A 113,138-nucleotide genomic window follows, 5' to 3' on the forward strand; every position below is an offset into this window, starting at 1 on the left:
GACACCACTGGGATCCGCGGATGCCCGAGTATCCGGGCACCTTCGACGGGGCGATCATCCACAGTCACGACTACCTCAACGTGTTCGACCCGATCGACATGCGCGGCAAGAACGTCGTGGTCGTCGGCATGGGCAACTCGGCGCTCGACATCGCGTCGGAGCTGTCGCACCGGTCGATCGCGAAGCACGTGTGGGTATCCGCCCGGCGCGGGGTCTGGGTGCTGACCAAGTATCGCGAGGGCAAGCCGGCCGACAAGATGATGATGCCCCCGTGGATGCCGAAGAAACTGGGGCTGGCCATCGCGCGGCGCAAGATCAAGAAGTCGCTCGGTCAGATGCAGGACTACGGTCTCCCCGAGCCCGACCACGAGCCGCTCGGTGCGCACCCGTCTGTCAGTATCGACTTCCTGGCGAAGGCGGGATCCGGGGACCTGACGTGCGTTCCCGCGATCGAATCGCTCGACGGCGACCACGTTCGGCTCGTCGACGGACGGCGGATCCCCGCCGATGTCGTCGTGTGCGCCACGGGGTACAACATGAGCTTTCCGTTCTTCGACGATCCCTCGCTGCAACCGGATGCGCAGCACCGCTTTCCGCTGTTCAAGCGGATCATGCAGCCCGGTGTCGACAACCTGTTCTTCATGGGCCTCGCGCAGGCGTCGCCGACGATCGTCAACCTCGCCGAGCAGCAGAGCAAGCTGGTCGCCGGCGTGCTCACCGGCGCGTACGTGCCGCCGTCGGACGACGAGATGCGGCGCATCATCGGGGCCGACGACGCGGCCAGCCTCGCGCAGTACTACCAGACGCCGAGGCACACGATCCAGGTCGACTTCGCGCGCTACGTCCGGGACTTGAAGAAGGAGATCGCGGCCGGCGAGAAGCGGGCACAGCAGGCGCCGGTGGGCGCGCGATGACGGCCGTCGAGGGCTTCGCCGACCCCGCGTTCTCGGGTCTGCGGGACCTGTTGCAGCGCAACCTCGACGACGGCACCGATGTCGGGGCGTCGGTGTGTGTGGTAGCCGAGGGGGAGATCGTGGTCGACCTGTGGGGCGGTGTCGCGGATGTCGACACGGGCACCCCGTGGGTCAAGGACACTGTCGTCAACACGTACTCGCTGACGAAGACCATGACGACACTCGCGGCGTTGCTGCTGGTCGATCGCGGGCAACTCGATCTGGACGCGCCCGTCGCCCACTACTGGCCGGAGTTCGCGGCGAACGGCAAGGGCGCGGTGCTGGTGCGTCACGTCCTCGGTCACACGTCGGGTGTGAGCGGTTGGCAGCAGCCGGTGTCCCTCGCCGACATCTGCGACGCCGTCCGGGCGGAGGACCTGCTCGCGGAGCAGGCACCCTGGTGGGAACCCGGCACGGCGTCCGGCTACCACGCGACGAACTTCGGGCACCTCGTCGGTGGAATGGTCCGCCGCGTCACCGGGGTCGGTCTGGGCGAGTTCTTCGCGACGGAGGTCGCGGCGGCCTGCGGCGCCGACTATCTGATCGGTGTTCCTGCCGACGTCGATCCGAGGATCGCGCCGCTGATCGCGCCCCCGCCCTCCGGATTCGACTATGCGGCACTGCCGCCCGACGGGGTGTTCGTCAAGACGATGGCGAACCCGGTGATCCCGGTACCGGAGACGTCGAGCAGGTTGTGGCGGAGCGCGGAGATCGGTGGCGCGAACGGTCATGGGAACGCGCGGTCGGTCGCACTGGTCCAATCGGTCGTTTCACACGGAGGCCGGACGGTGTCGGGGGAGCAGCTACTGCGCCCCGCGACGATCGACCGGATCTTCGACGTCCAGTCCGACGGCGTCGACCAGGTGCTCGGCGCGGCACTGCGTTTCGGCCTCGGATACGCGCTGCCGGCGCCCGCGATCCATCCGTCGATCCCCGACGGGCGGGTGTGCTGGTGGACCGGGTACGGCGGTTCGATCGTCGTCAACGACCTGGACCGCCGGATGACCTTCGCGTACGTGATGAACAAGATGTCCCCGCAACTCCTCGGTGCACCGCGCACCGAGAGTTACGTCGCGCAGGCGTACGCGGGGCTGTGACCCGGGTGTCCTGTGCGTCCGGAGGGGGACGCACAGGACACCGGGCCGTCAGAGCTTGCGCAGGCGCAGGCGGTTGATGGTGTGGTCGGCGTCCTTGCGCAGCACCAGCGTTGCGCGGGGGCGGGTCGGGAGGATGTTCTCGACCAGGTTCGGCCGGTTGATCGAGTTCCAGATGTCCTCGGCCGCGAGCGTCGCATGTTCGTCGGACAGGGCCGCGTAGTGATGGAAGTGGGCGTTCGGATCCGCGAACGACGTCTTCCGCAGCGCCAGAAAACGTTTGATGTACCACGCCTCGATGTCCTCGATGCGCGCGTCGACGTAGATCGAGAAGTCGAACAGGTCCGAGACCATCAGCCGCGGGCCGGTCTGCAGCACGTTGAGGCCCTCGATGATGAGGATGTCCGGCTGCCGGACGAGGTGATACTGGCCCGGAATGACGTCGTACGAGATGTGCGAGTACACCGGGGCTGCAACTTCTTCGGCACCCGACTTGACCTCGGTCACGAACCGCAGCAGCTTGCGGCGGTCGTAGCTCTCCGGAAATCCTTTGCGGTGCATCATGCCCCGGCGGGTCAGTTCGGCGGTGGGGTAGAGAAACCCGTCGGTGGTGACGAGGTCGACGCGGGGGTGGTGCTCCCAGCGGGCGAGGAGCGCCTGCAGGACACGGGCAGTGGTCGACTTGCCGACCGCGACGCTGCCGGCGACACCGATGACGAACGGCACCTGACGGTCGGGGTGCTTGTCCCCGAGGAACGTTGCGGTTGCGGCGAACAGCCGCTGGCGGGCGGCGACCTGCAGGTGGATCAGACGTGCGAGCGGGAGATAGACCTCGGCGACCTCGTCGAGGTCGATCTGCTCACCGAGGCCGCGGAGCCCGACGAGTTCTTCCTCGGTGAGGACGAGTGGCGTCGACTTGCGGAGCTTGCGCCACTGCTTGCGGTCGAACTCGACGTAGGGGCTGGATTCGCTCACCCGTGCCATCGCTGCACCTCTCGGGAGAGTGGCTTCGATTGAGATCGGCGCATGCGCGTGCTGGGGGAAGGCAGGTGCATGAGGCAAATTGTGCTCGCAACCACACGAGCCCGCTGCGCCGGGTCCACCTCACGGTGGAAACCGTGGGCGACGGCCTGCTGTAACCACAGGTGACGGACTACTGTCCCCATCATGGAACCGGACGCATTGGTGCGCGACTATCTCCTGCTCGGCCTGCGGTTCGACCGCCTGGAAGAGGGGTTCGTCGACGCCTACACCGGCGATCCGGCGCTGCGCCGCCAGGTCGAGAACGAGCCGCGGCCGGATCCGCGCCGACTCGCCGTCGATGCCCGGGCACTGCGGACGGAACTGTCCGGAGCGGGGTTCACGGTGGAACGGACGCGCTTCCTCGACGCGCACCTCACTGCGCTCGAGTGCTCGGCCCGCAAGTTCGCCGGGGACGACATCGGTTTCGTCGACGAGGTCGCGGCCTACTTCGACGTCCGGATCGAGCCCGCGGACCCCGACACCTACCGCGAAGCGCACCGCCGGATGGACGCCGTCCTGCCGGGCCCGGGCACCCTCGCCCAGCGGATGGAGGCGCACCGCGCCGCCGACCGCATTCCGCCGGAGCGGCTGGCCGAGTGCGTCGAGGCGTTCGACAGCGCGCTGCGGGACCGGGTGCGCGCCGAGTACACGCTGCCCGAGACCGAGCGGGTGGAGTACGAGGTCGTCGGCGACAAGCCGTGGTCCGGGTTCAACTACTACCTCGGCGGCTACCGGTCCACCGTCGCAATCAACTCGGATCTCGATCAGCACATGTCGAACCTGCCGCGGTTGATCGCGCACGAGTCCTACCCGGGTCACCACACCGAACACTGCCGCAAGGAGGCCGGCCTCGTGGGCGCCGGACAGCTCGAACAGACGCTGTTCGTCGTCAACACCCCGCAGTGCCTCATGGCCGAGGGGCTCGCCGACCTGGCGCTGGCGTCCATCGTGGGTCAGGGCTGGGGACGCTGGGCGCAGGAGATCTACGCCGACCTGGGGCTCCGGTTCGACGGAGAGCGGGCCGAGGAGCTGTCCGCGGCGTCGGCCGGGCTGCTGTCGGTGCGTCAGGACGCCGCGCTCCTGCTCCACGATCGCGGCGCCGACGCGGACGACGTCGCCGCGTTCCTGCAGCGCTGGACGCTGTCGAGCCCCGAGCGGGCCAAGCAGAGCCTGCGGTTCCTGTCGTCGCCGCTGTGGCGGGCCTACATCAGCACGTACGTCGAGGGCTACCGGCTGCTCGGCGCCTGGTTGGACCGCGCGCCCGTCGGCCCGGAGCGCTCCGAGCGGTTCCGACGGCTGCTCGACGAGCCGCTCACACCGGGCGCGCTCCGTGACGAGCTGGTGGCCGCCGGTGGAGCCGCTTTGGGGACCGAACAGCCTCGTCCTTAGACTGGAGGGGATACTTCCGCAATCCAGCCTGGAGATTCGCTGATGACTGCTGTGCCTGCCACCGACGTGAACACCGCGTCCCTCGCCGAACTGGACCCCGAGGTCGCCACCGCGATGGCGGGTGAGTTGTCGCGTCAGCGTGACACCCTCGAGATGATCGCGTCGGAGAACTTCGTTCCCCGCGCCGTCCTCGAGGCCCAGGGCAGCGTGCTCACCAACAAGTACGCCGAGGGCTACCCGGGTCGCCGGTACTACGGCGGCTGCGAGTTCGTCGACGTCGTCGAGGACCTGGCGCGGGGTCGTGCCAAGGAGGTCTTCGGCGCGGAGTTCGCGAACGTCCAGCCGCATGCCGGCGCGCAGGCCAACGCCGCGGTGCTGATGGCGCTGATGAACCCGGGCGAGAAGCTGATGGGCATGGACCTCGCGCACGGCGGTCACCTCACCCACGGCATGAAGCTGAACTTCTCCGGCAAGCTGTACGAGGTCGCGTCCTACGGCGTCCGTGAGGACACCCACGTCGTCGACATGGACCAGGTCCGCGAGACCGCGCTGCGGGAGAAGCCGCAGGTCCTGATCGCCGGCTGGTCCGCGTACCCGCGTCACCTCGACTTCGCTGCGTTCCGCTCGATCGCCGACGAGATCGGCGCCAAGCTGTGGGTCGACATGGCGCACTTCGCCGGTCTGGTCGCCGCGGGTCTGCATCCGTCGCCGGTCCCGCATGCGGACGTCGTCTCCACCACCGTCCACAAGACCCTCGGTGGCCCCCGCTCCGGCATGATCCTGGCGAAGAAGGAGTGGGCGAAGAAGCTCAACTCCTCGGTGTTCCCCGGCCAGCAGGGCGGCCCGCTCATGCACGCGATCGCCGCGAAGGCCGTCGCGATGAAGATCGCCGGCACCCCGGAGTTCAAGGCCCGTCAGGAGCGCACCCTGGCCGGTTCGAAGATCCTCGCCGAGCGCCTCGGTGGCGCCGACGTCGCCGGCAACGGCATCTCGGTGCTCACCGGTGGCACCGACGTCCACCTGGTGCTGGTCGACCTGCGTCACTCGCAGCTCGACGGCCAGCAGGGTGAGGATCTGCTCCACGAGATCGGCATCACCGTCAACCGCAACGCCGTGCCGTTCGACCCGCGCCCGCCGATGAACCCGTCGGGCCTGCGAATCGGCACCCCGGCCCTGGCCACCCGTGGCTTCGGCGATGCCGAGTTCACGGAGGTCGCCGACATCATCGCGACCGCGCTGGCCAAGGGCGCCGACGCGGACGTCCCGGCGCTGCGTGCCCGCGTCTCCAAGCTGGCGCAGGACTTCCCGCTGTACGACGGCCTCGAGAACTGGGGCCTGCTGCCCAAGGCCTGATACTCGGTCCACGACGGCCCGTGCCCGATGGGGTGCGGGCCGTCGTCGTGTTCACGGCCCGGCCGATATCGCCGGGCGGTCGGGGTGGTCGTAGCGCACCACGATGTCCGCCGGGGCGTCGATCGCGGCGTCGTGTGCGAGCAGTGGATCGATCGTCCACAGATTCTCGGGCCGGGTGCGGCGCTCGAGGGCGCCGCGGGAGAGTGTCAGTTGCACGACCACATCGGGATCGAGGCCGCGTCCGTGCAGCATCGGGCCGGCGATCAGGAGCACCTGGCCGGGGCCAGCCTCGACGACGGATGCCCGCGCCGAACGGTCGGCGGCCTCGTCCCACAGCCGGGGTAGCCACTGCCGCCGCTCACGGAGCGCCGTCACGACCTCCCGCAGCAGCGCGGGATAGTCGAACCATCCGTGGCGGTAGCTGTAGTCGTCGCGATGGCCGTGCTCGAACCGGAGCGACGCCGGCCGGACGTAGTCGTGCAAGGACACCACCGCGGCGGGACGCCCGGAAAGACGCAGGCGTGCGGCCACCCGCTCGGCGAACTCCACCGGATCCGCTGCGTCCGCGCCGGAGATCGCGACCACCCGGACAGCCGGTGCGGAGGCGGCGCGAGTAGCGACCAGTTCGATCAGTCCGTCCGGGGCGACGGGGCGGAAGGCGATCATCGATCCAGTGTGGCGGACCGGCACCGGGCCGGGGCGGGGCGGGGCGGGTGGATCTTCACGTGAGCTGCCGTTCACGTCGACTTCACTCGACACGCCGGACGCGTGCACTGGGCGATGGGTCCGGGGGCGTAGCGTCGCGCGTAACAGACAGCAGGCGAAGTTGTCTGTACGGGAGGTCCTGATCGTGACTGGAACATTCAGTGCGAGGGGGCCGGCACCCGGCCCTCGTGTCATCTGACACTCGGGCCCGGACCGGTCCAGCGAACAGGTTTGCGCGGGTGCCACGCAAACGAACGAGGAGCCTCACGTGACCGCAATCAGCTCCGTCCGCACCTACGTCCTCGACACCTCGGTCCTGCTCTCGGACCCGTGGGCCGTCAGTAGATTCGCCGAACACGAAGTGGTGCTGCCACTGATCGTGATCAGCGAACTCGAGGACAAGCGCCACCATCACGAGCTGGGATGGTTCGCCCGCGAAGCGCTGCGGATGCTCGACGACCTCCGTCTCGAGTTCGGTCGTCTCGACCGCCCGGTGCCGATCGGCACCGAGAACGGCACACTCCAGGTGGAACTCAACCACACGGACCCTTCCGTGCTCCCAGTCGGATTCCGCACGGACAGCAACGATTCCAGGATCCTGGCCTGTGCTCTGAACCTTGCTGCCGAAGGCAAGGACGTCGTGCTGGTCAGCAAGGACATCCCGCTCCGGGTCAAGGCCGGCGCGGTGGGTCTGCCGGCCGACGAGTTCCGTGCACACGACGTGGTCCCGTCCGGCTGGACCGGGATGACGGAGATCGACGTCAGCTCCGAGTTCATCGACCAGTTGTTCTCCGAGGGCGTCGTCGACCTGGACGAGGCGCGGGAACTGCCCTGCCACACGGGTATTCGGCTCCTCGGTGGCCGGTCCAGTGCGCTGGGGCGCGTCACGCCGGACAAGCGCGTGCAGTTGGTGCGTGGTGAGCGGGAGGCATTCGGGCTGCACGGCCGATCCGCGGAGCAGCGGGTGACGCTGGATCTGCTTCTCGACGAGAGTATCGGGATCGTCTCGCTCGGCGGCAAGGCGGGCACCGGTAAGTCCGCGCTGGCGCTCACGGCCGGACTCGAGGCTGTTCTGGAGCGGCGCAGCCACCGCAAGATCGTCGTCTTCCGTCCGCTGTACGCGGTGGGGGGTCAGGAACTGGGCTACCTGCCGGGCAGCGAGAGCGAGAAGATGGGCCCGTGGGCGCAGGCCGTCTTCGACACCCTCGACGGCCTCGCCAGCCCCGAGGTGATGGAGGAAGTGCTCAGCCGCGGAATGCTGGAAGTGCTGCCCCTCACGCACATTCGTGGCCGCTCACTACACGACTCCTTCGTGATCGTGGACGAGGCGCAGTCCCTCGAGCGCAACGTTCTGCTCACTGTGCTCTCCCGGCTCGGCACCGGATCGCGGGTCGTGCTCACCCACGATGTCGCGCAGCGGGACAACCTGCGGGTCGGGCGGCACGACGGCGTCGCCGCGGTCATCGAGAAGCTCAAGGGGCACCCGCTGTTCGCGCATGTGACTCTCACTCGCAGTGAGCGTTCGCCCATCGCCGCGCTGGTGACGGAGATGCTCGAGGAGTTCGGTCCCGCCTGAGTAGTCCACCGGGGGTGGGCATTCGCAGCCACCGGACGGCTGCCGAGGGGGGAGGTGGCCGGACGGTGGCTGCGGCCGGCGTGACCGCACCCACCGCCCGGCGGTGCAGCGCTCGCCCGCGTCGGGGGGTGGGCGAGTGCCGCTGCTGCTTCGACAGAGGAGAAGCAGCGACTCAGACGCTAGCCGCCACAGTGGTCACGGGAGAAACCGAAACCGGACGACAACGGGCATTTCATCCATGATTTCACCCCACGAACCGGATCGCCCAGCCGGGTCGCGCCAGCGTGCGGCCGGTTCCACCCTCAAATCGTTGTTCAATATTGAAACGTGTTCTAGATTTGCCGCAGTGGTTCGTCGTCGCGTACCGAGGGGTGGTCATGGAGCAGAACACGGGTCAGGACGAGCAGTTCGACGTCGTGGTGGTGGGTGCCGGAGGCGCCGGTATGGCCGCCGCGATCACGGCTGCGCACCAGGGGCTGAAGGTGGTCATCGTCGAGAAGTCCCGGTACTGGGGCGGTTCCACGTCTCGGTCCGGTGGTGGCGTCTGGATCCCCGGCAACTCGGTGTTGAAGCGTGAAGCCCCCGCCGACGACGTCGAGGCGGCCCGCCGCTACCTGCACAGCATCATCGGTCCCGGCGTCGACCCGGCCCGTATCGACACCTACATCGACCGCGGTCCCGAGGCGCTGCAGTTCCTCGTCGACCACTCGCCGCTGAAGCTCGAGTGGGTGAAGAACTACTCCGACTACTACCCGGAGGCGCCCGGTGGACTGTCGACGGGGCGCTCGTGCGAGCCCAAACCGTTCGACGCGCGGGCGCTGGGTGACGACCTCGCCACGCTGCACCCGCCGTACAGCAAGGCTCCGCTCAACGTCGTGGTCAAGCAGTCCGACTATCGCTGGCTCAGTACCGGACTGCGGCACTGGCGCGGACCGGTCCGGATGATCAGGGTCGGGATGCGGACGTTCGTCGCGAAGGCGCGGCGGCAGAAGCTCATCGGGATGGGTGGCGCCCTCATGGCCGAACTCATGCTCGGTGTGCGCGGGGCTGGCGTCCCGGTGCGGCTGAACACCGGCCTGGTCGACCTCCTCGTCGAGGACGGGCGCGTGACCGGGGTCGTCGTCGAAACCGGCAGCGGCAAAAGCACACTGAGGGCGGAGTACGGCGTCGTCCTCGCGTGCGGTGGTTTCGACGCCAACGACGAGATGCGAAAGAAATACCAGCGTGCGCCGATCGGTTCGGAATGGACGATCGGTGCCCCGAGCAACACCGGCGACGGCATAAACGCGGGACTGAAGGTCGGGGCCGCAATCGATTTCATGGACGACGCGTGGTGGGCGCCGTCCATCCCGCTGCCCAAGGGGCCGTGGTTCGCGCTCGCCGAACGGTCGCTGCCGCGCAGCATCATGGTCAACGACCGGGGCGAGCGGTTCATGAACGAGTCGCTCCCGTACGTGGAGGCGACGCACCGCATGTACGGCGGCGAGTTCGGTCAGGGCGAAGGTCCCGGCGAGAACCTCCCGGCATGGCTGATATTCGACCAGACCTACCGGGACCGCTACCTCTTCGCGGGCGTCACCGCGCGCAGCCCGCTGCCGCGCAAGTGGCTCGAGAGCGGCGCGATCGTGAAGGCGTCGAGCATCGAGGAACTCGCCGGCAAGATCGGCGTCCCCGCCGACGCGCTCGCGGCGACCGTGGAGCGGTTCAACGGCTTCGCGCGCAGCGGAACCGACGAGGACTTCCATCGCGGTGAGAGCCGCTACGACCACTACTACGGCGACATCACGAACAAGCCCAACCCGAGCCTCGGGGAACTCACCAAGGCGCCGTTCTACGCCGCGCAGATGGTGCCCGGCGATCTCGGGACGAAGGGCGGGATAGTCACCGACGTGGACGGGCGGGCGCTGCGCGAGGACGGTTCGGTGATCGAGGGGCTGTACGCGGCGGGCAACACCAGCGCCCCCGTGATGGGTCACACCTACGCCGGGCCCGGCGCCACCATCGGGCCGGCGCTGGTGTTCGGTTATCTTGCGGCACTGGACATCGCCGCCAAGGCGGGGCGTCCGCTCAGTCCTCGCTGAGCGGACCCAACTCGGCTTCGAGAACCTCCTGCACGACGCGCATCGCGGCGAGCCCGGCGGGAGCGCCGCAGTAGGCGCTCGCATGGATCACGGTCTCGACGATCTCGGTGCGGGTGAGCCCGTTTCGGAGGGCACCCCGGACGTGGCCGCGTAGTTCGTTCTCGGCGCGCAGCGCGATGAGCATGCCGAGGTTGATCAGGCTGCGGCTGCGGCGGTCCAATCCGGGGCGGGTCCACACCGATCCCCAGACGTGTTCGGTGATGAACTCCTGAATGTCCTCGGAATCGGTGCCGCGTGTGCGCTCGAAAGCCCTCTCGACGAAGTCGGCGCCCATCACCTCGGTGCGGACATCGAGGCCGGCCTCGAATGCGGGGGAGGAGTTCTGCTGTTCGGTCATCGCCGTCGGCTTCCTGTGTGAGGATCTCGCGGCACGTATCGCCGGTACCGCACGGTCAGGGAGCCTACCCGCGTCGGTCACCACCCCGGAGTGCGCGGGCCGTCGCGGTGACGGTGCCCACAGCCACGTTGCCCCAGCTGAAGCGGTCCCGCCAGACCGCGATCCGGCCGTCGCGCAACTCGAAGGTTCCGCACACCCAGAACGTCGAGCGCAGTGGGCCGACGAACAGCGTGTCGATACGTTCGGTGAGGACAGCGTCGCCGTCGCTCGCGATGTTCTGCATCACCGCCTCGAAACGCCGAGTCGGCTTGTTCGCGAAAGCGAGTGCCCGCCGGACCGCGGACAGTCCGCGCAATGTCGGGAGTGTCGTGTTCTGCCACACGATGTCCGGGGTGAGGTACTCGACCGCGCGGTCGACGTCCATGTCGGTGAGGGCCGCGAAGAAGTCCTCGACTACCTGTACTGCTGCGTCCGGTCGGTTTTCCACGGTGCACTCCTGGTGAATCGTCGTGGGGCTACTCGTCGTCCGCCCTGGTCATGGCGAGAACGTCCAGGCGACGGTCGAGTTCGGCCTCGGTGAGTCCGTCGCCGATCAGTCCGCGATCGATCACGGTCTGCCGAATCGTCTTCTTCTCCTTCAGTGCCTGTTTCGCGACCGCGGCGGCCTCCTCGTAGCCGATCGCGGAGTTGAGCGGGGTGACGATCGACGGCGACGACTCGGCGAGCGTGCGCAGGTGCTCCTCGTTCGCTTCGAGGCCGGCGATGCAGCGATCGGCGAACAGTCGGGAGACGTTGGCGAGCAGACGGAACGACTCGAGCAGGTTGCGCGCCATCACCGGGATGTACACGTTCAGCTCGAACGCGCCGGCCGCGCCGCCCCACGCGACAGCGGCGTCGTTGCCGACCACCTGCGCTGCGACCTGTGTGACCGCCTCGGGCAGAACAGGATTGACCTTGCCGGGCATGATCGAACTGCCGGGCTGAAGGTCCGGCAACCGGATCTCGCCGAGACCGGTCAGCGGGCCCGAGCCCATCCACCGGACGTCGTTGGCGATCTTCGTCAGTGAGACGGCGACGGTGCGCAGCGCACCGGACGCCTCCACCAGTCCGTCGCGCGCGGCCTGCGCCTCGAAACTGTTGCGAGCGGGGGAGAGTGCGTCCAATCCCGTGGTGCGGACCAGCTCCGTGACGACCCGGGGCCCGAAGCCGTCCGGCGCGTTGAGGCCCGTTCCGACCGCGGTGCCGCCGATGGGCAGCTCGCCGAGACGGGGGAGCGTCGCGAGGACCCGTTCGATACCGGCCTCGATCTGGTGCGCGTAGCCACCGAACTCCTGACCGAGCGTGACCGGGACGGCATCCATCAGGTGCGTGCGCCCGGACTTGACCACCGTCTTCCACTGTGCCGCCTTGTCGAACAGGGCGAGCCGCAGGTGGTCGAGAGCGGGAACCAGATCCTTGACGGCGGCCTCCGTCGCGGCGACGTGCGTGGCCGTCGGGAACGTGTCGTTCGACGACTGCGACATGTTCACGTCGTCGTTGGGGTGAACCGTGACACCGGCCTTCGCCGCCAGACTCGCGATCACCTCGTTGGCGTTCATGTTCGAACTCGTCCCGGACCCGGTCTGGAACACGTCGATCGGGAACTGGTCGTCGTGGCGGCCGTCGGCGATCTCGTTCGCGGCGGCGATGATTGCGTCGGCCTTGTCCGGATCGAGCAGTCCGAGGTCCTTGTTGACCTGTGCGCAAGCGGCTTTCAGCAGCCCCATGGCGCGAATCTGGGCGCGCTCGAGGCCGCGGCCGGAAATCGGGAAGTTCTCGACGGCGCGTTGCGTCTGGGCGCGCCACAGCGCGTCGACCGGGACGCGGACCTCGCCCATCGTGTCGTGTTCGATACGGAACTGCGGATCGCTGCTGTCGCTCATGCATCCAGCTTGCCACCCGGTCGGCTGCGCCGCCCGTGCGCACTTTCGGTGGTCGGAGCTACCAAAAGTGCGCACAGGCGCGGAGCGCCTAGATCACGGCATCGGGGGCTGTGCGCCGTCGACGCCGTCGAAGTTGATCGACGAGAACTCGTGCAGCTTCTCGAGGCGGTGGTACGCCTCGATCATGCGGACGGTGCCGGACTTGCTGCGCATGACGATCGACTGCGTCGTCGCGCCGCCGCCGTAGTAGCGCACACCCTTGAGCAGGTCGCCGTCGGTGACACCCGTGGCGCAGAAGAAGATGTTCTCGCCGGTGACGAGCTCCTCGGTGCGCAGGACGCGGTCCAGGTCGTGGCCGGCGTCGAGGGCCTTCTGCCGCTCGGCTTCGTCCTTCGGGGCGAGCTTGCCCTGCAGGGCTCCCCCCATGCACCGCAGTGCGGCCGCGGCGATGATGCCCTCGGGGGTGCCGCCGATACCCAGCAGCATGTCGACACCCGAATCGGGGCGGGCCGTCGCGATGGCGCCGGCGACGTCGCCGTCGGAGATCAGCCGGATGCGGGCGCCCGTCTCGCGGATCTCGCGGATGATGTCGGCGTGCCGCGGACGGTCCAGGATCGTGACCGTGGTGTCGGACACCGCGCGATTCTTGGCCTTCGCGACGCGACGGATGTTCTCCGCGACACCGGCAGCCAGGTCGATGACGTCGGCGGCCTCGGGACCGACGGCGATCTTGTCCATGTAGAACACGGCGGACGGGTCGAACATCGCGCCGCGCTCGGCGACCGCGAGCACCGCGATGGAGCCGGGGGCGCCCTTGCTCATCAGCGTCGTGCCATCGATCGGGTCGACCGCGACGTCGCACAGCGGGCCGTCGCCGTTGCCGACCTCTTCGCCGTTGTACAGCATGGGGGCTTCGTCCTTCTCGCCCTCACCGATGACGACGACGCCCTGCATCGAGACCGAGCTCACCATGTGCCGCATGGCGTCGACGGCGGCACCGTCGCCGCCCTCCTTGTCGCCCCGCCCGACCCAACGGCCGGCAGCCATGGCGGCGGCCTCTGTGACGCGTACCAGCTCGAGAGCGAGGTTGCGGTCCGGGGCCTCGCGGCGACTCGATGGGGTGCTGGCCGTCATGGGCAGTGCCTCCTGCAGTCAAGGTCGGCGCAATGTGGTGGCCGACACTTCGGGGCGGTCGACCGCGGTGCGGTCGGGCCGTCGATTCGGTGGACGAATCTCGAGGATGATTCTTTCATTACCCGACGATGCGTGGCCTGCTGGGCCACCCGGAGCCGGGAACAGGAATACTGGACACCGTGCCCGACAAGAAGCCCCGCATCCTGCAGAACGGCCACGACATGATGTGGTCCCTGATCCCGCTCGTGGTCGCGTGTCTGCTGATCGCGGGCGTGGCGAGTCAGTGCTCGTTCAGCCCGGGTGGTCCGAAGCCCGGACCGGTCCCCAGCTTCGACGCGGACGCGGCCTTCAAGTACGACTCGCGCGAGCTCGGCTTCCCGATCCGCAAGCCGGAGATCCCCGAGGGCTGGCAGCCGAACTCGGGCAGCCGCAGCATCGTCTCGGGTGACGGCGGCGGCGACTCGAGCAACATCGGGTTCATCACCGAGGTCGGTCGGTACATCCAGCTCACCCAGAGCGACGCGACGGTGGAGACGCTGGTCCCGTTCGTGGCGGGCGACACTCGGATCCAGAGCGGCACCGAACGGATCGGCAGCCGGCAGTGGGATGTGTTCGACGACGGCGACTCCGAGGCGATCTGGGTCTCGGACTTCGGTGACGCCCGTGTCCTCATCACCGGACCGGCACCGGCGGAGGACTTCAAGCAGCTCGCGGCCGCGATCGACGTGGCACCGTTGCAGCCCTAGGACCGTCGGCGCCGAGTCGTCACTCGGCGTCGTCCTCGTCTACGTCGTCGGCGTGCGCGAGGGCATCCTCGACGCGCTTGCGAGCGCCCGCGAGGTGCTCCTCGCACCGCTTGGCGAGCGCCTCGCCGCGTTCCCACAGCGCGAGCGACTCGTCCAGGTCGAGGCCGCCCAGCTCGAGGGTCTTCACGACGACGACCAACTCGTCCCGTGCCGCCTCGTATCCGAGTTCGGCCACATCGGTGTTGCTCATGATTCTCTTCCCATCACGGCGGCGCGCACGGCGCCGTCGGCCAATCTGACTCGAATCTGCGTGCCGGGTGGCGCGTCGTCGACCGAACGCAGCACCTCGGGTTCGGTGTCGCCGTACACGCGCTGCACCACCGCGTAACCGCGGGCGAGGGTCGCGGCGGGACCGAGCGTGGCCAGCCGCGCCCGCAGGTGCTCGACGGCGGTGGCCTCCGCGTCGATCGTGCGGGTGACGTCCCGGCGCGCGGTGTCGCGGAGCCGTTCCACCTCCTCGGCCCGACGGTCGATCCCGGACAGTGGATCGGCGAGCACCGGTCGGCTGCGCAACTGCGCGACGAGATGCGACTCCCGGGCCACCCAGTTCCGCAGGGCGGCGCCGGCCCGTCCCCGCAGTTCGGAGACCAGGGCCTGCTCGGCCACCGCGTCGGGCACGACACGCTTGGCGGCGTCGGTCGGGGTTGCGGCGCGGAGGTCGGCGACGTGATCGCTCAGCGGGCTGTCGGGCTCGTGACCGATCGCACTGACCACCGGCGTCGTGCACGCGACGATCGCGCGGCACAGCGTCTCGTCGGAGAACGGCAGCAGGTCCTCGACGCTGCCGCCGCCGCGAGCCAGGATGATGACGTCGACACGGGGATCGCGGTCGAGCTCCTCGAGCGCCTCGATGATCTGCGGGACCGCCGTCGGGCCCTGCACCGCGGTGTTGCGGACCTCGAAGCGCACAGCCGGCCACCTCCGCTGCGCGACACTCAGCACATCGTGCTCGGCGGCGCTGGCCCGCCCGGTGATCAACCCGATGGTGCCGGGCAGGAAGGGCAGCGGCCGCTTGAGCCGTGGATCGAACAGACCCTCCGCCGCGAGCAGCGCCCGCAGGCGTTCGATCCGGGCGAGCAGTTCGCCGATACCGACGGCCCGGATCTCGGTGACTCGCAGCGATACGGACCCGCGGCCGGTCCAGAACGACAGCTTGCCGAACATCACGACACGGCTGCCCTCGGTGAGGGGGACAGGCGCATCGCGCAGCAGTTGCGGCGAACACGTCACCGACAGCGACATGTCCACGGACGGATCGCGCAGCACGAGGAACGCCGTCCGGGTCCCCGGTCGGGCGTTGATCTGAGTGATCTGACCCTCCACCCAGACGCTGCCGAGCCGGTCGATCCACTGTGCGACCTTGGTGGAAACGGTGCGCACGGGCCACGGCTGCTCGGGCGAACTGGGGGACGGGCCGCCGGATGCGGGGCGCGCGGAGGTCACTTGGCGCGGGCGGAGGTGATGCGGTTGGCGAGCATCGTCTGGAACGGTGCCCGGGCCGCCGTCCGCTCCTCGTATTCGAGCAGTGCCGTCAGGTCGTCGACCGACAGCGACCGCAGGCGCGAGCGCAGCTGAGCCAGCGTGAGTGCGGCGTAGTCGAGTTCCTCGGCGATCTCCGGAACCGGCACGTGCCCGGTGGCGGGTGCCGACTCCTCCGCCGGTGCCGACGTGGCCGGCGTCTCGTCCTCGCCGGGCGACATCGAGTAGAGGGCGAACCGGCCGGGAGCCGAGCGGCGCTCGGCGTCCTCGGCGCCGTCGGAATCGTCGACGTCCGTTTCACCGTCGGTGTCGAAGTCGGCGCGGTCCTCGTCGAAGACGGCCCATTCGGGTTCTTCCTCGGTGCGGTCGAGAAGGCAGAAGGCGCGGTCACCCTTGATGGCGAGCGCGGTCATCGACTGCTGTACCCGCATCGTGGTCTGCAACACCTGACTGACCGCGGTCATCGGCAGCGTCATGGCCGTGGACGGCAGCTTGAGCGCCTCTTCGTACGCCGTGATGGCTACTCCGGCGGCGACGCGCGCCATGAACGGGGGACGAATCATGGTCACAGCCTGCCTCACGGGCGCGCCATTTGGTAGCCGACGGCGCCGAACGCCCTGCTGTCCGGCGCACGAGTCCGTGCTCGGCGGTCCGTTGGCTGGGTGCCCCGTAGGCTGGGGGCATGTCATCGGCAGTTCCTCTCAATCTGGGTATCGCACGATCGGCCGGCGCGGATGCGGCCGGCGGCGGAAAGCGGGTCCTCCTCGCGGAGCCGCGCGGCTACTGCGCGGGCGTCGATCGCGCCGTCGAGACCGTCGAGAAGGCACTCGAGAAGCACGGGGCGCCGATCTACGTCCGCAAGGAGATCGTGCACAACCGGCACGTCGTGGACACGCTCGCCGAGCGCGGCGTCGTCTTCGTCGACGAGACCGACGAGGTACCCGAGAACTCGGTCCTCGTGTTCTCCGCGCACGGGGTGTCGCCGGCCGTGCACACCGCGGCCGCCGAGCGGAGCCTGCACACCATCGACGCGACGTGCCCGTTGGTGACGAAGGTGCACCAGGAGGCGAAGCGGTTCGCCCGCGACGACTACGACATCCTGCTCATCGGCCACGAGGGCCACGAAGAGGTCGAGGGCACCGCGGGCGAGGCGCCCGAGCACGTGCAGATCGTCGACGGCCCCGACTCGGTGGATGCGATCACGGTCCGCGACGAGGACAAGGTGATCTGGCTCTCGCAGACGACGCTGTCGGTCGACGAGACGATGGAGACCGTGGAGCGCCTGCGAGAGAAGTTCCCGAAGCTGCAGGATCCGCCGAGCGACGACATCTGCTACGCCACCCAGAACCGTCAGGTCGCGGTGAAGGCGATGGCACCCGAGTGTGATCTCGTCATCGTGGTCGGCTCGCGGAACTCGTCGAACTCGGTGCGCCTCGTCGAGGTCGCGTTGGGGGCGGGCGCCCGGGCTGCGCACCTCGTCGACTTCGCCCGCGAGGTGGACCTCGCGTGGCTCGAGGGGGTCCGGACGGTGGGCATCACCTCCGGTGCGTCGGTGCCGGAGATCCTGGTCCGCGGGGTCATCGACCTACTGGCCGAACATGGTTTCGCGGACGTGCAGTCGGTCACCACCGCCAACGAGACCCTGGTTTTCGCGCTTCCCCGCGAACTGCGCGCGGCGCGCAGCTAGAAACCCGCCGGATCAGCCCTCGAACGGGGGCTGATCCGAGCGGTCGCGGTAGCGAACCTCCGGGATCGGATGCGCGGGGACCTCGGCGGTTCGCCGCGGACGGGCCGCGACCGGATCGCGCTGGACGGGGTCCCGGTAGGCGGCTTCGCGGTGCGGACTGCGAGGAATCGGCTCACGCCGGGCGCTCTCGCGGGGTCCGCTCTCACTGCGGAGCGGTTCGCGTCGGCCGTAGTCGCGGCGAGGGGGCGTGTCCTCGTAGGCGCGACCCTCCCGTCCCGGGTAGGGGTTGCCGGGCGAGCCGGCCGGAATGTGTGCGGTGGCGGGTTCCGCCGCGGGCCGGGACGGACGCGCCGCACGGGTGGGTGCGCGACGGTCGTCGGTGACCGGGTCGAAGACGGTGGTGCGGTCGTCGCGGGTGGCGGTGCGGTCGTTGCGTGCGCGACGGGCGCGGGCCGGACGAGCCTCGGCGCGGCGGTCCCGCGGGCGGGCCGGCGCGCTCGGACGAGACTGGACGAGGAAGACCCGCGCGGCCGCGATCAGGCCCACGACGACGGTTGCCGCGAGCATCAACGGAAACCGGTTGACCAGCGGGTAGGCGACATTGATCGCCATGTCCTTGAGGCCCGTGCCCGCGCCGTCGGTGAGGAACTGCGCACCCAGCGGGACGGCGACGAACAGCAGCAACGGCGGCTGCACGACAGCGGTGAACAGGCCGCGCTTGCGGACCGCGAGCACGGCCAGGACACACCCGAGGAAGTACATGGCGGAGAAGGCCGACGTCAGTTCGCTGCCCGAGACGGCGTCGAAGGCGAACCCGAGGAAGGTGGCTCCGGCGGCCACGGCCACGGCGCCCCATGCGGGTATGCCGGGAACGGTGGGCAGTGCGGAACGTTGGTCGAGGGGCACCCCGGATCGAGCGCGTTGGGTTGCGGACACACCTCGAGAGTAGTCGGTTATCGCCCGGCTGCCTCGATGGCGCCGCCGTCGGAGGCCGGGAAATCGCCCACGGTCGGGCCCCGCGCTGTCGGACGGGTGCTCTAGCGTGCTTGCGCATGAGGATCCTCCACACGTCCGACTGGCACATCGGGCGCACCTTCCACGGTGTCGACCTGTTGGCCGACCAGACGCGGGTACTCGATGCGATCGCGGCCGTCGTCGCGCAGCGCGGCGTCGACGTGGTGGTGGTACCGGGGGACGTGTACGACCGGTCGATCCCCAGTGCCGACGCGGTCGCGGTCTGCAACCGCGGGTTCGAGGCCATCCGGTCGGCCGGTGCGGTGATCGTCGCGACGTCGGGCAACCACGATTCGCCGGTGCGGCTGGGCGCCGGCGCGGCCTTCGCCGCAGCCGGCGGACTGCATCTGATGACCCGTGTGTCGGCGCTCGACGTCCCGGTCGTGCTCGACGACGACCACGGTCCGGTCGCGTTCTACGGCATCCCGTACCTCGAGCCCGAGATCACGCGGACCGAGTTGGGTGTGCCGCAGGCACGGTCGCACGCGGAGATCCTCGACGTCGCGATGGCGAGGATCCGAGCCGATCTCGACGAGCGTCGCGCGGGTGCGCCCGGGTTGCGCTCGGTGCTGCTGGCGCACGCCTTCGTGGTGGGTGGCGAGGCCACCGGTTCGGAGCGCTCGATCTCGGTCGGCGGTGTGGAGACGGTGTCGGCGTCGGCGTTCGACGGGGTCGACTACGTCGCGCTCGGGCACCTGCACTCGCCGCAGACACTCGCGGAGAACGTCCGCTACAGCGGATCGCCCCTACCGTATTCGTTCGGGGAGCGTTCCCATCGCAAGGCGGTGTGGCTGGTGGACGTCGACGCGGCCGGTCTCGCGACGGTCGAGCGGCTCGATCTGCCGGTGGTGCGCGGCCTCAGCCAGCTCACCGGGACCCTCGACGAGTTGCTGAGCGACGCCGCGTTCGATTCCGCCGAGGACCACTACGTGTCGGCGGTACTCACCGACGCGCTGCGCCCGGTGGACGCCATGCGCGCCCTGCAAACCCGATTCCCGTACGCGGTGCACATGGAATGGCAGCGCCCCGAAGGCAATCCGGAGCTGAGGTATCGCGACCGGGTGCGTGGGCGTTCCGATCTCGAGATCGCGGAGGGTTTCCTGACCGACGTGCGCAGCGACGCGACGCCCGGCGAGGTGCAGCTGTTCGAGCAGGCGCTCCGGAGCGCCACCGCGGCCGAGGTGCCCACGCGCACAGGCGGCCCGGCCGACCTTGCCGAGGCGTCCGCGTGAGACTCCACGATCTCCAGGTGACGGCGTTCGGTCCGTTCGCCGAGACCGTCACCGTCGACTTCGACGAGCTCGGCGCGGACGGACTGTTCCTGTTGCACGGGCAGACCGGCGCGGGCAAGACGACGATCCTGGACGCGGTTGCCTTCGCGCTCTACGGAACGGTCCCCGGTGCCCGCAAGGAGGGCAAGCGTCTGCTGTCGGACCACGCACCGGCGGGATCGGTGCCGGCGGTGACGCTGGAGGCGACGATCGGCGGCCGTCGGATCCGGATCACGCGCAGCCCCGAATACCAACGTGCCAAGAAGCGCGGCACCGGCACGATCACCGAGAACGCCAAGGCGACTCTGGCGTGGCTCGACGGCGACGGCGAGAACCTGTCCCGGATCCCGGACATCGCCCGCGAGGTCGAGCGTCTGCTGGGGATGACCGCCGACCAGTTCTTCCAGGTCGTGCTGCTGCCGCAGGGCGAGTTCGCGAAGTTCCTGCGCGCCGACAACGAGGAACGCGGCAAGCTGCTCGAGAAGCTTTTCGACACCACGCGTTTCAAGGCGGTCGAGGAGTGGTTCGTCGACCGCAAGCGGGCGAGTGACGCGCGCGTCGTGGAGCAGCGCAAGCAGGTCGAGCTGGCGCTGGCGAAGGTGTCGGCGGCAGCGGGGATCGAGGCAGGATCCGACGGCGAGCCGCTGGTCTGGGCGCGGCGCCTGCTCGACCAGGCGATCGAGACCGCGGAGCTGACCGCGACCGACCTGGTTCGCGCGCGGGCCGTGGGCGAGAAGGCTCGCGCGGCGGCGACGAGAGCTCGGCAGAGGCTCGAACTGCAACGTCGCCGGGACGCCGCGCGCGCGGCGATCGTCGAACTCGACGAGCGCGCCGACGAGCGTGAGGCACTGGCGGCCGAGGCGGCTCGCGCGGTGCGAGCGGAGGCCGTCGCATCCGCCTCGGCGGAAGCCGATTCCGCGACGAGTGCAGCCGAGGCGGCGCGCCGGCAGGCGCGCGCGGCAGCCGAGCAGCTGGCGGCGTCCGAGGACGGTGCCGGTCTGGTGGCGCGGCTCTCGTGGCCGCAGTCGGACGCGGATCGCGCGACGATCCGCGCCCAGGAGCGGGACTGGGCGGCCGAGGTGGTCCGCTTGGATGCGCTGCTCGGCGAGGCGCGCACGATGACGCGCGGCGAGCGCGACCTGGACGAGATGCGCCGCCGCAGTGCCGATCTGGATCGACAGGCCGAGCAGATCGCCTCCCAGCGGACGCGGCTACCGCAAGAGCTGGCCGCGGCGGAGGAGACGTTGCGCCGGACCGAGCAGGCGCACAGCCTCCTGCCGGGCTCGGAGGAGGCCGCCGTACGTGCTGCGGACGCCGCTTCCGCCGCCGAGGAACTCGTCACGGCGGCAGAGACATTGGACGCCCGACGCGGCGCGGTGGCGCGGGCGCGCACCGCGCACCAGGACGCGCGCGCTCGGTTGCTGGACCTGCGTGAGCAGCGCATCGCGGGCATGGCCGCGGAGTTGGCGGGGCAGCTCGTCGACGGCGAGCAGTGCGTGGTGTGCGGCTCGGTGGAGCACCCCGTGCCGGCGCTCCCGAGCGGCGCGACGGTCACCAAGGACGACGAGGAGGCTGCCCGGGACTCCGAACAGCGGGCCGCGGCGGTGCTCGAACGCGAGACGGAACGTCTGGCGGAGACCGAGCGGCACGTCGACCGGTTGGCCCAGCGCACGAAGGGGGGCGACCTAGACGAGCTGCGCCGGATCCACGCCGCCGCGCTGGCCGAGGTCGAGAAGACCCGCACGGTGGCCGCCGGACTCGCGCAGGCGACCGCCGCGGTGAACGACTTGCGTTCGCGCGGATCCCGATTGGAGGAACAGGCCCGGTCGCTCGACGCCGATCATGCCGCGCTCCGCGTGCGGATCGAGGCCACCGAGACCCAGGTGGCCGAGTTGCGTGCCCGGCTCGTCGCCGCGGCAGGAAACGACGCGAGCGTTCCGGCTCGGCGGGATCGGTTCGACGATCTCGCGACGCGTGCAGCACAACTGCTCGACGTCCGCGATCGGGCCGCCGCGCTCGAGGCCACTGCGCACGACGCCCGGAGCCGCGCCCTCGCCGCCGCCGCCGATGCAGGGTTCGCCTCGATTGCCGACGCGTTGGAAGCGGTGCGCCCGACGCAGCGAATCGCGGAGATCGAGGCCACCCTGGCTGCGGCGCGGGACCGGCTCGCGGCCGCTCGCGCGGTACTCGCCGAGCCGGACGTCGTCGCGATAGACGGTCTGGAGCCAGTCGACCTGACCGCCCCGGAGGCAGCCGAGCGGGAGGCGGCGCGGGCCGTCGAGGCGGCCGCCAGTGCGGCCGACGAGGCGGAGAACCGCCGACGTAACCTCGAGCACTACATCGACCAGTTGGAAGCGACCCTGACCGCGCTCGGGCCGGTCCTCGCCGAACACGAGGAACTGGCCGGGCTGGCCGACGTCGTCGCCGGACGCGGCCAGAACTCACGCAAGATGTCGCTGCGCTCGTACGTGTTGGCCTCGCGGCTCGAGGAGGTCGCGCTGTCGGCGTCGGTGCGGCTGCGCCGCATGTCCGCCGGCCGATACGAGTTCGTGCACTCGGACGAGGCGGGCTCCCACGGCCGCCGCGGGGGACTCGGGCTCGACATCCGCGACGACTACACCGGCGTGGTCCGCTCCGCGAAGACCCTGTCGGGCGGCGAGTCGTTCCTCGCATCCCTGTCGCTCGCGCTCGGGCTCGCGGACGTCGTGGCCGCCGAATCGGGTGGCGTCGTGCTCGACACGATGTTCATCGACGAGGGGTTCGGCACGCTGGACGCCGACACCCTGGACCTGGTGATGGGCGTGCTCGACGAGTTGCGGGCGGGCGGGCGCGTGGTCGGCATCGTCAGCCATGTGGACGAGATGCGCCAGCGGATCCCGAGCCGGCTGCACGTGTTGCGCGGCCGGACCGGGTCCACGTTGGAGATGATTGCCGGCTAGATCGTCGGCCCCGGCAGGTTGGGGTTCGGCGCAGGTTCGGCGATCGGGCTGGGCTCGTCGGTGGTGGGCTCGCCGATCAGGGGGGTGACGGCGCCGCCGGCCGTCGCGTCGGCGGCGTCCAGCAGGGCGTCCTCCTGGAGCCGTTCGTCGATCTGCTCGCCGAGGTAGCGGATCACCACCGCGCCCACCGCTGCGACCGGGACGGCGAGGAACGCGCCGACGATGCCGAACAGCGAGCTGCCGGCGGTGACGGCGAGCAGCACCACCACGGCGTGCAGCTTCATGCTCTTGCTCTGCAGCACCGGCTGAAGGACATTTCCTTCGATCTGCTGGACCGCGATGATGATGGCGAGCACGATCAGCGCGGTGGTGAGGCCGTTCGCCACCAAGGCGACCAGGACGGCGAGGGCGCCGGCGACGAACGCACCGACGATCGGAACGAAACCGCCGATGAACGTCAGGATCGCGAGGACGGGGGCGAGCGGCACCCCGAGGATCAGCAGCCCCGCGCCGATGAAGACCGCGTCGATGAGGCTGACGAGGGCCTGCGTGCGAATGAAACCGCCGAGGGTGTCCCACATCCGCCCGAGGACCTCTTCGAGGTGCCGTCCGGCGCGGCCGCCGCTGACTCCGTGGAGCCACGGGATGAAGCGCGGGCCGTCCTTGACGAAGAAGAAGGCCAGGATCAGCACGAGGAAGAGGGTGACGACCATCGACCCGGCCGTGGTGACGCCGGTGAAGACGCCCGACGCGATCGCGGTGCCGGATTCCTGCAGCTTCGACGTGATGGCGTGGACGGCCGTGTCGATCTGGTCGTCCTGCAGGTTGACCGGAGGCCCCTTCAACCAGTCCTGCACCTGCTGGATGCCCTGTGTGGCCTTGTTCGCCAGTTCGGGGGCTTGGTCGACGACCGACGGCACGATGAGAGCCACGACGCCGCCGAAGAGGGCGAAGAAGATGAGCAGGGTGATGGATGCCGCACCGGCCGGCGGCACTCCGCGCTTGGTGAGAGCCCGCGTGGGCGGCCACAGCACGGTACTCACGACGATCGCCAGCATCACCGGGAGCGCGATCACCCACAGCTTCTGCAGGATCCAGCCGACGACCAACGCGCCGATCGCGATCGCGGCGAGGCACAACGACCACTTCGCCAACCACAACCCGCCGGCGCTGATCACCTCGCCGCGCTCACGCAGCCGCGGTCGCTCGGTGGGCAGGGCGGTCTTCTTCAGGCTCACAGGGTGAGGGTCCTTCCACAGGCTGGTGACAGTGACCTGTCGAATCTACGCATTTCTCCGCGGAACGGCGCGAGTAATCGATCCGGTCACGGGCCGGTAAAAGCCGACATTCGGTGTTCGAGGCGTCCGTAGTATCCGGCGCATGACGAGAATCAACGGGAGACTCACCGCAGCGATCGTCACCGCAACGGCCGTCGTGCTCGCGCTCGGAGCGTGCTCGAACGACAACGGCACATCCGAGGAAACCAAGGAGAGGATCAGTTCGGCGGTCACGTCCACACCCGAGACCGGCCCTGGGGAGGCCCTCAAGTCGAGCATCCAGGCGACGGCGTCGGGCCTGGTGTCGAGCATCCAGGCAACGGCCTCGAGTGCGGTGTCGGGGATCGGCGGGGCGTGGGACAACGCCAAGCTGACGACCTTCGTGGCCGCGTTCCGGACCGCGTACCCGAATCTGTCGAGCGACCGCGACGACGAGTCGATCGAGTCGATCGTCAAGGAGACGTGCACCGCGATCGACTCGGGTGCGAGCGACGAGCAGTTGTCGGCGAAGGTCAAGGAGACCGCCGCGAACGACGGGACGGTCCCGACGGACGATCAGGTGGACCGGATCCTGCAGCTGGTGCGTCCGGCCTGCCCGTAGCGCCGACGGTCGGAACCGCGTGGCCGGTCAGAACCGCGCGGCGTCGGCGGCCTGCCAGTCGCGCCGCCAATCGGCCGGCGCGTGGTCGAGGAGCGCGCCCGGCTCGAGCCACTCGTAGAGCTCGGCGTATGTGCGGGTGGTCACGCCGTCGATGCGCCGGTTGAGCATCGACGGCGTCAGCTCGGCGAAGCTGTCGAGGCCCATCGAGGCGACCATCTGCTTGGCGCTCGCAACGGTGGCCTGCTGGAACCGCGCGACGCGCGCAGTCTTGTCGGGGACGTCGAGGGCCCGCGTGCGGGCCGGATCCTGGGTCGTGACGCCCACGGGGCACCGGTTCGTGTGGCACTTCTGCGCCTGGATGCAGCCGACCGCGAACATCATCGCGCGGGCGGCGAGGGTGAAGTCGGCGCCCTGGATGATGCGTTTGACGATGTCCGCGCCGCTCGCGACCTTGCCCGACGCTCCGATCTTCACGCGGTCGCGCAGCCCCGCGCCGACGAGCGCGTTGTGAACGATGATCAGCCCCTCGGTGAGCGGCATGCCCATGTGGTCCTCGAACTCGACCGGCCCGGCCCCGGTGCCGCCCTCCGCACCGTCGACGATGACGAAGTCGGGCGTGACGTCCCGTTCGAGCATGGCCTTGCAGATCGCGAGGAACTCGACGCGCGAGCCGACGCACAGTTTGAATCCGACGGGTTTGCCGCCCGACAGCTGCCGGAGCCGGGTGACGAAGTCGATCAGTTCGACGGGTGTGCCGAACGCCCGGTGTGCGGGTGGTGACGTGACGGTCTCGCCGATCGGCACACCGCGCGCCTCCGCGATCTCGGCGGTGACCTTGGCGCCGGGCAGGACTCCGCCGAAGCCGGGCTTGGCGCCCTGTGACAGTTTGACGGAGATCGCCTTCACCTGGTCGTCGGACGCCTTGGCGGCGAACTGGTCGGGGTCGAAGTTCCCGTCGGGGGTGCGGCACCCGAAGTAGCCGGACGCGATCTCCCAGATGAGGTCGCCACCGTGCTTGCGGTGGTAGCGGCTGATGCCGCCCTCACCGGTGTCGTGCGCGAAGCCGCCGCGTGCGGCACCCGCGTTGAGGGCCTCGATCGCGTTCGCGGACAGCGACCCGAAGCTCATGGCGGAGACGTTGAGCAGTGCGATGTCGTACGGGCGGGTGCAGTCGGGGCCACCGAGCCGGACGGTCGGGGTTTCGGCGGGCGCGATGCGGGCGCGCAACGTGCGTCATGAACTCGTAGCCGACCGCGTGCACGTCCCGCTCGGTGCCGAACGGTTCCTCGTCGAGCGTTCCTTTCGCGCGCTCGTACACCAGATCTCGCGTCTCCCGATCGAACGGTGTTCCGTCGGTTTGGGATTCGACGAAGTACTGCTGTATCTCGGGGCGGATGCGTTCGAGCAGGAACCGGGCATGGCCGAGGATCGGATAGTTGCGCAACACATTGTGGCGTCGCTGCGTGAGATCCCAGGTCCCCGTGACGGCGAGCGCGAACAGGGGAAGGGCGACGATCAGCCACCACCGAGACTCCGTCGCGACAGCGACACCGGCGGCCAGCGCGAGTGCCCAGACACCGACGACGATCGACCAACGAGCCATGCGGCGATGGTAGGCCGAAACGCCGGGCCGTACCCTGACGGGCATTGCGGCGTCGGTGTGTCCGCCGACGCCGGTCGAAGAGAAGGGTGCGTGCGCGCATGGAGTCGGATCCGATCACCGACCTGGAGGCCGAACTGGTCGACATGTGGCGGCGTGGCCGGATCCAGTCACGCGAACGCGCCCGGCAGATCGACCCCAAGCTCGATCCGGCCTGCTACCCGCTCCTGGCGATCCTCACCCGCACCGACGCGGTGCCCATGTCGGCATTGGTGTGCGAACTCGGCTTGGAGAAGTCGACGTTGACGCGGCAGATCGATGCGCTGGTTCGGCTGGGGCTGGTGGAGCGCCGCCCCGACCCGCAGGACGCGCGCGCCCGGCTGGTGGTTCTCACGGACTCCGGTCGCGAACGGCTGACCGCGCAGCGTCGGGCCGTCATCGCACAGTGGCACGAGCGGCTGTCCCGGTGGGATCCCGCCGACGTCAAGCAGCTCACCATGCTGCTCCACCGGCTCGGGGAGAGCACCGCCTGATCCAACCTCCGAATATTAGTTGCGCGATGCAACCATCTGACGTATGGTTGCATGACGCAACTAGTTGGGGAGGTGTGATGGCCGAGGCGACCACGGCGGAGACCCTGATCGGGCTCCTGCGGGACGTCATCCGTCGGGGGCGTGAACTCAACGCGCACCTCGCGCGCGAATCCGACGGCGATCTCCTCACCGAACCTCTGGGTGCACTGTTGTCGCTCGTCGGGGCGGCCGAGGGGAGCCGGTGCAATGCGCTGGCCGACCGGATGCGGATCACCCCGTCGACGTTGAGTCGGCACATCGCCCATGCGGAGGAACTCGGGTATCTGACGCGGATTCCCGATCCGGCCGATAGGCGAGCCACGCTGCCGGCGCTCACCGCCGCGGGCGAAGCGATCCTCGAGCGGTACCGGTCGCGTCAGCGTGAATGGTTGCTCCACTCGATCTCCGATTGGACGGACGACGAGGTGCAGCAGCTCGTGGACGGGCTGACGCACCTGAAGGCGTCGTTTCGGGACCGGGTTTCGGCGCTCTGACGCCGCATCGTCAATTCCTTTACCAAGTAATCGTTTTCGAGCTCACTCGAAGAATTCGTGAGGTTTCTGCATGAGTACATCCGTGACCCGGGACACCGGGAAGCCTGATCTGGCGGCGGACGCGCCGATGACCCATCCGCAGCGCATCCAGGCACTGGTGGGTCTGCTCCTCGGCATGTTCGTCGCGTTCCTGTCGTCGACGATCGTCTCCAACGCGTTGCCGACGATCATCACCGATCTGCACGGCACGCAGGACCAGTACACCTGGGTCGTCACCGCGACCCTGCTGGCCTCCACCGCGACCACGCCGATCTGGGGCAAGTTCTCGGACATGGTCAGCAAGAAGATGCTGGTCCAGTTGGCGCTGGTGATCTTCACGGTCGGCTCCGTGCTCGCCGGCCTGTCGCAGTCGGTGGCCATGCTCATCGGCGCTCGCGCCGTCCAGGGCTTGGGTCTCGGCGGTCTGCAAGCGCTGGTCGTCATCGTCATCGCAACGATGTTCAGTCCGCGTGAGCGCGGCCGCTACCAGGGCCCGATGGCCGGCGTCATGTCGATCGCGACCGTGGCCGGCCCGCTGATCGGTGGCCTCATCGTCGACACCAGCTGGCTGGGCTGGCGCTGGACGTTCTTCGTCGGCGTCCCGCTCGCGGTGATCGCGCTGTTCGTCATCCAGCGCACCCTCAACCTTCCGGTCGTGCGCAAGAACGTCAGCATCGACTACATGGGTGCCCTGTTCATCGCATCCGGTGTCAGCACGCTGCTGATCTGGGTGACGCTGGCGGGCAAGAACTTCGACTGGGCGTCGGGCGTCTCCTTCGGTCTCGTCGCGCTCGGCGTGGCGCTGCTGGCGCTCGCGATCTTCACCGAGACCAAGGCCAAGGATCCGATCATCCCGCTGCGCCTGTTCAAGGACCGCACCACCGCGCTGGCGACCCTCGCGAGCGTCGCGGTCGGCATCGCCCTCTTCGGCGGCGCGGTGTTCCTGGGCCAGTACTTCCAGATCGCCCGCGGCTACTCGCCGACGGCGGCCGGACTGCTGACGCTGCCCATGGTCATCGGATCGATGGTGTCCTCGGCGGTCTCCGGTGCGCTGATCACCAAGTTCGGCCGCTGGAAGGGCTTCATCCTCGGCGGCGCGATCATGATGACGGTCGGGTTCTTCCTGCTCTCGACGATCGACCACGCCACCAACATGGGTGTGCTCGGGGTGTTCCTGTTCGTCCTCGGCGTCGGCATGGGTCTGACCATGCAGAACCTGGTGTTGGCGGTGCAGAACACCGTGAGCCCGTCCGATCTGGGGTCGGCCAGTTCGGTGGTCTCGTTCTTCCGCTCGCTCGGCGGCGCGGCCGGCGTCTCCGTCCTCGGCGCGGTCCTCTCCAGCCACGTCTCCGACCTGACGATCAAGGGTCTGACGGCCGCAGGGGTGGACCTGACCCAGGCGGGCGGATCGGGGGCCGGTCTGTCCAACCTCAAGGAACTGCCGGGCCCGATCGCGGACATCGTCCGCGGCGCCTACGGCGACGCGACCGCACGGATCTTCCTGATCTCGGGCATCGTCTCGCTGCTCAGCCTGGCCGCGATCTTCTTCATCAAGGAGGTTGCGCTCCGCACCTTCAGCGCCGACGAGCAGCGTCGGGCCGAAGCGTCCGGCGAGGACATCGACGCCGAACTGGCCGAGATCGTCCAGGGCGACCCGGTGCTGGTCGACCCGGTTCCGGCGGAGCCGGCCGAGAAGAGCCGCAGGTAGCGCACCGCAACAGGACAACGGGCCGGGTGGGCGTCGACGACGCGCACCCGGCCCGCTTTCGTGTGGCACCTATCGTGGACGGCATGGCCGACACCCGATGGCAGCGTGAACGATCCGCATCCGACTCCCGCGAGTACATCGCGCGCTTCGATCGCCTCGAAGCCGACGGGACCGACCTGCACGGCGAAGCGCGCGCGGTCGACGCGATGCTGCCGCGCGGCGCCCGGGTGCTCGACGCCGGTTGCGGCACAGGACGACTCGGCGCCGAACTCGCCCGCCGGGGACACCACGTGACCGCCGTCGACCTGGACCCGGTGCTGGTCGCGGAGGCGCGCAAGAAGCCCGCCCTCACCGTGTACGAGGCCGACCTCGCAACGCTGGATCTGCCGGGGGAGCGGTTCGATGCGGTCGTCGCGGCCGGAAACGTGCTGATCTTCGTCGCCCGCGGCACCGAACGGCAGGTGCTGGGGCGCATCGCCCACCACCTCGTGCCGGGCGGGATCTTCGTGACCGGGTTCGCGACCGACTACGAGTACACGGTCGACGAGTTCGACGCCGATCTCACCGCCGTCGGCCTGGTGCGCGAGCACCGCTTCTCGACGTGGGACCTGCGGCCGTGGCACGACCGCGCCGGGTGGGCCGTCACGGTGGCCCGCAAACCTGACCTGTAACCGACATGTCGGTTTGGGCTACGGTCTCTGCCGACAGAAACGTTCGTCAGACCCAGGGGGGATCCCATGTCCGAGCCGACCTACAACACCGGGCCGTCCGAGCAGTACGGCGCACCGGCCTACCCGCAGCAGCCGTATCCGGCGGCGCCGCAGTACCCGGGCGGTCCGGTGCCCGGACAGTACGGGGGACAGCCGCAGCCGCCCGCGTCGAACGCCGGATGGGCCGTCGCGTCGATCATCTTCTTCTGGCCGCTCGCCTTCGCCGCGTTCAACCATCTGCACTCGATCTTCCCGAAGTGGTCGATGGGCGACTACCAGGGCGCGCAGTACGCATCGGAGCGGGTCAAGACGCTCGGCAAGATCGCGCTGGGCATCTTCGTCGGCCTCGTGGTGCTGTACGTGATCTTCATCATCATCGTGCTTGCGACCGCTGCGAGCGACCCCACGCCGTCCTCGTCGTACAACTGGTGACCCGTCCGGTGGTCGGCTCGGACGCGGCCGGCCACCGGCACGGCGCCGCGACGCCGTAGAATCCCTATACCGTGAGCCTTACCCTCGGAATCGTCGGCCTCCCCAACGTCGGCAAGTCGACCCTTTTCAACGCGCTGACCAAGAACGACGTGCTCGCCGCGAACTACCCGTTCGCCACGATCGAGCCCAACGTCGGCCTGGTGGAGCTGCCGGATCCGCGGCTGAACAAGCTCGCGGAGATCTTCGGTTCCGAGCGCATCCTCCCGGCGACCGTGTCGTTCGTCGACATCGCCGGCATCGTCAAGGGTGCCTCCGAGGGCGCGGGCCTGGGCAACAAGTTCCTCGCCAACATCCGTGAGGCGGACGCCATCTGCCAGGTGGTCCGCGTGTTCGCGGACGACGACGTCGTGCACGTCGACGGCCGTGTCGACCCGGCTTCGGACATCGAGGTCATCGAGACCGAGCTCGTGATCGCCGACATGCAGTCCCTCGAGAAGGCGCTGCCGCGCCTCGAGAAGGAGGCGAAGAAGAACAAGGAACTCAAGCCCCAGCACGAGGAGGCGCTCAAGGCGCAGGAGATCCTCAACGAGGGCAAGACCCTGTTCTCCGCCAAGGACAAGCTGGACTTCTCGCTGCTGCGCGAGCTGCACCTGCTCACCACCAAGCCGTTCCTGTACGTCTTCAACGCGGACGAGTCGGTGCTCACCGACGAGGCCAAGGTCGCCGAGCTGCGTGACTCCGTGGCCCCGGCGGACGCCGTCTTCCTCGACGCCAAGGTGGAGCACGAGCTGCTCGAGCTCGACGAGGACGACCGCCAGGAGATGCTCGATTCCATCGGCCAGTCCGAGCCCGGCCTGCACGCCCTCGCCCGCACCGGCTTCCACACTCTCGGCCTGCAGACCTACCTCACGGCCGGTCCGAAGGAAGCGCGCGCCTGGACGATCCACAAGGGCGACACCGCCCCGCAGGCAGCCGGCGTCATCCACACCGACTTCGAGCGCGGCTTCATCAAGGCCGAGATCGTCTCCTTCGACGACCTCGTCGAGGCCGGCTCCATGAATGCCGCCAAGTCTGCCGGCAAGGTGCGCATGGAGGGCAAGGACTACATCATGCAGGACGGCGACGTCGTGGAATTCCGCTTCAACGTCTAGTGGGGCTAAGTTCCCCTAGCTCAGGCGCTCACCGGTGCGAAGTATGTGCTGGTGAGCGCTTGTTTTTGCGTACCTGCTGCGTACCGGTGATCACCGCTTGATCAGTAGTCGATGGGGCTGGAATGGGGCTGCAAGGACCAGTCGCCGCGTGACCAACGCCGCCCTGGCGCAGTAGGGCGTCCGCTTCCACAACCTGCGGTACACCGCAGTGATGCAGCTAGTGGCGGGCGTCGACTGCATACAGGTGTCCCGGCGGCTCGGTCACAGCACGTACACCCTGGCCCTGGACACCTACGGCGATTGGATCCCGAGGAAGAAGGCGGCGCTGGCGACAACCCCCCGAACCAGAGGCCGTCGCAACGCAGACGCCCGCCCCAGCGCCCGAGCAGTCGAACGTTATCCAGCTATTCGGACGCTAAACCGAGGGAACCAGACTCAAGCGCGGTGTGGATTGCTCGACGAGGTCGAGGGCAACCGCGATGGCCTTCTCGGCCACATCTTTTGATGGTGCATGACCTTTATGCGCTGCGATGTTTCGAGGTTTCTTGAGGTCGTTCGTAAAGCCCTTGGGCTCGGTACCCGCTCCGAGATCCTTCATCAAGGACGACCGCTGCTCCAAGGCGCGAGCCCGCGCGAGTAATGCTTCGGCGACTGTGGGTTCAACGACAGACAGATGCTGATCGAGTAGCTCGGTGATCGCAAGCTCTGCAGCAGTGCCAGCGTCAATAACTGCTCGACGGTAGTCTCCAGCAATCACCGCGGAGCGGGCGTCCCGTATGAACGTCCATTCGGCAGGTGGTTCGTCGCCCCTAGCCGCTAGCTTCATGCATGCGGTCAATGTCGCCTCATCGAGCGGATCGAACTGGCGCCTTCGCCTGGCCGCGTCCTCACTGATGCCCTGCCCGCGGCGATATGGTTCGCCGTCCACCCAGGTCCACACCGGTTCATGACGCGTTGCGGCCACTGCCCGCAAGTAGTCCCGTGGGTCTTGGCCCGTGAGCACCGCTACCCAAGTAGAAAACCGCTCCCACCAAGCGTCCAGTTCGGCGGCCACCGACTCGCGCACGCCGCTGAGTACTTTGGAATCCGCTACCGCTTCGAGTGCCTTGAATCCGAGTCGGAGCACGCGAACCGATGTGGGTATTTGCTGCCCGTTTTTATGTGCAGCCCAATCGATCACTACGCCCCACTTCAAGGAACGCTCGCGCTCATCGGCCACGTCGGCGTCGGAAACAGGGGCGACTTCTTGCGGCGTGACGAGCATCGCGTCCTGCGACAGGATGGGCAACTGCGGGATATGGACCTCGATAACGTAGGACGCAGTTGCAGATTCGAAAGACTTGCCGCAGCAACTGGCCGACACATGCAGTCCAAATCCGCAAGCGAAGTGGCCGACAAGATTCAGGCGTGGATCCACAATGGTCACCGGCAGCCCGCAAATCCGATCGTCGCGTTCGGTGTCAGATGTGCCGTCAGGATCTTGCGAGGATTGGCCTGTGAAACCATCTTGACTTCGATCGCAGGCTCCCCACTTTCCGGATCCGCAATGTGGGCGAATGTTCGAATCGTGTATGTTTCGCCAGCTCCATGCGGGTCGTTCATGGACTCGCCAATCCATTTCCAGAGCTCCGCCCCCTTCACCATGATCATCTCGGTGCCGGAAACTGGATCGCCCGGCTGGATCAAACGGTCGACGACTTCATGCGGCGCAGCGTGGTGATAGAACAATCCCTCACCTGCGTCGACCTCACCATTGATCGTGATCAAGCGTTCCGCTTCATTTTCCTGCAGGTCGGTAATGACGCCTCGAATACCGGCGCCAGGGCCTTCGGTAGGAACGACGATGTGATCGCCCGGACGGAGGTGGCGGACCGGGGTCTGGCGAATCGGGGAAAAGGATGCCGTCATGAGAGCAGATTCTGTCACTCTCCACCGACAACCCCAGTCGGCGCGCCGGGGACTTGTTCACGCCGAGGGTGGCGTAGTGGTAGCGCCACCACCCACCGCATTCCGCCCGGAGCAGGCCGGTAACGGATCTACTTGCGAAGGCGGTGGTGCCCCAGTGGGACACAAACCCACACTTGGCGGATCTTAAGTAAGCACGGTGTGCCGTTCTCCGAGAGTGGTCACCAGCGACGATTCACATACCCTGATCACATCACCGCAGTTGAGAGCGCATAAACAGCCACCTACTGCCTACCTGCTGCCAACCCGAGAGCACCCCTGACGAGCGCCGGTGGGTACCACGGGGGTTGCACGCACCAAGGCTGGCGCACCATCGGATGTGGGCCGTATGGTGGCCGCAGTACGGCACCGCTGGGCAGCGCCCAGCCGCCGCAGCAAATTCCCCGATCAGTGATCGGGCAGCGTTTCCTGTTCGGTCGGAGACCGGATTTCGAGAACCCAGAGCAGGCGCTCGGGCCGTATCCCGTCTCATTTGAGTGTTCAGCGCACCACCGAATTGGAGCTATCCATGACGATCACCCGCCCGGCCGATAATCGCCCCTGGAACAGCCGCCCGTTCTTCTCCCGCCCCGGCCGTGACGTCGCTGCTGCGTTGTTCGCATGGGGTGGCGACGGCGGTTATGCGACCGAAGGCGACGTGCTGGTCAATCAGAGTGCCGACGGCGTGGACCTCAACGAAATCTGGAACGCCGCCGCCACTGCGATGGCGCTCTACAACAAGGAGCGGTCCTCGCTGGCTGCGCTCATCTCGTACCCGACGACTCGCGTCGGCGACGCCATCCCCCAGACGCTGACGAGCGAGAACTTTGAGAAGGCGTCAGAGTTCGGCGAGCCGCAGGGTATCCGCAGTAGTCCCGACGCGCTGATCCTGGGGTACGACTTCGACGACTACGACATGGCCTCCCGGATGACGTGGAAGTTCCTTCGTTCCGCCACGGCTGAGCAGGTGCGCGATGCGATCAATCGAGCGTTCGATGCCGACAATCGCCTGGTTACAGGGACACTGTTGCGGCGACTGTTCGACCCGACGCAAGGTCTAAACGAGCACGGGCACCGTGTGTTCGGCTTGTGGAACGGCACCGACGGCCAAACCCCGCCGCCGCACGCGGGCCTAAATTTCTCCTCCACCAACAGTCACTACCTGGCATCGGGTAACGCAGTCGTCGATCCGGGTGACCTGTTGGACGCGGTCGATCAGGTCCGGGTCAAGGGCTTTGGCACCAGCGCGAGCACCCAGCTGATCGTCCTGTGCAACCCCGCTGAGGCCGAAGCGATTTCCACATTCCGCGCGGGGCAGGATTCCAGCGGCATCACTTCGCGGTTTGACTTCATCCCGTCGGCCAGCGCCCCGGCTTACCTGAGCGCGGAGAATTTGGTAGGTCAAGTCGCGCCGGGTGAGTTCGGTGGGCTGGAGGTCTCGGGCAGCTACGGTCCGGCGTGGATCGTGCCCAGCTACTTCATCCCTCAGGGATACCTCGCCGTGGTGGCGACGGGCGGACCGAACAGCAGCAGCACTACGGCAAGCCGACCCCTTCGTGGATCGGATTCGGGCGGCGATGAACCCGTTCGTTCTCAGCGAGCCGGAACGCACTCTCTCTCCAGCTGCGAGGCAATATCCCACCGTCAGCGACGGGCTGGATCGAGTGCATGCGGTCGGGCTGGATACCCGTGAGCAGAAAGAGATCCACGATCGGGGATCGTTCCTAGAACGGCAGCTGGAGGTCCTCGGTCGAGGTGGTGAGCCGGTGGGACTCGTTGTGTTGCATTGTCGCGAATGGACCCACGACACCGACCGCGCGATACCTGCGTCCATCGCCTATGTGGTGCCAGTCGGATGGAGTCGCGAGAAGGTCGCTCGCGAAGTCGCGCACAGCACATGGGCGTGCTGGCTCTGCGAGCGAGGACAGAGTTACAACTGCGAGTCGTTCCTCATGGTCAGCTGCGGGGCCTTCGTTCACGTGCTGTCGGCGTGTCGCCAGTGCAGGCGTGAACTAGTCGGACCCGGCCTGGACTGGGTGGACCGATGATGGTGCGCCTGGCGCCGCTGTTGGGTGGCCTATCGCCGGTGTCTGAGCGTCCCGTGGGGTGCCTTGTGCGTCCGGGCGGTGTACCTGCAGGGCAGCCGGTAGATCAGCCGCTTTAGCGAGAGAAGTCCGTCCCGAAACTAGGTCGGGACGGACTTCTCATCACACGGAGAGCGGAGCCTTCTTCAGCTGGCCGGAGGTCAGCTGCAACGACCGTAGCAATGCTAGAAGCATTGCAGCACAGCAGAAATGCGAATCGCCCGGCTCGAGTGTTGGGCAGTCGAGCCGGGCGATTCTAAGTAGATAATCCCACGCGAAGGAACCATCAATGCAGCCAAACAGTACCACTGCACAAGCGGCGCGGCAATCACGTAAGCATCAGCAAGGCAATGCATTCCGGCGCTCAATCGTTCCGGCCCCAGACGGAACGGCAAGGATCCGGTTCAAGCTGGGACTGCGTGTCCCTGAGGGCGTCAACAACATGCTGCCGATGGACGCGGCCCTGGCCTACGCTGAGGCTGGGTGGTTCGTACTGCCAGTGATGCCTGGAACGAAGAACCCTGGGAGTGTAGTCGGCAATGGCTGGCCGTCTCAGTCCACCCACGACCCCAATCAGATCCGCGAGTGGTGGAGCGAGAACCCCGACTACGGGATCGCGCTGCACTCGGGTCGTAGCGGTGCGGTGGTGTTCGACCTGGACACCGATGAGCTCGCCGCTCTTCCCCGTAATCTGCGGGAAGCATTGCAACACGGCAAGTTCCAGAGCACCCGATGCGGAACCGGCGATCGCGAGCACTACGCTTTCGCGGTCCCGCCTGGTGAGTCGTACGGGAATAGCGCGGGGGCCTTCGCAGCGTTCGACGACGTGCGCGGCAAGAACGGCGTCATCGTCACAGCGCCGACCCCACACGTCGACGCCGAGACTCACGGTGGCGGATACCTCTGGGGTGACAGCGGCGTGGTTCCGGACCTGCCGGACGCACTGCGGGCGTGTCTGCGGTCTGCGCCCGAACGCGAAGCCGAACCCATGACCGAAGCAGACCTGGGAGACTTCTTCGCCAAGTACACCGAGAACGACCGCCCTTGCGCTCTCTCTGGTGTGCTGAAGGTGTTCGAGCAGAACGTGAACGGCGGAATGTCCCGGCACGAGGCGCTGGTCCTCGCGCTGCCGATGGCTTACCGAGAAGCGGTTGCCGGATGCTACCCAGCTGAGACCGCCACCGCCGAGATTCAGGAGGCGTTCAACACGTCGTTCCATCTGTCGATCACGGGTGGTGGTCGTAGTCGGCCGGCTCCTGACGAGTTCGCTCGGACGGCGCGGTGGGCGGCAGCTCAGGCGCTTCTCGCCGACCCGGGCGAGACGCTGGCCCGCCTCAACCGTGACGAAGTTGGCCTCAGCGAGCGTGAGGCCGCGTTCTGGGCGGCGCGTCCAGAACTGTCTACTGTTCGCCTGTTCGCGCAGGCGCGGATGGTTGCTCCGTGGGCGTTGTTCGGTTCGGTGCTTGCTCGAGCGCTCATGATCGTTCCGCCGCGTGTGGTGCTTCCGGCTCTGGTGGGTAGTCATGGCAGCGTCAACTCGTTCGTTGCTTTGGTGGGTCCGTCTGGCGCAGGTAAGAGCGTGACGAGGGGCGCTGCCCGCGACGTACTCACTCTGAAGTTCGACGGCGATACCCAGTTGCACGTCCGCAATGTGGGCAGCGGTGAAGGTCTGGTAGATCAGTTCGCCACCTACGACGCCAAGGCCAAGGCGTACGTGGGGCTGCGGACGCGGGTGATGTTCACCGTGGACGAGGTCGAGACGCTCACCGCTCAGGGGTCGCGTAGTGGGTCCACACTGATGCCCACGCTACGGACGGCCTGGACGGGGGATTCGTTGGGCTTCGCCAATCGAGACAAGACGAAGGCGATCCCGGTTGAAGCGCACCGATACCGCTTGACGATGGTCGTCGGCGTGCAGCCAACCAAGGCCCAGCCGCTCCTGGACGATGCTGACGGCGGCACCCCACAACGCTTCTTGTGGATGCCGACCGCAGACCCCGACGCTCCGGAGGTTGAGCCGGCCGAACCGGATCCGATCACTGTTGGCCCCTGGCCGCAACCTCAGCCACAGAACGGTTTCAAGGTAAACCGACCCGACACGTCCGAGGTCGCGCTGGTAACCGTCCCAGCGACGGGGCGGGAGTTCATCGAGCTGGCAATCCCGGACTACGTTAGGGCTGAGGTTCGTTCGCAGCGACGCCGGGTGTTGCGTGGTGACGCCGATGTGAATCCCCTGGACGGGCACGCCCTGATGGCTCGGCTCAAAGTCGCGGTTGCGCTGATGGTGCTGAACGGCCGCTACGACACCGTGATCGACGAAGACTGGAACCTGGCCGGGGTGGTGATGGAGGTCAGCAACCGCACCCGGCGAGAGGTCGAGAAGGCGATTGCAGCTGAGGCTCGCACGGTCAACCAGGGGCGCGGCAAGGCCGAAGCGCAGCGAGAGATCGCCAAGGCGGAGGTTCTTCAAAAGGACGGGCTGGCGCGAGTCTGCAAGCGCATCGTGAAGCGCCTGAACGAGATTGGCGCTATGGAGCGGTCCGCAGTTCGCTCCTTCTTGGATCGAGACAAGAACCTGATGGACGAGGCCGTGGAGCTTCTCGCCGCTCGCGGTGAGGTTGAGCTGGATCGGTACGCGGCCAAGAACGGCTCTGCCACATGGCGAATCACGGCGAAGGCGTAGCCGTGACCGAGTGTCCGCCGTGCGCCCCGCTCGGGCGGGTACATGGGTACATGTACCCGGCTAGGCGTGCGCCGCCGCCAACTTAGGGTGCCCTTGAAAGACCAGGTAGAGAGAATCGATTCATTCGTGGGAAGGGCACCTTACGCCCGAGATCGGAAGTGTAGGTGGGTACATGTACCCGTGTACCCACCTACCGCAGCAGGCGCCGGCTGAACCATCGCAGCCGTCCGCGAATCGTAGACAGGGAACAGATCATGACCGAGAACATCAATCCCTCGCGCACTGAGGAATCCGGCGTTGAGGCAGTCGCCGGCGAGGAGTTGGAGCGGGTGACGGAGGCATCGAACCCGCAAGGCATGGAACCGTTCTGGAAGGACGGACGAAGCCCTGATCCAGCGCGGCGATGCACTGCAAGGCGGAGCAATGGCGAACCATGCAGGCGTATCGCGATCATGGGTGGGACCGTGTGCCCTACCCACGGCGGATCCACCGCACACGTCAAGCGCAAGGCCCGCGTTCGGCTGGACATGGCCGCCGACAAACTTACGAAGGGGCTGCTCAGCCTTGCCGAGGATGAGTCGATTCCGCCTCAGGTCAGACTGGCTGCGATCCGTGATGCCCTCGGCCGCATCGGCGTCAGCGAGAAGACCACCCTTGAAGTCGAGGTGGCACAGGGCAAGCCGTTCGAAGCGATCTTGACCGAAGTTCTCACGGGTGGCAGTCGTGCCCAAAGCCGCGCAGAGCGTGGCGTCGAGGGCAAGGAGACGCCCGACTGGCTGACCGAGGAGCTAGAGGACGCGCAAGTTCTCGACGCTGAGGTCGTGGAGGAGCTGGCTCCGGTGCTGCCCGCACCTCAACCTCCCGCCCCGGCTCACGCGCCAGCGGTCCCCGGCAACGGTCTGATGTCGATGGAAGACGCATTGGATCAGCTTTCGCGCACTTCGCCACCGCCCGTACCGCTGGCCCGGCGCAGGGGGCGACGATAGACAGCCCCAGCGGCCAGCCCAGCGGCTTTGACGGGCGGGGTGGGGTAGTTGCCTGCATCGCCCGTCAAGGCCGGTCAAATCCGAAGTCGACAGGGACCTCGGGGCTAGAACGGGGCTTCGTCAGGCATTGCTGCCGACATCGGCGCAGGTGAAACATCAAGTCAGACAGTTGAACTGACGTGTGAGCTGAACGTTTGGAGCGGTACGGTTGTGGAAACAGGTTGTGAGACAACGGGTTAGGTTGTGAGACAACGGGTTAGAGAGGGTGATCATGGGAGCGAACCGGTACTCCATTCGTGAGCAGACGGCAGGGCGGCATCAGGCTCGGTGGTACGACGCCGACGGCAAGCGCCGCAGCAAGACGTTCGCCACCAAGACGGAGGCGAAGAAGTTCCTGGACAACATCAGCGCCGACCTGAACCGGGGCGACTACATCGACCCCAGCGACGCCCGGCGCACCTTCCGGGAAGTGGCGGAGCTGTGGTTCGAGTCTCGGAACCTGCGGCCCAAGACGGCGCAGTCGTACCGGACGATCCTCGAGCAGCGCATCTATCCCACGTTCGGCGACAGGGCTGTCGGCAGCATCACCACGATGGACCTGGTCACGTGGATCACGCAGCTCAGCACTGAGGGCAAGCGCATCGGCCACAACGGCAAGCCTACGAACCCGGAATTTGCTCGGGTGCAACGTGATACGCGCAATCGAGAGCGCGCAGGCAAGACGCCGACAGGGAAGCCGCTGGCACCGGGAACCGTCCACAACGCGGTGCGAGTGATGCGGCAGGTGCTTGACGCAGCCGTGCGCGCCCGGTACCTGCGCGGCAACCCCGCGCACGGCCTGACGAGGGCAGACCTACCCAAAGCGCACCGCGACGCCACGGCCACGCCCTACCTGAGCGCCGCACAGGTGGAACACCTGGCCGTCGCGATAGAAGAAGTCAGCCACGACTCCGCCTTGGCGTTACTGGTGTGCTTCGCCGCGCAGACGGGAATGCGAGCGGGGGAGTGCTGCGGCCTGCGATGGGAGAACGTGGACTTATTGCGTGGCCGCATCACCGTCGCTGAGTCCATCAGCGCCGTGAAGAACGGCGACTGGTGCGTGGTCCCGCCGAAGAACGGCAAGACCCGCGTCGTCCCCATGCCGCCAGCTCTCTGCGACGCCCTGAATGCCCTGGCACACGAGCGCACGACGGCCGGAGCATTCGGCCCAGAGACGTACGTGTGGCCCGGCCCCACGACGGGCAGCGCGCCGTACGGCACCGCGCCGATGAGCTGGGGCCGGGACTTCTACTTGAGGTGGTGGAAGTCAGCGGTAGTTAAGGCGGGTTTGCCGGCGAAGCTCCGCTTTCACGATCTGCGGCACACCTGCGCGGCGTTGCTGATCGCGGCGAACGTCCCGGCCAAGGCGATCCGGGCGCACCTGGGTCACTCGTCGTTCAAGATCACGATGGACACCTATGGGCACCTGTATGAGGACGCCAGCGATCACGTCGCTAACGCGATGAACGCGGCGTTCGCGCCCCCGGCGACGCCGGAGCCGGCGAACGTGCGGGCGCTCAGGGGTTAGCTGGTCGCCTGCAGGCTTGCATCGCCCGGTTGGATCCATTGTGGTGGGAAGGGAGTCGGGGTCGCGATTGTCCTCCGGGCCGGAAAGCGCGCGCCATTGATAGTGTCAGAAGCCGCCGGGCCAGTCTGACGCTGAACGCCGACGCATCCGCCAACCCCACCGGAGCTGACGAACGTGTTAGCGGCAAGGAGCTTTCAGGGACTAGCCCCTGAAAGACAATTTGGTCGTCTTGATCTCAATCTTGTGATCCTTGCCGAATTTCTGCCTGAGGAGGTACTCGAGCGTGGCCTGTCTGAGCTCGATATTTAGTCCTGGGCCGACAGTTATGGCCTTGATGGACTCCGGATCAAACGCCAACTCGGTGTAGGGAAGTGGGCCGATCCTGGACGGGCGGAACTTGATTTCTTCAGGGCTTGATACGCATATTCTCCTCTCTTGCTCGTCTGCGAAACCTGTTTCCTTCAGGAACGGAATTGATCTTTGAAATGCGGCAACGCCCGCGAATGCGGCAAGCGCGGCGCGGTTATTATCCCTGACAAACTCTCCGAAACCGGGCTCGCTTGCGGAGAATCCGTAATCCTCTGGCTTCATGTCGGACTTGTGGAGGATCTCATGCATGCGCGACAGCACTGCGTCTGCGTAATCGTCCTGCCCCCATTCGAACTCGCCATAGGTAACGTTACCGTGCGTGACGTACCGTTCGTCGGGCCGGGATTTCGATATGCTATTCGTCAATTTTTCGCTATCGAAAGTGATGGAGTACCCCTCTTGCGCGTAACCTCGCCACTGTCCGAGATCATCGCAGTATGCAGAGAAGCAGCACACGAAGTGCTCATCCTTGAACTCTGCTCCAACGCCCTTTAGTATACTGATGGTAGTTTGCACCGATTCGTGAAGTTCATTCGTGAAGCGAACTTCCTCTGAATCGTCAGTTTCGAGCCTCTTTATGGCCTCACCTAAGGTATCGGTCGCTCGTTGTAGGCCAAAATCATACTCGAGAGAGTCGTTCAGAAATTGGATATTCGTTGCCCAAAGTTTCTCGCCTTGGATGATGCCGATGAGTCCATTCGTGTCGGTGTAATGATGGATTTCTCCATTATCGGGCACCATGTAGGCCTTCGTCATGGCCCCATCGTCTCACGCGGGTCCGACGCACCCGCGCAAACGGGACCAACGGGGCTAAGGCGGGGCTAACGTGCCCGTCGGGCGCGTTGTTCCTGCAGCTAGATCGGCGATCGGGTCGCCTCCTAGCGTTCCGCTTCAACGTCTAGTGGTGTCCGGTCAGCGCCGGACGTGTCGGTATGCCCTGAGGGCAGCCAGGGCGGCAACCGCCGACAACAGGTCTGCCACGGTGAGCCCGTGACTGGGTGTGACCACCAATAGGACGGGGCCTTCGACCGGGCCGTTCACCGGAAGCCACACGGCGGCTGCGACGAGTGTCGTCGTGGCCGACCGCGCGGACGGGCGCGCCAGGCACCAGCAGATGGCCGCCGACAGCAGGATCAGCCACACCAGTGGGACAAGTAGTTCCGGCACGAGTCAATCATGCCGCGGTCGTCGGGAGCGTCCGGAAGCAGTGTGAGCCAGTCGTTCACGATGCGCCGGTCCGCGGGTGCCTGGACCCTTCGTCGGTAACGATCTGCCAATCCCTGTGGGCGAAGCGCGACGGGCGCGTCTGCTGTCATGGATGCTGCAGAGGTGACGCTCGCCAAGCGAAGCCTTCTCGCCGTACCGATGGTGATGCTCTGTGTCGCAGGCCTGTTGGTTGCGGCATCGGGGGCCGGCGGGGCTGCGCCGCCGTCGGAGTGGCGATACACCATGGTGGCGTTCAGCAACACCAGCGCCCAGGACATGGATGTGTTCGAGTCGGGGGACGGCACCCAGTTCAAGATGGTCCGGCCGGCGGCATACCGGCCCCCGGCCGGGCTCGTGCGGGACCCGAGCATCTTCCGGAACTCCGATGGGCTGTACTACATCACGTACACGAACGGCGGCGGCGCGAGCATCGGGTTCGCACGCAGCAGTGACCGCGTCAACTGGACGCACATGGGTGACCTACCGGTTCCGTTCTGTTGCGCATTGATGCCGGGGACGGGCGACGGCACGGGGTCGGCGAGCCCGCCGGGCTCGTCCGGGTCGGCCGGCTCGGCAGACGGACCGTCGCTGTCCCCGTTCACTACGAAGGCGTGGGCGCCCGAATGGTTCGTGGACGGTGACCGTGTGAACATCATCCTGTCGATGTCGACCGGCGGGGGATTCGTGCCGTATCTGCTGACGGCGTTGGAACCCTCGCTCCGGCAGTGGAGTCTGCCCGTGCCGCTCGCCGGGATCGGAGCCGACCACATCGACTCCACCGTGGTCAAGGTGGGATCGACCTACCATGCGTTCACCAAGAACGAGGCGACCAAGGTGGTCGAGCACGCCGTCGCCCCGTCGGCGACGGGCCCCTACTCCTTCGTCCCGCCGGGAAACTGGGGCACGCTGGTGGAGGGCCCCACCGTCGTCCAGCTGCCGAACGGGGTCTGGCGGATCTACCTCGACGCCTACACCGAGGGCAAGTACCTCTACTCCGACAGCGCGGACGGGCTGGTCAGTTGGTCCCCGTTGCGCGAAATCCCGGGTCTGTCCGGGAGTGTGCGCCACTTCGGTGTGATGCGCGAGCCCGCATGAGGCAGGCGGCGGCGCAGCGATGAATCCCTGATCCGCCGTGTCTGCACCGGCCGCGCGTGCGCCGGTCTCGGTGTGATCGGGGTTACGCTCGCTCGGCGACTGCCGTCGGCGAGGATCGGTCGGGTTCGAGGCGCCGCTCCGGCGCGACAGCGCGCCGAACGTGTGGTTCCATGCCGTACGAGTGGAAGTCCGGGCACCCCTGTGTCCACCGCGACACGGTGATCGGAGGAATGGGACGGAATGACAGCTTCCGAAAGCGATGCACTGTTCCGGACTCTTCTGGAATCCGCCCAGCGGCTGTCGTTCGACTCGAGAAGTCCGCTGGTCTACGCGCCCGAACCCGGAGACGACGACCGACACGGCATGACCCCGCAGTGGTCACCGCTCTACGGGACCCCGCTGTGGGACAGCATGTCCGAGACGGAGCGCGTGCGGCTCACCCGGTGCGAGGTCGCACATTTCCTGGGCATCGGCATCTGGCTCGAGGTGGGCCTGCAGGTGGCCCTGCTGCGGGCGAGTCACAGCGCCGATCCGGGGCGATCCGATGTCAAGTTCCTCCTCAACGAATGCGCCGACGAGAACCTGCACTCGTTGATGTTCGCCAACGCCATCGAGAGCATCGGGTCCCACTTCTATCCGCGCGACCGCATGCTCGACTTCTTCGGTTGGCTGTTCCGTCACCTCGCCTGGGACGAGGTCGCGTACGGGATCGTGCTCGCCGGCGAAGAGGTGTTCGACGTCATGCAACGCGACTGGATGAACAGCGACGACGTCGCTGCGCCCATCCGCCGGGCCGCCTACATCCACGTCGTCGAAGAGTCCAGGCACATGGCGTTCGCGCGTAGGAAGATCCGCGACCGACTGGTGGGGCGCACCCGATTCCGGCGGTTCGTCAGCACCCTGATCATCGCGGCCGGTATGCACCTGATCGCGCGGAGTCTGATCAACCGCCGGGTGTACGAGGATCTCGGCCTCGACTGGGATGTCGTGAAAGTGAACATCGATGGGAACGAACACCATCGGATGATGTTCCGGAGGGCCGCGGAGCCGTTCGTCGAGTTCCTGAGCCGAGAAGGGCTGTTGAACTCCGGCGCTCGATGGATCTACCGCAAGTCGCATCTTCTCTGACTAGGAGTCGTCGTGGCCCACGTCATCCTGGGGCATTGCTGCAAGGACGCGTCCTGCGTGCGGGTGTGTCCACAGAACTGCATCCACCCCGCGCCCGGCGAGGACGGCTTCGCGTCCACCGAGACGCTCTATATCGACCCCGACTCGTGTATCGACTGCACCGCCTGTGTCGACGCCTGCCCGGCGTCGGCCGTCAAATCGGAGCACGCGCTGACCCCGGCCGAGCTCCCGTACGCCGCGCGTAACAGGGAGTTCTTCGCGCAGGCGCCCGCGGCGACGCGCACCCGGTCCCGCCTCGTCCTCGAGCTGCCGCTGACCGGCCCGGACGACCGGCTCGACGTCGCCGTCGTCGGGGCGGGTGCGGCCGCGATGTACACCGTCCGGGAACTCCTGCAGCGGTCGTCGTCGATCCGCGTCACCGTCTACGAGCAATACGACACCGTCGGGGGCCTGTTGTACCGGGGTGTGTCCCCGGACCACGTCGGCGTGCGTGACATGATCCAGCTCTTCGACGTGCCCTTCGGTGACGACCGCGTCACGGTCGTGACCGAAACTGAAGTGGGCGTAGATATCTCGATCGACGAGCTGCGGAAGGGCTACGACGCCGTGGTCCTCGCCTGCGGTGCCTCCCAGCCGCGCCGAATCGGCGCCGGCGGCGCCGGCGACGGGATCCACCAGGCCATCGACATTCTGGTCGCCGAGAACTGCGGCCCACACCAGCCGCCCGCGCCCGCCGGACCCAGGTGCATCGTGATCGGAGCGGGCAACGTCGCCTTCGACGTCGCCCGGTGGGTCGCGAAGACCCGTCACCGGGTGCCCGCGAACGATCGGGTCCGAGAACTGGTGATCCTGTCCCGGTCGGCGCCCGACGGCGCAGCCTTCACGGCGTCCGCGTTCCACGAGCTGCTCCACCTCGAGGACACCGAGGTGCTGATCGACCGAGGCGGTAGCGCGCCGCCCGCCGACGCCGACAGACCGCTGCTCCGCGCGTTGTCGCACCTGCCCGCGATCGACGTGGGCGAATCGCCCGACCCTCCGGCCGGCGACCGCCCCCTGCGAATCGTCCTGTCGTTCGGACAGGACGCGGCCGACCTCGTGAAGACCGAGCCCGGTGCCGTCGCGGTCACCACGACCGCGGGACGGACCTTTTACGCACACTCCGCGATCTGCGCCACCGGCTTCACCACCAAAGCGATCGACGGCGTCCCGCTGGGCGCCGGCGGCGTCGTCCCCAACCGTCGAGGACAGGTGATCTCCCACGAGACCGGCGAGCCGCTCCACGGACTGTACGTGGTCGGCTGGGCTAAACGAGGCGCGTCCGGCGGTGTCGGTGACAACCGAGGGTGTGCGGCCGAGACCGTCAGCCAGCTCGCTGCGGATCTGCGCTCGCGGACACGGGCGCCTCGCTCAATGTCCGCCCGGTGACGAACCGCCGAGGCGCACCGGACAGCGGATCCGTGAATTCCAGCTCCCGCGCGAGCAATTGGAGCGGGAGGGAATGATCGTCCGGCTCCTCGGGCAGGAGGTCCGGGTACCAGCTGTCGCCGAGGATTCCGGCGCCGAGCGCCGCCAGGTGCACCCGCAGCTGATGCATGCGTCCGGTGTGCGGACGCAGGATCGTATGCAGCACAGTCCGGCCCGACGCGCTCACGCCGGTTCCGTGCACCTCGATCAGCGTCTCGGAGTTCGGGGGCCGCGACGGGTCGACGGCGACGCGGAGCTCGCCGCGCCGGGCCTCGATGTGGTTGCGGTACAGCACGGGCACGGGGTGTCCGCCCAGCGCCGGGGCATCCGGCTTCCAGGCGGGCGGTAGAGCCGAGACGGCTTCGTACACCTTCGTGACTCGACGCTTCTCGAACAGGGACTGGTAGGCGCCGCGTGTTGCGGGTCGAGCCGAGAACATCACCAGCCCGGCGGTCGCGCGGTCGAGTCGATGGATCGGTGTCAGATCCGGATTGTCCAGGCGCGTGCGCAACCGCACCAGCGCCGACTCGCGCAGGTATCGCCCACCCGGGGTGGTCGGCAGGAAGTGCGGCTTGTCGATCACGACGAGGTCGTCGTCGACGTGGACGATCTCCTCACGGAAGGGGATTGGTTCCTCCGTGGGCAAGTCGCGGTAGTACCAGATGAACACGTGCTCGCCGAGCCTCGTGCCGCGTCGGATCGGGACCCCGCCCGGGCCCACGATCTCGCCGGCGTCGAACCGGCGGTGCAGGTCGGCGGCGTCCATGTGGTCGAACCGCGCCACGACGTACTCGGCGATCGTCGCCCACGGCCCGGACGTCGGGACGCGCAGTCGCGTCGGTCCGACCCCGTTCCGGACGGGCAGCGGTGAGGGCATCGGCACGTGCCCCATCATCCCACCGGCGCGGGCCCGGTACCGCGGTGGGCCGGGGCATCAGCCCAGCGCGAGGTGGGCACACCACGTGGGCGGCGTCCGGTTCGACGCTACTCGCAGGCGATCCCGTCGTTGTCGCGGTCGAGCTTGCTGCTGTAACCGGGCTGCCCGGCGTAGATCGGGGCGGCGCCGGCCGCCCGGGCCGCAGCGCAGTTGGCGTAGTGCACGGTCTCGGCGCGGGGTGCCACGGGCGCCGCCGCGGGCGCCGGTTCCGGTGCCTGCTGTCGGACGGCGGCGGTGACCGGCGGCGCGGGCGGCGTCGGAGTGGTCGACGGCAGTGCACGCGCCGAGGTGGCTCCGAGGGGAGCCGCGCCGCAGTCGCTGAGAACCCGGGCGATCGCGTCCTTCTCGGCCTGAGTCACCCACAGTCCGTACGCGGCTTTCACCTCGACCTGCCGGGACACGTACGTGCAGCGGTAAGCCTTGTTCGGTGGCAACCATGTCGCAGCGTCTCCGTCGCCCTTCTGCCCATTGGTGGGACCGTCGACGGCCTGGAGATTGCGCGGGTCGTTCGCCAGGTTGCGGCGGGCCGTCTCGTCCAGCTGCTGGGCACCCTTCTGCCAGGCGTCGGACAACGCGACGACGTGATCGACCTGCACGGCGTTCGACGTGCCCTCTCCCCGAACGAACTCGATGGTCCTGCCCGTGTACACGTCGTCGAGGGTTCCCGTCAGGACCGTGCAGTTGTTCGATCCGGGTTTGACGGTGATGTCGACCAGATCGCGACGCAGGATGTCGTTGCGAGTGTCGCAGCCGTTGTGGCCACCGGCGACGGTCACGTCGTCGGACCACGCCTGACCGAAAAGCGCTCGGTCGTAACCGGTCTTGGGTGCCCGGCCTTTCACCGGCAACGTCTCGAGTGCGGCGAGGGCTGTTGTCGCGGCATCGGAGGTCATTGCAGCCACGGGGGTGGCGGCGCGTGTCGTCGACTTTGCTGCAGGAGTCGTCGTCGACGATGAAGGGCTCGGCACCGTCAGCGTGTTCCCGGCGGAGTCGCTACTCCCGCAGGCGGCCAGTGATGCGGCGACGGTGGCGGCGACGGCAGCGCCGAGAAGCGTCGAACGCACGCGGTGGAACGGCAGCGGCCGACACGATTTCAGGTGGAGGGGAGCGGGCACGATTGTTCCTTCGGCGGAGCGGGGGTCGGCGTCACGCATCGACGTGGGTGGGGGGGTGTCGCGTGATGTCCGATATGGGCACGAATGGCAATGTCTACCAAAACGGTCAGCCCGCGGGTGGTGCTGTGGCGGAGCGAGTCTCAGCTGGTCTCCGCCGCCGGGCGCGACTTCCACCACGACCAGGCAGCGGTGACGATGATCGCGCCCGCGAGCGAGCCGATGATGCCGCTGGGACGCAGTGCGAGGCCGTCACCGGCGATGAGGCTGATGACCAGACCGCCGACGAACGAGCCGCCGACTCCCGCGGCGCAGGCCAGACCCCAGTCGATGCCCGACTTGGACTTGCCGACGATCAGCTGGGCGACGGCGCCGACGAGCAGTCCGAACAGGATGATCCCGATGATCAGCATGGCCGGAGTATGGCAGTTCGGCGACCTGCCTGTCCCGAATATGCCGTATCCCGAGTGGATCGACGTCGGGTGATCGAAAACCTTGAACTCCCTGCACAGCGACGGAAAGCGTGGGGGCGTCCCGGTCGCATCCGTTGACGGTCGCACCGGCCTCTCCGAGGATTCTCGGCATGACCCACGGCAGCGTCGACCTCCTGGCCCGCCGGCACGCCTTCTCGGCCTGCTGCGCGTGTGTGCCCTGTCCGCGTTCCTGTTGATCTCACCGGTCGCGTATCCACGCCAGGCCGATTCTCCGCACCCGCCGGTCGTCCCGAGTCGGCCCGGGTTTCTCGCGCACTCCTCACGTACTCATCGGAGGTCTTCATGCGTCGTTCGACGCGAGCACGTTTCGTTCTGACCGCCGTGACGGCGGTCGTGGCCCTCACGATCGGGGCCTGCAGCAGTTCCGGCGCATCCGAGGCGTCGGACACCGCGGGTGACCCGCAGTCCGACGTCACCCTGCGTATCGGTGACCAGGTCAAGAGCACGCAGTCGCTGCTCGAGGCCGCCGGCGCGCTCGACGGGCTCGACTACAAGATCGAGTGGTCCACGTTCGAGGCCGGTCCGCCGCTGTTGGAGGCGCTGGGCGCCAACAAGATCGATGCGGGTGGCACGGGTGACGTGCCTCCGGTGTTCGCACAGGCGAACGGCAATTCCGGACGCATCGTGGCGGTGCAGGCACGGACCGGGGCCAACGACTTCCTGCTCGTACCCGCGAACTCGACGGCGTCGTCCATCGCGGACCTGAAGGGCAAGAAGATCGCGGTCACGCAGGGCTCGAGCTCGCACGGTCTCGTACTCGGACTTCTCGATCAGGCCAAGTTGCCGGTCTCGGACTTCCAGTTCCAGTTCCTCGGTCCCGCCGACGCCTTGAGCGCTTTCACGGCCGGCCAGGTCGACGCGTGGGCGGTGTGGAATCCCTACGCCACGATCGGCAAGAACACCGCGGGCGCCAAGATCATCGCGGACGGCCGTGAGGTGACCACCGGACAGTCGTACTTCTCGGCTGCCTCGGAGGCCCTGGCCGATCCGAAGAAGTCGGCGGCGCTGGCCGACTTCTTCGAACGACTGGCCCGCGCGCAGGTGTGGGCGGACGCGCATCCCGAGGCATGGGTGCCGATCTTCGCGAAGCTGACCAAGCTGCCGGAGGATGTCGCCGCGGCATCGTTCGACACGTCCAAGGGTTCGTACGTTCCCATCGACGACCAGCGGATCGCGAAGCAGCAGAAGCTGATCGACTTGTTCACCGCTGCGGGACTCGTGAAGCAGGCACCGGTCGCCGGTGACTGGTTCGACGCCCGGTTCAATGCGCAGATCCAGGCGGGCGCGAAATGACCGCCGTACTGGCGAAGGGTCTGCCGGAGGCCGCAGCGACGGACTCCACCGCCCCGGGTCGCCCGCAACAGCCGCGGCGTTCGTGGACGCCTGTGCTCCGCCTGATCTCCCCGCTGGTGCTGTTGGTGCTGTGGCAGGTGCTCAGCAGCGCCGGGATCGTCTCGGACAAGACACTCGCATCGCCCGCGCAGGTGGTCGCCGCCGCCGCGGAACTGTGGTCCGACGGCAGCCTGCAGGATGCACTGGCCGTCTCACTGCAGCGGGTCCTGCTCGGCGCCGTGCTCGGAATCCTGGTCGCCGTGCTCCTCGGTGTGCTGGCCGGGTTCTCCCGGATCGTGGAACTCGCGATCGACCCCCCGATCCAGATGCTGCGAACAGTGCCCTTCCTGGGGCTGATCCCCCTGTTCATCATCTGGTTCGGCATCGGTGAGCAGCCCAAGGTGTTCCTGGTGGCACTCGGCGTGCTGTTCCCGCTCTACCTCAATCTGTTCGCCGGCATCCGGAGCATCGACGGCAAACTGATCGAGGCGGCGGAGACCCTCGGGCTGAACAAGTTCCAGCTGGCACTCCACGTGGTCCTGCCCGGTGCGCTGCCGCAGGCACTGACCGGACTGCGGATGTCGCTCGGCGTCGCGTGGCTCGCGCTCATCGTCGCCGAACAGATCAACGCCGACGCGGGCCTCGGCTACCTGATCAACAACGCCCGCATCTATTTCCGCATCGACATCGTCATCTTCGGTCTGCTCGTCTACGCGTTCCTCGGTCTCGCGACCGACGCGATCGTGCGGGCCCTGGAGGGAAGGCTGCTGACATGGCGCAAGACGTACCAGGGCGCGTGAGCGACGACGTCGTCACCGCCCGCGGCGTGCGGCGGGTGTTCGGATCGGACGTGGTGCTCGACGGCATCGACCTGACGCTGCGCCGCGGCGAGATCGTCGCGCTCGTGGGACGGAGTGGGTCGGGCAAGTCGACACTGCTGCGCACGGTCGCGGGACTGGACCGCGGCCACGAGGGGCGCATCGCCGTGGACTGCTCGGTCGCCGTCGCGTTCCAGGAGCCGCGTCTGTTGCCGTGGAAGCGGGTGCACCGCAACGTCTCCCTCGGACTGCCCGACGGCGACGGCAAGCGGCGGGCGATCGAGGCACTCGGCGAGGTGAACCTCGGGCACCGCGTCGACGCCTGGCCGCTCACCCTCTCCGGGGGCGAGGCGCAGCGGGTCTCGCTGGCCCGCGCGCTGGTCCGTGAGCCGGACCTGCTGCTGCTCGACGAGCCGTTCGGCGCGCTCGACGCGCTCACCCGGATCACGGCCTACGAGTTGCTCATCCGCCTGTGGCGGCGACACGGATTCGCCGTCCTGCTCGTCACCCACGACGTGGAGGAGGCGGTGTTGCTCGCCGACCGGGTGCTCGTTCTCGACGGCGGACGGATCGCCCACGACGTGTCCGTGACGGCGCCGCGTCCACGACAACGCGCGCACCCGGAGGTCGTCGCCCTCCGCAGACAAGTACTCGCCCATCTCGGTGTTCTCGAAGGGATTTCGGCATGACCCTGCACTTCCACTGGTATCTGCCCACGAACGGGGACGGGCGGGAGGTGATCGGCGCACTCGAACCCCGGGAGGCGTCGGGACGGGCATCCGAGTTCCGTCCGGCGTCGCTCGACTATCTGACGCTCGTGGCGAAGACCGCCGAACAGCTCGGATTCGAGGCGGTGCTCACGCCCACCGGATCGTGGTGCCCCGACGCCTGGATCACCACGGCCGCACTCATCCGGGAGACACGGAACCTGAAGTTCCTGGTCGCATTTCGGCCCGGTCTGATCACCCCGACGCTGGCGGCACAGCAGGCGGCCGCGTTCCAGCAGCTGTCGGGAGGTCGTCTGCTGCTCAACATCGTCACCGGCGGTGATGCCGAGGAGCAGCGCCGCTTCGGTGACTTCCACTCCAAGGAGGAGCGGTACGAGCGGACGGGTGAGTTCCTCGACATCGTGCGCGGGGCGTGGGGCAGTGCGCCGTACGACTTCTCCGGCAAGTACTACACGGTCGAGGGCGCGGCGGCGTTCCCGACGCCGTCCCCGGCGCCGGGGGTCTTCTTCGGCGGCGCCAGTGAACCGGCGCTCGACGTCGCGGCGAAGCATGTCGACACGTACCTCACCTGGACGGAGCCGCCGGCGAAGGTGGGGGCACTCATCGACGACGTGCGCCGCCGCGCCGCCGCTCACGGGCGGACGCTGAGCTTCGGCATCCGCGCCCACGTGATCGCGCGGGACACGACCGAGGAGGCGTGGGCCGAGGCCGACAAGCTCGTCGGCCGGATCAGTCCCGCCCAGATCGAGCTGGCCAGGGCCCGGCTGGCACAGAGTGAGTCCGAGGGACAGCGGCGCCAGCTCGGACTCAGCGCGGACCTGCGGAACCTCGAGGTGTATCCGGGGCTGTGGGCGGGCTTCGGCCTGGTTCGTGGTGGTGCCGGCACCGCGCTGGTCGGCAGCCACGAAGAGGTGGCGTCGTTGATCCAGGAGTACGCGGCGGTGGGCGTCGAGCACTTCGTGCTCTCGGGCCAGCCGCACATCGAGGAGGCGTACTGGTTCGCGGAGGGGGTGCGGCCGATCCTGTCCAGGCGGGGGCTGCTGCACGTCGCGTGACGTCCGGAAAACCGTTTGTCCGTCCGCGGCACCGGTCGTATCGTGGCGGCAGTTAGCCGCCCGAACGATCGAAGGAGTCGGCCCGTGGATCCGATCACCGAACGCGACCTGAGGGCGTCGTTCGTCAACTGTTCCAAAGGGGACGCCAAGCGCCTGCCCGCTCCACGCGACCTGGACGATCGGCCCTGGGATGACCTGGACTTCCTCGGCTGGACGGACCCGGCCTTCCCTGGGCGCGGCTACCTGGTCGTGCCCCGGGCGGACGGCCCGGTCGGTGTCGCCATGCGGTTCGAACCCAACGGTTCCGGCAAATCCCAGATGTGCGCGATCTGCCTCACCACCCACACCCGCGGTGGTATCGCGCTCATGACAGCGAACAAGGTCGGCGAGTCGGGACGCGCGGGCAACTCGGTGGGCATCTACATGTGCATCGACCTGGCCTGCCCGCTGTACGCGCGCGGCCGGAAGAAGCCCGCGCTGGGCAGCCGGTACCGCGAGGACCTCAGCCCGGAGGAGAAGACCGAGCGTGTGCGGGCCAACATCGACGCGTTCGTCGATCGCCTCTACACCTGACGGCGCGGGATCAGCCGGGTAGCGCCAGACCGAAGTCGACGCTGCCGTCGGGATTGACGTCGTAGACCTCGATCCCCTCGGCGACGTTCGCGCCGTCCGTTCCCGTCGACACCGCGATCTTGTTGCACGCGTTACGCAGCAGATCGATCACGAGCTCGACGGCCTCGGCGGGGGAGAAGTGCGTGCGGACGTCGGCCACCACCTGCGGATCGATGCGAGCGGGCTGCCAGATCAAGGCGTCGGCGAACTCGAGCGCAGCCTTGTGCCGAGGCGACAACCCGCTGCGCCGGAAGTCGTCGATCTCGTCGTACAGTTCCTCGCGGCCGCCGGCCATCATCGCGGTCCGATTGCGCAGCGACTTGCACAGACGACAATTGTGCTGCCGGGCCTGATAGAGGCGCACCACCTCGGTGGTCACCGGGTCCAGTTCACGTACCCGTGCGATCTCGACGAGGGTGCGCTGGATCAGCGGCCACGGTTCGCCGGCGGTGTCCCACTCGACGGGGACCGTCCACCCCGGTTCGGACGCCGAGAACAGCGCGTCGAGGCCGGCCCGCGCCCGCGGCACCCAGTCGGCGACGTACAGCAATTGGACGAATCTGCCGGTGTCCGCACCGATCGCGGTGGTCAACGAGGCACGCTGGGCATCGTCGATCATCGACACGTCCACCGAGAATTGCTCGGCGAACTCCAGCGAGGCACCGGTGAGGTCGTCGGCGATCCGTGCGGGCGCCGGCAGCGGCGGAAGTGACAGGGTCCGCGCGCACACCACTCGGGTGCCGGCGGCGAGATCGGTGGGAGCGGTCGCGATGAGGCGATCGAGCGTCGACGCCACCTCGGGAGCGAAGTGGCGCAGGGCAGAAGCCCCGCTGTGGTGTGCCCAGTCGTCGTGCTCGGTCATGTCTGTCACCGTCCTCGCATGTGTTGTCCGCCGCGGTCCATTGAACGCTGCCGGAGGGTAATTCGCTTGCCCTGTCCCGAAATCGCTCTACGGTTGGAATATCGAACAATTGATCGGACAGTGGCGTGGGCGATCCCCGCGTCGTTCGTCCCCGACCGGAGCAGGACAGTGAGCCCCACCGAGCACGACCACAACCTCGTGAACTTCGCCAGCCACATCGACGACGGAACCCTCGCGCAGGCGCGGGAGACCGCGTCCATGCCGTTCGTGTACCCGCACATTGCACTGATGCCGGACGCGCACTTCGGCAAAGGTTCGGCGGTGGGAACGGTGATTCCCACCCGCGGAGCAGTGATCCCGGCGGCGGTCGGTGTCGACATCGGATGCGGAATGATCGCCGCGCGAACGCAGTTCGGCCTGGTCGACATCGAGCGTGGCGGCGGTGCGGGACGAACGCTGCATACGCTGCGCCTGGGTGTCGAGCGCGCGATCCCGCTGTCTCCGGGCAATTACAACCTGACCGCGTCGCTCGGGAAGTGGTTCGCGGAGCCCAAGATCGCCGAACTCGAGGAGCGGGCGGCGCGCGACGGCGTCGATCTGTCGCACTCCCCGAAGTGGCGTGAGCAGTTGGGTTCGCTGGGCGGCGGCAACCACTTCATCGAACTGTGCCTCGACGAGGAGGATCGGGTCTGGTTGTTCCTGCACTCCGGTAGTCGTGGGGTGGGGAACAAGATCGCACAGAAGCACATCGCGATCGCCCAGAAGCTCTGCCGGACATGGCACATCGGGTTGCCCAACCGGGATCTCGCCTACCTGGCGGAGGGTGCGCCCGAGTTCTGGGCGTACATCCGGGAACTGCGTTGGGCGCAGCGGTTCGCGCTGCTGAACCGCGCGGAAATGATGGATCGGTTCGCCGAAGTGTTCGGCGAGTGGATCGGCGCGCCGGTGGTGGAGGAAGAGCGGATCAACTGTCACCACAACTACACCGAGCAGGAAGAGCACTACGGAGAGACGGTGTGGCTCACCCGCAAGGGGGCGGTGGACGCGCACGAGGGCGTGGACGCGGTCATTCCGGGGTCGATGGGCACCCGGTCCTACGTGGTCCGGGGAAAGGGCGATGCGCGCGGGCTGTGCTCCGCCCCGCACGGCGCCGGCCGTCGATTCTCCCGGACGCAGGCCCGCAAGCGGTTCACCGTGGCGGACCTGGCCGACCGGATGAAGGGGATCGAGTACCGGCACGGCGCCGAGTGGATCGACGAGATCCCGGACGCCTACAAGGACATCGACGTCGTCATGGACGACGCTCGAGATCTCGTGGAGGTCCGGCACACGCTGCGGCAGATCCTCAACGTGAAGGGCACCTGATCGGTCCGTGGAAGCAGCGACACCCCGGGATCTGTCCCGGGGTGTCGCCGCGAACGGGTGTCGCGCTCAGCTGAAATCGAGGGTGCTGCCGAAATTCAGGAGGTTGCCGATCGGTCCGATCAGAAACGGGAACAGCGAGACGAGGTTGAGGTTCATCGTGGGCCTTTCCAGGGCGAGACCGGTCGACAAGGTCGTTATGCGCCCGAAATATAGCCGAGGGTCGGCCCGGACCACGGCGTTTTGCCGAAAGTGATCTGGACGATCGTCCAGCAGTCGCGCGCGGTGGGTCAGGAGGGTTGCGCGAGCAACGCGTCGAGGGCGGCGAAGCTCGCGTTCATACCCGCCTCCATGCCGGACTGCATCATGCCGTCGCGGTCCTCGGGCGTCATGAACATCGAATCCATCACCAGCTTGGTGCGGCCGTCACCGAGATCGACGAACTCGATCGTCTCGACCGAGACGTGGGTCGGCATGCCGTCCCACTCGAACGACCAGATGATGCGCTCACCCGGCGTCACCTCCCGGAATCGCCCCTCGAATCCGGCCGCACCGCCCTCGTGGTGTTCGACGAAGCGCCAATGCCCACCGCGCCCCAGTTCCCACTTCTCGACGTCGAGCCGGTTGCCGCGCCCCCACCACCTGGCGATGAGATCCGGTTCGGTGTAGGCGGCCCACACGCGGTCGCGTGGCGCCCTGACTACGCGTTCGATGTGCACGCCTCGGTCACCCGTGGTGGCAACTGTGGCGGTTTCTGTCCGGTCGGTCATCGATCCTCCGTCGGTGTCTGCTCACAGGGGAAGTGTCGTGTCGGTGAGCTTTTCGGCCACCGCCCAGAGCGACGGCGCCAGATCCTCGCCCCGGGAGCTGCGAGGTGGGTCGTACCGCCGGGTGGGCCCGACGAGTGCCATCCGGCCACCCGGTCCGTAGTAGCCGCCCTGGACGGCGTCAGGGCTGGTCGCGGCGAACAGGATCGGCTCGACGCCCGCACGGACGTCCTGCGACGGCAGCATTGTGCGGTCGTTGCCGGAGAACATGCCGTGGCGGGGCCGCTCGCGCCCGAGGCTCGCACCGGCGGTCTGGAGATTGGTTCGGGTGTAACCGGGGTGAGCGTAGGTGCTCAGCAGGTGCCAGCCGAGTTCGTCGGCCACCCGTGCCAACTGTTGCGCCATGAGCATGTCGGCGAGCTTGGACTGCGCGTAGCTCAATGCCGGGCTGTACCGGTGCCGCGACTGCAGGTCCCGAAAGTTGATCCGGCCGTAGTGCGCCGTGCCGCTCGTCATCGTCGCGACCCGCGGCATGGCGGCGTCCAGCAGTAGGGGCAGCAGCAGGTTGGTGAGGGCGAACGGGCCGAGGAAATTGGAGCCGAACTGCAGCTCGAACCCGTCCACCGTCTCGAACCTGCGCGGCGGCGACATGACGCCGGCATTGTTGATCAGCAGATCGAGCGGTCGACCGTCGTCGAGGAGACCGGCGGCGAACTCCCGCACGGAGCCGAGGTCGGCCAGGTCGATCCGGCGGATCTCGAGTTGCGCGTCGGGGTTCTCGTGCATGATCTCGGCGCACGCCGACTCGCCCCTGGCGGGTGTCCGCACGGCCATCACGACGTGTGCGCCCGCCGCGGCCAGCCGCCGGGTGGCTTCCTTGCCGATGCCGCTGTTGGCGCCGGTGACGACGACGTACCGGCCCGTGATGTCGGGAACCTGATACATGGAACCCCCTCGGCGATCGGCGACACGCGGGTTCGTTCGCGTCCCAATCTACCGCCGGTGGAGCCGACTACCGGCCGGATGTCACCGCTTCGTCGTACGCTCGCGACCGCCGGCCGATGAGTTCTCGGCGCGGTCGCGGTCTATCCCACCGAACACGATGCGGAACACGACGACCGGAAGGATCTCGACCATGCAGACGATCACCCCGTGCCTGTGGTTCGACACCGAAGGCGAGGAGGCCGCGACCTTCTACGTCTCGCTGTTCCAGAACTCCAGGATTCTGAACATCTCCCGGTACGGGCCGGGCATGCACCGGCCGGAGGGGCTGGCGTTGACGGTGGAGTTCGAGCTGAACGGCCAGAAGTTCACCGCTCTCAACGGCGGGCCGGAGTTCCCGTTCACCGAGGCTGTGTCGTTCCAGGTGAGCTGCGCCGACCAGGCCGAGGTCGACGAGTACTGGAACCGGTTGACCGCCGACGGCGGCCAGGAGAGCCGGTGCGGCTGGTTGAAGGACCGGTGGGGCGTGTCGTGGCAGATCGTCCCGGAGACCCTGGCGTCGTATATCGGCGGACCGGACCCGGCAGCCGCGCAGCGCGCGACACAGGCGATGATGCAGATGCGCAAGCTCGACATCGACGTCATTCGTGAGGCGTACGAGAACCCCTGACGGTTTGGCCGCGCCCGGTCGGTGAGGTTCGCTGTGCGTCATGGGATTCACGCGCGACCAACTCGAGGCCTTCCGGGACGCGGAGGTGCCGGACCTGATCGGCCCAGGCTGCCGGCTGCTCTTCGTGGGCATCAACCCGGGCCTGTGGACCGCGGCCACCGGCGCGCACTTCGCCCGGCCCGGGAACCGTTTCTACCCGGCGTTGCTGCGGGCCGGCATCGTCGACCGCCCCATCGACCCCACCACCGGCATGTCCGACGAGGATCGCGGCCTGCTCGTAGCCCGCGGGATCGGGATAACGAACATCGCCCACCGTGCGACCGCCCGCGCCGACGAGCTCACCGCAGAGGAGCTGCAGACGGGCGGTGTCCGCCTGCGTGAGACGGTTGCCCGGGTGCGACCGCGGGTGGTGGCGGTAGCCGGGATCACCGCGTACCGCACAGCTTTCGGAATGCGGAAGGCGGTGGCAGGACGTCAGCCCGAGGGTTTCGAGGGCGCCGCGCTGTGGGTGGTGCCGAATCCGAGCGGTCTCAACGCGCACGACACCGTGGACTCCCTCGCCCGGGCGTACCGGGCCGCCGCGGTCGACGCGGGCGTCGTGTCGGACTGACTACGCGCCCGGTCGCCCGCTCGGCCCTCTCGTTCCGGCCGTGCGACGGCCGTGGACGCGGCACACTCGAAGGGTGGCGGACAACGGTGCGGCACTCCCGCTCTTCGCGTCGGATCCGGTCGCGGCAGCGATCCTGGCCGTCGCCTTCCTCGCCGTCGTGCTGTCCGAACTGTGGATCGGCCGGACGCACCCGGGCGCCGGGTCCCACCGGGACGGCTGGACCGGGGCGGCCGTGGGACTGGGCCTGTTGGTGGCGTACGTCGGCGGTGCGACGGTCGGCGTGCTGGTGTCGGCGACCGTGATCACCGACGGCGCCTGGTGGCTCTTCGGGGCGGGCATCGCGGTGGCCGCTGCGGGCCAGGTGCTGCGCCTGCGGGCCGTTCACGAACTCGGTGCCTCGTTCACGTTCCAGGTCCAGACCGTGGAGGGGCAGCACGTCGTGGACACCGGCCTCTACCGCCGGATCCGGCATCCTTCGTACACGGGTGCGCTGATCTGTGCGCTCGGGTTCACTGTCGCCTACACGAATTGGCTTGCGCCGCTGACCGTACTGGGTCTGGCGGCTGCGTACGTCGTGCGCATTCCGCACGAGGAGCGGGTGCTCGTCGAGGGGCTGGGCGACCCGTACCGGCAGTACATGCACCGCACACGACGATTGATCCCCTTCGTACTGTGATGCTCCGCGGGGCCGCATCTACTATCTACGTACATAGGTAGTAGGTTGGGTGTCGTGTGGATGCCGGGATGGAGAAACGGTCGGGCGATCGCTGCTGCGGGGCTGGTCGCGATGCTGCTGTCGGGATGCGCCACCGGGACGGACGCCGTCGCACAGGGCGGGACGTTCGACTTCGTCGCGCCCGGCGGTCAGATGGACATCTTCTACGACCCGCCCGAATCGAGAGGAACGATCGGGAACCTCGCGGGCCCGGAACTGATCACCGATCAGCAGGTCGGCGTCGCGGACTTCCCCGGGCAGGTTGTGGTGATCAACCTGTGGGGTCAGTGGTGCGCGCCGTGCCGCGCCGAGGCGGACGACCTCGAACGCGTCTACCAGGCGACCAGGGGGAGCGGTGTGCAGTTCCTCGGGATCAACGTACGAGATCCCCAGCGGGACAAGGCCCAGGACTTCGCGGTCGACTTCGGGCTCACCTACCCGTCGATCTACGACCCGCCGATGCGCTCACTGCTGGCGCTCGGCGGAAAGTACCCGACGAGTGTCATCCCGTCGACGATCGTCCTCGACCGGCAGCACCGCGTCGCCGCGGTGTTCCTGCGCGAGCTGCTCGACGTGGACCTCCAGCCCGTGGTCGAGCGGATCGCGGCCGAATGACGCGGGCGGGCGCGGTCACATCGTGAGCACCATGCGATACCGCGCGCGTCCTTCGTCCATTGCGGCGTACGCGTCCGCGGCCTCGGCGAGCGGGCGCTCCTCGATCTGAGCACGCACGCCGGTCAGGACCGCGAACTGCATCGTCTCCTCGACGTCGCGAGCGGTGCCCGACGGGTGTCCGGTCACGCTGACGCCGGGCGTGATCAGCTGCATCGGGCTGATCGGCAGTGGGTCGGGCGTGACACCCACGACGACCAGTTCGCCCAGCGGGGTCAGTCCGCCGATCGTGTCGGCCATGGCCTTCGAGTTCGCGGCGGTCGCCAGAATCGCCGACACGCCCCCGAGGGACTGCAAGGCCGCAGCGACGTCGCCGGCCGTGGAATCCACATAATGGTGGGCGCCGAACCGGCGTGCGTCGTCCCGCTTTTCGGAGCCGCGTGCGATGGCGACCGTCTCGAATCCCATCGCGCGGGCGAACTGGACTCCGAGGTGTCCGAGTCCGCCGACGCCCAGGACGGCGACGCGGTCACCGGGCCGCGCCCGAGTCTTGCGTAGCGCGTCGAACGTCGTGACCCCGGCGCAGCTCATCGGTGCGGCCTCCGCGAACGTGAGGCCCTCCGGGATCCGGGCGAGCGCGTTGGCAGGCGCCGTCACCGACTCGGCGTAGCCGCCGGGATACTGCCAGCTGGGTACCTGCATCCGCTCGCAGTGGATGAAGGTGCCCTTCCGGCACGGGACGCACTCGTTGCAGTGGCCGCCGAACCATCCGACCGCCACCCGGTCGCCGACCGCGAACTCGTCGACGCCGTCGCCGAGTTCGGCTACAGTCCCGGCGATCTCGTGTCCGGGGGTCAGCGGCCAGGACATTCCGGGGAATCCGCCGTTGACGAACCCGTGATCGGTACCGCAGACGCCGCATGCGGCGACCGCGATGCGGACGTGGTCGCGATCGGGGTGCGTCGTCTCGACGTCGGCGAGTGTCAGTGGTTCACCGGGGGACTGGACGTGTACTGCTCGATGTGTCGGCATCGGCACCTCGCTCCAGGTGTGGCGGTCGGCGGTCCGTGTTCCAGTCAAACCCGCACGGACCGACCGTGGCAAGGGCCCGCGGCGCACGCGGCAAAAACGACGAAAGGCCCGGTAGAGCGAATGCTCTACCGGGCCTTCGGTATTCGGGGTGGCCGTCAGCTCACAGGCCGGGGCGCTTGCCGATCGTCAGCGTGACTTCGCCGGTGTGGGCGAAGAAATCGTTGCCCTTGTCGTCGACGACGATGAACGCCGGGAAATCTTCGACGTCGATCTTCCAGACCGCCTCCATGCCGAGCTCTTCGTACTCGACGATCTCGACGTTCTTGATGCAGTCCAGCGCCAGACGCGCCGCCGGGCCGCCGATCGAGCCGAGGTAGAAGCCACCGTGCGTGTTGCACGCGTCGGTGACCTGCTTGGACCGGTTGCCCTTGGCGAGCATGATCATCGATCCGCCCGCAGCCTGGAACTGTTCGACGTACGAATCCATCCGGCCCGCGGTGGTGGGGCCGAAGGAGCCGGACGCCATCCCGTCCGGGGTCTTGGCCGGTCCGGCGTAGTACACCGGGTGATCCTTGAGGTACTGCGGCATCTCCTCGCCGGCGTCCAGGCGCTCCTTGATCTTCGCGTGCGCGATGTCGCGCGCGACGACCAGCGGGCCCGTCAGCGACAGGCGGGTCTTGACCGGGTGCTTGGACAGCTCGGCCAGGATCTCCGGCATCGGGCGGGTGAGGTCGATCTTGACCGCGGCGCCCTTGCCGGTACCCGAGACGCCGTCGGTGTCCGTGTCGAGCTGGGTGTCGGTGACCTCGGGAAGGAACTGGCCCGGGTTGAACTCGAGCTGCTCGAGGAAGACGCCCTCGGGCGTGATCTTCGCCTTGGCCTGGCGGTCGGCCGAGCACGAGACGGCGATCGCGACGGGCAGCGAGGCGCCGTGGCGGGGGAGACGGATGACGCGGACGTCGTGGCAGAAGTACTTGCCGCCGAACTGTGCGCCGATGCCGATCTTCTGGGTGAGCTCGAAGACCTTCTTCTCGAGCTCGTGGTCACGGAAGCCGCGCCCGGTGATCGCGCCCTCGGTGGGCAGCTCGTCCAGGTAGTGCGCGGACGCGTACTTGGCTGTCTTGAGCGCGAACTCGGCGGAGGTGCCGCCGACGACGATCGCCAGGTGGTACGGCGGGCAGGCCGCAGTGCCCAGCGAACGGATCTTGGCCTCGAGGAACTGCATCATCGAGTCCGGGTTCAGGATGGCCTTCGTCTCCTGGTACAGGTACGACTTGTTGGCTGATCCGCCGCCCTTGGCCATGAACAGGAACTTGTAGGAGTTCTCGTGGCCCTTCGCGGTATCCGCGTACAGCTCGATCTGCGCGGGCAGGTTGTTGCCCGTGTTCTTCTCCTCCCACATGGTGATGGGAGCGTTCTGCGAGTAGCGCAGGTTCAGCTTGGTGTAGGCGTCGTACACGCCACGGGCGATCGACTCCTCGTCGTCGCCCGGAGTGAGCACCTGCTGGCCGCGCTTGCCCATGACGATCGCGGTGCCGGTGTCCTGGCACATCGGCAGCACGCCCGCGGCGGAGATGTTGGCGTTCTTCAGGAGGTCCAACGCGACGAACTTGTCGTTGCCCGACGCCTCGGGATCGTCGAGGATGCTCGCGACCTGCTTCAGGTGGTCCGTGCGCAGGTAGTGCGAGATGTCGTGCAGTGCGGTCTCGGTGAGCAGCCGCAGGGCCTCTGGTTCGACCTTCAGGAACGTGCGGCCGTCCGGTCCTTCGACGGTCGACACGCCCTCGGTGGTGAGCAGCCGGTACTCGGTGGGGTCTTCACCGATCGGCAGCAGGTCCTCGTAGAGGAATTCCGGCATCGTTTCTCCTGAACACGGGCTGTTGAGTTCGGTTCCAGGCTAACGGCGGGCATTCGCCGCTCCGAATCGGGGCGGCGTGTGAACACGTCGAATCGGGGGTAGTCCCAGTGCAGTGTGCGAAAGCTCACCGGCCGCGCAGCAGTGGAGGGCGTACGCTGAATTGGATAACGGGCAGATAACGATATGTCGTCTGTCGGTATCGGGTAGATCGGACGGACGGGGGCCCCTCACCGTATGAACATCGCTACAGCCAACGCCGACACCGTGTCGACCACGGGCATTCACCGCATCCGCGCCGCGCACGCCTGGCTGGATGTCGTCGTCGTCGTGGCCGTCCTGGTCTCGACCAATCTGGTCGCGCACTTCACCACGGTCTGGGCGAGTATCGCGACGGTTCCGATCGCCGCGGTCGTCCTGGTCGGACTCACCCGTCGTCGCGGACTCGGCTGGGCGGAACTGGGACTGTCGCCGCGACACTGGCGCAAGGGCACGGTCTATGCGCTCGCGTGTGTGGGGTTGGTGCTCGCCGTCGTGGCTGTCGGCATCGCGCTGCCGTTCACCCGGCAGTTCTTCATGGCGGATCGCTACGCGACCGTCTCCGGCGCCCTCATCGCCTCGATGATCGTCATTCCGCTGCAGACCGTGATCCCCGAGGAACTCGCGTTCCGCGGCGTGCTGCAGGGCACCCTGTCGCGCGTCTCCGGGGCGCGTGGTGTCTTCGCTACCGGTTCGCTGCTCTTCGGGCTGTGGCACATCGCCTCGTCGCTGGGACTCACGACGGGCAATCGCGGTCTCACCGGGATCCTCGGTGGCGGGCTGGTGGGGCAGATCCTCGGCATCGCCGGCGCGGTCGCTGCCACCGCCGCGGCCGGATTCGTCTTCACATGGCTCCGTAGTCGCAGTGGCAGCCTGCTCGCCCCGATCGCGTTGCACTGGTCGCTCAACGGCATCGGCGCACTCGCTGCCGCTCTCGTCTGGCACGCCTCCCTGGCCTGACTCGGCCCTGGTTTCGACGGCTCGTTCCGCCTTGGCGGAGCGAGCCGTCCGCTTTCTGTGCCATCTTTCTGTGCCATCAAATTTGCCGACAGTCTGGACTGTTTGTAAGTTTCCCGATAATGTCCGACATGTGACCCAAGGCACAGCAACTACCTCTCGCACGCAGGCAGAACGCAGTGCCGCGACCCGCGGAAAGCTCCTCGACGCCACCATCGAACTGCTCGTGGAGGTGGGCTACGCCGGCACCAGCAGTCAGGCCGTGACGAAGCGCGCCGGAGTGTCGCGGGGCGCCCAGCTGCACCAGTTCCCCACCAAGGAATCGCTGGTCGTGGCCGCGGTCGGCCATCTGGTGGACAGGCGCCTGGCCGAGCTGCTGCGTTCACGCCCCGATCCCGACCGCGGGCTCGAGACGCTCTGCGAGGCGTTCACCGGCCCGCTCTTCTATGCGGCCCTCGAACTCTGGGTCGCCGCCCGCACCGATCCCGGCCTGCACGAAGCGATGATTCCGCTCGAGCGCAAGGTCGGAGACGCGCTGCGTCTCGGATTCGCCGAGATCGTCGGCGACCGCATGAGCGCGGACGCCGTCGATCTCAGTATCGAGATCGCCAGGGGGCTGGCGGTCTCCGCCCTGTTCCGCACTCCCGAAGCCGACCGGCAGTTGCGTGATCGTCTGCTGCCCGTCTGGAAAGCGATGGTGACGCAGTGAAAACCGGACGGACCACCCTGCCCGCTCACGTCCACACCCTGATCGTGGGTGCAGGCTTCGGCGGTATCGGCCTCGCCGCCACCCTTCTCCGCGAGGACCCCGCGGCGGACCTACTCGTGATCGAGCGTGCCGACGACGTCGGCGGCACCTGGCGCGACAACACCTACCCGGGCTGCGCCTGCGACGTACCCAGCGCCCTGTACTCCTACTCGTTCGCTCCGGAGCCGGACTGGCGATACGCCTACGGCAAGCAGCCCGAGATCCACGCCTACCTGCGGCGCGTGGCCGATCAGACCGGTGTGGCCGACCGGACGGTGACCGGATGTGAACTGGTGGAAGCGCAGTGGGATGCCCACGGCAGGCAGTGGCGGGTCCGCACCGGGCGGGGGGATCTCACCGCGACCGTTCTCGTCGCCGCCACGGGCGCGCTCTCCGCGCCGAAGCTTCCGGACGTGCCGGGCGTCGAATCCTTCACCGGTACAACCTTCCATTCGGCGACATGGGACCACGGCTACGACCTCGCCGGAAAGAGGGTCGCGGTGATCGGTACGGGGGCCTCGGCGATCCAGTTCGTTCCCGAGATCGTCGATCGGGTCGAGCACCTCACGTTGTTCCAGCGGACGGCGTCGTGGGTGCTGCCCAAGCACGACCGCGCCGTCTCGCGCATCGAACGCGCCCTGTTCCGCGCGTTCCCGTCCACCCAGAAGCTCGTGCGCGGCGCGGTGTACGCCCAGAAGGAGGGCTACGTCGTCGGTATGGCGCACCAACTCTGGCTACTGCGCTTGTTCCAGCGTCGCGCCGAGGCGTATCTGCGCGCGCAGGTGCCGGACGACGGCCTGCGAGCCGCGTTGACGCCGGCGTTCACCATCACGTGCAAGCGGATTCTGCTCTCCAACGACTGGCTGCGCACACTCACGCGCCGCGACGTGACCGTGGTGTCGTCGGGCCTGACCGCTGTCACCGAGACCGCAGTGATCGACGACGCGGGCAACGAGTATCCGGTCGACGCAATCATCTTCGCCACCGGCTTCACCCCCACCGAGCCGCCCGTCGCGCGGCACGTCCGGGGAGCGGACGGTCGCACGCTGGCCGAACATTGGTCGGGGAGCCCGTCGGCGCATCTCGGCACGACGGTGCACGGGTTCCCGAATCTGTTCCTCATGTACGGGCCCAACACCAACCTCGGACACAGCTCGATCGTGTACATGCTCGAGTCGCAGGCCACCTACATCGCCGACGCACTGCGGGTGATGCGGGACGAACGGGCCGCGACCGTCGAGGTCACCGGGGACGCGCAGCGGCGCTACAACGACGGGCTGGATCCGCAGCTGGCGCGCACCGTCTGGAACGCCGGTGGCTGCGACAGCTGGTACCTGGACGCCAGCGGACGCAACTCGGTGATGTGGCCCACGTACACGTGGCGGTTCCGCAGGCGCACGAGGCGGTTCGACCGGGAGAACTACCGACTGACCACCGCCGGCGAGGACCGCCGGGCGACCGAGGACACGGGGGCGCGCGCATGACGCACTACGACGTGGTGGTGATCGGTTCGGGCTTCGGCGGGAGCGTCGCCGCCCTGCGCCTCACCGAGAAGGGGTATCGCGTCGGTGTCCTGGAGGCCGGACGGCGCTTCGCGGACGACGAACTGCCGCAGACGTCGTGGCGGCTGCGGCGGTACCTGTGGGCGCCGTGGCTCGGCTGCTACGGCGTGCAACGGATGCATCTGCTTCCGGACGTCCTCGTGATGGCCGGTGCCGGTGTGGGTGGTGGGTCCCTCAACTACGCCAACACGCTCTACCGGCCTCCGGCCGCATTCTTCCGCGAATCCCCGTGGGGTCACATCACCGATTGGGAGCGTGAACTCGCGCCCTATTACGAGCAGGCCGAACGAATGCTCGGCGTCCGGGAGAACCCGACCTTCACCGCCGCCGACGAGGTGATGCGTTCGGTCGCAGAGGAACTGGGCGTCGGGCAGACGTTCACATCCACGCCGGTAGGGGTGTTCTTCGGCGAACCCGGCGCACGTGTCCCGGACCCCTTCTTCGGCGGTGCCGGCCCGGACCGGACCGGTTGCACAGAGTGCGGAAGCTGCATGACCGGGTGCCGCGTCGGAGCCAAGAACACCCTCGTGAAGAACTACCTGTACCTCGCCGAACGCGCCGGAGCGACCATCCACCCCATGACCACGGTGGAGGAGGTGCGCCCGCATGCCGGCGGTGGTTACACGGTCGCCGGCCGCGTCACGGGCGGGATTCGGAGACCGCGCGCCACGTTCACCGCCGACCAGGTCGTCGTCGCCGCAGGCACCTACGGGACCGCCCGACTGCTGTTGTCCATGCGCGATCGTGGCCTACTTCCGAAGCTGTCGCCCCGACTGGGCGCCGTGGTGCGGACGAATTCGGAAGCGGTGCTCGCTGCGGCCGCGAGAACGCGGTCGGTGGACTTCACGCACGGGGTGGCCATCACGTCCTCGTTCCATCCCGACGATCACACCCATATCGAGCCCGTTCGATACGGCAAGGGCAGCAACGTGATCGGGTTGCTGCAGGCGCTTCTCACCGACGGTGGCGGACGCGTGCCCCGACCGCTGAGGGCAGTGGGAGTGGCGCTGCGGAACCCGGGCGCCTTCCTGCGGACGCTGTCGGTGCGGCACTGGTCCGAGCGCACGGTGATCGCACTGGTCATGCAGACCGACGACAACTCGCTCGAGCTCGCCGGCAAGAAGGGCCTGTTCGGCCGGCGCAGACTCACCAGCCGTCCGGGTCCGGGGGCGCCACCACCCGAGTGGATCCCGGTGGGGCACGAGGTCATCCGCCGCGTGGCCGAGCGGATCGGGGGCGACGCGGGCGGGTCACTGCTCGATCTGGTGAACATCCCGATGACGGCGCACTTCCTCGGCGGTTGCACGATCGGGGACAGTGCCGCGACCGGCGTGGTCGACCCGTACCTACGGGCGTACGGGCACGAGGGGCTCCACGTCGTGGACGGTTCGGTCGTCAGCGCGAACCTCGGCGTCAACCCGTCGCTGACGATCGCCGCGCAGGCCGAACGTGCGATGGCTCTGTGGCCCAACAAGGGCGAGAACGACTCTCGTCCCGACCTCGACGCGCCGTACGAGGCGGTCGCGCCGGTTGTCCCGGCGCACCCCACCGTGCCGCCGGAGGCGCCGGGCGCGCTGCGTCTGCCCGTGTCCCCGGTGAGCCACTCGTCCGCAGCCGGAGATCGCCACGAGAGAGGGGAACGTCCGTGTGGAGCGTGACTGAGAGCGAACACCTCCGGCAGGACTGGCCGATCAGTCCGCCGCCGCCGTGGCCGGCGAAGGTCCGGGCCACCCTGTGGTGGCATCGCGCGACGCCCGAAGCGGCATCGTTCGGGCCGGGGGGCCGCGCACTGCCCGTCACGCTCGCGATGATGGTCGACTACCTCGAGTCGCCGGTCGGTCCGTACCGCGAGATCCTTGCCAGTCCCGTTCTCCGGGCGCCGTCCCTTCGCGCCGGTGTCCTTCCGTCGATGGCGGTCCCGTTCATCGCAGTCGACTCCGAACCGTCGGTCCACGGCGGACGAGAGCACTGGCATCTGCCGAAGGTGCTCGCCACTTTCGACGGGGATGTCACGGGCACGTTCACCGCGAGCGCCGACGGTTGGGAAGTGCGGACCACAGCGCGATCATTCGGGCCCTCGTTACCGATCGTGGGTGCGCTCGGGTTCGCGCAGCCGTTGCCGGACGGCGGTGTCGCACGGGCTCGCGCACGGCTGCGCGGAAGGTTCCGTGGTGCGCGGGTCGCGGTGAACGCCACCGGCCCCACGCTCGGACAGTGGATGCGGCCGGGGCCGCACCCTGGGATCGTCATCGAATCCGGCGTGATGAGCACCGGACCGGCACGCGTGACGCGCGGGTGACGGGGCGATTCACAGCACCGTCACGGCGCCGGCAGACTGACCGCGGAACGCAGCCAGCGTGTCGGCCTGCTCCTCGATCGCGGCCTTGGTCCGCGCCGGCAGTTTCTCCCACGCGGTCACCTCCACTGACAGCTTCTTCCCCGAAGTGCGCGGTCGCCACAGGCCGACGATCTCGCCACCGACGGCGACGGCGCCGGGGCGGCCGAGCGTGGGCCACAGCGCTTTTCGATTGTCCTCATCGGGTACGAGTAGTTCGCGATCCTTCAGTTGCAGGTACGGGTCGAACGGCCCGAGTAGGCGAACCGAAGCGTCGGCGGGCGGCCCGAGGAGCGCATCGAGGCTTTCGGTCAGGATCCACCTCGGGGTGCCGTCGACCGACACTTCGGTGACGTCGGACGGCCAGTGCGCCTTGACGTCCTTCACCGGGGCGTCGATGTACGACGCGGTTGCCTTGGGATCGGTCGGACCGAAGAACCGCAGGTAGCCGCGGATCACGTCGAAGCGGGCGTCGGCCTCCGCGGCGGTGCGTGCGTAAGGCTTGCCCCGCCATCCGGGGATCCGTTCGAGCACCGGCGGTGAGGTCTCGGGCCGCAGTTCCAGACCGGCCTGCAGCGCCGCGAGCCGAAACGGCATCTCGTACATGTGCGTCGCGTTGCATGGACGGCAGAAGCGCAGGTAGGGCTCGTCCATTCGCGCCGTGAGTGCCGAAGACATCTCGCCCTTCACGGTGGGCTGCCGGACGATGTCGCGCATCTCGGCAGCCACCGCCCGAAGCGCGTCCAAGGTCGGTATCCCCGCGGCCTTCAGCGGACGGTTGGCGTCGAAGATGCGCTTGGCGGCGTCCGCGTCGGACAGTGGAGCGGTGGCGATCGCGACCGCCGACAGGTCCGCGCGCCGGTACCGGTGCGGTGCTCCGCGCAGCGTCCAGGCGAGTGCGAGGTCGTCCGAGGTGCCCGGCGGCGTGCCCCGCAGGTGGAGCGCCCACGCCGCGCCGTCGGGACCGGTGTTCTGGATCCCGAGATCGAGAAGATCGCAGTCGGTGGGGCCCTGCGCGGAACCGGGGGGACGATCGAGTTGCTGGACATGCCACCGGTACGAGAGCACCTGCGCGCGGGTCACTTCCACGGTCATAGCGGTGAGTGTAAGGGCGGTCACGGACAAACGCGCGCGGACACTAGACTGCGAGTATGGAAACCGAACCCGGCGAGAAGCCGTCCCTGCGCGCGTTACAGAAGCAGCGGAGCCGGGCACACCTGCTGGACACCGCAGCGCGGCTGATCGGCGAGCGGGGATTTCGCGAGACGACCATCGACGACATCGCCAAGGCGGCCGGCGCGAGCCGTGCCACGCTGTACTCGTACTTTCCGAGCAAGGACGCCATCGCCCACGAGATCGTCGTCGAGGTCTGGGACCGCGCCGAGGCGCTGTACCGCGATTTCGGTGGTTTGGACGACTGGTCGCGACCGACGATCCGCGCCTGGGTGGGGCGCGTCGTCGAGGCGTGGGAGGCGAGCGGAGACAGGCTCCGCGTCCAGTCGGCCGGGGTGGTTCGGTTCGACGACTTCTACCTCGACTACCACCGCCGCTTCGTCGCGGCGCTCACCGCGAACACTGTGTTGTGGGGGCGGTTCGACGCCGCCGACGTCGAGCGGCGCGCGCTATTGCTCATCAGTGGGCTCGAGCTGTTCCTCAACACGTGGATGGTGCGCGGGTGGCGTGTCGATCGCGACGGCGCGATCGACACGCTCACCGACGTCTGGTGCGCGGCACTGCGGTCGGAGTAGCGCTCAGCCGTACGTGAACTTGGCCCGCATGATGCCGCCGATCTCGGCGAGCGCCAGCCGCGCCCGGGCATGGAGATCGGCATGCATCAGGAAGCCGTGCGCCACACCGGGATACCGCAGAACGGCGGTCTGGACCCCTGCGTCCCGGAGGCGGTGTGCGTATTCCTCGGCGCCGTCGCGGCTGGGATCGTGCGACGCCGTGACCACGATCGCCGCCGGCAGGCCCGTCAGATCCGCTGCCAGGCTCGGCACACCGTACGGGTGGTCCCGGCTGGGATCGTCACCGAGATACAGGGTCTTCGTCCACGCGAAGTCGCCGGCGGTGATGATCGGGCCGTCCGCGAACTCGAGCACCGACGGTCTGGTGTCGTCGCGGTCGATGCCCGCGTAGATGTGCAGCTGGAACACCAACGGCGCCCCGCCCTCGTCGCGGGTCTGCAAGGTCACCCCGGCGGCGAGAGTCGCGCCGGCGCTGTCGCCGGCGACCGCGATCCGATCTCCGTCGATACCGAGGCCGGCGGCGTTGCCGGCCACCCACTGCGTCGCGAAGTACGCCTCGTCGGTGGCCACCGGGTAGGGGTGTTCCGGAGCGAGCCGGTAGTCGACGCTCACCACGACTGCGCCCGACGCCACGGCCAGGAGACGGGCGAGCCGATCGAAGCTGTCGATGCTGCCGATGACGAGACCGCCCCCGTGGAAGTACACGAGCGCGGGCAGGTCCGGTGCGTCGACCGGGTGGTAGATCCGCAGGCGGAGCGGTCCGTGCGGGCCGTCGACGACGCGGTCCTCGACCCGGTGCATGTCCGGGCCCGGTCGCTGCGGCAGCGACTCGAAGGCGGTGCGGGCAGCCTGCACGCCTGCCACGTGCATCGGTACCCAGTCCTCACGGGTGCCGAGGTAGGCGGCGACGTCGGGGTCGAGCTCGAGCATGGGCGTTGTCCTCTCGGATCCGGAAATTCAGGCCGTGACCTTGCCGTCGACGTCGGGGGCGACCTTGACTGCCTCCCAGTCGGCGCGGGTCCGGGGATCCATGCGGGAGACGAACGAATCGAGCTGGGACCACAGTGATTTCGACACAGTCATGGTCCCCGGCGTCATCACCTCGTCGATGAGCGCGGACCACGCTTCCGGGGTGTGTTCGTCGGTGAGGGCCCCCGGTGTCTCGGCCTGCACCACCCGAGAGACCAGCCCGCCGCCCACCGCGAATACCTCGCCGGTGAGTGTGGTGTCGGCGTGCAGGAGATACGCGGCGAACGCCGCGACCGCCTCGGGTGGGAAGTGCGCCTGCAGGAACTCCCCGAATCCGGGCTGCTCGATGCCGGCGGTGGAACGGGTCCAGGCCGCGGGGAGGATCGCGTTGGAGCGCACACCGATTCGCTTCCCGAGAATCGCCTGCGTTCGCGTCAAGGAGAGGATCGCGCCCTTCGCGGCCGCGTAACCGGGCATCGCGGGGGCGCCGTAGCTTCCGTTCGACGAGATGTTGAGGATCCGTCCGTCGCCCGAGGCGGACAGGTGCGGCCAGGCGGCCTCGGTGACGCGGTGCGCGCCGCGCAGGTGCACGTCCACCAAGGTATCGAAGTCACCGCCGGCTCCGGCGTTGTTGACGACGATGTCCAGGCGACCGAAGGTGTCCACCGCGGCCTGCACGATGCGATCCGCCTCGGTCACGACGTCACCGGTCACGCCCGTCGCCGTCCCGCCGTCGCTCTCGATCAGGCGCACGGCCTCGTCGGTTGCGGGGGCGTTGGAGCCGCCGGCCCAATCGCGCCCGAGGTCGTTGACCACCACCGCGCAACCCCGCGCGGCGAGCGTGCGCGCGTACGTGAGGCCCAGCCCGAAGGTGGACACGCCGGTGACGAGTGCAACCTGTCCGTCGAATCGAAGTTCATTCATGGCCGGCAACGCCTTTCGCTGGGCTCGGAGGGGTACGGATCGGACGGTAGCCGACGAAACGGCTCGAGGGTAGACGTTCGAGCAAAAAACCAGACTGAGAGTCTGGTAAATGGGATGAAGGTATGGACAGGCGGTTCGCCGTGGCCTACTGTCCCGAGGAACGTCACCGCGAGCCGGATCGCGCGGGCGCTGTGCGAGTTCCGCCCCGGACCACCCGTCCTGCAAGGAGATTTCGATGACATCCAGCACCGCCGCTCCCGCCGCTCCCGCCGCTACGGACGACGACTGCTCGCCCGCCGATGCCGGAGCCCTCGCGGACCGGCTGCGGTCGGCCGACCCGGCCGTGCTGCTGGCAGTGCTGGCACAGGTCACGGGGGACACCGGCGTACTCGATCGGTACGAAGGCGCGATCTCCCACGTACCGGATGCGCCCGAGATGGCCGGCGTCACAGACCACGCCACGGCCGCCGCGATCGTCGCGGAGCTGACTGTGGCGCTGGCCGTCGGCAAGGCACCCGGCCTCGCGCCGGACGACCCGGAACTCTTCGCCCGGCTCGTTCCGCTGGCGCTCGGGGTGGCGCCCGGCGACGAGTTCCTGCCCATGCTCCTCGAGCAGGGAGGATTCCACCCGGCGCAGCCGGTGCTGCCGCGCACCGTGCCGCTGCCTCGCACCCTGGACGTCGCAATCGTCGGAGGTGGGCTCGCCGGAATCGCGGCTGCGATGGCCGCGGAACGGGAAGGTGTTTCGTACGAAATTCTCGAACGCAACGACGAACTCGGCGGCACGTGGCTCGTCCAGACGTACCCCGGTGTCGGGGTCGACACTCCGTCGTCGTACTACTCGTTGTCCTCCGAGCTGAATTCGGACTGGACCAGCTACTACCCGAAGGGCGGCGAGTATCAGGCCTACCTGCAGGCGGTCGTCGACAAGCACGGGATACGCCGCCACACCCGCTTCGGGACCACGGTCGAGTCGCTCGTCTGGAACGAGACGGAGCACCGGTGGGCCGTCCATGCGCGCGCTGCGGACGGCACCGTATCGGTGACGCACGCGGCGACGGTGGTGACCGCGCTCGGTTATCTCAACCGGCCGCAGTTCCCACGGGTCGAGGGACGAGACTCCTTCGCGGGCGTCAGCGTCCACTCGGGGGAGTGGGATCCTGAACTCGACCTGACCGGCAAGCGGGTTGCGGTGATCGGGGCCGGCTGCACGTCTGCGCAGATCGTCGACTCCATCGTCGACGACGTCGCACATCTGACGCTGTTCCAGCGCCAACCCCACTGGGTAGCGCCGCGTAAGCGTGACAGCGACGCTGTCCCGGCACACCACCGGTGGCTGTCCCGGCACGTCCCGTTCTATGCGAACTGGCTGCGACTCAAAGCCTTCTGGGGGTCCGCGGACAGCGCCTACCCGGTGGTGATCGTCGACCCGGAATGGGCGCCGACGCACCTGTCGATCTCCCGCGCCAACGACATGTTGCTGCAGGACTGCCTCGCATACATCGACCGCACCTTCGGTGCCGGGTCGGACCTGGCCGCGAAGGTGACGCCCGACTTCGCGCCGTTCGGCAAGCGCATCATCCGCGACCCGGGCGGCTACTATGCGGCGCTCACGCGCGACCACGTCGACGTACTCGTGACCGAGCCCGCCCGGATCGTGCCCGAGGGCATCGTGACACCGGACGGCGCCCTCGTGGAGGTGGACGTCATCGTGTACGCGACGGGCTTTCATCTGGACTTCCTGTCCACCATGGACATTCGTGGTCGTGACGGGCGTGCGCTCGTCGACGAATGGTCGGGCAACCCGCGGGCGTACCGCGGGGGGACCGTCCCGGGCTTTCCGAATCTGTTCGTCACGTCGGCACCGAACACGAACCCTAGTCACGGCGCCGGAAACAACTTCGGTATCGAGGTCGCAGTGCACTACTTCACGGAATGCCTGCATCTGTTGGCCGAGCGTGGCGCCCGGTCGCTCGAACCCACCCGGGAGGCCTACGAGGCGTACGTCGACGAGATCGACCGGGCGATGGAGAACACCGTGTGGCGGCACACGCCCAGTGCCCACACCTACTACCGCAACGACAGCGGACGCGTGATCGTCGCGAGCCCGTGGCGGCTGGTGGATGTGTGGCAGCAGCATCGCACGCCGATCGAGGAGCACTTCGTGTTGCGGTAGCCCCAAGCCAGTCGATCTCGCGATGAAGAGGCGGGTATTCGGCTGGTCGTCCCGCTCGGTGGGTGGATCGGTTCTGACCCGGGTCGCCCGTTTCTACTGTGGGGGCGTGTCGAGCTACAGCGCCGTCGCTGAGCATGCCGTTCCGAGATACCAGGGAGCCCGCGTTGATCGATCGCATCCACCCCGAACTTCGTCCCCTGATCCCCGCGCTCCCTCGGGTGGACATCACCGAGCCGGTGGCGTTTCGAAGCCGCCAGCGGATCCGTGCGACCGAACTCGCTGCGGCGGTCGACCGACCGGAGGGCATGGCAGTGGTCGACCGTCTCGTCCCGGGGCCGGCCGGTGCGCCGGACGTGCCGGTCCGGCTCTACACCCCGGGCGGGGTCTCGTCCGAGGTGGGGGCGCTCGTGTGGTTCCATGGCGGTGGCTACGTCTTCGGCGAGATCGAGGCATCCGAGCGTGCCTGCGTCGAGATCGCGGACGTGGTGGGGTGTGTCGTCGTCAGCGTGGAATACCGGTTGGCGCCTGAGCATCCGTATCCGGCAGGGCTCGACGACTGCTCTGCAGCACTGACGTGGGTCGCCGAGCACGGCGACGAACTCGGGGTAGATCCGTCGCGGCTGGCGATCGGCGGTGTCAGCGCCGGCGCCGGACTGGCCGCGGCACTTGCACTGCGGGCGCGCGACGAGAACGGCCCCAGGCTCGTGTACCAGGTGCTGGACAATCCGATGCTCGACGACCGCGTGGAGACCGCGTCCATACGCGAGTTCACCGACACACCGCTGTGGACCTACAGGCAAGCGGTCCTGGGCTGGGAATTTTATCTCGGCGACTGGTCGGCGGACACCCCGTCGTACGCTGCCGCGGCTCGCGCGGCCGACGTCTCGGGACTGCCCCCGGCGTGGATCTCGGCCAACGAAGTCGATCCGCTTCGTGACGAGGCGATCGAATACGCGCTCCGCCTGATGCGGGCCGGGGTGCCCGTGGAATTGCACCACCGACCGGGAACGTTCCACGGTTCCAACGGATTTCCAGGAATCTCGGTCTCCGATCGGACGCGCGAGGACATGCACCTCGGTCTGAAGTCGGCCCTCGCGGTCCCCGACTGACGGGTCGGGCCTGTCACTCGGGCTCGCTTACCACTCGGGTAGTAGCCGAGATCGAGTGCGCGTCGGGGACCGGAACCAGGCGGTAGTGTAGGCGAACAGCCGTGGCGCCCCACAGCTTCAGGACATGGTCCGTCCGGGCGATGCCCTCGTCGTCGACGTAGAGCCGGAATTCCTCGTGCACCGGCACGCGGGCGGCATACGTCCGTCCGTCGTCGATCACCATGACGTACGCACCGTCGTCGCCGAACGGCCCGGGCGGTGACGACAGCGTCATCGCGCCGCCGGGCCCGTTCGACGGGCGGAGATACACCTGCACGTTGCCCTGCTCGAGCGGGAAGCTGACGTGGACGCTGGGCTGATCGTGACCGGGAAGCCGGCCGACCCGGTAGTAACCGCTGAACATGTAGTCACCGGTCTTGCGCAGAGTACGGAGCCACGCCGACCCGGCGTGCGTGCCGTCCGGTCCGACGATCCGCACGATCTCGCTGTCGACGCCGTGCGCGACGGCCAGTGCATCCACGGGTAGCGCGAGTTGCTGCAGGCGTTTGCCGTACAGCGACTCGATCACGGCCCCCGGTCCGGCGAATCCGCGAGACCACTTCGTCCACGCGTCCATTCGCCACGCCGAGGTGTGTTCGTAGAAGTCTCGGAGCGCCGAATGCACCGCTGCCGGATCGAAGCCGGGACCGGCCAGAGCGTCCAGCCTGGGCAGTAGCCCGGACCGCGGGTCGGGATCGCGGTCGATCCGACCGCCGATGCGTTCGGCCTCGGCGGGGAGCCAACGGTCGGCGACGGTGCCGCGCCCGGAGACCGGCGCGGCCAGCCACGCGTGCTCGCCTTCGGGATCGATGCGGCGGCCAACTGTCCTCCACCACAGTCGCGTCCCGCGGTCGAGCACCGGCCAGGTGTTGGTTCTCCCCATGTCGAGACGCTCTCACACCGCGGGGTCATACGTCATGTGGCGCTCCGACCTTGCACGAATCGCGTCGGGTGACCATTGACAGCAACTCACTCTGCACTGCAGAGTAAGTTCATGATCAGGCAGGGGGAGAGGAACTGCGAGATCCCGTCGATCCGCGCAGCGGAGGACGCGGCGCGGGCGGGGCTGCTTCGACGGCGGGCCGAGTCGACGAACCTCCTCGTGCTGGGCGCCACGGCATCGGCGCTGGGTTTGGGATGGATGTTCGGTCGAGGCGATACGACGACTCTTCCGCTCCTCGTGTTGATTCCCGCCGCCTTCGTCGCGACCGCGGTGGTGATGACGCGTCGGAGCAATCGAATCGGGATCAGAATCCGGGGCGTAGGGTACGTGCCCGTGGCCCTGCTCTCGGTCGTGGCATTCCCCTGGATCTTCTTAGCGGCGAACGTGATCGGGGCGCTGACGGTTCTCTCCGGGGGGTTCGCACTGTTCGGGTGGAAGGAGCGCTGCCAACGTGTCTGGGCTACGGCGGCGGCCGGTGCGGTGCTCGGAGTCGTCACCACGGCGGAACCCGTAGGTGCGTTCGTCCCTCGTGTGGCGCACGGCGGATCCGTCTCCGTGGGCGTCGCGACCGCCGTGTTCGGCGTGATCGCCATCGCGATCGGCGTGCTCGGCCACATCGCCGAGTCCGACGAGTTGGCTGACGTTGGATAGTGCCCAACGGCGGGTTCTGGCGCTCGACGACACGGTTCATCAGAAGACCCGCTTGGCGATCCTGTCGATGCTCCGGGAAGCCGAAGAGGTCAGCTTCGTGTTCCTGCGTGACGGTCTCGGCCTGACCGACGGCAACCTCGGCCGGCATCTCGACGTCCTGCTCGGGGCCGGTTGCGTCGAGGTGCGCCGCGAGTACACCGGTCGTCGCGTCCGTTCCTGGATCCGGATCACCGCTCACGGTGTCGGCAAACTGCGTGAGGAGGTCGAGGTGTTGCGGCTGCTGCTCGACGTCCTCGACAGCCGCTGACCGCGAGGCGAGGCGGCACACCCGGCCGGGATACGACTGCGCCCCGGTGCCATCGAATGTGTCGATGACGACCGGGGCGCGGAAGGGTGAATCAGCCGAGGTCCGGGTGGCCGACCCAGTCGACGATCGTCCAGCCCTTCTGCGGGCTGCCTTCGAGGGTGACGTGGCCGCCGTTACGCATCGGATCGGTGCCGAGCTTGCTCATGTCGGCGTTGTCGGCGTTCATCATGGACCAGAACATGATCGTGCCGCCGTGCGAGAAGATCACCGGATTGGTGCAGCCGCGGCGCTGCACATCGAGCAGTGCCTCATCGAATCGGTCGTCGAACTCGTTGCCGTCGATGGAGCCTGGAATCCGTGCGTTCAGGTCGCCGGAGAGCCACTTGATCGGCGCCTGCAGGTAACCGGACAGCGCCTCGGCCTCCGGGGTGCCCTCGTAGTCGCCTGCCTCGATCTCCCGGAAACCGGGCTGAATGTCGAGGCTCAGGTCGTGCTCGGCGACGGTCGGTGCCGCAGTCTGCGCGGTACGCACCATGTTGGACGCGAAGCCGCAGTCGAAATTCTGGTCGGCCAGCTGGACGGCCAGATTGTCGGCCTGCGTCCGGCCACGTGGGGTCAGATCGGGTCCGGGCACCTTGGTGTCGACCAGTCCGGAGAGGTTGCCGGCGGACTCGGCGTGGCGCACCAGGGTGATGACCATATCGCCGTCGCTGCTGCCGAAACTGCTGCCGAAGCTGCCTCCGAGACTTCCGAAGGAGATGTCGGCGGACGCGACGCCGGTGGCAGCGGTTGTGGCCGCGACCGCGGTCGCCATCACCGCAACGGACAGCCGGAGAGGTCGGATTCGCATGGTGAGAAAGCCTTTCATCGGGTGGGACCCCACTTCAGGTGTGCCGAAGAACCGAATTGCGGAGTGTCGAAGATCACAGAAGCAGCTCGTGGTCGGGACCGACTACGGGGTCTCCCATCCAATGGGAGCTCGCGCACGCGGGACCGCGCGCGTGAATCTGCGGGCGCATCAGGTGAACCAGCAGACGGTGCGGCCGATGCGATTGGCGGCTGCGGACGCCCCGGACGGTCCGGTCGATCACCACCATGTCGTACCGACTGATGGTCGGTGACGCTCCGGTTCAGCGCGATCCGGCCCTGACGCGAGGCCGCGCGGCCCGAGTCTTCGTCGGCGCGGTTTCGACGCGTCGCCGAAGCCTGTCGTCGAGCAGGTGCGCCAGCCCGACGACAAGCCCGACGGCGGCACCCCACAGTGCCGAGACGACCAGGCCGAGAATGACTGCGAGGACGTACGTTCCGAGGCCCTGATGGGTCTCGAAGCTGAGATACACGATGCGCACGAGGTTGCCGACCGCGACACCGAGCATGGTGGCGAGCAGGCCGGCGAGGAACGGGCGGCGCCGGCTCGCGGACAACCGGAACCAGGCTGTCGCGATCATCACGAGGACGGCGACGACGTCGACGAACCAGAACGTCCACGTGGTGTCGCCCAACGGGAACAGACGCAGCGGCGGGATCCCGAACGGCAACCCGATCGCGCTGGGGATCAGCAACTCCGGGGTGAACGTGAGGACCCGGCCGGTGATCGACCACGTGCCGAACAGGATCGACGCGAGGACGAGCGTCGCGGTCGCGGGCCACGGACCCGCCGCGACCCGCTGGATCAGCGGCCTTGCCGAAAACGCCCCGGACTGGACAGACATGGCGCAACATTAGCCCAGTAAGTAGGACGATCGTCCAGGTTTTGCGTGCGAAAGTGAGTGGTGGAGCGGTGGGACGTGTGAGGGTGCTGTCCTTGGCGGCCGTCGGGGCACTGGTCCTCGCCGGGGGCATCGGTGCCGCGCTCCGGGCAGACCCGGCACAGTCGACCGCATACCTCACCGACGACGCCGGCCGTGCGCTGATCCTCAACGGCTTCAACACCGCATCGAGCGCCAAGAGCACGCCGGACGGCATGCCGACGTTCACCGAGGCGGACCTCGACCGCGAGCACACCGACATGGGCACCAACTTCGTGCGGTTCCTCATCTCGTGGCGGTCGGTGGAACCCGAACCCGGTGTGTACAGCCAGGAGTATCTGGACCGCGTCGCCGAACGCGTCGACTGGTACGCCGAACGCGGCTACAGCGTCATGCTCGACATGCACCAGGACCTGTACTCGAGCGCCATCACCCCGAGCGGACAGAACGGCAACGGAGCGCCGGCGTGGGCGACGTACCTGGACGGGCTGCCCGTGGGCGACAACGACATGTGGGAGATGTACTACCTCGAGCCCGGCGTGATCCGGGCGTTCGACAACTTCTGGAACACCACCGGCAAGCATCCGGAACTCACCGACCACTACGCGAACGCGTGGCGCGCGGTCGCCGAGCGGTTCGCCGGCAACCCCGCGGTGGTCGCGTACGACCTGATGAACGAACCCTATGGAGGCACCCTGCAGGGTTCGGTTTTCGAGGCCGGGCCGCTGACGGCGCTGTACCAGAAGACGTCCGACGCGATCCGCGAAGTCGACCAGGACACCTGGGTGTGCGTCGCCCCGCAGGCGATGGGCACCAACTGGGGCACGCCCAGCGGACTGCGCCCCATCGACGACGCCCGCGACGGCGAGCAGCGCGTCGCGTACTGCCCGCACATCTACCCGCTGCCGATGGATCTCGGCGGCGGATATACCGGCAGTTCCCGGACCCAGGTCGACGCGACGATCGACGCGTGGCGCGGCAACGTCCTGCGCACCGCGGCAGAACTCGGGAACGTGCCGATCATTTTGGGAGAGTTCGGACTCGACACCACACTGCCCGGTGCCCTGGACTACGTGAACCGGATCTACGACACCGCCCGCGAGATGGGTGCCGGTGTCTCCTACTGGTCGCGGGACCCCGGGCCCTGGGGTCCGTACGAGGAGGACGGCACCGAGCGGAATCTGGTTGCGACGCTGGACGAGCCGTACCCGCGGGCGATCGCCGGGCAACCCGTCCGATGGGCGGCCGACGCGGACCGCCTCGAATTCTCCTATGTGCCGAACCTGTCGATCACTGCACCCACCGAGGTGTACCTGCCGGTGCGGACCTTCCCGGACGGTCCCGACGTCGACGGTGCGCACGTTGCAAACTGGAATCCCGAGACCCGAATCCTGACCTTGCGCGCGCCGGCCACCCGGCAGGAGGTCACGGTCACCGTCACACCGCGCGGCTGACCGTCACGCATCGGGGCGCGGCGCGAACTCCGTGCGCAGCATGTCGCCGCAGTCGTCGAGTTCGGGTGACGGGATCGTCGCCCCGAGCGAATCCCATGTCCCGAACTTCAGCGGGGTGCCCGGAACGTCGAACCCGCCCACGTTCTTGATCATTCCGCGGACCGCGATCTGGTCGAGTTTGCGGGTGTCGTCGACGTTGAGGACGATTCCGACCGGCACACCGGCCTCGATGAGGCGGCCCCGCCACGCCTCGCCGGTGTCGGTGCGCAGCACATCCTCCATCGCGGTCTTGAGGTCGGTGTGGTTGGCGCAGCGGTCGACGTTGGTGGCGAACCGGGTGTCCTCGGGTAGGTGGGTGAGGCCCATTGCGCCGCACATGAGTTCGAAAAGGTGGTCGTTGCCGACCGCGATCGCGATCGGGCGGTCGCTGCACTCGAACGTGTCGAACGGATACATGAACGGGTGCCGGTTCCCCAGACGGGTGGGGCGTACCCGGGGGCCGAGGGCATCCATGAGCCCGTGCTCCATCAACGAGAACGTGCTGTCGAGCATCGCGATGTCCACTGTGGTGCCGCGCCCTGTCCGATCCCGGGCGACGAGGGCGGTGAGGATTCCGCAGTACCCCATGATGCCGGCGGTGATGTCCGAGATCGAGGTGCCCACCCGGGTGGCCGGGCCGTCCGGCCATCCGGTGGCGTCCATGATCCCCGCCAGCGCCTGGATCACGGTGTCGTAGGTCGATTCCTGATGCATCGGCCCGTACTGGCCGAACCCGGAGATCGAACAGACGATCAGTCGCGGATGCTCGGCCACCAGGTCGTCCGGCGCGAGACCGAGATGCGCCATCACGCCCGGGCGGAAGTTCTCCACCACCACGTCGGCATGCTTGATCATCGAGCGCACCAACGCCATGTCGTCGGCGTCCTTCAGGTTCAGCGCGATGCTCTCCTTGCCGACGTTCGCCAGCCGGTAGTACTCCGAGCTGCCGTCGTCGGCGAACGGCCCCATCTGCCGGGTGTCGTCGCCGATCCCGGGGCGCTCGATCTTGATGACCCGGGCACCCGCGTCGGCGAGCATCCGCGTGCAGGTCGGTCCGGCGAGCACATGGGTGAAGTCGACGACCGTGATGCCCTCGAGCGCCTGCGGTTTGGTGGGGTCGAGATGTCCGCCGGGGTCGTGTTCGGTCATGGCTCCTCCTCGTGCGCCGGACGGTTCAGCTTCTGCAGGTGGCCGCTCTCGGTGCCGTCGGCCGAGTCGATCACGCAGTCGACGAGTGCGGGCTCACCCGACGCCAGTGCCGACCGCACCGCCGCGGCCACCTCGTCGGGCGTCTCCGCGTGGTACCCGACGCCGCCGAACGCCTCGATCAGCGTGTCGTACCGGCTCGAGTGCAGCAGCACCGTCGGCGCCGGATCGGCCGAGTGCGTGTTGATCTCGTCGCCCCGGTACACGCCGCCGTTGTTGAACACCAGCACGACGACGGGCAGTCGGTACCGGCAGATCGTCTCGATCTCCATGCCGCTGAACCCGAACGCGCTGTCGCCCTCGATCGCAACCACCGGCGACCCGGTCTCGACAGCGGCGGCGATCGCATACCCGAGTCCGACGCCCATCACACCCCACGTCCCGGTGTCGAGCCGGTGCCGCGGCCGGTGGATCGGAATGATGTTGCGTGCGTTGTCGAGGGTGTTCGCGCCCTCGCTGACGACGATCACGTCGGGATGGGCGGCGAGGACGTCCCGTACCGCGCGCAGCGCGACGGCGAAGTTCATCGGATGCACGTCGGCGCGCAGCCGCGCCTCCATTTTCGCGGTGTTCGCCTGCTTCTTCGCCGCGATCTCGGCGAGCCACTCCGGCGACGGCGTGACCGCGCCGGGCCGCAACGCCGCCAGCAGCGCCGTCATCGAGGACGCGATGTCGCCGGCAACCGGGGCGGCGATCGGCCGGTTGCTGTCGAACTCGGTGGGGCAGACGTCGAGCTGGACGAACCGGGCGTCGGGGGACCACCGGGGCGAGCGGCCGTGCTCGAGCATCCAGTTGAGCCGCGCGCCGACGAGCACCACCACGTCGGCGCTGCCGAGCACCAGCGAGCGGGCCGCCGCCGCGGACTGTGGATGGTCGTCGGGCAGCAGCCCCTTGGCCATCGACATCGGCAGGAACGGGGCGCCGGTTGCCTCGACGAACGCGCGAATCTCCTTGTCGGCGCGGGCATACGCGGCACCCTTGCCGAGCAGGATCAGGGGACGCTCGGCGCGTTCGAGGAGCGCAACCGCCCGCTCGACCGACTCGGGAGCGGGCAATTGGCGCGGCGCGGGATCGACCAACGGTGGACGTGGCGTGCGGGGCGCGGTCGCGGCCAGCACCCGGGCCGGCAGGTCGAGGTACACCCCGCCCGGGCGTCCGGACACCGCGGCGCGAAAGGCCCGGCCGACGCCGATCCCGATGAGTTCAGGGGAGTCGACACGGTACGCGGCCTTCGCGAACGGCCGGGCGGTGGCGTGTTGGTCGAGCTCCTCGTAGTCGCCCTGCTGTAGATCGACGATCGATCGCTCGCTGGACCCGCTGATCTGGATCATCGGGAAACAGTCGGTGGTGGCGTTCGCGAGCGCAACGAGCCCGTTGAGGAATCCTGGCGCGGACACCGTGAGACAGACGCCGGGCCGGCCGGTGAGGAATCCCGCCGCGGCGGCCGCGTGCCCGGCGGCCTGCTCGTTGCGGAACCCGAGGTAGCGGATGCCGCGGGCCTGCGCGGTCCGGGCGAGATCGGTCACCGGAATCCCCACGACGCCGTAGATCGTTGTGACCCTGACATTCTCGAGCGCGTCGACGACGAGTTCGTTCCCGTCGACAGTCTCGACGTCGGTCATGGGTGCATCCCCGAACGGCTGGACTCGGCCCCGTGCGGGGGCCCGGTCTTCTCCGAGTATCCACCTTCGAACGGCCTGGGTCAGCAGCTGCCGACATGCCGGACCGAATGATCCGGCATGTCCGCAGTGTCAGTTCACGCTCAGCCCTTCGCGGCGCTGATGCCTGCGCGACGACCGAAGAAGCTGCCGTCGCCGAGTGAGGTGCCCGACGCGTAGCCCCATGCGCAGACGCCGGCGGTGCAGCGACCGGCCGCGAAGAGGCCGGGAATCGGATCGCCCGACACGTGCAGCACCTCGGAGGCAGTGTTGGTGCGCAGACCACCCAGCGTGAATCCGGCGGTGAAGTTGCGCAGGTCCAGTGCTGCGATCGGCGAGCCGATCGGCTTGACCCACTCGGGCTTCTTCCCGAGCACCGGATCCTGCCCGTTTGCGGCATGCTTGTTGTAGACCTCGACCGTCGCCTGCAGTGTGCCCTCCGGCAGCCCCATCTCGGCCTCGAGTTCCTCGACGGTCTCGGCCACCCACTTGGGCTGGAAGCGGAAGAACGGCGTCGAACTCGGCGTAGTCTTCGCCTCCTCGTACGCGTCCTCGTCGATGATCAGGTACGCCTGATTGTCGTTCTGCAGCAGCGTGAGCTGACCGATCCGTCCCGGATAGGTGTCCTCGTTGACATAGCGCTGACCGCGACCGTTGACCAGGATGCCGCGGACCATCATCTGCGGATCACCGAAGAAGGCGACCTCGGTAGCGTCCATGTGCGCCAGGTCGGCGCCGAGGGCCTGCGCCATCCGGATCGACCGGCCGTCGTGCTCCTCGATCGCGGCGCCGGGACGTCCGATGAGGCGGGGCGCAAACGCCTCGACCATGTCCTTGTTGTAAGCGAAGCTACCGGTGGCGAGCACGACGCCCTTGCGGGCGCGCACCACCACGTCCTTGCCGTACTGCTTGGCCTGCACGCCGACGACGCGGCCGGTGGCATCGGTGACCAGGGTCTGGACCCGCATGTCGTACTGGGCTTGCACCCCGAGTTTCTCGGCCGTCTCGACCAGCGGCTTCATGAGCATGTAGCCGCCGCCCTTCTCGCCCACCTTCTTGTCCGCCATCTGCGGGATGTGGCCGCGCGGGGCGGGTGTGGCAATCGTGTTGAACGGCGCCGAGTTCTCGCCGCCCGAGTACATCAGGCCGTCGTCGAACGGAGTCTCCCAGCCGGGCTGACCGTAGAAGCTCTCCTTGAACGGGACGCCGCAGTCGACCAGCCAGTTGTAGTGGTCGACGCTGCCCTCGCAGTATTCGGTGATCTTCGCTTCGTCGGCGCCGGGCCCGAGTGCCGCCATCATGAATGTCTTCATGTTCTCGGGGGTGTCCTCGAACCCGAGTGCCTTCTGCAGCGGGGTGCCGCCACCCATGTAGATGAATCCGCCCGCCAACGAGGCCGCACCGCCCCACCCGCCGGCCCGCTCGAGTACGAGGACCTCGGCGCCGGCGCGGGCAGCCTCGACCGCGGCGCTGACGCCGGCGATACCGTAGCCCGCGATCACGACATCGGCCTCGTAGTCCCAGACGTCGATGCTCTCGGCGGACAAGGGACGGACCGGGGTGGCCCCGGACACCGGCTGTGACATGTGGGTGGATCCTTTCGACTGGGTAGAACGTGTTCTATAAATCAGTATCCGCGTATCGGGCGGCCGGCGTGCCCGAATCGGGCGGACTACTCGGAGCGCTGCTTCTCCGCGGCGCGCGCGGCCTTACGACGATCGGCCTTGACCGCGATCAGCGCGTTGTTCAGTCCGGTGCCCAACGGCCAGCCGACGTAGTGGCAGAGGAAGATCGCGGCCTCCTCGATCTGCTGTTCGGTCAACTCCTCGTTGCCCAGCGCGGCGTTGATCTGGATCTTCGCGACATCGGTCTGCCCTTGCGCCGCGATCGCTCCGAGCAGCAGCAGGCGCCGATCGCGCAGGCTCAGGCCCGGACGCGTCCAGATGTCGGCGAACAGGTGGTCGGCGGTGACGGCGAAGAAGTCGCCCGGCACGTCCGACGGCATCTCCCAGCCGTACACCTGGTTCATCATCGCGACGCCGCGCTTGCGTCGTTCCGACGTGGTGGCGTCGCCGTTGTGGTCGGTCATGCGTTCTCCTTGTGGTGGGCGCGGTCGGCGACCGTTCCGGTCCCGACACCGAGTCCGGGGCCGAGGCCGGCGAGGGCCCGGGCGCCGAGGGGCAGGTCGACGTCGAACCGGTCGCCCAGATCGAGCGCCAGCGCGAGATCCTTCTCCCCGAGGTTGCGGACGTGGGACAGGATCGAGAACCACGGGTCGTCGTCCGCGACCGGAGCGGTCGTGTCGCGGAGCATGATCGCCCCCGCGCCCCCGGTGATCGCGTCGGTGTGGCGGACCACCTTGCCGAGCTTGCGGATGTCGATGCCGGCTGCCTCGGCCAGGCGCGCCGCCTCGCACGCCGCGGTGAACGACACGAAGTGGAGTAGGTTGCGCGCCAGCTTCATCCGGGTTCCGGCGCCCACCGGCCCGGCATGGACCACCAGCTCGGCGAAGTAGCCGAACGGTTCGCGGACCGCCTCGAATGCCTCGTCGCTGCCTCCGACCATGACGGCGAGCCGGCCCTGCTGTGCTCCCGGCGCTCCGCCGCTGACCGGCGCGTCGATCAGGTCGACCCCCTTGGCCCTGCAGGTTGCGGCCAGTTCGGTCGCCGTCGTGTCGCTGATCGTGGAGTGCACCGCGATCACCGTGCCGGGCCGGGCCGTGGACAGGATGCCGTCCGGTCCGGCGACGACGTCGCGGACCTGGCCGTCGTCGAGGACGGTCACCGAGATGACCGACGCGCGATCGGCGACCTGCGCCGGCGTCGACACCGCCGTCGCGCCCGCCGTCGTGAACGGTTCGACGGCCTCGGCGCGGGCGTCGCACACGACCAGCGTGCCCGGACGTTCGAGCAGTCGGGTGGCCATCGGGGCGCCCATGTTCCCCAGACCGATGTAGCCGACCGCGCGGGTGGGTTCGCTCACGACCGGATCACCTGCCCGCCGTCCACGTTGAAGATCTGGCCGGTGATCCAGCTCGCCTCGTCGGACAGAAGGAACAGGCACATGCCGACCAGGTCCTCGGGAGTGCCCATGCGCTGCAGGGGAATCCGCTTCACCATATCGGCGACGATGTTGCCGGGCGTGACCGTCCGGGTGGCCTCGGTGTCGATCGGGCCCGGGGCAATCGCGTTGATCCGGATGTTCGACCAGCCGAGTTCGAACGCGAGCTGCTGGGTGAGGCCGTTGATCCCGACCTTCGCCAGACCGTAGAAGTTGGAGTACACCCACGCGGCGGTGGACGACTGGTTGACGATCGACCCGCCGCTCTCGCGCATGTGCGGCACGACGGCCCGACACACGTTGAGCGCACCGTCCATGTTGACGCTCATGAATTTCTTGTAGTAGTCCCACGGCACCGTGAGCAGCGAGTCGAGTTTCATGCCGCCGTAGATCGCCGCGTTGTTCACGAGGTGGTCGATGCGGCCGAACCTCTCGATCGTGAACGACGCCAGATCCAGGGCCGAGTCCGGTTCGGCCACATCGACTTCCTTGAAGACGGCGGAACCGCCGTCGGAGGTGATCTGTTTGGCGACCGTCTCGCCCAGCTCACGGTTGAGATCGGCGACGACCACGTCGGCGCCTTCGGCGGCAAGTGCCCGGGCATACCCCTCGCCGATGCCCTGGGCGGCGCCGGTGACGATGGCGGTGCGTCCGTCGAAACGTCCCATCTGCATGTCTCCTGTCGTCGAATTCGGCTAAGCGGTCGCGGGTTCCGCGACGAGCTTGGTCTCCAGGTACTCCTCGAAGCCGGCCACGCCCATCTCCCGGCCGATTCCGGACTGCTTGTAGCCGCCGAACGGTGCATCCGCCGCGTACCAGACGCCTCCGTTGACGGCGAGCGTTCCGGTGCGGACGCCCTCCACGACATGCCGGACGCGATCGGGATCGGTGCCCCACACGGATCCGGAGAGGCCGTAGGGCGAGTCGTTCGCGATGCGAATCGCGTCGTCGTCGCCGTCGTGGGGGAGGATTACCAGTACCGGCCCGAAGATCTCCTCCTGGGCGACGCGGGACGAGTTGTCGAGACCCGAGATCAGGGTGGGTTCGACGAAGAAGCCACGCTCGTGCTCGGCGGGCCGTCCGCCGCCCACGACGATCGTCCCGCCCTCCTCCACCGCGAGCTTCAGGTAGCTCTCGACGCGTGCACGCTGACGGGCGGAGATCAATGGGCCGCAGACGGTTCCGCGTTCGTCGGGGTCGCCGGGCCGGATCCCCGCCATCGTGCGGGCGGTGGCCGCGACGGCGTCGTCGTAGCGTTCGCGCGGCACCAGCAGGCGGGTCGTGATAGCGCACCCCTGACCGGCATGGGTGCACACCGTGAACGCGGCGATCGCGCAGGCGGCGGCGAGGTCGGCGTCGTCCAGGACGACGAACGCGGACTTCCCGCCCAGCTCGAGGAACACCTTCTTCAGTGATTGTGCGGCCGCGGTCATGACGGCTTTGCCGGTCGCGGTGGAGCCGGTGAAGGAGATCAGGTCGACGCGTGGATCCTCGGCGAGCTGCGCGCCGAGCCGATGGTCGGTCGAGGTGACGATGTTGACGACGCCCGCCGGGATGTCGGTCTCCTCCGCGATGACCTTGCCGACCAATGCCGCGCACCAGGGTGTATCGGGAGCCGGCTTGAGGACGACGGTGTTGCCGGCCGCGAGCGCGGGCCCGAGCTTCGCGAAGTTGATCTGGTGCGGAAAGTTCCAGGGCGTGACCGCTCCGACGACGCCGACGCCCTCTTTGAGGACCCGGCGCCGCGTTCTGATACCCATCGGCGCCGCGACGCCCAGATCGGACTCCCACGCGTACGACTCGGCGAGGTCGGCGAAGTAGCCGAGATCCGCGATCGGGCCCTCGAGCTGCGGCCCGGCGGTGAGCATGCGGGGTGCGCCCGCCTCGGCGATCGTGATCTCGCGCAGCTCCTCGATGTGCGACTGCAGGGCATCGCGCAGCTGACGCAGACACCGCGCGCGGAAGCTGTGATCACGCGACCAGGACGTCTCGTCGAAGGCCCGGCGGGCCGCCGCGATCGCCGCGTCCATGTCGGCGGCCGTGCCCTCTGCCGCGTGGCCCACCACCTCCTCGGTGGCGGGCGCGAGCACCTCGAACACGCCGCCCGAACCGGGAACCAGTTTGCCGTCGATCAGGAGCGCGGAGCTGTCGGTCGGTCGAAGCGTCATTGCGCAGAACCTTTCTGGCTGGACAGGTGTCTGGACTATAGTACGAACAAATGTCGCCAGCAATGCCGTTCCGATGGAATGTCATTCGGAATCCATTGCAGTAGTGCAAGGGAGCAGTCATGGGGAGAGTTGCGGGGAAGTTGTCCTGGTCACCGGTGCCGCCCGCGGTCAGGGGCGCAGTCATGCGGTTCGGCTGGCGGAGGAGGGCGCCGACGTGATCGCTCTCGACGTCTGTGCCGACATCGGAACCAACGAGTACCCGCTGGCGACCGAGGCGGATCTGGACGAGACCGCGCGGCTCGTCGAGAAGGCCGGCGGCAGGATCGTCGCGGCCGAGGTGGACGTCCGGGATCGGGCAGCGCTCGAGGTGTGCCTGGCCGACGCCGTCGCGCAATTGGGCCGCCTCGATGTCGTGGTGGCCAACGCGGGTATCTGTCCGCTCGGCAAGCATTTGCCGGCGCAGGCGTTCGTCGACGCGTTCGACGTCGACTTCGTGGGCGTCGTCAACACCGTGCACGCGGCGCTGCCGTACCTGGGGGAGGGCGCCTCGGTGATCGCGATCGGGTCGGTCGCGGGACTGGTGCCGCAGACCGGCTTCAACGGTCAGCAGGCGCTCCAGGGGCCCGGCGGCGACGGATACGGGTTGGCCAAGAAGATGATCCAGACCTACACGAACTCGCTGGCGCTGACTCTCGGCCCCGATTCGATCCGGGTCAATGCGATCCATCCGACCAACTGCAACACCGACATGCTGCAGAGCACGCCCATGTACAAGACCTTCCGGCCCGACCTCGGGAACCCCACTGCGGAGGATGCTGCGGTGACCTTCCCGTTCATGCAGGCCATGCCGATCCCGTGGGTCGAGCCGGAGGACATCTCGCACGCCGTGGTGTACCTGGCCTCCGACGAATCGCGTTACGTCACCGGGCAGCAACTGAGGATCGACGCCGGAGCCGGCATGAAGATGGGCCTCTGATCTCTGCCGACAGACAGGAAACTGTAGTAGTGTCCGGACATGTGTCTAGTATGAGTTTCGAGTCCACGCGCCGGCGCCTTACGCCGAAGCAGGCCGATACCGTCGACCGACTGTGCGAGTCCGCAGTGCAGGTGCTGCGGCAGGAGGATTTCGCCGGTCTCACCGTTCGCGCGGTCGCCTCGCGGGCCGGCGTCGGGCCCGCCACCGCTTACACGTACTTCTCGTCCAAGGAACACCTGGTGGCCGAGGTCTTCTGGCGCCGGCTCTCGCAGTCACCGCGGCCGGAGTCCGACGGGCTCGACCGGACCGGTCGCGTCGTAGCGGTGCTGCGCGGCATCGCCCTCCTGCTCGCCGACGAGCCCGGCTTGTCGAGCGCCGTCACCAACGCACTCCTCGGGAGCGACCCCGACGTCGAGCACTTGCGGGTGCGAATCGGCATCGACATCCGCGGCCGCCTCGAAGAGGCGCTGGGGAAGCCCGCCGATCCCGAACTTCTCGAGACCCTCGACCTCCTGTACGCCGGAGCGCTGCTCCGGGCCGGCATCGGGTACGGCTCCTACCAAGACCTCGCCGGTCAGTTGGAGCGTTCCGCCACAATGATTCTGGAGTGATCACATGACCGAAGCGCTGGTCGACCCGGTGGTCTTCAATCCCTACGACTACGACTTCCACGACGACCCGTACCCGATCTACGCCCGGCTGCGCGACGAGTCCCCGCTCTACCACAATCCGGAGATCGGATTCTGGGCGCTGTCGCGTCACTCCGACGTGCTGCGTGCCTTCCGGGACAGCACCCGGCTGTCGAGTGCCAACGGGGTCTCCCTCGACCCTGCCGCGTACGGGCCGCACGCGCACCTGGTGATGTCCTTCCTCGCGATGGACGACCCGCGGCACGCACGCCTGCGCCAGTTGGTTTCCCGCGGATTCACTCCGCGCCGTGTGGCCGAGCTCGACGGGCGGATCCTCGAACTCACCCGTCAGTACCTCGAGCCGGCTCTGGAAGCCGGTGAATTCGACTGGATCGCCGAGGTTGCGGGCAAGCTCCCGATGGACGTCATCTCCGAACTGATGGGCGTGCCGGAGGCCGACCGCGCGGAACTTCGACGGCTCGCGGACCTGGTGGTTCACCGGGAGGACGGCGTCCTCGACGTGCCGCCGGCGTCGGTCGAGGCGTCGCTGAGCCTTATGACCTACTACAAGGAGATGATCGAGCAGCGTCGACGCTCGCGTACCGAGGACCTGACGTCGGCGTTGCTCGACGCCGAGATCGACGGCGACAAGCTGTCGGACCAGGAGGTTCTCGGGTTCCTGTTCCTGATGGTGGTCGCCGGCAACGAGACTACGACCAAGCTGCTCGGCAACGCGGCGTACTGGGGCGCCCACAATCCCGATCAGGTCGCGCAGGTGCTGAACGACCCGGCGCGGGTGACGGATTGGGTCGAGGAGACGCTGCGATTCGACACTTCGAGCCAGATCGTCGCCCGCACCACCGCCGTGGATCTCGAGTACTACGGGCAGACGGTTCCGGCAGGAGAGAAGATGCTGCTGCTGATCGGTTCCGCGAACCGCGACGAGGACGTGTTCGAGGACGGCGACCGCTACCGGATCGGCCGGGACTCGACCAACAAACTCGTCAGCTTCGGTGGAGGTGTGCACTTCTGCCTCGGCGCACACCTCGCCCGGCTCGAGGCGAACATCGCCCTCGCCGAATTCGCCAAGAGCGTGAGGCATTTCGAGGTCGACGAGTCCGGAATCGAACGTGTCCATTCCACGAACGTGCGGGGCTTCGCGGCCCTGCCGATGAAGGTGCAGGTGCGCTGATGCCCCGTTTCGAACCCAACCCCACCCGCAGGCCGACGTTGGTCAGCGGCGCGTCGTCCGGAATCGGCGAGGCGGTCGCATACGCGCTCGCCGACCTGGGGCACCCGGTCGCGCTCGGTGCCCGCCGGGTCGCGGAGACGGAGGCGATCGCGGACAAGATCCGCAGCAACGGGGGAGAGGCGTTCGCCCACTTCCTCGACGTCACCGACGACGCCTCGGTGGACGCGTTCGTCACGGCCGCCGAGGAGGCCCTGGGCCCCGCCGAGATCGTCGTCTCCGGTGCGGGCGACCTCGAGTTCGGTGCCGCCGACCAGATGGACCCGGCCAGCTTCGCCAAGCAGATCGACGTGCACCTCGTCGGCGCGCAGCGGCTCGCACACCGCGTCCTACCCGGGATGCGTGAACGCCGCCGCGGCGACTTCGTGCTCATCGGCTCGGATTGCGCCGACCGCCAACGCCCGATGATGGGTGCGTACGACGCCGCCAAGGCCGGCCTCGAGGCGATGGGGCGCCAAATGCGAATGGAACTCGAGGGAACCGGAATTCGAGCCTCGATCGTGCGGCCCGGCCCCACCTTCACGGGCATGGGCATGAACTCCACTCCCGAGATCCTCGCGCCCGTCGCCGAGCTGTGGGGCAAGTGGGGTTTCGCCCGCCACGGATACATGCTGCGCGCATCGGACATGGCGAACGCCGTCGTCGCGGTGGTGGGCGCCCCGCGCGGTGTCCACCTCGTCCTCATCGAAGTCCAGCCCGAGGCGCCGCTCGCGCCCCTTCCAAGTTCCGAGGAGTCGAAATGACCCTGCCCGATCCGCCCCGCGTGTCCGGAGGACTCCACGAACACGGACACCTCGAGGAACTGCGCACCGACCCGATCGCCCTGATGCGCCGCGTGCGCGAGGAGTGCGGCGACGTCGGGGTGTTCCGGTTGGTTGATCGCGACGTGGTGCTCTTGACCGGGGCCGAGGCCAACGAGTTCTTCTTCCGCTCCTCCGACGAGGATCTGGACCAGCAGGCCGCCTACCCGTTCATGAAGCCGATCTTCGGCGAGGGCGTGGTGTTCGACGCGAGCCCCGAGCGCCGGTCGGAGATGCTGCACAACTCCGCACTGCGCGGCGAACAGATGCGGGGCCATGCGACGACGATCGGCGGCGAGGTCGAGGACATGGTGTCCCGGTGGGGAGACGAGGGCGAGATCGATCTGCTCGAGTTCTTCGCCGAACTGACGATCTACACGTCCTCGGCGTGCCTGATCGGCAAGAAGTTCCGAGACGAACTCGACGACCGGTTCGCCAAGCTCTACCACGAACTCGAACAGGGCACCGACGCGATCGCCTTCGTCGACCCGTACGCGCCGATCGAGAGTTTTCGTCGCCGCGACGCCGCTCGCGTCGCCCTCGTCGAGCTCGTCCAGGGCATCATGAACGGGCGCGTCGCCAATCCTCCCCGGGGCAAGAAGGATCGCGACATGCTCGACGTCCTGGTCTCGATCAGGGACGACGAGGGCAACCTGCGCTTCAGCGCGGACGAGATCACCGGAATCTTCATCTCGATGATGTTCGCCGGCCACCACACCACGTCCGGCACCGCGGCGTGGTCGCTCATCGAGCTACTGCGGCATCCGGACACGATGCAGCAGGTCACCGCCGAACTGGACGAGCTGTATGCCGACGGTGCCGACATCAGTTTCCATGCGCTGCGGCAGATCCCGGTCCTCGAGGCGGTGATCAAGGAAACCCTGCGGCTGCATCCGCCGCTGATCATCCTGCTCCGGGTCGCCCGCGGCGACTTCGAGGTGGGCGGGTTCTCGGTCCACGAGGGCAACCTGGTGGCGGCCACGCCGGCGGTCTCGAACCGGATCCCGGAGGACTTCCCCGAACCCGACTCCTTCCACCCGGGTCGGTACATCGACCCCAACCAGGAGGACACCGCGAACCGTTGGACGTGGATCCCCTTCGGTGCGGGTCGTCACCGTTGTGTCGGGGCGGCGTTCGCGCAGATGCAGCTGAAGGCGATCTTCTCGATCCTGCTGCGCGACTTCGAGTTCGAGATGGCGCAGTCGGCCGACTCGTACCGCAACGACCACAGCAAGATGGTGGTGCAGTTGCAGCAGCCGTGCCGCGTCCGCTATCGCCGGCGCACCGTCCGGGCGGCGTCCGTCGGAGCGGCGGCAGTGGCTCCGACTGGGTGCCCGGTCGCCCACACGAGTGAGGCCTGACGATGCGCGTCGAAGCTGATCTCGATCTCTGCCAGGGGCACGCCGCATGCGAGATGGAGGCACCCGACGTGTTCACCGTGCCCAAGCGCGGCAAGGTCACCGTCCTCGATGCGAATCCGCCGGAGTCGTTGCGGGCCGACGTCGAGAGCGCGGTCCGGTACTGCCCGACGCAAGCCCTGCGGATCGTCGAGGACTGACGGCGTTTCGCGCACGCACCACACCAGAACCATCGAAGGAGACGACGACATGACCGGATTCGACCGTGGCGAACTGGACGAGATGGTCCAGCGCTGGGTGGACGCCAACAAGAAGGCCGAGGCGGCCGGCGACTGGAAGCCGCTGGCGGACTTCTATACCGAGGACGCCACCTACGGCTGGAACTACGGCCCCAAGCAGGACTTCATGGCAGTGGGGCGTGACGAGATCCGCGACGTCGCGCTCGGACTGGAGATGCAGGGGCTCGAGGGTTGGGAGTATCCCTACCAGGAGTTCGTGATCGACGAGCGCAGTGGCAACGTGATCGGGCTGTGGAAGCAGATCTCCGACGCGGCGCGTCCGGACGGCACCAACTATGCGGTGTACGGCATCGGTGGCAGCTGGTTCCGGTACGGCGGGAACTTCCAGTGGTCCTGGCAGCGTGACTTCTTCGACTTCGGCAATGTCTCGGCACTGTTCATGGAGATGATTCAGAACAATGCGCTGTCGACGGGTATGCAGTCCCGCATCCAGCGCTCGATCTCCGGAGAGAAGCTGCCGGGCTGGTACCCGGTCGGCCAGGCCCCGGTCCCGCTGTGGTGAGCACCGAGGAGCGGCGGTCACCCTCGTTCGCGGCGCTGTCGCGGACGGACCTGGCGGCACTGGTGCCGGAACTGCTGCTGTGCGGCCAGTTGATCGACCGATCCGGGATGGCCCACCTGATCGTCGAGTTCGGGCGGGAGGGCATGGCTCAGGTCGCGATCGAGGAATGGCAGGCGGCGAGTCCCTGGTACACCCGGCGCATGCAGCGTGCATTGCGCTACGAGGGCGACGACGTCGTCACCATCTTCAAGGGCCTGCAGCTCGACATCGGGGCGCCGCCGCAATTCATGGACTTCCGCTTCCGGGTCGACGATCCGCAGCACGGCGAGTTCTGGCTCGACCACTGTGGCGCGCTGATGGACGTCGAACCGCTGGGCGACGAGTACGTGACCGCGATGTGCCACGACATCGAGGACCCCACATTCGACGCCACGGCACTGGCCACCAATGCGCACGCGCAGGTCCGTCCGATCCATCGTCCCCCGCGCCGGCCGGCGGACCGTCACCCACACTGCGCGTGGACCGTCGTCATCGACGAGAAGCACGTCCCGCCGACGATGCAGCCGCACACCGAGCAGATCGGCCGAACCGCCGCCAACACGGTCGAACTCAGCCCGATCGACAACGGCGGCGACGGCAACCACGACTACGCGGGACCGTTGCTCGCCGACCTGCGGTTCCAGGACTTCTCGCAGTCCGCTCTCGTGCGGATCGCCGAGGAGGTGTGCCTGCAGCAACACCTGCTCGCCCTCGGCTTCCTGATCGCGGTCCGCAAGCGCGCGGACGAGGACAAGACCCGCGAGATCACCCGCAAACAGCTCACCGGCATCGCCGGCGTCACCGCGCAACGAATTCGCGACGCGCTCGGTCTGCCAGACGACCTCGAAGGCCTCGCGACCGTGCTGGCACTGCACCCACTGCTGAACCCCACGCAGTACGTGGACAGCGAAATTCGTTTCGACGGAGAGCAACTGGAGCTCGTGATTCGACGGACCGGGCTCGTGGACGTCGACGGTGGCTGGCCCACGCTGATCGATGCCGAGCACCTCGAAGCGCTGCAGGCCCTGGTACGCGGGGTCAATCCGCGCTTCACCGTACGGGTCGTCGGTGACGGCGCCGCCGGGCTGCACGTCACCGTCGACGTCACCACCGACCCCGCGCCCGAATGCGTCGAGGTCGCGATCACCAAGGTGAGCACCGGTGCCGCCTTCGCGTTCGAGGACCGTGGAATTCCGTTGCCGCTCTATGTGATCTGATCGACCGACCCAGACAAGGGGATCTTCGCATGGCCTACACGTTCGCTGACTTGTTCGAGCATTCGGTGGATGCGATGCCGGACCGCCTCGCCATGATCGTCGGCGACGAGCAGGTCACCTACCGAGAACTGGACGAGCGAGCGAACCGGCTCGCGCACCACCTCGCGGGAGCGGGTTTCGGCGTGGGCGCCCACATCGGAGTCCACATGCACAACTCGATCGAGACGATGGTCGCGATCATCGCGTCCTTCAAACTCCGGGCCGTTCCGGTGACGGTGAACTACCGATACACCTCCGACGAACTGCGGTATCTGTACGACAATGCCGACCTCGAGGGGCTGGTGTTCCATCAGGGGTTCGCCGACCGGATCGCCGAGGTGCTGCCCGAACTTCCGCGCATCCGGCACCTCGTCTCGGTTCCCGATGTCCTGGCCTGCGGCGACGAGTGCGAGGTCACCGGGGCTGCCGAATACCGGGACGCGCTCGCGTCGGGAAGTGCAGAGCGCGGCTTCGGGAAGCGCAGCCCCGACGATCACTACATCTTCTACACCGGTGGAACCACCGGTCGACCGAAGGGCGTGGTGTGGCGCCACGAGGACATCTGGCGGGTTCTGGGCGGAGGACTGGACTTCTACACGGGCGAACCGATCCTCGACGAGTTCGAGCAGTCCCGGGCAGGGGTGGCAGCGGGCGAGGCGATGCGCTGGGTGATGCTGCCGCCGTTGATCCACACGTCGGCGATGATGCCGACCTTCACGGCGTTCTTCTCCGGCAACACCGTCATCATGGAACCGAAGTTCGATCCGGGCCGTGTCTGGGCGGTCGTAGCCGAACACCGGCCGCAGGTCATGGTCATCACCGGCGACGCGATGGGACGGCCCCTCGTCGAGGCCTATCGCGAACAGGAGGGGGACACGTCCAGCCTGGCCGTGCTCGCGTCCGGCGCAGCGCTGTTCTCCGCCGCGGTCAAGGACGCCTTCTTCGAGGTGATGCCGAACCTGATGATCTCCGACTCGGTCGGGTCGTCCGAAACCGGCTTCGGCGGAATCGGATTCGCAACCAAGGGGTTCGAGCAGCACGGTGGACCGAAGGTCGGTGCGAACAAGTACTCGGTCGTCGTCGACGACGAGAACCGCATCCTCGTACCGGGTTCCGGAGCCGAAGGCTGGTTGGCGAAACTGGGCAACGTCCCCGTCGGGTACTACAACGACCCAGTCAGATCGGCCGAGATCTTCCGCGTCGTCGACGGGCAGCGCGCGGTGGTCACGGGCGACCGTGCGCGAATTGAGGACGACGGATCGATCACGCTGTTGGGGCGCGGAAACATGGTCGTCAACACCGGCGGCGAGAAGGTGTTCGCGGAGGAAGTCGAGGCCGTCGTCAAGTCGCACCCCGACATCTACGACGCGATCGTCATCGGCGTACCCGACGACCGTTGGGGCAGCCGCGTGGCCACGGTCGTCCGGGTGCGCGACGGCGTCGACCCGGACTTCGAGTCCGTGGAGAAGCACACCCGAAGCCGGCTCGCCGGTTACAAGATCCCGCGAACCTACTGGATCGCCGACGAGGTGCTGCGCACCCCGAGTGGCAAGCCGGACTACGGCTGGGCCAAGGGGCACGCGGGCGCACACGCGCACGCGTACCGGATCGATTAGACGTCGGCGCCGGCGTCCGGGGAAATACCGCCATCTGTGCAGTAACCGCGCGTCTGTCGGAGCTCGGAAATGGATGCCGGCAGCAGAACCGTCGCCGCCGAATACGCTTTCGGGCGCGCGTTATCGTATTTCGAGGCGCGGCCGTTACAGGGAAAATGCGCGTCTTCCTGCGGGTCTGCCGCGAGTCGGCGGTCGTAGGGTGAACGTCGGGGTGAAATCTCCTTCGGTGCGCGGCGCATCGGGATGGAAAGCTGCAGATGGGCCTCGTGCGCCACGATCTTTGGTTAGTAATGCGAATCGAATCTGCTCGGATCCGTGGAAAGGGATGGCTTTCGATATAAGTTCGAGATGCTATCTTCATCACGCCTGTATGCATGTGGCTGGGGGTTTGCTATCCGTTCAGATGGGGGTCTGACGGATTTTTCGGGGGGCGTTTCTTCACCTGTTTTCTGTCTTCATGCGGTGGGTGTTTGTTGTGCGTCGCTGGCATGCCGATCGAGGAGGATGAGGAACGATGTCTACCCACAGAGCCCGCAACTCGAGAACACTGCGGATGAAGAGCCGGATCATGGTCGCGGCCACCGCAGTCGGGGCTTTGACGATTGCCACGCCGGCGGTCGGCGAGGCTCAGCCCGCTCCCCAGAACGGATTCGGGAGCAGCGCGAACGGCGGCGCAAACGGCGGACTCTCGGGTCTGGGCAGCAGCATCGGCGGGAACGGTGCCGCCGGCTTCGGTAGCGCCGCGGGGCCCGGAGGCGCCAACGGGGGCGTCGACGCGGGCAGCGCCGGTAACCTCGACTTGGCGAACCTCGCACAGACCGCGTTGGGCAGCCTCGCGAATCTGGGCACAGGCAGCCTCGGCGGCGGGATCGACGCCGGGAGCGTGACGGATGCGATGCCCGAACTCGGCGTCGGCAGCCTCGGCGAGGCGGATGCCGGCAGCCTGGGCGACATCGGAAGCGACTCGGGAGCAGGCAGTGCCGGAGCCGCTCCGGGCGCGGGCAGCCTCGAACTAGGACTCGGTGTCATCGGTGACCTGGCCGCAGGCAGCGCCGGCGAGGTCGGGGGCGGTAGCGCCGATACCGGCAGCGACGCCTCCGGGAGCGGCGATGCCGGAAGCCTCGCTGATCTGGGCTCGGGAAGCGGCAACCTCGACCTGGCCGCTTTGGCGCAGCTGGCGCTGGGCAGCTCCGGCGACGGCGGAGTCGACCTCGGAAGCCTCGCGGACCTGGCACTCGGCAGCCTGGGACTGCCCGCCGGCAGCGCCGAGCCGACCCTCGACTTGGGCAGCTTGGCCGAGTTGGCCTCGGGGAGCGTGGACCTACCTGCCGGAAGTGGCGATCTCGCCGCCGGCAGCGGCGACCTGGATCCGGGCAGCATGGGTGAGGCGGCGCTGGGGAGTTTGGCGCTTCCGTTCGGGAGTTTGGCTCTGCCGGTTGTCGGTAGTGCGGCGGCGCTCGGGTCCACGGGGGATGCGGGCAGCGCCGGTGGTGCCGGTATGGGGAGTGCGGACCTTGGTGGTGTGGTGGATCTGGGTAGCCTGGCTGACCTGGGTTCGGGCAGTGATTCCGGTAGCGACACCGGCGGCCTGGAGACCGGTAGTGGTGAGTTGAGCTCCGGCAGTGGTGATCTCGATCTGGGTAGCTTGGGTGAGCTTGCGCTGGGAAGCCTGGGTGTCGATCTGGGTAGCCTGGCTGATCTGGGTTCGGGCAGTGATTCCGGTAGCGACACCGGCAGCCTGGAGACCGGTAGTGGTGAGTTGAGCTCCGGCAGTGGCGATCTGGACCTGGGTAGCTTGGGTGAGGCTGTGCTGGGGAGTTTGGCGCTTCCGTTCGGGAGTTTGGCTCTGCCGGTTGTCGGTAGTGCGGCGGCGCTCGGGTCCACGGGCGACGCGGGGAGCACCGGTGGTACCGATGTGGGTAGCGCGGACCTTGGTGGTGTGGTGGATCTGGGTAGCCTGGCTGACCTGGGTACGGGCAGTGATTCCGGTAGCGACACCGGCAGCCTGGAGACGGGTAGTGGTGAGCTGACGGCCGGCAGTGGCGATCTCGACCTGGGCAGCCTGGGTGAGGCGGCGCTGGGAAGTTTGGCGCTTCCGTTCGGAAGTTTGGCTCTGCCGGTTGTCGGTAGTGCCGCGGCACTCGGGTCCACAGGGGATGCGGGGAGCACCGGTGGTACCGACGTGGGTAGCGCGGACCTCGGTGGTGTGGTGGATCTCGGGAGCCTGGCGGACCTGGGCACGGGCAGTGATTCCGGTAGCGACACCGGCAGCCTGGAGACCGGTAGTGGTGAGTTGAGCTCCGGCAGTGGCGATCTCGACCTGGGCAGCCTGGGTGAGGCGGCGCTGGGTAGCTTGGCGCTTCCGTTCGGAAGTTTGGCTCTGCCGGTTGTCGGTAGTGCCGCGGCACTCGGGTCCACAGGGGATGCGGGCAGCACCGGTGGTACCGATGTGGGTAGCGCGGACCTCGGTAGCCTGGCGGACCTCGGTTCGGGCAGTGCCTCCGGCAGCGGCACGGGCAGCGGCGGGCTGACCGCAGGAAGCGGTGACCTCGGCTTGGGGAGCCTCACGGACCTCGCCCTCGGCAGCCTCGGACTGGGCAGCGCCGGTGAAACCGAGGCCGGTAGCTCCGAGAACGGCAGCGCCGGTGGCGGCGAAGCAGGTAGCTCCGACCTGGGCAGTGCAGTCCTCGGGAGTGCCGCGGTAGGCGGGCTGGCTCTCGGCAGCACCCTTGCCGGTGGCGGAACCCTCGGCAGTGCGGCACTCGGGAGTGCCCTCGCCGGAGGCGCCGCACTCGGCAGCACCCTGGCCTCGACCGGCAACGCCGGCAGCGGTGCGAATGCCGAAGCCGAAGCCGAGGCCGAGGCCGAGGCCGAAGCCGAAGCCGAAGCCGAAGGCGCGGGCAATGGGAATATCACGCAGCCGATTGCCGCCCAGGCAGCCGCTCTGCAGAACGTGAGCGCGCCCGCCGCGGCGCAGCAGGCGGGCGCTCAGATCTCCGCGGTACCCGTCGGCGGCGTCGAAGCCGGTGACAAGGGCGCCCCGAGCGACACCGCGGGGCGGGGGCTGCTGCTGGGAACCGCACTGCTGCTGGCAGCCACGGCCGGAACGGCCGCAGCCACCGGACGCCACCGCCGCAAGCAGTAGGCAGTGAGTTCGACCGTGAACGACAAGCCGACAGGCCGGTTCCGGAGATCGTCCGGAACCGGCCTGTCGGCCGTTCTTGCCGGGGCCCTCGCATGCGGATTCCTGCTGGCCAGTTGCGCCGCACCCGAATCGGCCGTCCCGGCACAATCCGGTCCGGCACCCACGACGTCAGCCGCCGCCCCGATCGTGTCCGGTCCGGAAAACGCGGTGGTCCGCCCCGACCGACTCGTCGTCGCCGCGATCGGAGTCGACACCGAACTCGTCGATCTCGGGCTGGAGCCGGACGGCACGCTCGAGGTGCCGCCCGGAGCATTCCCCGCCGGATGGTATTCCGGCTCACCGGTTCCCGGCGAACGAGGTCCCGCGATACTCGCCGGCCACGTCGACTGGGGCGGTGAGCCCGGCGTGTTCCTTCGCCTCCACGAACTGATACCGGGAGACACGATCGACACGATCCGATCCGACGGGGTCACGGCTGTGTTCCGGGTGACGAGAGTCGACCGCTACGCGAAAGCGGAGTTCCCGACCGCGGCGGTGTACGGCAACATCGATCACCCCGGGCTCCGGCTGATCACATGTGGCGGCGAATTCGACACTGCTGCAAGAAGCTACCGCGACAACACCGTCGTCTTCGCCGACCTCGTCGAGGAACGTGTGCAGTCGGCGCAGTGATCACGCAGACGTGCGCCGCCCCCACCGGAAGTACGACAGGGGGCCGATGAAGTTGACGGCGATGATCGCGGCCCACCTGCGCTTGCTGCCGTTGACCTCGTCGCGCGGCCGGGTCGCGAGATCCGCCCACGCGGTCGCCGCCAGGCTCAACTGGACCGAGCCGGCTGCGATGATCACCGCGCGCTGAATCGGGCTCATCTCCGACCACTTCTTCTTCGCCATGGGGCCTTTCCTTCCGTGTCCACAGGTCGACGTCCGCGCTGGTCGAACGCCCTCCGTTCTTCCTACCGGACGACGACACGACGCGGCCGGGTCACACGCGCAGGACGCGCGAAGAGAACGGCTGGTCTGTAGCCTGTCGGGCGAGAACCGGCCGCCCGAAGCCGGGAACGGAGCGGAGAGTGCCGATGGCTGACCTGGTGGTGTTCGGTGACGTGTTGACGATGGACGACGCGAATCCGCGAGCGACTGCGGTTGCCGTCGAGGACGGGCGCATCGTCGCAGTCGGGGCCGACGCCGACGTCGCCGGATTCATCGGCCCTCGGACCGTCGTCCACGACGTCGGAAATGCCTGCATCATGCCGGGATTCATCGAGGCGCACGGTCACCCTCTGAACGAGGCGGTCCTGCTGGGCGAGCCCGTCGTCGATATCCGCCCCGTCACGGTCCCCGACGCCGACGGCGTGCTCGCCACGATCGCGCAAGCCGTCGCGGACGCCGGCCCCGAAGGCGCCGTACTCAACGGCTGGGATCCGCTGCTGCAGAAGGGGCTCGACGAGCCCACTCTGCAGTGGATGAACGAGCAGTCGCCGCACAAGCCGTTGATCGTCCTGCACAACTCCGGACATGCCGCCTACTTCAACTCGACCGCCGCGGCCGCCGCCGGCGTCACCGAGGACACTCCCGATCCGGAGGGTGCCCGCTTCGGGCGCGACGCCGACACCGGTGAGCTCACCGGTGTCGCATACGAGTCGGCGGCCGTGATCGCGATCGCCGGCCCGGTGCTGGCCTCGGCGGCGGGACGATTCCCCGACCTGCTCGCGTCCGAATCCGCGCGACTGAACGCTGCCGGCGTCACCACCGTGAGCGAGATGGCGTTCGACCCGGGCATGCGGGCTCCGCTGGCCGCGGCCGCCGAGGCCGGGATCCTCACCACCCGACTGCGGCTCTACGAGATGTCGGGGCCGAAGCGCGGGTCCGACCTCGAGCCGGGCGCGGGTGACGAGATGGTGCGGCAGGTTGGGATCAAGATCTGGTCCGACGGTTCACCGTGGATCGGGAACATCGCGCTCAGCTTCGCTTACCTGGACACCCCGGCCACGCGCGCACTAGGCATGGCCTGCAGTCACGGCGGAGCCAACTACACGGGCGAGCAGATCCTCGAGATCAGCACCCCGTACTACGAACAGGGCTGGCAGATCGCGTGCCACGCGCATGGCGACGACGCGATCACGATGGTCCTCGACGCGTGGGAGCAGATGCTGTCCGCGAACCCGCGTGACGATCACCGACTGCGCCTCGAGCATGTCGGCGCGATGCGCCCGGACCAGTTCCGACGCGCCGCCGACCTGGGAGTGACCTGCAGCTTGTTCGTCGACCACCTCTACTACTGGGGTGACGTCCTCGTCGACGATCTGTTCGGTAGCGAGCACGGCGGGCACTGGGCCGCCGCGGGTTCGGCGCTGGCGGCCGGTCATCGCATTTCGTTCCACAACGACGGTCCGGTCACGCCTACCGATCCGCTGCGCAACATCGCGGACGCCGTCACCCGGCGTTCCCGCGGCGGGCGGGTGCTGGCGCCCGAGGAGCGCATCCCGGTGGAGGCCGCGCTGCGCGCCCAGACCGTCGACGCGGCCTGGCAGCTGTTCAGTGAGGATTCCATCGGCGCGTTGAAACCTGGGATGCACGCCGACCTGGTCGTCCTGTCGGCGAATCCGCTTGCCGTGGATCCCGAGCGGATCGCGGACATCGAGGTGCGGGCCACGGTGTTCGCCGGCGCCACGGTGTACGGCAGCCTGAGCTGACGACGAAGAACACCGCCCGGGAATCCCCGGACGGTGTTCTTGGTCGAGCCGTATGGCGATGAGTGCGGTCAGCCGGCCTGCTGCTGCGGTGCCTCGGCCTTCGGCTTGCGGAGCTGCGTGAGCCCCAACAGGGCCGCGGTGACGACGAACCATCCGCCGATCACGAGCAGTCCGTGGCCGACGCCAGTGCCGCCGAAGTAGACGATCGAACGGGTGGCGTCGACGGCACCCGCGCCGATCCAGAAGTGGCTGAGTGCCGACCAGAAGCCGGGCAGGAAGTCGGCGGGGAACGCGCCACCAGCACTCGGGAAGTTCACGAAGATCATCAAGACCATCACGACCATGATCGCGGCCTTGCCGAACACCCGGTTGACGAGGATGCTCACCAACCCCACGACGATCGTGTAGGCGATCACCACGGCGAGCAGCGCGACACTGGCCGCGAACGACGCGCCGTAGAAGCCGACGAAGATCGCCGAGACCAGATATGCGGCGAGCACACCGACCACCGACATCACGCCCAGCACACCGAGCTGCTGACGCAATCGCATGCGCGGCGCCACCTGGGAGAGCACGGTGATCGTCAGGTACCCGACGATCGTGCAGACCATGACGAGATAGAACAGGCCGGTGCCGGTCGGATCGTCCGCGGCGAGCGGCGCGTGGTCGACCACGTTCAGGTCGACGCCCTGCGCGGCGGCGAGCGGCTGTGCGAGCCCCTCCGCGGCTTGGACCCGCATCGTGCCCTCGGCGGACGCGATGTGCAGGTTCATCGTCGGACCCAGCTCGATCACGCCGGCGATCTCGCGGTTCTGCAGGCGATCGATCGCGCCGGTCGCGTCCGTGGAGGTCTCGAGGTCGAACTTGTCGCCGACGGTCGGAGCGAGCCGGTCGACCAACGCGGTCGTGGCGGACTCGGGTCCGACGACGACGATCTCCACCTCGCGCGGCGCGGGGTTGTGGAACGCGCTGACATAACAGAGCGCGAACATGACCGCGAAGAACAGCGGAAACACCATCGATTCGACGACGGTGCGCCACTGGGTGGGACCGCCGCCGGCGCCCTCGGGTGCGCCGTGGTCGAGGTGGAGCGCGGGGGCGACCGCCTCGGTGTCGGCCTCCATGGCTCGGTCCCAGTCGTCGTGGCGCTGATCGGTGGTGTTGGGCATCCGCATCGCCCTTTCTGAATCGTCGAAATGTCAACACTGTTGACGAGATGGATAGTCAACAGCGTTGACGACCGGATGTCAACACTGTTGACGTAGGCTCTGCGGCAAGGTTGGAATCGGACACCTCCGAGCGAAGGACGATCGATGACCGTCGAGACACCCGAACCCCACGCCCGCGCGGGCACCGCCCACAACCGCGAAGCGGTGCAGGCGGCTGCCGCGGAACTGTTCGCCGAGCAGGGTTTCGCCGCCACTGGGGTCCGCGACATCGCTCGGCACGCCGGCGTCGATCCAGCGCTCGTCATCCGCTACTTCGGCTCGAAGGAGAAGCTCTTCATCCGGACGATGACGATGTCCGACGCCTTCGTCGAGGTGGTGCAGGGCCCACTGGACGGATTGGGCAGGGCGCTGGTGGATTTCGTCGTCCGACGGACGCGGCGGCGGCAGGCCGACAAGCCGACGGCGGTCTATGCCGCCCTGGTGCGTGCGTCCGACCGGCCCGTCGTGCGAGAGCACCTGCAGGAGGCGATCGACCAGATGATCGTCGCGCCACTGGCTCCGCGTCTGATGGGAGAGGATGCCGAGCTGCGCGCGCATCTGCTGGCCGCGCAGCTGTCCGGACTCATGGCCGCGCTCTACGTCATGGAGAGCCCGTGGCTGCGAGCAGCGCCGATCGACGACATCGTCGAACGCTACGGCGCCGCTCTGCAGGTGCTCGTCGACCGCTGACGCCGGCGACTGTTCCGCTGGATGGGAACCCCGGCGCGCCCCGCCCGGCTCCGTTGAAAGATGGTGTGAATCACATCGGCGTACGAAAGCGGTGTGTATCACATAACCGAGAGGGGCGAATGTGGGCGCGACGGGCTTCGACGAGGAATTCGATGTGGTGGTGGTGGGATCCGGCGCTGCGGGCGCCGCCGCCGCGCTCGATGCGCATCAGGCCGGCGCCACGGTTCTGGTCGTCGAGAAGTGCGACGAGGCGACAGCGGGCGGCAACACCCGCGTCTCGGGCAGTGGCTGGTGGGTCAACCGGGACCCGGAGCGGGCTCGCATCTTCCTGCACGCGCTGAACGGTCCCTTCCCTGTCGCCGAGGACGTCGTCGAGGCGTGGGCGAGGGAGACGGCCGAGATCTCACCGTGGCTCAAAGGGCTCGGCGCGGACGTCGCCATGAGCGGCGACTACCACACGGAGCCCGAATACCTGGAGCTGGAGGGCAGTGACTGTTACGCCGGGATGGACACCGTCGGCGGCCGGATGGGCAACGGACTGCTCCACGACTTCCTGCGCCGCGCGCTCGCGGAGCGTGGCATCGAGACCAGGTTCCGTACGCCCGCCGTCGAGTTGATCGTCGACGCGGGAGCGGTCGTCGGCGTCGTCGTGGCGGGGCCCGCCGGACACCGACGGATCGGCGCGCGTGGCGGCGTCGTGCTGGCCACCGGGGGATTCGCGGCCGATCCGCAGATGGTGCGGGACTACCTGCGGGTCGAGGACCACGTGCTGTGGGGATCGCCGGCCTCGACCGGCGACGGCCACCGCCTGGCGCAGGCGGTGGGCGCCGACCTGTGGCACATGGACAACATGATGACCATCACCGGGGTGCGAGGCGACGACGAGTTCGGGCACTACCTGGCGTTGTGGAACGCGCACAACTACCTGTGGGTGTCCGGCGACGGGCGCCGTTTCACGGACGAGAGCTCCGAGCCCAAGCACGGCCACACCGCCCGCGGTGGCGCGTACGAGCTGTTCCCGCTGCGCCCCTTCCACCTGATCTTCGACGAGCAGATGCGGACGGCAGGTCCGCTCAGCCCGACGCCCGACGTGCTCCCCGTGGGCTGGAACCTGCTGATGAACGGGAGCCGGTGGAGTGTCGACAACAGCGCGGAGATCGAAAAGGGCTGGATCCGCCGCGCCGACTCGATCGCCGAACTCGCCGACCTGATCGGGGTGGACGCACAGACGCTCGAGCGCACCGTCGAGCAGTACAACGCGGCGTGCGCGGCGGGTCGGGACGACCACTTCGGGCGCGAGCCGCAGACGCTGGGCGCCGTGACGCAGGCACCGTTCTACGTGCTCGAGGTGACGCCACTGCTGGGCTGGAGCAACGGTGGCCCTCGCCGGGACGGGCGAGCGCGCGTCCTCGACACCCGGGGAGAGGTCATCGCCGGTCTCTACGCCGCCGGTGAGGTGAGCTCGACCTACAGCTGGCGCAAGGACGGCGGCTTCCACATCGCCGACGCCCTCGCGTTCGGTCGGGTGGCCGGCCGCGACGCCGCTGCCCGGGCCTGAAGTGCACCGGTGGCTCCGCCGCTCCGGCGGAACCACCGGATTCGGGGGAGGGCGCGACACCCGATAACATCCAGGTCGGCTGGCCGATCCCGTGTCGAGCGGCCATCGATGGACGGCGCGGATGGGAGCGGGTGTGCAGGAACAGGAGCCACGGCGTGACGGCGTCGCCGGTCAGCAGGAGCTGATCGCTCAACTGCCGCCGTACACCGAACTGCTGTGGCCCACGCTCCAGGCGCTCATCGCGTTGGGCGGATCGGCGTCGAACAACGAACTCGACGGCGCCGTGGTCGAGCGCCAGGGGTGGTCCCCGGAGTTGCAGGGGGTCCTGCACGGTGAGGGGCCCGGAACCGAGGTCGAATACCGGTTGGCTTGGGCCCGAACCTATCTCAAGGGAATGGGTCTGCTCGCGAACAGTCGGCGGGCGGTGTGGAGTGTCACCAAGCAGGGGCGCGCGGTCACCGAACCGGAATTACGGCCGCTGCTGTTGGCCTTCACCGCAGACAAGCGTCGGCAGCGGCTCAGCCGCAAGGCCAATACACCTGACGCGCAGGTGCTTCCGCTTGCCGGCGCCGAGACCGACACCACGCCGGATTCGGCCTACAACGACGCCGACACGGCCGCCTGGAAGTCGACGGTGCTCGAGGCGGTGCTCGGCATGTCGTCCACGGCGTTCGAGCGTCTGACGCAGCGCCTGCTCCGGGAAGCGGGATTCTCGACCGCGACCATCACCGGGCGGACCGCGGACGGTGGTATCGACGGCATCGGTATGTGCCAGATCTCGCTGCTGAGCTTCCCCGTCGCCTTCCAGTGCAAGCGGGTGAGCGGCAGCGTCGGCGCCGGGGCGGTGCGAGATCTGCGCGGAGCAATGGCGGGCCGGGGGGAGAAGGGCCTGCTGATCACGACCGGCACGTTCACCAGCGAGGCCCGGGCGGAATCGCGGCGCGACGGTGCGCCGCCGGTGGATCTGATCGACGGGGACAGGCTCTGTGAACTGCTCAAAGAGCACGGGTTGGGTGTGCAGACCCGGACCCGTGTCGTCGAGGACGTCGCCGTCAACACCGGATTCTTCGCGGGCCTCGAGTCGAGCTAGTGGCACCGAAGTCACCGATGTGACTGACGGAACCAGAGTGGCTGTGGTGGAATAGCCGTCGAATCGACAAGTGCGGGCGCCGAATCCGTCGCCGCACACCCCAGTCCCGGCGATGCGAGGTTTCACGGTGCAGGTTTCCAGGCGAGAACTCTTCAAGTACGCGGCGGCAGGCACCGCGGCAGCGGGGCTCGCGGCGCTCGCAGGACCGTCGGTCGCGAACGCCGGGCCCGCGACCCTGATCGACTACTCGGCCGGCGTGCCGTCTCCGCTGGGCATCCGTGCGGCCGGACACGTGGGCGCGATCAGGTACGTGTCGGATCGGCGTCCGGGTGCCGAGTGGATGCTCGGCAAGCCCATGCAGTTCGGTGAGGCCGCGGCCATGGCGGCGTTCGGCCTGCAGATCGTCTCCTGCTACCAGTTCGGCAAGGGGCAGACGTCGGACTGGCGCGGCGGCTTCGATGCCGGCATCCGCCACGCGCAACGCGGACTGGAGTTGCACCGGGCTGCCGGCGGCCCCGAGAACTGCCCGATCTACGCGTCGATCGACGACAATCCGTCGCCGTGGGAGTTCGACAACCTCATCGCGCCCTACCTGCGGGGCTGGGAGGAGGTCCTCGGGCGGCGGAACGTCGGCGTGTACGCCAACACGCCGACCATCGACCGTTGCCTGCGCGCCGGGATCGGGGGTCTGTTCTGGCAGCACAATTGGGGATCCCCGGCCGGCTACGTGCATCCGGCCGCGCACCTGCACCAGTTCGAGATCGACAAGCGACAGATCGAGGGCATCGGCATCGACCTCAACTCGATCCTCAAGCCGCAGTACGGTCAATGGTCGGCGCAGAAGCCGTTCTTCCTGTCATAGTCGAGGAATCGATCCCGGGAGAATCCATCCAACGATGGATTGTGGCCGCGGAATTGTGAGACCGCCGGATACGTAAAGCTAAGGTAATGGCATGTCTGTCGTCTACAACATCCTCGTCGCCGTGCACCTGCTGGGCATGGCCGCGATCGTCGGTGGTTACCTCTCGGTCCTGAAGGCCCCCCGGATCAGCGAGGTGATGGTCTGGGGCGCGCGCATCCAGTTGCTGTCGGGCCTCGTCATCGTCGGCCTCGGCGAAGCCGTCGATTCGCTGGGCAAGGACTACGACCATGCCAAGATCGGCGTCAAGCTGCTCATCACGCTGATCATCGTCGCCGTCGCAGAGATCGGCCGGGCTCGCCAGAAGCGCGGCGAAGGCAACCCGAACTTCGCGCACATCGTGGGCATCCTGGGCGTCGTCAACGCCCTGATCGCGGTGCTCTGGACCAGCTACTGACGAACTCGTCGCACACGAGAACGGGCGCCCTCCGCGTACGGAGGGCGCCCGTCGTCGTTCCCGGGTGCTGATCAGCCGGGCAGCTTCGCCATCTTCTCGCGCCACACACGTGCATCCTCGGGCAGGTTGCCCGCGGCCTCCGCATGCTCGCACCACTTCTTCGCCATCGCGAAGAAGTTCATCGGGTTGTAGGCGTCCTCCTCGTGCGACCAGAGGTCGTCGCCCGCGTAGTGGAGGATCGTGATGTTCGCGGCGCCGTGCTCGGTGCCGTCACCGGGATCCTCCATCGGGTTCTGGATCTCGCAGATCACCCAGCCGCGTTCGACGTCGACGACGTGCCAGGAGGCGGGGAACTCGGGCATGCGATTGCCCGGGAACGCGGTCATCGTGCGCGTCACCCAACGGCGAATCTCCTCGCGGCCCTCGAATCGGCCGAATGCGTGCTCGAGGTAGGTGGCGTCCTCGGTGAACATGTCGGCGAAGAGATTCCAGTCGCCGGTCTGCGTCGCTCGCACGACGGTCTTCTGGTAGTTCTCGAAGGCTCCTTCGAGTTCTTCGCGGGTCCACGGCATGGCTGCGCTCCTCGTGGTCGATGCGGTCGCCCGCCTCGCACGCGGACTCACCTGCAACCTAACGCACGCCTGGAACGTGTTTCAGTTTTTTGCCTGATTCGGGTGGGTTTTCAGGTGCCGTGGAGTTCGGTCCATCGGCCGAAGGGCGGCGGGCCCTCCCCGAGGACCTTCAGACCGTGTTCGGGTGTGCCCGTTGCCGCGTCGGCATGCTTGACGTGCATCCACTGGTACCCGTTGAGCACGTGTTCCTCGGAGGTGGTCGTGTTGACGACCACGTGGTCGCCGTTGGCCCGCTGTTCGAGCGACCAGCCGCTGTCCGGGCCGGCGAGTACCCACCACTTCTCTCTGCTCATGGTCGTGACTCCCGTCTGGAGTGACTTCACATGCTTCCTCAACGCTACCGCGCCTGCGGAGTGAAACAAGTTGGACGGATGTTCCGATACGCCCGGTGTCGGTCCGGTTCGCAAGAACCGGTCGGCTACCGTTATCGGTCCGAAACCGCTACGACTCGGAGGCTCTCGTGGATTTCCTCATCAACCTGTTCTACGCGATCGCTGCGAACCTGTACCTGGGTTCCTCGGACGGGTCCTCGGGCGGCGGCCAGCAGTAGGACGCCACGAGAACCACGAAGGCCCGCAACCGGATCCCCGGTTGCGGGCCTTCCCCGTATTCGGACGGCCGTCAGGGATGCTGCGTCCCGGCGGCCGCCGGGCGGGCCTTCGGGATGAGGAACGCGAACGCCAACGACACCAGGGCGGCGACGATCGCGATGACGAACGTCGCGCGGAACGCATCGAACGAGGGAATCGTGGCGGTCCCCAGCGTCACGGTCATGCTCGCCAGGACGACGCTGATGACAGCGGCCGCGCTGGACGTGCCGATCGACCGCATGAGGGAGTTGAGACCGTTCGCGGCGGCGGTCTCCGACACGGGGACGGCACCGATGATCAGCGCAGGCATCGACGAGTACGACAGTCCGACGCCCGCGCCGATGATCATGCCGCCGACGACGATCATCCACACCGAGGACGACAGGAAGTACACGAACGTATAGCCCAGGCCGACGACGACCGAGCCGACCATGAGGGTGAAACGCGGTCCCCGCCAGGCCGAGATCTTGGCGGAGACCGGCGAGAGTGCCATCATCACCATCCCGCCCGGGGCCAGCGCGAGGCCCGCCGTGACCATCGAGAGCCCGAGTCCGTACCCGGTCGATTCCGGCGCCATGAGCAACTGGGGCAGCGTCAGGGAGTTGCCGTACATCGAGAAGCCGATCGCGATCGACGCGAGGTTGGTGAAGAGCACGTGCGGACGGGCGGACACTCGCAGATCCACGAGCGGCCGCGCCGTGCGCAGCTGCAGGAATCCCCAGGCCAGGAACAACACGAGGGATCCTGCGAGCAGGCCGAGGGTGAGTGGGTCGCTCCAGCCCCACGTGCCGCCCTTGGTGATGGGCAGCAGGAACAGGATCAGCGCCGCGCTGAGCCCGATCGCGCCGACGAAGTCGAATCGGCCAGGGTTCCGGACGGAGGATTCCGGGATGACGGCGGCGGCCAGTGCCGCACAGACGAGGCCGAGTCCGGCCGACATCCAGAACAGCACGTGCCAGTCGGCCACCTGCGCGACCGCTGCCGCGATCGGCAGGCCGATCGCGCCGCCGACGCCGAGGGTGGCACTGACGATGGCCATCGCGCCGGCCACCTTCCGGGGAGGCAACTCGTCGCGCAGGATGCTGATGCCGAGCGGGATCACCCCCACCGAGGCGCCCTGCAAGGAACGACCGACGATGAGCGGGATGAGGGAGTCGGCGAAGGCGCACACCACGGACCCGGCGACGACCAGGCCCAGGCTGATGACGAGGACCTTCTTCTTGCCGAACATGTCGCCGAGCCGGCCGCTGATGGGGGTGACCACGGCGGCGGCGAGGAGAGTGGCGGTGACGGCCCACGACGCGTCAGCCGGTGAGGCCGAGATCAGATGTGGCAGTTGGGGAATGATCGGGACGACGAGCGTCTGCATCAGAGAGACGACGATGCCGCAGAAGCCGAGAATCGCGACGATGGCGTTGCCGGATACGGATGGGGTCGTCTTCACCGTCGAGGACGCGACGGGTGTGGACAAGGAAACTCCTCGAAAGAAACTGCAGAAAGAGAAAATTGGAAGAATGTGTACCGTACACATCGGGCGCCGTACCGCACAACGCGGACATTGCGGGCAATCGAGGTGGAAGGGGTCGGGTTTGTCCGACGAAGACCGGACCGTAGCGGGCGTCGAGTACGAGTTGATGCTCCTGTCGCGCTACCACGCCCTGTCGTGGCAACGGGGACAACAGACCCTCGACCGCTCGGCCTACCTGATCCTCGCGCGCCTGGAACTCGATCGTTTGATGAGCCTCAAGGAACTGGCCGAGGCTTTCCTCCTCGACATCTCCACGGTCAACCGTCAGGTGGGGGCGCTCGAGCGACACGAACTGGTCGAACGCATCGCCGATCCGGACGGCGGTGTGGCGCGCAAGATTCGAGCCACGGAGACCGGCCTGGCGCGCCTGCGAGCCGATCGTGATCTCAACCGCGACGGTGCCGAACGGGTACTCGAGGACTGGGCCCCGGACGAGATCGCGTTGCTCCACGATTTGCTGGTGCGGTTCAACCGGGATGTCGAAGCGCTCGAGGGTCGAGCCTGGCCGAGGCCGGAGTCCGACTAGGACTGGACGTGCAACGTCGTCGACTCGGCGAGGTCCGGTTCGTCGGCGACGACCACGAGGGTCGGATGTTCGTCGGGTGCCTGCCCGACGCCACGCCAGGCCAACAGCGACCAGCGGGACAGGCCCGACAGCACGGAACCGATGCTGCCGAACGACAGCGAGGACATCGCCGACCCGGCGGAGCCGACGGAACAGATCGACAGGACCGACCCGATGGATCCGATCGACAGGATCGAGCCCACGCTGCCGATGCAGAGGATCGATCCCTCCGATCGGATCGACAGGATGGATCGTCGGGAGTGCAGTGAGCGGATCGACTTCGTCGTCTCGGCCATTCCCCGGTCTACCACGCGAGCCTGGGCCGTGAACAGGGAAAGGCCCCGCCGGAGCCGGCGGGGCCTTCCTGTGCGAGCGGGGTTACGCGACCGCGAACATTCCGACCGTCGGCAGGAAGTTGCACGTGATCGGCGCGGAACCGTCGGGCTCGGTGGTGAGGTCGCCGGAGATCACGGCGAGCACACGACCCGGGCCGGTGTTCGCGATCGCCGACAGCGTCGCCGGTCCGTCCGGGTTGATACGGGCCTCCGTGGTCAACGGCTGGGTCTCGCGGCGGCCGTTGTCGACGTTGATCCACGACACCGTCATGCCCTGGTTCGGGGCCGCCTTCGCGGTGCCGAGCGCGGTGAAGACGAAGCCGGCCTGGCCGGCGCCGGGGCCCGGAGGCGGCAGGTGCGCGGGACCGGGGACGGCCAGGGCCGTGCCGACGGAATCGCTGGACGGGGCGATGCAGCCCTTGCCCACGGTCGGGTACAGGAACTGCGCGATGACCGGGCCGTCCTGTGGGATCTCCGGTCCGCCGCCACCGCTGCCGTCCAGGAACGTGATGACGCGCTCGAGCGTCGACTTCAGTTCCGGCGGCAGGTTCGCGCCTTCGAGAAGGATGCGGGCCTGGGCGAGCAGGTCGGTCTTGGCGTCGACGTCCTGCATGTCCGCCGGCGCCGCCGCGGCACCCAGGATGGCGGGCGCGAGGGAGGTCAGCGCATCGATGGAGACGCCCTCGGGGAGCCCGGGAGGCGTCGGCTGTGCGGCCGCGTGGGCCGGTACAGCGAGCGCAGCGGCGGCCACGACTGCGCATGCAGTGATTGCT

Annotated in this window: 107 protein-coding genes and 1 pseudogene (2 of these 108 only partly in view); 63 read left to right on the plus strand and 45 right to left on the minus strand. The window is 68.0% G+C overall.

The features are described from left to right. Both C7H75_RS07400 and C7H75_RS07405 read left to right on the plus strand, forming a co-directional pair. Positions 1 to 914, plus strand: partial view of a flavin-containing monooxygenase gene (locus tag C7H75_RS07400; protein WP_084844563.1) — the 3' portion only. The gene continues 421 nt to the left of window position 1, outside the view; 914 of the gene's 1,335 nt are visible here — the last part of the coding sequence; the start codon falls outside the window, past its left edge; its stop codon occupies positions 912 to 914. After that, complete coding sequence (locus C7H75_RS07405) at positions 911 to 2,050, plus strand: serine hydrolase domain-containing protein (protein WP_106851170.1); 1,140 nt, start codon at positions 911 to 913, stop codon at positions 2,048 to 2,050. Before C7H75_RS07400 ends, C7H75_RS07405 begins: the two co-directional genes overlap by 4 nt. Positions 2,051 to 2,098: 48 nt before the next feature. Here C7H75_RS07405 and coaA read toward each other — a convergent pair whose 3' ends face one another. Further along, on the minus strand, positions 2,099 to 3,031 hold the full coding sequence (coaA, locus tag C7H75_RS07410; RefSeq protein ID WP_005514637.1) for a type I pantothenate kinase: 933 nt from the start codon (positions 3,029 to 3,031) through the stop codon (positions 2,099 to 2,101). A 183-nt stretch (positions 3,032 to 3,214) separates the two neighbouring features. Here coaA and C7H75_RS07415 point away from each other — a divergent pair, with 183 nt between their 5' ends. Beyond that, on the plus strand, positions 3,215 to 4,459 hold the full coding sequence (locus C7H75_RS07415; protein WP_005514636.1) for a hypothetical protein: 1,245 nt from the start codon (positions 3,215 to 3,217) through the stop codon (positions 4,457 to 4,459). A 42-nt stretch (positions 4,460 to 4,501) separates the two neighbouring features. Next, positions 4,502 to 5,812, plus strand: a complete 1,311-nt coding sequence (gene glyA, locus C7H75_RS07420) for a serine hydroxymethyltransferase (protein ID WP_005514635.1) — start codon at positions 4,502 to 4,504, stop codon at positions 5,810 to 5,812. Positions 5,813 to 5,863: 51 nt separating this feature from the next. On the opposite strand, the gene C7H75_RS07425 is transcribed toward glyA, so the two are convergent. Next, on the minus strand, positions 5,864 to 6,478 hold the full coding sequence (locus C7H75_RS07425) for a nucleoside/nucleotide kinase family protein (protein WP_081183015.1): 615 nt from the start codon (positions 6,476 to 6,478) through the stop codon (positions 5,864 to 5,866). A gap of 307 nt (positions 6,479 to 6,785) precedes the next feature. On the opposite strand from C7H75_RS07425, the gene phoH2 reads away from it, so the two are divergent. Together phoH2 and kstD are read left to right on the plus strand one after the other, a co-directional pair. Then, positions 6,786 to 8,093 (plus strand): RNA 5'-3' helicase PhoH2, encoded by a 1,308-nt coding sequence (gene phoH2 / locus C7H75_RS07430; protein ID WP_106851171.1) that lies wholly within the window; start codon positions 6,786 to 6,788, stop codon positions 8,091 to 8,093. Between the two features lie 377 nt (positions 8,094 to 8,470). Then, positions 8,471 to 10,174 carry a 3-oxosteroid 1-dehydrogenase gene (gene kstD, locus C7H75_RS07435; protein ID WP_064058965.1) on the plus strand — a complete coding sequence of 568 codons (1,704 nt, stop codon included), beginning with the start codon at positions 8,471 to 8,473 and terminating at the stop codon, positions 10,172 to 10,174. Here the strand turns inward: kstD and C7H75_RS07440 are convergent. From C7H75_RS07440 to glpX, 4 genes are all read right to left on the minus strand, one after another. Further along, a complete protein-coding gene (locus C7H75_RS07440) occupies positions 10,161 to 10,571 on the minus strand; it encodes a carboxymuconolactone decarboxylase family protein (protein WP_005514631.1) in 411 nt (136 codons plus the stop codon). The two genes, kstD and C7H75_RS07440, sit on opposite strands and share 14 nt — an antisense overlap. 64 nt (positions 10,572 to 10,635) lie before the next feature. Then, entirely contained in the window at positions 10,636 to 11,058 is a 423-nt protein-coding gene (locus tag C7H75_RS07445) for a limonene-1,2-epoxide hydrolase family protein (RefSeq protein ID WP_005514630.1), read from the minus strand. Between the two features lie 28 nt (positions 11,059 to 11,086). Continuing rightward, positions 11,087 to 12,493: a class II fumarate hydratase gene (locus C7H75_RS07450; RefSeq protein WP_005514629.1), complete on the minus strand. Its 1,407-nt coding sequence runs from the start codon at positions 12,491 to 12,493 to the stop codon at positions 11,087 to 11,089. A gap of 93 nt (positions 12,494 to 12,586) precedes the next feature. Further along, positions 12,587 to 13,627 (minus strand): class II fructose-bisphosphatase, encoded by a 1,041-nt coding sequence (gene glpX, locus C7H75_RS07455; protein ID WP_005514628.1) that lies wholly within the window; start codon positions 13,625 to 13,627, stop codon positions 12,587 to 12,589. 179 nt (positions 13,628 to 13,806) lie between these two features. Between glpX and C7H75_RS07460 the strand changes: the two genes are divergently transcribed. Continuing rightward, positions 13,807 to 14,373, plus strand: coding sequence for a DUF4245 domain-containing protein (locus tag C7H75_RS07460; RefSeq protein WP_013415300.1), 567 nt, complete (start codon positions 13,807 to 13,809; stop codon positions 14,371 to 14,373). A gap of 19 nt (positions 14,374 to 14,392) precedes the next feature. Here C7H75_RS07460 and C7H75_RS07465 read toward each other — a convergent pair whose 3' ends face one another. Genes C7H75_RS07465 through C7H75_RS07475 form a run of 3 tightly spaced genes read right to left on the minus strand, consistent with a single transcriptional unit; the run spans position 14,393 to position 16,475 of the window. Next, complete coding sequence (locus C7H75_RS07465; RefSeq protein ID WP_005514626.1) at positions 14,393 to 14,623, minus strand: exodeoxyribonuclease VII small subunit; 231 nt, start codon at positions 14,621 to 14,623, stop codon at positions 14,393 to 14,395. Then, entirely contained in the window at positions 14,620 to 15,876 is a 1,257-nt protein-coding gene (gene xseA / locus C7H75_RS07470; RefSeq protein WP_084870489.1) for an exodeoxyribonuclease VII large subunit, read from the minus strand. Before xseA ends, C7H75_RS07465 begins: the two co-directional genes overlap by 4 nt. After that, a complete protein-coding gene (locus C7H75_RS07475) occupies positions 15,873 to 16,475 on the minus strand; it encodes a lipid droplet-associated protein (protein WP_081183563.1) in 603 nt (200 codons plus the stop codon). The genes xseA and C7H75_RS07475 overlap by 4 nt, the downstream gene beginning before the upstream one ends. A 119-nt stretch (positions 16,476 to 16,594) precedes the next feature. Between C7H75_RS07475 and C7H75_RS07480 the strand changes: the two genes are divergently transcribed. Continuing rightward, a complete protein-coding gene (locus tag C7H75_RS07480) occupies positions 16,595 to 17,599 on the plus strand; it encodes a 4-hydroxy-3-methylbut-2-enyl diphosphate reductase (protein WP_005514623.1) in 1,005 nt (334 codons plus the stop codon). A gap of 12 nt (positions 17,600 to 17,611) precedes the next feature. Here the strand turns inward: C7H75_RS07480 and C7H75_RS07485 are convergent, their stop codons facing one another. Further along, positions 17,612 to 18,535, minus strand: coding sequence for a DUF6542 domain-containing protein (locus C7H75_RS07485; RefSeq protein ID WP_175274723.1), 924 nt, complete (start codon positions 18,533 to 18,535; stop codon positions 17,612 to 17,614). 116 nt (positions 18,536 to 18,651) lie between these two features. Here C7H75_RS07485 and C7H75_RS07490 point away from each other — a divergent pair, with 116 nt between their 5' ends. After that, complete coding sequence (locus C7H75_RS07490; RefSeq protein ID WP_084845557.1) at positions 18,652 to 19,845, plus strand: metallophosphoesterase family protein; 1,194 nt, start codon at positions 18,652 to 18,654, stop codon at positions 19,843 to 19,845. Continuing rightward, on the plus strand, positions 19,842 to 22,823 hold the full coding sequence (locus tag C7H75_RS07495; protein WP_106851172.1) for an AAA family ATPase: 2,982 nt from the start codon (positions 19,842 to 19,844) through the stop codon (positions 22,821 to 22,823). Before C7H75_RS07490 ends, C7H75_RS07495 begins: the two co-directional genes overlap by 4 nt. Here the strand turns inward: C7H75_RS07495 and C7H75_RS07500 are convergent. Next, on the minus strand, positions 22,820 to 24,061 hold the full coding sequence (locus C7H75_RS07500) for an AI-2E family transporter (RefSeq protein ID WP_013415306.1): 1,242 nt from the start codon (positions 24,059 to 24,061) through the stop codon (positions 22,820 to 22,822). The genes C7H75_RS07495 and C7H75_RS07500 overlap by 4 nt on opposite strands. Before the next feature lie 142 nt (positions 24,062 to 24,203). On the opposite strand from C7H75_RS07500, the gene C7H75_RS07505 reads away from it, so the two are divergent. Beyond that, on the plus strand, positions 24,204 to 24,701 hold the full coding sequence (locus C7H75_RS07505; protein WP_013415307.1) for a hypothetical protein: 498 nt from the start codon (positions 24,204 to 24,206) through the stop codon (positions 24,699 to 24,701). A 27-nt stretch (positions 24,702 to 24,728) separates the two neighbouring features. Here the strand turns inward: C7H75_RS07505 and C7H75_RS07510 are convergent. Further along, positions 24,729 to 26,304: pseudogene (locus tag C7H75_RS07510) on the minus strand (FMN-binding glutamate synthase family protein). A 98-nt stretch (positions 26,305 to 26,402) separates the two neighbouring features. On the opposite strand from C7H75_RS07510, the gene C7H75_RS07515 reads away from it, so the two are divergent. The 6 genes from C7H75_RS07515 (at position 26,403) to ychF (ending at position 31,407) form a co-directional block, all read left to right on the plus strand. Next, positions 26,403 to 26,834, plus strand: coding sequence for a MarR family winged helix-turn-helix transcriptional regulator (locus tag C7H75_RS07515; protein WP_106851173.1), 432 nt, complete (start codon positions 26,403 to 26,405; stop codon positions 26,832 to 26,834). Positions 26,835 to 26,911: 77 nt separating this feature from the next. Next, complete coding sequence (locus C7H75_RS07520) at positions 26,912 to 27,367, plus strand: MarR family winged helix-turn-helix transcriptional regulator (RefSeq protein WP_005514612.1); 456 nt, start codon at positions 26,912 to 26,914, stop codon at positions 27,365 to 27,367. Positions 27,368 to 27,494: 127 nt separating this feature from the next. Continuing rightward, positions 27,495 to 29,114, plus strand: a complete 1,620-nt coding sequence (locus C7H75_RS07525; RefSeq protein WP_461786827.1) for an MDR family MFS transporter — start codon at positions 27,495 to 27,497, stop codon at positions 29,112 to 29,114. 83 nt (positions 29,115 to 29,197) lie between these two features. Next, positions 29,198 to 29,785, plus strand: a complete 588-nt coding sequence (locus tag C7H75_RS07530; RefSeq protein ID WP_084968338.1) for a class I SAM-dependent methyltransferase — start codon at positions 29,198 to 29,200, stop codon at positions 29,783 to 29,785. 66 nt (positions 29,786 to 29,851) lie between these two features. Further along, positions 29,852 to 30,256 (plus strand): CD225/dispanin family protein, encoded by a 405-nt coding sequence (locus C7H75_RS07535; protein WP_013415312.1) that lies wholly within the window; start codon positions 29,852 to 29,854, stop codon positions 30,254 to 30,256. 71 nt (positions 30,257 to 30,327) lie between these two features. Further along, the gene (gene ychF, locus C7H75_RS07540; RefSeq protein ID WP_005514607.1) at positions 30,328 to 31,407 is read left to right on the plus strand and encodes a redox-regulated ATPase YchF; all 1,080 of its coding nucleotides are present in this window, start codon (positions 30,328 to 30,330) and stop codon (positions 31,405 to 31,407) included. A 415-nt stretch (positions 31,408 to 31,822) separates the two neighbouring features. Here ychF and C7H75_RS25700 read toward each other — a convergent pair whose 3' ends face one another. Then, positions 31,823 to 32,833 carry a hypothetical protein gene (locus tag C7H75_RS25700; protein WP_139812787.1) on the minus strand — a complete coding sequence of 337 codons (1,011 nt, stop codon included), beginning with the start codon at positions 32,831 to 32,833 and terminating at the stop codon, positions 31,823 to 31,825. Continuing rightward, complete coding sequence (locus C7H75_RS07545) at positions 32,830 to 33,315, minus strand: hypothetical protein (RefSeq protein ID WP_139812788.1); 486 nt, start codon at positions 33,313 to 33,315, stop codon at positions 32,830 to 32,832. The genes C7H75_RS25700 and C7H75_RS07545 overlap by 4 nt, the downstream gene beginning before the upstream one ends. A 565-nt stretch (positions 33,316 to 33,880) precedes the next feature. Here C7H75_RS07545 and C7H75_RS07550 point away from each other — a divergent pair. The 4 genes from C7H75_RS07550 (at position 33,881) to C7H75_RS07565 (ending at position 40,671) form a co-directional block, all read left to right on the plus strand. Further along, a complete protein-coding gene (locus C7H75_RS07550) occupies positions 33,881 to 35,044 on the plus strand; it encodes a hypothetical protein (protein WP_233281872.1) in 1,164 nt (387 codons plus the stop codon). Between the two features lie 680 nt (positions 35,045 to 35,724). After that, positions 35,725 to 38,118: a bifunctional DNA primase/polymerase gene (locus C7H75_RS07555; RefSeq protein WP_106851175.1), complete on the plus strand. Its 2,394-nt coding sequence runs from the start codon at positions 35,725 to 35,727 to the stop codon at positions 38,116 to 38,118. Positions 38,119 to 38,372: 254 nt separating this feature from the next. Beyond that, positions 38,373 to 39,104 (plus strand): putative phage terminase small subunit, encoded by a 732-nt coding sequence (locus C7H75_RS25705; protein ID WP_159025978.1) that lies wholly within the window; start codon positions 38,373 to 38,375, stop codon positions 39,102 to 39,104. Between the two features lie 271 nt (positions 39,105 to 39,375). Further along, complete coding sequence (locus C7H75_RS07565; protein WP_106851993.1) at positions 39,376 to 40,671, plus strand: site-specific integrase; 1,296 nt, start codon at positions 39,376 to 39,378, stop codon at positions 40,669 to 40,671. A gap of 201 nt (positions 40,672 to 40,872) precedes the next feature. Here C7H75_RS07565 and C7H75_RS07570 read toward each other — a convergent pair whose 3' ends face one another. Beyond that, positions 40,873 to 41,796, minus strand: coding sequence for a DUF2971 domain-containing protein (locus C7H75_RS07570; protein WP_084866037.1), 924 nt, complete (start codon positions 41,794 to 41,796; stop codon positions 40,873 to 40,875). 156 nt (positions 41,797 to 41,952) lie between these two features. Next, positions 41,953 to 42,207: a thioredoxin domain-containing protein gene (locus tag C7H75_RS07575; protein ID WP_005514606.1), complete on the minus strand. Its 255-nt coding sequence runs from the start codon at positions 42,205 to 42,207 to the stop codon at positions 41,953 to 41,955. A 147-nt stretch (positions 42,208 to 42,354) separates the two neighbouring features. On the opposite strand from C7H75_RS07575, the gene C7H75_RS07580 reads away from it, so the two are divergent. The 3 genes from C7H75_RS07580 (at position 42,355) to C7H75_RS07590 (ending at position 45,894) form a co-directional block, all read left to right on the plus strand. Then, complete coding sequence (locus tag C7H75_RS07580) at positions 42,355 to 43,341, plus strand: glycoside hydrolase family 43 protein (protein ID WP_106851177.1); 987 nt, start codon at positions 42,355 to 42,357, stop codon at positions 43,339 to 43,341. Positions 43,342 to 43,581: 240 nt separating this feature from the next. After that, entirely contained in the window at positions 43,582 to 44,469 is an 888-nt protein-coding gene (locus tag C7H75_RS07585) for an AurF N-oxygenase family protein (protein ID WP_064058951.1), read from the plus strand. 12 nt (positions 44,470 to 44,481) lie between these two features. Then, positions 44,482 to 45,894 (plus strand): FAD-dependent oxidoreductase, encoded by a 1,413-nt coding sequence (locus tag C7H75_RS07590; protein WP_081182973.1) that lies wholly within the window; start codon positions 44,482 to 44,484, stop codon positions 45,892 to 45,894. Here the strand turns inward: C7H75_RS07590 and C7H75_RS07595 are convergent. From C7H75_RS07595 to C7H75_RS07605, 3 genes are all read right to left on the minus strand, one after another. Further along, positions 45,830 to 46,828, minus strand: coding sequence for a pseudouridine synthase (locus C7H75_RS07595; RefSeq protein WP_106851178.1), 999 nt, complete (start codon positions 46,826 to 46,828; stop codon positions 45,830 to 45,832). The genes C7H75_RS07590 and C7H75_RS07595 overlap by 65 nt on opposite strands. Before the next feature lie 89 nt (positions 46,829 to 46,917). Next, a complete protein-coding gene (locus C7H75_RS07600; protein WP_233281873.1) occupies positions 46,918 to 47,985 on the minus strand; it encodes a GmrSD restriction endonuclease domain-containing protein in 1,068 nt (355 codons plus the stop codon). 140 nt (positions 47,986 to 48,125) lie between these two features. Further along, positions 48,126 to 48,395, minus strand: coding sequence for a GlsB/YeaQ/YmgE family stress response membrane protein (locus tag C7H75_RS07605; protein ID WP_013415316.1), 270 nt, complete (start codon positions 48,393 to 48,395; stop codon positions 48,126 to 48,128). A 363-nt stretch (positions 48,396 to 48,758) separates the two neighbouring features. Here C7H75_RS07605 and C7H75_RS07610 point away from each other — a divergent pair, with 363 nt between their 5' ends. The 5 genes from C7H75_RS07610 (at position 48,759) to C7H75_RS07630 (ending at position 52,982) form a co-directional block, all read left to right on the plus strand. Next, positions 48,759 to 49,769, plus strand: coding sequence for an ABC transporter substrate-binding protein (locus tag C7H75_RS07610; RefSeq protein ID WP_022594757.1), 1,011 nt, complete (start codon positions 48,759 to 48,761; stop codon positions 49,767 to 49,769). Further along, positions 49,766 to 50,608 carry an ABC transporter permease gene (locus C7H75_RS07615; RefSeq protein ID WP_005514595.1) on the plus strand — a complete coding sequence of 281 codons (843 nt, stop codon included), beginning with the start codon at positions 49,766 to 49,768 and terminating at the stop codon, positions 50,606 to 50,608. The genes C7H75_RS07610 and C7H75_RS07615 overlap by 4 nt, the downstream gene beginning before the upstream one ends. Next, the gene (locus C7H75_RS07620; RefSeq protein WP_013415319.1) at positions 50,581 to 51,315 is read left to right on the plus strand and encodes an ABC transporter ATP-binding protein; all 735 of its coding nucleotides are present in this window, start codon (positions 50,581 to 50,583) and stop codon (positions 51,313 to 51,315) included. Before C7H75_RS07615 ends, C7H75_RS07620 begins: the two co-directional genes overlap by 28 nt. Beyond that, entirely contained in the window at positions 51,312 to 52,409 is a 1,098-nt protein-coding gene (locus C7H75_RS07625) for an LLM class flavin-dependent oxidoreductase (protein ID WP_005514593.1), read from the plus strand. Before C7H75_RS07620 ends, C7H75_RS07625 begins: the two co-directional genes overlap by 4 nt. A gap of 84 nt (positions 52,410 to 52,493) precedes the next feature. Then, on the plus strand, positions 52,494 to 52,982 hold the full coding sequence (locus C7H75_RS07630) for an FBP domain-containing protein (protein ID WP_005514592.1): 489 nt from the start codon (positions 52,494 to 52,496) through the stop codon (positions 52,980 to 52,982). A 10-nt stretch (positions 52,983 to 52,992) separates the two neighbouring features. On the opposite strand, the gene C7H75_RS07635 is transcribed toward C7H75_RS07630, so the two are convergent. Then, on the minus strand, positions 52,993 to 53,883 hold the full coding sequence (locus C7H75_RS07635) for a carboxymuconolactone decarboxylase family protein (protein WP_005514591.1): 891 nt from the start codon (positions 53,881 to 53,883) through the stop codon (positions 52,993 to 52,995). Positions 53,884 to 54,051: 168 nt separating this feature from the next. Here C7H75_RS07635 and C7H75_RS07640 point away from each other — a divergent pair, with 168 nt between their 5' ends. After that, a complete protein-coding gene (locus C7H75_RS07640; RefSeq protein ID WP_022594761.1) occupies positions 54,052 to 55,248 on the plus strand; it encodes an RtcB family protein in 1,197 nt (398 codons plus the stop codon). Between the two features lie 287 nt (positions 55,249 to 55,535). Here C7H75_RS07640 and C7H75_RS07645 read toward each other — a convergent pair whose 3' ends face one another. Continuing rightward, positions 55,536 to 56,015 (minus strand): SRPBCC family protein, encoded by a 480-nt coding sequence (locus C7H75_RS07645; protein WP_064058958.1) that lies wholly within the window; start codon positions 56,013 to 56,015, stop codon positions 55,536 to 55,538. 21 nt (positions 56,016 to 56,036) lie between these two features. Then, entirely contained in the window at positions 56,037 to 56,957 is a 921-nt protein-coding gene (locus tag C7H75_RS07650; protein ID WP_005514586.1) for an SDR family oxidoreductase, read from the minus strand. Positions 56,958 to 57,147: 190 nt separating this feature from the next. Between C7H75_RS07650 and C7H75_RS07655 the strand changes: the two genes are divergently transcribed. The 4 genes from C7H75_RS07655 (at position 57,148) to C7H75_RS07670 (ending at position 59,564) form a co-directional block, all read left to right on the plus strand. Next, complete coding sequence (locus tag C7H75_RS07655; protein WP_013415324.1) at positions 57,148 to 57,624, plus strand: VOC family protein; 477 nt, start codon at positions 57,148 to 57,150, stop codon at positions 57,622 to 57,624. Positions 57,625 to 57,664: 40 nt separating this feature from the next. Continuing rightward, positions 57,665 to 58,234: a mismatch-specific DNA-glycosylase gene (locus C7H75_RS07660; protein WP_005514583.1), complete on the plus strand. Its 570-nt coding sequence runs from the start codon at positions 57,665 to 57,667 to the stop codon at positions 58,232 to 58,234. 73 nt (positions 58,235 to 58,307) lie between these two features. After that, positions 58,308 to 58,910, plus strand: coding sequence for a methyltransferase family protein (locus C7H75_RS07665; RefSeq protein ID WP_005514581.1), 603 nt, complete (start codon positions 58,308 to 58,310; stop codon positions 58,908 to 58,910). A 60-nt stretch (positions 58,911 to 58,970) separates the two neighbouring features. After that, complete coding sequence (locus C7H75_RS07670) at positions 58,971 to 59,564, plus strand: TlpA disulfide reductase family protein (protein WP_044990685.1); 594 nt, start codon at positions 58,971 to 58,973, stop codon at positions 59,562 to 59,564. A gap of 15 nt (positions 59,565 to 59,579) precedes the next feature. On the opposite strand, the gene C7H75_RS07675 is transcribed toward C7H75_RS07670, so the two are convergent. Both C7H75_RS07675 and C7H75_RS07680 read right to left on the minus strand, forming a co-directional pair. Continuing rightward, on the minus strand, positions 59,580 to 60,593 hold the full coding sequence (locus C7H75_RS07675) for an alcohol dehydrogenase catalytic domain-containing protein (protein ID WP_005514579.1): 1,014 nt from the start codon (positions 60,591 to 60,593) through the stop codon (positions 59,580 to 59,582). 160 nt (positions 60,594 to 60,753) lie between these two features. Beyond that, positions 60,754 to 62,451 carry a fumarate hydratase gene (locus tag C7H75_RS07680; protein ID WP_005514578.1) on the minus strand — a complete coding sequence of 566 codons (1,698 nt, stop codon included), beginning with the start codon at positions 62,449 to 62,451 and terminating at the stop codon, positions 60,754 to 60,756. Positions 62,452 to 62,685: 234 nt separating this feature from the next. Here C7H75_RS07680 and C7H75_RS07685 point away from each other — a divergent pair, with 234 nt between their 5' ends. The 5 genes from C7H75_RS07685 (at position 62,686) to C7H75_RS07705 (ending at position 68,053) form a co-directional block, all read left to right on the plus strand. After that, positions 62,686 to 63,447 carry a CPBP family intramembrane glutamic endopeptidase gene (locus C7H75_RS07685; RefSeq protein ID WP_081121303.1) on the plus strand — a complete coding sequence of 254 codons (762 nt, stop codon included), beginning with the start codon at positions 62,686 to 62,688 and terminating at the stop codon, positions 63,445 to 63,447. Positions 63,448 to 63,577: 130 nt separating this feature from the next. Next, the gene (locus tag C7H75_RS07690; protein WP_041674028.1) at positions 63,578 to 64,153 is read left to right on the plus strand and encodes a TetR/AcrR family transcriptional regulator; all 576 of its coding nucleotides are present in this window, start codon (positions 63,578 to 63,580) and stop codon (positions 64,151 to 64,153) included. After that, entirely contained in the window at positions 64,150 to 65,676 is a 1,527-nt protein-coding gene (locus tag C7H75_RS07695) for a flavin-containing monooxygenase (protein WP_084847855.1), read from the plus strand. The genes C7H75_RS07690 and C7H75_RS07695 overlap by 4 nt, the downstream gene beginning before the upstream one ends. Continuing rightward, positions 65,673 to 67,412, plus strand: a complete 1,740-nt coding sequence (locus tag C7H75_RS07700; protein WP_084847854.1) for an FAD-dependent oxidoreductase — start codon at positions 65,673 to 65,675, stop codon at positions 67,410 to 67,412. The genes C7H75_RS07695 and C7H75_RS07700 overlap by 4 nt, the downstream gene beginning before the upstream one ends. Beyond that, positions 67,400 to 68,053: a hypothetical protein gene (locus C7H75_RS07705; protein WP_106851179.1), complete on the plus strand. Its 654-nt coding sequence runs from the start codon at positions 67,400 to 67,402 to the stop codon at positions 68,051 to 68,053. Before C7H75_RS07700 ends, C7H75_RS07705 begins: the two co-directional genes overlap by 13 nt. A gap of 9 nt (positions 68,054 to 68,062) precedes the next feature. Here C7H75_RS07705 and C7H75_RS07710 read toward each other — a convergent pair whose 3' ends face one another. Then, positions 68,063 to 69,184, minus strand: a complete 1,122-nt coding sequence (locus C7H75_RS07710; RefSeq protein WP_084847853.1) for a winged helix DNA-binding domain-containing protein — start codon at positions 69,182 to 69,184, stop codon at positions 68,063 to 68,065. A 56-nt stretch (positions 69,185 to 69,240) separates the two neighbouring features. Between C7H75_RS07710 and C7H75_RS07715 the strand changes: the two genes are divergently transcribed. Next, positions 69,241 to 69,837: a TetR/AcrR family transcriptional regulator gene (locus C7H75_RS07715; RefSeq protein WP_013415334.1), complete on the plus strand. Its 597-nt coding sequence runs from the start codon at positions 69,241 to 69,243 to the stop codon at positions 69,835 to 69,837. 3 nt (positions 69,838 to 69,840) lie between these two features. Here the strand turns inward: C7H75_RS07715 and C7H75_RS07720 are convergent, their stop codons facing one another. Together C7H75_RS07720 and C7H75_RS07725 are read right to left on the minus strand one after the other, a co-directional pair. Beyond that, on the minus strand, positions 69,841 to 70,767 hold the full coding sequence (locus C7H75_RS07720; protein ID WP_084847852.1) for an alpha/beta hydrolase: 927 nt from the start codon (positions 70,765 to 70,767) through the stop codon (positions 69,841 to 69,843). A 27-nt stretch (positions 70,768 to 70,794) separates the two neighbouring features. Continuing rightward, positions 70,795 to 71,730: an SDR family NAD(P)-dependent oxidoreductase gene (locus C7H75_RS07725; protein WP_013415336.1), complete on the minus strand. Its 936-nt coding sequence runs from the start codon at positions 71,728 to 71,730 to the stop codon at positions 70,795 to 70,797. Positions 71,731 to 71,965: 235 nt separating this feature from the next. Here C7H75_RS07725 and C7H75_RS07730 point away from each other — a divergent pair, with 235 nt between their 5' ends. Then, positions 71,966 to 73,906: a flavin-containing monooxygenase gene (locus C7H75_RS07730; protein WP_084847851.1), complete on the plus strand. Its 1,941-nt coding sequence runs from the start codon at positions 71,966 to 71,968 to the stop codon at positions 73,904 to 73,906. Between the two features lie 164 nt (positions 73,907 to 74,070). Next, on the plus strand, positions 74,071 to 75,015 hold the full coding sequence (locus tag C7H75_RS07735) for an alpha/beta hydrolase (RefSeq protein WP_231849572.1): 945 nt from the start codon (positions 74,071 to 74,073) through the stop codon (positions 75,013 to 75,015). A gap of 13 nt (positions 75,016 to 75,028) precedes the next feature. On the opposite strand, the gene C7H75_RS07740 is transcribed toward C7H75_RS07735, so the two are convergent. After that, positions 75,029 to 75,937 carry a hypothetical protein gene (locus tag C7H75_RS07740; RefSeq protein ID WP_064058683.1) on the minus strand — a complete coding sequence of 303 codons (909 nt, stop codon included), beginning with the start codon at positions 75,935 to 75,937 and terminating at the stop codon, positions 75,029 to 75,031. Positions 75,938 to 76,048: 111 nt separating this feature from the next. Here C7H75_RS07740 and C7H75_RS07745 point away from each other — a divergent pair, with 111 nt between their 5' ends. Both C7H75_RS07745 and C7H75_RS07750 read left to right on the plus strand, forming a co-directional pair. After that, positions 76,049 to 76,648 (plus strand): hypothetical protein, encoded by a 600-nt coding sequence (locus tag C7H75_RS07745; protein ID WP_081187495.1) that lies wholly within the window; start codon positions 76,049 to 76,051, stop codon positions 76,646 to 76,648. Then, a complete protein-coding gene (locus C7H75_RS07750) occupies positions 76,641 to 76,955 on the plus strand; it encodes a transcriptional regulator (RefSeq protein ID WP_005514560.1) in 315 nt (104 codons plus the stop codon). The genes C7H75_RS07745 and C7H75_RS07750 overlap by 8 nt, the downstream gene beginning before the upstream one ends. A gap of 91 nt (positions 76,956 to 77,046) precedes the next feature. Here the strand turns inward: C7H75_RS07750 and C7H75_RS07755 are convergent, their stop codons facing one another. Together C7H75_RS07755 and C7H75_RS07760 are read right to left on the minus strand one after the other, a co-directional pair. Further along, positions 77,047 to 77,823, minus strand: a complete 777-nt coding sequence (locus C7H75_RS07755) for a histidine phosphatase family protein (protein WP_005514559.1) — start codon at positions 77,821 to 77,823, stop codon at positions 77,047 to 77,049. Positions 77,824 to 78,085: 262 nt separating this feature from the next. Beyond that, positions 78,086 to 78,667, minus strand: coding sequence for a hypothetical protein (locus C7H75_RS07760; protein WP_084847850.1), 582 nt, complete (start codon positions 78,665 to 78,667; stop codon positions 78,086 to 78,088). A gap of 68 nt (positions 78,668 to 78,735) precedes the next feature. On the opposite strand from C7H75_RS07760, the gene C7H75_RS07765 reads away from it, so the two are divergent. Then, the gene (locus C7H75_RS07765; protein ID WP_084847849.1) at positions 78,736 to 80,157 is read left to right on the plus strand and encodes a cellulase family glycosylhydrolase; all 1,422 of its coding nucleotides are present in this window, start codon (positions 78,736 to 78,738) and stop codon (positions 80,155 to 80,157) included. 3 nt (positions 80,158 to 80,160) lie between these two features. Here C7H75_RS07765 and C7H75_RS07770 read toward each other — a convergent pair whose 3' ends face one another. From C7H75_RS07770 to C7H75_RS07800, 7 genes are all read right to left on the minus strand, one after another. After that, a complete protein-coding gene (locus tag C7H75_RS07770; protein WP_106851180.1) occupies positions 80,161 to 81,345 on the minus strand; it encodes a CaiB/BaiF CoA transferase family protein in 1,185 nt (394 codons plus the stop codon). Further along, entirely contained in the window at positions 81,342 to 83,024 is a 1,683-nt protein-coding gene (gene oxc / locus C7H75_RS07775; protein ID WP_084866064.1) for an oxalyl-CoA decarboxylase, read from the minus strand. Before oxc ends, C7H75_RS07770 begins: the two co-directional genes overlap by 4 nt. Positions 83,025 to 83,164: 140 nt before the next feature. After that, the gene (locus C7H75_RS07780) at positions 83,165 to 84,646 is read right to left on the minus strand and encodes an FAD-dependent oxidoreductase (RefSeq protein ID WP_064079595.1); all 1,482 of its coding nucleotides are present in this window, start codon (positions 84,644 to 84,646) and stop codon (positions 83,165 to 83,167) included. An 86-nt stretch (positions 84,647 to 84,732) separates the two neighbouring features. Further along, positions 84,733 to 85,149: a carboxymuconolactone decarboxylase family protein gene (locus C7H75_RS07785; RefSeq protein ID WP_005514551.1), complete on the minus strand. Its 417-nt coding sequence runs from the start codon at positions 85,147 to 85,149 to the stop codon at positions 84,733 to 84,735. Next, entirely contained in the window at positions 85,146 to 86,042 is an 897-nt protein-coding gene (locus C7H75_RS07790; protein WP_013415345.1) for an NAD(P)-dependent oxidoreductase, read from the minus strand. Before C7H75_RS07790 ends, C7H75_RS07785 begins: the two co-directional genes overlap by 4 nt. Further along, complete coding sequence (locus tag C7H75_RS07795; RefSeq protein ID WP_013415346.1) at positions 86,039 to 86,788, minus strand: SDR family oxidoreductase; 750 nt, start codon at positions 86,786 to 86,788, stop codon at positions 86,039 to 86,041. The genes C7H75_RS07790 and C7H75_RS07795 overlap by 4 nt, the downstream gene beginning before the upstream one ends. A gap of 27 nt (positions 86,789 to 86,815) precedes the next feature. Beyond that, positions 86,816 to 88,288 carry an aldehyde dehydrogenase gene (locus C7H75_RS07800; RefSeq protein WP_064077486.1) on the minus strand — a complete coding sequence of 491 codons (1,473 nt, stop codon included), beginning with the start codon at positions 88,286 to 88,288 and terminating at the stop codon, positions 86,816 to 86,818. A gap of 73 nt (positions 88,289 to 88,361) precedes the next feature. On the opposite strand from C7H75_RS07800, the gene C7H75_RS07805 reads away from it, so the two are divergent. The 9 genes from C7H75_RS07805 to C7H75_RS07845 are packed head-to-tail and all read left to right on the plus strand — an operon-like array spanning position 88,362 to position 97,012. After that, positions 88,362 to 89,264 carry a mycofactocin-coupled SDR family oxidoreductase gene (locus C7H75_RS07805; RefSeq protein WP_106851181.1) on the plus strand — a complete coding sequence of 301 codons (903 nt, stop codon included), beginning with the start codon at positions 88,362 to 88,364 and terminating at the stop codon, positions 89,262 to 89,264. A gap of 50 nt (positions 89,265 to 89,314) precedes the next feature. Next, on the plus strand, positions 89,315 to 89,875 hold the full coding sequence (locus C7H75_RS07810) for a TetR/AcrR family transcriptional regulator (RefSeq protein ID WP_005514546.1): 561 nt from the start codon (positions 89,315 to 89,317) through the stop codon (positions 89,873 to 89,875). 4 nt (positions 89,876 to 89,879) lie between these two features. Beyond that, positions 89,880 to 91,085 (plus strand): cytochrome P450, encoded by a 1,206-nt coding sequence (locus C7H75_RS07815; protein WP_005514545.1) that lies wholly within the window; start codon positions 89,880 to 89,882, stop codon positions 91,083 to 91,085. Then, positions 91,085 to 91,885, plus strand: a complete 801-nt coding sequence (locus C7H75_RS07820) for an SDR family oxidoreductase (protein ID WP_005514544.1) — start codon at positions 91,085 to 91,087, stop codon at positions 91,883 to 91,885. The genes C7H75_RS07815 and C7H75_RS07820 overlap by 1 nt, the downstream gene beginning before the upstream one ends. Further along, on the plus strand, positions 91,882 to 93,303 hold the full coding sequence (gene cyp51, locus C7H75_RS07825) for a lanosterol 14-alpha demethylase (RefSeq protein WP_106851182.1): 1,422 nt from the start codon (positions 91,882 to 91,884) through the stop codon (positions 93,301 to 93,303). The genes C7H75_RS07820 and cyp51 overlap by 4 nt, the downstream gene beginning before the upstream one ends. 2 nt (positions 93,304 to 93,305) lie before the next feature. Continuing rightward, positions 93,306 to 93,500: a ferredoxin gene (locus tag C7H75_RS07830; protein WP_005514542.1), complete on the plus strand. Its 195-nt coding sequence runs from the start codon at positions 93,306 to 93,308 to the stop codon at positions 93,498 to 93,500. A 49-nt stretch (positions 93,501 to 93,549) separates the two neighbouring features. Next, a complete protein-coding gene (locus C7H75_RS07835) occupies positions 93,550 to 94,101 on the plus strand; it encodes a Cif family virulence factor (RefSeq protein WP_005514541.1) in 552 nt (183 codons plus the stop codon). After that, entirely contained in the window at positions 94,095 to 95,357 is a 1,263-nt protein-coding gene (locus C7H75_RS07840) for a hypothetical protein (RefSeq protein WP_084847843.1), read from the plus strand. Before C7H75_RS07835 ends, C7H75_RS07840 begins: the two co-directional genes overlap by 7 nt. A gap of 29 nt (positions 95,358 to 95,386) precedes the next feature. Next, complete coding sequence (locus C7H75_RS07845) at positions 95,387 to 97,012, plus strand: acyl-CoA synthetase (RefSeq protein WP_084847842.1); 1,626 nt, start codon at positions 95,387 to 95,389, stop codon at positions 97,010 to 97,012. Here C7H75_RS07845 and C7H75_RS25710 read toward each other — a convergent pair. Further along, positions 97,009 to 97,287: a hypothetical protein gene (locus C7H75_RS25710; RefSeq protein WP_139791949.1), complete on the minus strand. Its 279-nt coding sequence runs from the start codon at positions 97,285 to 97,287 to the stop codon at positions 97,009 to 97,011. The two genes, C7H75_RS07845 and C7H75_RS25710, sit on opposite strands and share 4 nt — an antisense overlap. A 239-nt stretch (positions 97,288 to 97,526) precedes the next feature. On the opposite strand from C7H75_RS25710, the gene C7H75_RS26185 reads away from it, so the two are divergent. Both C7H75_RS26185 and C7H75_RS07855 read left to right on the plus strand, forming a co-directional pair. Next, positions 97,527 to 100,157: a beta strand repeat-containing protein gene (locus C7H75_RS26185; RefSeq protein ID WP_233281874.1), complete on the plus strand. Its 2,631-nt coding sequence runs from the start codon at positions 97,527 to 97,529 to the stop codon at positions 100,155 to 100,157. A gap of 3 nt (positions 100,158 to 100,160) precedes the next feature. Beyond that, positions 100,161 to 100,829 carry a class F sortase gene (locus C7H75_RS07855; RefSeq protein ID WP_106851183.1) on the plus strand — a complete coding sequence of 223 codons (669 nt, stop codon included), beginning with the start codon at positions 100,161 to 100,163 and terminating at the stop codon, positions 100,827 to 100,829. Here the strand turns inward: C7H75_RS07855 and C7H75_RS07860 are convergent, their stop codons facing one another. Beyond that, on the minus strand, positions 100,830 to 101,051 hold the full coding sequence (locus C7H75_RS07860; RefSeq protein ID WP_005514534.1) for a PLDc N-terminal domain-containing protein: 222 nt from the start codon (positions 101,049 to 101,051) through the stop codon (positions 100,830 to 100,832). A 185-nt stretch (positions 101,052 to 101,236) separates the two neighbouring features. Here C7H75_RS07860 and C7H75_RS07865 point away from each other — a divergent pair, with 185 nt between their 5' ends. Then, positions 101,237 to 102,853, plus strand: coding sequence for an amidohydrolase (locus C7H75_RS07865; protein WP_081185738.1), 1,617 nt, complete (start codon positions 101,237 to 101,239; stop codon positions 102,851 to 102,853). Between the two features lie 68 nt (positions 102,854 to 102,921). On the opposite strand, the gene C7H75_RS07870 is transcribed toward C7H75_RS07865, so the two are convergent. Next, entirely contained in the window at positions 102,922 to 104,022 is a 1,101-nt protein-coding gene (locus tag C7H75_RS07870) for an ABC transporter permease (protein ID WP_233281876.1), read from the minus strand. Positions 104,023 to 104,166: 144 nt separating this feature from the next. Here C7H75_RS07870 and C7H75_RS07875 point away from each other — a divergent pair, with 144 nt between their 5' ends. The 5 genes from C7H75_RS07875 (at position 104,167) to C7H75_RS07895 (ending at position 108,715) form a co-directional block, all read left to right on the plus strand. Next, positions 104,167 to 104,751, plus strand: a complete 585-nt coding sequence (locus C7H75_RS07875) for a TetR/AcrR family transcriptional regulator (protein WP_081185733.1) — start codon at positions 104,167 to 104,169, stop codon at positions 104,749 to 104,751. A gap of 121 nt (positions 104,752 to 104,872) precedes the next feature. Continuing rightward, positions 104,873 to 106,309: an FAD-dependent oxidoreductase gene (locus C7H75_RS07880; RefSeq protein ID WP_106851185.1), complete on the plus strand. Its 1,437-nt coding sequence runs from the start codon at positions 104,873 to 104,875 to the stop codon at positions 106,307 to 106,309. A gap of 133 nt (positions 106,310 to 106,442) precedes the next feature. Continuing rightward, positions 106,443 to 107,399 carry a restriction endonuclease gene (locus C7H75_RS07885; protein ID WP_087587316.1) on the plus strand — a complete coding sequence of 319 codons (957 nt, stop codon included), beginning with the start codon at positions 106,443 to 106,445 and terminating at the stop codon, positions 107,397 to 107,399. 112 nt (positions 107,400 to 107,511) lie between these two features. Then, positions 107,512 to 108,261 carry a DUF1906 domain-containing protein gene (locus C7H75_RS07890; RefSeq protein ID WP_005514525.1) on the plus strand — a complete coding sequence of 250 codons (750 nt, stop codon included), beginning with the start codon at positions 107,512 to 107,514 and terminating at the stop codon, positions 108,259 to 108,261. A 91-nt stretch (positions 108,262 to 108,352) separates the two neighbouring features. Next, positions 108,353 to 108,715 carry a hypothetical protein gene (locus C7H75_RS07895; protein ID WP_064058055.1) on the plus strand — a complete coding sequence of 121 codons (363 nt, stop codon included), beginning with the start codon at positions 108,353 to 108,355 and terminating at the stop codon, positions 108,713 to 108,715. Positions 108,716 to 108,786: 71 nt separating this feature from the next. Here C7H75_RS07895 and C7H75_RS07900 read toward each other — a convergent pair whose 3' ends face one another. From C7H75_RS07900 to C7H75_RS07910, 3 genes are all read right to left on the minus strand, one after another. Next, positions 108,787 to 109,287 carry a nuclear transport factor 2 family protein gene (locus tag C7H75_RS07900; protein WP_013415363.1) on the minus strand — a complete coding sequence of 167 codons (501 nt, stop codon included), beginning with the start codon at positions 109,285 to 109,287 and terminating at the stop codon, positions 108,787 to 108,789. A 110-nt stretch (positions 109,288 to 109,397) separates the two neighbouring features. Then, on the minus strand, positions 109,398 to 109,640 hold the full coding sequence (locus tag C7H75_RS07905) for a hypothetical protein (RefSeq protein ID WP_005514519.1): 243 nt from the start codon (positions 109,638 to 109,640) through the stop codon (positions 109,398 to 109,400). A gap of 328 nt (positions 109,641 to 109,968) precedes the next feature. Beyond that, positions 109,969 to 111,468, minus strand: a complete 1,500-nt coding sequence (locus C7H75_RS07910) for an MFS transporter (RefSeq protein WP_080559270.1) — start codon at positions 111,466 to 111,468, stop codon at positions 109,969 to 109,971. A 58-nt stretch (positions 111,469 to 111,526) separates the two neighbouring features. Between C7H75_RS07910 and C7H75_RS07915 the strand changes: the two genes are divergently transcribed. Then, entirely contained in the window at positions 111,527 to 111,991 is a 465-nt protein-coding gene (locus tag C7H75_RS07915) for a MarR family winged helix-turn-helix transcriptional regulator (protein WP_005514516.1), read from the plus strand. Here C7H75_RS07915 and C7H75_RS07920 read toward each other — a convergent pair. Together C7H75_RS07920 and C7H75_RS07925 are read right to left on the minus strand one after the other, a co-directional pair. Then, positions 111,988 to 112,326, minus strand: a complete 339-nt coding sequence (locus tag C7H75_RS07920) for a hypothetical protein (protein WP_013415366.1) — start codon at positions 112,324 to 112,326, stop codon at positions 111,988 to 111,990. The genes C7H75_RS07915 and C7H75_RS07920 overlap by 4 nt on opposite strands. An 82-nt stretch (positions 112,327 to 112,408) precedes the next feature. Then, positions 112,409 to 113,138, minus strand: partial view of an Rv1157c family protein gene (locus C7H75_RS07925; RefSeq protein WP_106851996.1) — the 3' portion only. Its footprint extends 26 nt past the window's final position; 730 of the gene's 756 nt are visible here — the last part of the coding sequence; the start codon falls outside the window, past its right edge; it ends in the stop codon at positions 112,409 to 112,411.

Origin of the sequence: Rhodococcus (subgen. Prescottella) equi (assembly GCF_003013675.1) — a bacterium.
Lineage (GTDB): Bacteria > Actinomycetota > Actinomycetes > Mycobacteriales > Mycobacteriaceae > Prescottella > Prescottella equi.

What these genes read in the sequence shown, in the direction of transcription:
- C7H75_RS07755 (WP_005514559.1), bottom strand. Translation starts at nt 77,823, where the DNA reads ATGAAAGGCTTTCTCACCATGCGAATCCGACCTCTCCGGCTGTCCGTT.
- C7H75_RS07450 (WP_005514629.1), bottom strand. Translation starts at nt 12,493, where the DNA reads ATGAGCGACAGCAGCGATCCGCAGTTCCGTATCGAACACGACACGATG.
- C7H75_RS07890 (WP_005514525.1), top strand. Translation starts at nt 107,512, where the DNA reads ATGCGAGGTTTCACGGTGCAGGTTTCCAGGCGAGAACTCTTCAAGTAC.
- C7H75_RS07415 (WP_005514636.1), top strand. Translation starts at nt 3,215, where the DNA reads ATGGAACCGGACGCATTGGTGCGCGACTATCTCCTGCTCGGCCTGCGG.
- C7H75_RS07780 (WP_064079595.1), bottom strand. Translation starts at nt 84,646, where the DNA reads ATGTCACAGCCGGTGTCCGGGGCCACCCCGGTCCGTCCCTTGTCCGCC.
- C7H75_RS07655 (WP_013415324.1), top strand. Translation starts at nt 57,148, where the DNA reads ATGCAGACGATCACCCCGTGCCTGTGGTTCGACACCGAAGGCGAGGAG.
- glyA (WP_005514635.1), top strand. Translation starts at nt 4,502, where the DNA reads ATGACTGCTGTGCCTGCCACCGACGTGAACACCGCGTCCCTCGCCGAA.
- C7H75_RS07920 (WP_013415366.1), bottom strand. Translation starts at nt 112,326, where the DNA reads ATGGCCGAGACGACGAAGTCGATCCGCTCACTGCACTCCCGACGATCC.
- C7H75_RS07555 (WP_106851175.1), top strand. Translation starts at nt 35,725, where the DNA reads ATGCAGCCAAACAGTACCACTGCACAAGCGGCGCGGCAATCACGTAAG.
- C7H75_RS07515 (WP_106851173.1), top strand. Translation starts at nt 26,403, where the DNA reads ATGGAGTCGGATCCGATCACCGACCTGGAGGCCGAACTGGTCGACATG.
- C7H75_RS07820 (WP_005514544.1), top strand. Translation starts at nt 91,085, where the DNA reads ATGCCCCGTTTCGAACCCAACCCCACCCGCAGGCCGACGTTGGTCAGC.
- C7H75_RS07845 (WP_084847842.1), top strand. Translation starts at nt 95,387, where the DNA reads ATGGCCTACACGTTCGCTGACTTGTTCGAGCATTCGGTGGATGCGATG.
- C7H75_RS07670 (WP_044990685.1), top strand. Translation starts at nt 58,971, where the DNA reads ATGCCGGGATGGAGAAACGGTCGGGCGATCGCTGCTGCGGGGCTGGTC.
- C7H75_RS07680 (WP_005514578.1), bottom strand. Translation starts at nt 62,451, where the DNA reads ATGCCGGAATTCCTCTACGAGGACCTGCTGCCGATCGGTGAAGACCCC.
- C7H75_RS07620 (WP_013415319.1), top strand. Translation starts at nt 50,581, where the DNA reads ATGGCGCAAGACGTACCAGGGCGCGTGAGCGACGACGTCGTCACCGCC.
- C7H75_RS07810 (WP_005514546.1), top strand. Translation starts at nt 89,315, where the DNA reads ATGAGTTTCGAGTCCACGCGCCGGCGCCTTACGCCGAAGCAGGCCGAT.
- C7H75_RS07550 (WP_233281872.1), top strand. Translation starts at nt 33,881, where the DNA reads ATGACGATCACCCGCCCGGCCGATAATCGCCCCTGGAACAGCCGCCCG.
- C7H75_RS07870 (WP_233281876.1), bottom strand. Translation starts at nt 104,022, where the DNA reads ATGCCCAACACCACCGATCAGCGCCACGACGACTGGGACCGAGCCATG.
- C7H75_RS07635 (WP_005514591.1), bottom strand. Translation starts at nt 53,883, where the DNA reads ATGACCGAGCACGACGACTGGGCACACCACAGCGGGGCTTCTGCCCTG.
- C7H75_RS07895 (WP_064058055.1), top strand. Translation starts at nt 108,353, where the DNA reads ATGTCTGTCGTCTACAACATCCTCGTCGCCGTGCACCTGCTGGGCATG.
- C7H75_RS07685 (WP_081121303.1), top strand. Translation starts at nt 62,686, where the DNA reads ATGAACATCGCTACAGCCAACGCCGACACCGTGTCGACCACGGGCATT.
- C7H75_RS07800 (WP_064077486.1), bottom strand. Translation starts at nt 88,288, where the DNA reads ATGACGCTTCGACCGACCGACAGCTCCGCGCTCCTGATCGACGGCAAA.
- C7H75_RS07505 (WP_013415307.1), top strand. Translation starts at nt 24,204, where the DNA reads ATGACGAGAATCAACGGGAGACTCACCGCAGCGATCGTCACCGCAACG.
- C7H75_RS07405 (WP_106851170.1), top strand. Translation starts at nt 911, where the DNA reads ATGACGGCCGTCGAGGGCTTCGCCGACCCCGCGTTCTCGGGTCTGCGG.
- C7H75_RS07625 (WP_005514593.1), top strand. Translation starts at nt 51,312, where the DNA reads ATGACCCTGCACTTCCACTGGTATCTGCCCACGAACGGGGACGGGCGG.
- C7H75_RS07875 (WP_081185733.1), top strand. Translation starts at nt 104,167, where the DNA reads ATGACCGTCGAGACACCCGAACCCCACGCCCGCGCGGGCACCGCCCAC.
- C7H75_RS07830 (WP_005514542.1), top strand. Translation starts at nt 93,306, where the DNA reads ATGCGCGTCGAAGCTGATCTCGATCTCTGCCAGGGGCACGCCGCATGC.
- C7H75_RS07795 (WP_013415346.1), bottom strand. Translation starts at nt 86,788, where the DNA reads ATGGGACGTTTCGACGGACGCACCGCCATCGTCACCGGCGCCGCCCAG.
- C7H75_RS07595 (WP_106851178.1), bottom strand. Translation starts at nt 46,828, where the DNA reads ATGATGGGGCACGTGCCGATGCCCTCACCGCTGCCCGTCCGGAACGGG.
- C7H75_RS07570 (WP_084866037.1), bottom strand. Translation starts at nt 41,796, where the DNA reads ATGACGAAGGCCTACATGGTGCCCGATAATGGAGAAATCCATCATTAC.
- C7H75_RS07760 (WP_084847850.1), bottom strand. Translation starts at nt 78,667, where the DNA reads ATGTCTGTCCAGTCCGGGGCGTTTTCGGCAAGGCCGCTGATCCAGCGG.
- C7H75_RS07835 (WP_005514541.1), top strand. Translation starts at nt 93,550, where the DNA reads ATGACCGGATTCGACCGTGGCGAACTGGACGAGATGGTCCAGCGCTGG.
- C7H75_RS07520 (WP_005514612.1), top strand. Translation starts at nt 26,912, where the DNA reads ATGGCCGAGGCGACCACGGCGGAGACCCTGATCGGGCTCCTGCGGGAC.
- C7H75_RS07815 (WP_005514545.1), top strand. Translation starts at nt 89,880, where the DNA reads ATGACCGAAGCGCTGGTCGACCCGGTGGTCTTCAATCCCTACGACTAC.
- C7H75_RS07425 (WP_081183015.1), bottom strand. Translation starts at nt 6,478, where the DNA reads ATGATCGCCTTCCGCCCCGTCGCCCCGGACGGACTGATCGAACTGGTC.
- C7H75_RS07900 (WP_013415363.1), bottom strand. Translation starts at nt 109,287, where the DNA reads ATGCCGTGGACCCGCGAAGAACTCGAAGGAGCCTTCGAGAACTACCAG.
- C7H75_RS26185 (WP_233281874.1), top strand. Translation starts at nt 97,527, where the DNA reads ATGTCTACCCACAGAGCCCGCAACTCGAGAACACTGCGGATGAAGAGC.
- C7H75_RS07580 (WP_106851177.1), top strand. Translation starts at nt 42,355, where the DNA reads ATGGATGCTGCAGAGGTGACGCTCGCCAAGCGAAGCCTTCTCGCCGTA.
- C7H75_RS07645 (WP_064058958.1), bottom strand. Translation starts at nt 56,015, where the DNA reads ATGACCGACCGGACAGAAACCGCCACAGTTGCCACCACGGGTGACCGA.
- C7H75_RS07770 (WP_106851180.1), bottom strand. Translation starts at nt 81,345, where the DNA reads ATGACCGAACACGACCCCGGCGGACATCTCGACCCCACCAAACCGCAG.
- C7H75_RS07490 (WP_084845557.1), top strand. Translation starts at nt 18,652, where the DNA reads ATGAGGATCCTCCACACGTCCGACTGGCACATCGGGCGCACCTTCCAC.
- C7H75_RS07805 (WP_106851181.1), top strand. Translation starts at nt 88,362, where the DNA reads ATGGAATGTCATTCGGAATCCATTGCAGTAGTGCAAGGGAGCAGTCAT.
- C7H75_RS07865 (WP_081185738.1), top strand. Translation starts at nt 101,237, where the DNA reads ATGGCTGACCTGGTGGTGTTCGGTGACGTGTTGACGATGGACGACGCG.
- oxc (WP_084866064.1), bottom strand. Translation starts at nt 83,024, where the DNA reads ATGACCGACGTCGAGACTGTCGACGGGAACGAACTCGTCGTCGACGCG.
- C7H75_RS07700 (WP_084847854.1), top strand. Translation starts at nt 65,673, where the DNA reads ATGACGCACTACGACGTGGTGGTGATCGGTTCGGGCTTCGGCGGGAGC.
- C7H75_RS07610 (WP_022594757.1), top strand. Translation starts at nt 48,759, where the DNA reads ATGCGTCGTTCGACGCGAGCACGTTTCGTTCTGACCGCCGTGACGGCG.
- C7H75_RS07475 (WP_081183563.1), bottom strand. Translation starts at nt 16,475, where the DNA reads ATGATTCGTCCCCCGTTCATGGCGCGCGTCGCCGCCGGAGTAGCCATC.
- C7H75_RS07710 (WP_084847853.1), bottom strand. Translation starts at nt 69,184, where the DNA reads ATGACCGTGGAAGTGACCCGCGCGCAGGTGCTCTCGTACCGGTGGCAT.
- C7H75_RS07675 (WP_005514579.1), bottom strand. Translation starts at nt 60,593, where the DNA reads ATGCCGACACATCGAGCAGTACACGTCCAGTCCCCCGGTGAACCACTG.
- kstD (WP_064058965.1), top strand. Translation starts at nt 8,471, where the DNA reads ATGGAGCAGAACACGGGTCAGGACGAGCAGTTCGACGTCGTGGTGGTG.
- C7H75_RS07535 (WP_013415312.1), top strand. Translation starts at nt 29,852, where the DNA reads ATGTCCGAGCCGACCTACAACACCGGGCCGTCCGAGCAGTACGGCGCA.
- cyp51 (WP_106851182.1), top strand. Translation starts at nt 91,882, where the DNA reads ATGACCCTGCCCGATCCGCCCCGCGTGTCCGGAGGACTCCACGAACAC.
- C7H75_RS07745 (WP_081187495.1), top strand. Translation starts at nt 76,049, where the DNA reads ATGATCAGGCAGGGGGAGAGGAACTGCGAGATCCCGTCGATCCGCGCA.
- C7H75_RS07465 (WP_005514626.1), bottom strand. Translation starts at nt 14,623, where the DNA reads ATGAGCAACACCGATGTGGCCGAACTCGGATACGAGGCGGCACGGGAC.
- C7H75_RS07730 (WP_084847851.1), top strand. Translation starts at nt 71,966, where the DNA reads ATGACATCCAGCACCGCCGCTCCCGCCGCTCCCGCCGCTACGGACGAC.
- C7H75_RS07650 (WP_005514586.1), bottom strand. Translation starts at nt 56,957, where the DNA reads ATGTATCAGGTTCCCGACATCACGGGCCGGTACGTCGTCGTCACCGGC.
- C7H75_RS07720 (WP_084847852.1), bottom strand. Translation starts at nt 70,767, where the DNA reads ATGCTCGAGCTCGACCCCGACGTCGCCGCCTACCTCGGCACCCGTGAG.
- C7H75_RS07565 (WP_106851993.1), top strand. Translation starts at nt 39,376, where the DNA reads ATGGGAGCGAACCGGTACTCCATTCGTGAGCAGACGGCAGGGCGGCAT.
- C7H75_RS25705 (WP_159025978.1), top strand. Translation starts at nt 38,373, where the DNA reads ATGACCGAGAACATCAATCCCTCGCGCACTGAGGAATCCGGCGTTGAG.
- glpX (WP_005514628.1), bottom strand. Translation starts at nt 13,627, where the DNA reads ATGACGGCCAGCACCCCATCGAGTCGCCGCGAGGCCCCGGACCGCAAC.
- C7H75_RS07660 (WP_005514583.1), top strand. Translation starts at nt 57,665, where the DNA reads ATGGGATTCACGCGCGACCAACTCGAGGCCTTCCGGGACGCGGAGGTG.
- C7H75_RS07740 (WP_064058683.1), bottom strand. Translation starts at nt 75,937, where the DNA reads ATGGGGAGAACCAACACCTGGCCGGTGCTCGACCGCGGGACGCGACTG.
- C7H75_RS07525 (WP_461786827.1), top strand. Translation starts at nt 27,495, where the DNA reads ATGACCCATCCGCAGCGCATCCAGGCACTGGTGGGTCTGCTCCTCGGC.
- C7H75_RS07785 (WP_005514551.1), bottom strand. Translation starts at nt 85,149, where the DNA reads ATGACCGACCACAACGGCGACGCCACCACGTCGGAACGACGCAAGCGC.
- C7H75_RS07725 (WP_013415336.1), bottom strand. Translation starts at nt 71,730, where the DNA reads ATGAATGAACTTCGATTCGACGGACAGGTTGCACTCGTCACCGGCGTG.
- C7H75_RS07905 (WP_005514519.1), bottom strand. Translation starts at nt 109,640, where the DNA reads ATGAGCAGAGAGAAGTGGTGGGTACTCGCCGGCCCGGACAGCGGCTGG.
- C7H75_RS07715 (WP_013415334.1), top strand. Translation starts at nt 69,241, where the DNA reads ATGGAAACCGAACCCGGCGAGAAGCCGTCCCTGCGCGCGTTACAGAAG.
- C7H75_RS07530 (WP_084968338.1), top strand. Translation starts at nt 29,198, where the DNA reads ATGGCCGACACCCGATGGCAGCGTGAACGATCCGCATCCGACTCCCGC.
- C7H75_RS07545 (WP_139812788.1), bottom strand. Translation starts at nt 33,315, where the DNA reads ATGACGGCATCCTTTTCCCCGATTCGCCAGACCCCGGTCCGCCACCTC.
- C7H75_RS07440 (WP_005514631.1), bottom strand. Translation starts at nt 10,571, where the DNA reads ATGACCGAACAGCAGAACTCCTCCCCCGCATTCGAGGCCGGCCTCGAT.
- C7H75_RS07860 (WP_005514534.1), bottom strand. Translation starts at nt 101,051, where the DNA reads ATGGCGAAGAAGAAGTGGTCGGAGATGAGCCCGATTCAGCGCGCGGTG.
- C7H75_RS07615 (WP_005514595.1), top strand. Translation starts at nt 49,766, where the DNA reads ATGACCGCCGTACTGGCGAAGGGTCTGCCGGAGGCCGCAGCGACGGAC.
- C7H75_RS07910 (WP_080559270.1), bottom strand. Translation starts at nt 111,468, where the DNA reads ATGTGTACGGTACACATTCTTCCAATTTTCTCTTTCTGCAGTTTCTTT.
- coaA (WP_005514637.1), bottom strand. Translation starts at nt 3,031, where the DNA reads ATGGCACGGGTGAGCGAATCCAGCCCCTACGTCGAGTTCGACCGCAAG.
- C7H75_RS07585 (WP_064058951.1), top strand. Translation starts at nt 43,582, where the DNA reads ATGACAGCTTCCGAAAGCGATGCACTGTTCCGGACTCTTCTGGAATCC.
- C7H75_RS07605 (WP_013415316.1), bottom strand. Translation starts at nt 48,395, where the DNA reads ATGCTGATCATCGGGATCATCCTGTTCGGACTGCTCGTCGGCGCCGTC.
- C7H75_RS07480 (WP_005514623.1), top strand. Translation starts at nt 16,595, where the DNA reads ATGTCATCGGCAGTTCCTCTCAATCTGGGTATCGCACGATCGGCCGGC.